The following is a 108,432-nucleotide window of genomic DNA, read 5'->3' as shown; positions in this document are numbered from 1 at the left end:
TGATCGAGGACGGGCGGCAGAATCTGGTGATGAACGGGCCTTTGCACCTGCCCGTCCCGGTGCGCCTGCTGCAAGGCAGCGCCGACACCGACGTGCCGCCGACGATTGCCATCTCGCTGTTCCACCAGATCTCCAGTCCCGACTTGCGGCTGACGCTGGTCAAGGACGCCGACCACCGCTTCTCGACCCCGCCCTGCCTGGCGATGATCACCGAGGCCATCGACGACGTGATCCGCGCCCGCGAGGCGCTGCCGGTCGAGGAAAGCCCGGGCTTGAAGGTTTCGAACATCCGATGAGTTTGGCGGCAGTCCAAGAACTTTGGATTTCAGTTTGAATCCAGCCCCTTATCCGTTACGCTTGCAGTCCAGGCAACGCCGATACTTGTCAAAACCCTGCGCAGAAGGCCCGCCGTTGTTGTGAGTGAACCAGTCGTCATGATCCCGGGCTTCATGGCCGATGCGCGCAGCTTCATGCCGCAGATCGCGCGGCTGGGGGCGGACCGCCCGGTCATCCTGCTGACCCCGGGTCTGGGCGAGACGGTCGAGAAGATCGCCGCCGACGTTGTCCCGCATCTGCCCCCGCGCTTTGCGCTGGTGGCACACGGTCTTGGCGGCAACATCGCCATCGAGCTTCTGCGCAAGCGCGCCGAGGCGGTCAGCCGTGTCGTCCTGATTGCGACCGACCCGCTGCCCGAAACGCCACAGCTTGCTGCCGAGCAGGAGGCGCTTCTGGTCGCCGCCAAGACGGGCCACCTTGCAGCCTGCATGGCGCAGATGCTGCCCCCGACCGCGCTGCATGACGCGCCCTGGCGCGACGAGGTCATGGCGCTGGTGATGGATATGGCGGAAAACCTGGGGCCCGAACAGTTCCAGCGGCACTTGCGGGTGCTGCAGCGCCGTCCCGATCAGCAGAAGACCCTGCGCAAGGTCCATGTGCCGACGATGATCATCGCCGGAGAAAGCGACACCTTGGTCCCGCGCCGCCGGGCCGAGTTCCTTGCCGCGATGATGCCGCAAGGCTGTCTGGAGGTGATTGCCGAAGCCGGTCACCTGCCGCAGTTGGAACAGCCCGAGGCGGTGACGAAGGTTCTGGAAACCTTTCTGTCCGGCCGCTTGCCGACGCTGATGCTCAGGTAGCTTTCACCCGTTCTGCGTGAACATGGAAAGCGTCCCCCAAAAAAGGGACGCCATCACCCGAAATGCAGGTCAGGAAAGGGCTACTGCGCCGAAGCCAGCGCGATTTTCGCCTTCGGCTTGCCCGCGGCCTTGTCGATGAAGTTCAGCACCAGCGGCCGGATGTTCAACCGCCAGCTCTTGCCCGCGAAGATACCGTAGTGGCCCGCGCCCGGCTCCAGATGCTGGCCCTTCTTGTCGTCCGACAAGCCGGTCAGCAAATTCAGGGCAGCCACGCACTGGCCCGGCGCGGAAATATCGTCGTTCGCGCCCTCGACCGTCATGACCGAAACCTTGGTGATAGCGCCCATGTCCACTTTGCGGCCCGCCACCACGAACTCGTTCGTGGCGATCTCGCGGTTCTTGAAGATGCGCTCGACCGTCGACAGGTAGAACTCCGCCGTCATGTCCATCACGGCCAGGTATTCGTCGTAAAAGCGGTTGTGCGCGTCATGGTCCGACGCCTCGCCGCGGGCGGCCCGCATGATCTGTTCCGAGAACGCCTTGCCGTGGCGTTCGGCGTTCATGGTGATGAAGCTTTGCAGCTGCAGAAGACCGGGATAGACCAACCGCCCCGCGCCCTTGTGCTTGAAGCCGACCCGCTGGATCGCCAGATGCTCCAGCTGGCCCATCGTGACACGGCGACCGAAATCGGTCACCTCGGTCGCGGCGGCATCGGGATCGACCGGCCCGCCGATCAAGACCAGCGAGCGTGGCTGTGCGTCGGGGTCTTCGGCGGCCAGATAGGCCGTGGCGGCAAGGGTCAGCGGCACTGGCTGGCAAACCGCGATGACATTCGTCTCGGGGCCCATGACCTTCATGAACTCGGCGAGGTAGAGCGTGTAATCCTCGACATCGAACTTGCCGGCGCTGACCGGGATATCCCGCGCATTGTGCCAGTCGGTGACATAGACATCCGCGTCCGGCAGCAGCGACGCGACCGTGGACCGCAACAGCGTTGCATAGTGCCCCGACATCGGAGCGACCAGCAGCACCTTGCGTGCCATCGGCGACCGGCGGCGCACGAAGAACTGCACCAGGTTGCCGAAGGGTTTCTCGACGATGTTCTTCACGTCGACCAGATGGTCCTGCCCGTCCGGCCCGACGATCGACCGGATGCCCCAGTCGGGTTTCGCGATCATGCGGCTGAAGGTCCGTTCCGTCACTTCGCCCCAGGCGGCCATCATGGGCAGCATCGGGTTCATCGACATCGCGAACGCCGGGTAACTGGCAAAAGCCCTGGCAGAGGCGCCCAACCACTCATTCGTGTTACGGGCGCTTTCCATCAGGTCATAGGTGAACATATACTTCATCACGTCTCCTTGCCCCGGGCGGGCGGATGTCGCATGGCGGGGCAGGGTTCGCACCGTTATGCTGCACAGCGGCGACGATAGGGGGGAATGGTTAGCATGACAACAGAAGACAGCACCCCCGGTTCCAAAGTCGTAGACCTCGAACGCGCCGAGCGGCTGAATGCCAACCTCGCGAAGGTCGACGAGTTGTCAAAGCGCCTGACCGCAGCGATGACCCATCGCCGCCAGGTCGACCCCTCGCTGCATGGTCCCGCGCCCGACGTCTACATGAAGGCCGCCGCCGCCTACTTCGCCGAAATGGTCTCGAACCCGGCGCGCGTGGTCGAGCATCAGGTCAACTACTGGGGCAAGACGCTGAAGCATTACGTCGAGGCGCAGCAGATTCTGGCCAAGGGCGAGTTCAAGGCCCCGCCGGATCCGAACCCCAAGGACCGCCGCTTCCAGAACCCCCTGTGGGAGTCGCATCCGTTCTTCAACTACCTCAAGCAACAGTACCAGATGAACTCCGAGGCGATCAGCACGGCTGTCGGAGACATGGAAAGCCTGGACCCGGCGGATCGTCAGCGGGTGGAGTATTTCACCAAGCAGATCGTCGACATGTTCTCACCGACCAATTTCCTTGGCACCAACCCCGAGGCGCTGGAAAAGGCCGTGGAAACCGATGGCGAAAGCCTCGTTCATGGCCTGGAAAATCTGGTCCGCGACATCGAATCGAACCAGGGCGATCTTCTGGTGACGCTTGCCGACCGTGAGGCCTTCCACGTCGGCCAGAACATCGCCACCACCCCTGGTGAGGTCGTCTACCGCAACAAGATGCTGGAGCTGATCCAGTACACCCCCACCACCGAAAAGGTCCACAAGACCCCGCTTCTGATCTTTCCGCCCTGGATCAACAAGTTCTACGTGATGGACCTCAAGCCCGCGAATTCGCTGATCAAGTGGATCGTGGACCAGGGTTTCACCCTGTTTGTCGTCTCCTGGGTCAACCCCGACGCCTCCTACGCCGGGACCGCGATGGACGACTACATCCGCGACGGCTACCTGAGGGCAATGGCCGAAGTTCGCCGCATCACCGGCGAAAAGCAGATCAACGCGGTCGGCTACTGCATCGCCGGGACCACCCTGGGCCTGACCCTGGCGCACCTGCAGAAAGCCGGCGACGAGACGGTCAAGACCGCCACCTTCTTCACCACGCTCACCGACTTCTCCGACCCGGGCGAAGTCGGCGTCTTCCTCAACGACGATTTCGTCGACGGGATCGAGCGGCAGACCGAACGCGACGGCATCCTGTCCAAGCACTTCATGAGCAAGACCTTCTCTTACCTGCGCTCGAACGACCTGATCTACACCCCCGCCATCAAGTCCTACATGCTGGGCGAGGCACCGCCCGCCTTCGACCTGCTGTACTGGAACGGCGACGGTACCAACCTGCCCGCAAAGATGGCTGTCGAATACCTGCGCGGCCTCTGCCAGGGCGACGGCTTCGCCAAGGGCCAATTCCAGGTCTTCGGCCACCCCGTCAGCCTGGCCGACATCAAGCTCCCCGTCTGCGCCATCGCCTGCGAGACCGACCACATCGCCCACTGGAAGGGCTCCTTCAACGGCGTCAAGCAGATGGGGTCCAAGGACAAGACCTTCCTTCTTTCCCAATCCGGCCACATCGCCGGGATCATCAACCCGCCCTCGAAGGACAAGTACGGCCACTACACCAACGAGGCCCCCGTCGCGGGCGACCCCGAGGCCTGGTTCGCCTCCGCGACCTTCAACAAGGGCAGCTGGTGGCCCCGCTGGGCCAAGTGGCTGGCAGGCAACTCCGGCCCGATGATTCCGGCGCGAAAACCGGCCGATTCGCTGGCCCCTGCCCCGGGCACCTATGTCGTGGCCCAGCCGCATCTCTGACATTTCACCCGCTTTCCGCAGGGTTAACCCCGCGCAACTCGGGGTTTTGCTGCATTGCAGAAAAGGACTTGAAATGCTGCACTGCAGCACGTATATCTCCGTCATCAGGAAACGGGCCGATCCTTCCCTCCCCCCTCGCTGGCCCCATGGAGAATGACATGACCAAGACCCCGGATTTCGCCAAGACCATGCAGGACATGATGGCTTCGTTCCCGGTTGACGCTTCCGCGTTCCAGAACGCGTTCAAGACCCAGGCTGCCTTCGCCGAGAAGTTCTCGAAAGTCGCGATCGAAGCCGCTGAAAAGTCGACCGAGATCTCGGCCAAGTGGACCAAGGACGCGCTGGCCAAGGTTGGCGACATTGCCAAAGCCAAGTCCGAACCGACCGACTACACCAAGTCGATGAGCGATTTCGCTTCGGCCGCTGCCGAAATGGCTGCCGAGAACTTGGCCGCCTTCGCTGAAGTCGCCAAGAAAGTGCAGATGGAAACCGTCGAGCTGATGCTCGCCGCTGGCAAGGACATGTCGGAAGACGCGACCGCCGCCGTCAAGAAAGCGACCAACGAAGTGACCAGCGTCGCCAAGAAAGCCGCTGCAGCTGCGAAGTAATTCGTAACGAGTTCGGCGTCCCTCAGACGCCCTGTAAGGCCCGGAGGCAACTCCGGGCCTTGTTCTTTTGGTGGCCCTCTCCCTATCCTGACGGACAGCCGGAAAGGACCACCGCCATGACCAGCCCGCTGACAATCTGGACCTACGACTGGGTGCCCCAGGGACCGCGCGGCCACGTCCGCGACATCCGTCTCCGCTGGGCCTGCGAAGAGTCGGGCCTGCCCTACACCATACGCTCGGTCCGTTTCGAGGATCGCACCAGCCCAGAGCACCTGGCCCGCCAGCCCTTCGCCCAGGTCCCCGCGCTGCAGGATGGCGAGATCACCCTGTTCGAAAGCGGGGCCTGCCTCCTCCATCTGGCCGAAACGTCCGAAATCCTGATGCCACGCGATCCAAAGGGCCGCAGCGAGACGCTGGAATGGGTCATCTCCGCCCTCAACTCCATCGAGATGGTCTCGGTCCCTTGGTGGTTCATCGGCCTATCGAAGCCGCCGGAAAACCCGCTGGAAGGCTGGCTCCAATCCCGCCTTGCCCGGCTGGAAGCCGTGCTTTCCCGGCGGCAATACCTCGCGGCCGACCGCTTCACCGTGGCCGACCTCCTGATGGCGGACATCCTTAGGGTCAAGACGCTCCGCGCCGCGCTCGGCGACTACCCGGCGCTCGAGGCTTACACCAACCGCATCCTTGACCGCCCGGCCTTCCGCAAGGCGCATCAGGACCAGCTTGACCACTTCGCCGCCGCCGATGCCGCGCGCGCGAAATGACTGCGTGCAGAATGCTTTCTTTTTGCTGCGGCCTCCCCTAAGCTTCTCTGCAAGCGCATAATCCCTGGGGGGGGAACCATGGCAGACACCGACAAGCCGCTTCTGATCAAGCGTTATGCCAGCCGCCGTCTCTACAATACCGAGACCTCGGATTACGTGACCTTGGAAGACATCGCTGGCTTCATCCGCTCCGGGCGCGAGGTGCAGATCGTCGACCTCAAGACCGGCGACGACCTGACCCGGCAGTACCTGCTGCAGATCGTGGCCGAACATGAATCCAAGGGTGAAAGCGTGCTGCCCGTCGGCGTTCTGACCGACCTTGTGCGCAGCTACGCCACCGGAATGCAGGCCGTCATGCCGCAGTTCCTCGCCTCCTCGTTCGAGATGCTGCGCGACAGCCAGGCCAAGATGGTCGAAAACCTGACCGCCATCCCGAACCCGCTTGCGGCTGTCCCCGGCTTCGACGCGCTGCGCAAGCAGCAGGAAGCTTTCCTGAAAACCATGCTCGTCGGCATGCCTGGCTGGTCAGCGTCGGGCCCCGCCAAGGAAGAGGAGGCACCCGCCTCGTCGGACGACATTGCCGAGATCAAGCGGCAACTGGCCGAGTTGCAGAAGAAACTCTCCAAGCTCTGAGATGGCCGAAGCCGAAGGCCGCGTCACGCTCTGGGGGATCGAGGTCTTCGTCGCCGCCGCGGAAGAGGGATCGATTTCCGCCGCTGCCCGCCGCCTTGGCGTCTCGCCCTCTGCGGTCAGCCAGCAACTGACTGCGCTGGAAACCGCCCTCGGGGCCACCCTTCTCGACCGATCCGGCCGCCCGGTCCAGGTGACGCCCGCCGGGACGATGTTCCGTCGCCACGCCCAGACCATCCTCAACGCCGCCTCGGAAGCGCGGGCCGAACTGGCGATGGCCGACCTCTCCGGCCTCACCACCCTCCGACTTGGCGTGATCGAGGATTTCGACAGCGACGTCACCCCCCGCCTGCTCACTGCCCTCGCGCAGGATCTGAAGGGCTGCCGCTTCCTTCTGGAAACCGGCGCCAGCCACCGCCTGCTGGACCAGCTGGAAGCCCGTGCCCTCGACATCGTCATCGCCGCAGACAGCGGCTCCGACCCTGCGCCGGAAGACTGGCGCGAGGTCCATCCGATCCTCTCCGAACCCTTCGTCGCCGTCGCTCCTCCAGGTGCCCGGATCGAGGACCTGCCCCTGATCCTTTACACCGCGCGTCACCTGATGGGCCGCCAGATTGCCGCCCACCTCGCGCGTCAAGGCCTCAAGCCCGCGCACCGTTTCGAACTCGACAGCTACGCCGCGATCCTTGCGATGGTTGCAGGCGGCGAAGGCTGGACCATCCTCACTCCCCTTGCGCTCCATCAGGCCCGCGCCTTCCGCGCATCAGTCGAGGTCCGTCCCCTGCCCTTCCCGGCGCTCGCCCGCACGCTGTCCCTTTCGGCCCGGGCCGGTATCCTGCACGGCGTCCCCGCCCAGATCGCCCAACGCCTGAAGCCGCTGATCGCCGAGGTCGTCATCGCCCCCGCCCTGAAGGCCACACCCTGGCTCGCCCCCGCGCTCCGCGTCCTCTGACCACGCAGGCAGCAGCTTTCATCTTTGCTCAAATATCCCCGCCGGAGGCATCGCCCGCATTGCGGGACGAGACCCCAAAAGGATCTTCACCCCGCCAGCGCCGGGCCGAGAGCAAAACCTTGCCAAATCTTTAACGGCAGATGGCAAGTCATTGACCAGTAATGGGAATTTAAGTCCGCCACCGCGGCGGATCAGCCCCGGACCTCGGCCGCCGCGTCCAGAATTGCCGCCGCGATGTAGTCCAGCTCCGCCTCGGTCAGCCGCGTCGGCAGCCGCACGTCACAGGCCCGCATCAGCATTCCCTTCGTCTGCGGCAGGTCCGGCACCTCGCCCAGGAACTGCCAGTTCCAGAACGCCCGCGCATTGCCCTCGCTCAAGCCGAAGACCTGCACCGAGACGCCCCGCGCCTTGGCCGCCGCCTGGAAGTCCAGCGCCGCCTGGTCGGTCCAGCCACCGACGAGATTGAACTGGATCGAATCCGGCGCCCGCTCCTCCGGCCCCAAAGCCTCCGGCACCGCCAGATGCGCCGACCGGTTCAGCTGCCCGGCCACCCGGTCATGCCCCGCCCGGCCCTTCGCGACCCGCTCGGCCACCAAGGGCAGCTGCGGCCGGATCACCGCCGCCGACAGGTTCTGCATCCGCAGATTATAAAGCGGCAGCTTGTTCTGCCAATGCGCGCAGGAGTTCGTGAGACCGGGATGTTTCTTCCAGTTCGTCTCGTAGGCTCCCGACATGATGATCGCCCGTGCGGCAATCTCGGGATCGTCAGTGATCATGATCCCACCTTCGCCGGCGTTCACCAGCTTGTAGGACTGGAAGCTGAAGCAACCGACCTTCCCGATCGTGCCGATGTTCCGGCCCGCCCAGACCGTCCCCAGCGAATGCGCCGCGTCCTCGACCACCGGCACGCCGGCGGCATCACACAGCGCCATGATCGCGTCCATGTCCGAGGTATGCCCCCGCATGTGGCTGATCATCACCGCATCCGCCCCCGGCAGCTTCGCCGCGAAGTCGGTCATGTCCACGCGGTAGTTCTCGCCGACCTCGACCAGAACGGGCACGCAATCGGCATGCACCACGGACGACGGCACCGCCGCGAAGGTGAAGGCCGGGATCAGCACCTTCGCGCCCTTCGGCAGGTCCAGCGCTTTCAAGGACAGGAACAGCGCCGCCGAACAGGAGGACACCGCCAGCGCATAGCGCGCACCCAGAAGCTCGGCAAACTCGGCCTCCAGAAGGGCCACGGGGGCATCGGACGGGGCCGTATACCGGAAGAGATCGCCCGACAGGAGAAGCCGGTCGATCTCGGCCCGCGCGGCGGCGGGGATCGGCTCGGAGTCATAGACATTGGGGGCAAGGGTTTGACCATCGGGGGCCATACGTGCACCTTTTCTAAACTTGATGTTAAGAAAAGGTGTAAACCCCTGCAAGGTCACGCGCCAGTGACAAAATATTCCCCACGCGCCTTTTCGCCTAGATTTTCACGCCGGCGCGGGCGGCAACCATATGTGTTGCGGTCTCCAGCTCGTGCCATGCGGTGCGGGCCATCGAGCGGAAGACCATGATCTCGAAGGCATAATCTCCGGTTCGCAGGATTACCGCGTTCATGTGATTAAGCTGGCTTCGCAGGGCCGTGCCCACAGGGCAGGCCACGATACGCAGGTCCATCGGCACCAGCCGCGCCAGCACATCGGCAGCCGCCGGTCCGGACAAGGACAGCACGGCCCAGCCATCCGACTGGTCCGTCACGGCCGCGCCCTCCAGTACCGGGGACTCCGCGCCGATCAGGAACGCCTGCTCGCGCCCGGTCCAGACGATGCGCAGGCCCTTCTTCTCGACGAAGGTATTCGGTTCCGGCATCGCCAGACCCAGGGCTTTCAAGCCCCTTGCCACCGTCTTTGCACCTCCGGGCAGGACAGCGACCGAGGTGATCGGACCGACGTCGACCTCGGCCAGGCTCACGCCGCCAAGGTTCAGGCTGCGCCCTTCAAGGGCGGATTTCGCGATAAGTTCAGGCACGCAACTTCTCCCCTTCCGGGTCGTGGAAGACCGGGTGGCAGACCTCGCAGATCACGTCCAGCCCGCGCAGATGGTCAACGAGCCGCACCTTCTGGCCCAGCCGCGCCCGCCCGTCCTTGAGGAACCCCAGCCCGAGCCAGGCCCCGAGGGTCGGCGACCAGCCCACGCTGGTGACGTAACCCTGGTCCGTCTCGCGGTGCACTTCGGTCCCCGGCACGAAAAGATGCGCGCCCGCCGAAATCGGGGCCGCCGCGCGAAGACCGACCAGTTGCTCGCGCTCTGGCCCCCACATGCCCGGCCGCGTCGCCGCCGCCTTGCCAATGCAGTCCTTGCGGGAAGCGACCATCTTCTCCAGCCCGATGTCATGCGCCGTCACCCGGCCATGAATCTCGGCATGGGTGATGAAGCCCTTCTCGATCCGAAGGACGTTCAGCGCCTCCATTCCGTAAGGACCACCGCCCATCGTCTCGGCCCGGGCCACCAGGTCGCGGAACAGCGCCTCGCCATAGCGGGTCGGCACGGCAAGCTCGTAGCCCTCCTCGCCCGAGAAGCTGATCCGGAACAAGCGACCGTCCACCCCCCCGATCCGCACCGGCGCGACGCCCATGAAAGGCAGCTCCACCGGCACTTCCAGGAAGGAATTCACCAGCGCTCGCGCTTTCGGCCCCGCCACGGCGAACTGCGCCCAGCTTTCGGTGACAGAGATGAATCGCACCTGCCAGTCGGCACAAAACGCCTGATGCACGAAGTCCATGTGCCGCATCACCAGCCCCGCCGCCGCGGTGGTGGTGGTCATCAGGTAGTGGTTCTCGCCCAGACGGGCACTGGTTCCGTCATCCAGCACCAGCCCGTCCTCGCGCAGCATCAGGCCGTAACGGACCCGGCCCACCGGCAAGGTGCTGAAGGTGTTGGTATAGACAAAGTCCAGGAACCGCCCCGCGTCGCGGCCCTGAATGTCGATCTTCCCCAGAGTGGAGACATCGGCCACCCCGACCGCCTGCCGGACCATGTTGACCTCGCGGTCACACGCCTCGCGCCAGGTCGTCTCCCCCGGCTTCGGGAAATAACTGGGCCGATACCACAGCCCGGCCTCGATCATCGGCGCGCCCCGGTCGCGGCTGGCCTGATCGCTGGTCAGGAACCGCTGCGGTGCAAATCCCTCGCCCCGGCCACCAGCCCCCATCGCGGCAATCGACACCGGCACGTAAGGCGGCCGGAACGTCGTCACCCCCGTCTCGGCAATCCCGCGCCCCGTCGCATCCGCCAGCACCGCCAGCGCCGCGACGTTCGAGGTTTTGCCCTGATCCGGTGCCATCCCTTGCGTCGTGTAGCGCTTCATGTGCTCGACGCTGCGGAAGCCTTCCTGCGCCGCCAGCTTCACATCCTTGGTCGTCACGTCATTTGCAAAGTCGAGCCAGGCCCGCCCTTTCCCTTCGACCGCCCACAGCGCCTTCAGCCGGTAGGGCATGTCCTCCGCCTCGGGCAGCGGAACCGAGACCTTCCGCCCCAAAGCCTCCACTGCGTTCAAGGCGGCGGCATGACCGGTCACCAGGGCCCCATGCGTCGACATCGATCCGTTGGCGGCACCCACCGCCACCAGACCCGGCACCGCGCCCTCCATCGGGACGAAGGCCGCGAGGTCCTCGTTCCATCGGGGCCGCCCGTTCATGTGGCAGGTCAGGTGGATCGTCGGGTTCCAGCCGCCGGACATTGCCAGGCAGTCGGTCTCGATCTCGATGGTCTCGCTGCCTTTCCGCACCTGGATGCCCGAAAGCCCCAGCCGACCGCGAGACCCGATGACCACCGCCCCGACATGCACCGGGCAATCCTCGACCGCGCTGGCATCCGGACGCGGATCGATGATCGCCGCGACGGAGACGCCCGCCGCCATCAGATCCCGCGCCACGCCCCGCGCCTGGTCGGTATTGGCAAACAAGGTCACGCGCTTGCCGGGACTCACGCCGTAGCGGTTGAGGTAGGTCCGCACCGCCGAGGCCATCATGATCCCCGGCCGGTCGTTGTTCTCGAAGCCCACCGGCCGCTCCAGCGCACCACTGGCCAGCACCGCATGCTTCGCAACGATCCGCCAGAAACACTCGCGCGGCAGGTTCGGGCGCGCAGGCTTGTGCAGCCCCACCCGCTCCAGCGCGCCATAGGTCCCGTGGTCATAGGCCCCCGTCACCGCCGTCCGCGCCATGATCCGCACGTTCGGCATGGCCAGCAACTCGGCCACGACCTGCGCAACCCAGTCGCCCGCCGCCATCCCGCCAACCGTCCCGCCGTCGGACAGGAGCCGCCCCCCAAGGACGTGGCTTTCCTCGGCCAGGATCACATCCGCCCCCGACCGACCCGCCGTCAGCGCGGCCATCAGCCCCGCCGGACCCGACCCGATCACCAGCACGTCGCAGAAGGCGAAGGCCTTCTCGTAGGTCCCCTCGTCATGCTTGCCCGACAGGCTCCCCAAGCCTGCGGCCCGGCGGATGATGGGCTCATACAACCCCTCCCAGAAGGCGCGCGGCCACATGAAGGTCTTGTAGTAGAACCCGGCGGACAGGAACGGCGAGACATAGTCGTTCACCGCAAGAAGATCGAAGCGCAGTGACCCCAGCCGATTCTGGCTTTGCGCCACCAATCCCTCGAACACCTCCTGCATCGTGGCCCGGACGTTCGGCGTCTGGTTCGACGGTCCCAGGACTTCGACCAGCGCGTTCGGCTCCTCGGACCCTGCGGTCAGCACGCCGCGCGGTCGGTGATACTTGAACGACCGCCCCACCAGCCGGACATCGTTGGCCAGCAACGCCGAGGCCAGCGTATCCCCCTTGTACCCGGCATAATCCTTCCCGTCGAAACGGAAGCGGACCGGCTTCGTCCGGTCTATGAGACCCTTGCCGTCGACCCTCATGCCTTCCGCCCCGCTACCAATTCGACGCCCGATATCTCATGCGTGACCGTGTTCCGCGTGACCAGCAGCCACTGCGAACACCCCGCCTCGTGATACCAGAGGTCCTTCGTCACCCCCGCCGGATTGTCCCGCAGGTGCAGATAGTTGTCCAAGTCGGCCAAAGGCGCACCCTCCGCCGGTCGGTGCAGATAATCCTCCGCCCCGTAATAGTAGAACTCCCGCCGGTCCCGGTCTCCGCAAAGGGGGCATGTCAGGCGCATTGAAAAACCCCCGATTTCATCTGTCCAAAAACATCCCCGCCGGAGGCTCCCGCAGGTGGCGCAAGGCGCTGGAGGTCAATCATCATGTGCCTCCTCAATGCAGGTTGTGCTGGCTGCCGGTGCCTTCTTCGTCCAGAAGATGCCCCGTCGCAAAGCGGTCCAGCCGGAACTTGGCAGCCACCTCGTGCGGCTCTCCGGTCGCCATCAGATGCGCCATGCACCAGCCCGAGGCTGGCACGGCCTTGAACCCCCCGTAGTTCCATCCGCAGTCGATGAACAAGCCATCCACATGCGTCTTGTCGATCACCGGCGAGCCATCCGGCGACATGTCCATGATCCCGCCCCAGCTGCGCAGCACCTTCGCGCGGCCAATCATCGGCATCAGGGTCATGCCCGCTTCCATCACATGCTCGACCATCGGCAGGTTCCCCCGCGACGCATAGGAGGCGTAGAAATCAAGGTCGCCCCCGAAGACCAAGCCGCCCTTGTCGGACTGGCTGATATAGAAGTGCCCCATCCCGAAGCTGATCACGTGGTTGATCACCGGCTTCAGACCTTCGGTCACGAAGGCCTGCAGAACGTGGCTTTCAATCGGCAACCTCATCCCCGCCATCGCCGCGACCTGAGACGACCGCCCCGCCACCACGATCCCGACTTTCTTCGCCCGGATCGCGCCCCGAGTGGTCTGCACCCCACGGACCACGCCGTTCTCGATGTCGATCCCGTTGACCTCGCAGTTCTGAATCAGGTCCACGCCCCTCTGGTCCGCTCCCCGCGCATAGCCCCAGGCCACTGCATCGTGCCGCGCCGAGCCGCCGCGCGGATGCAGCAAGCCGCCATAGATCGGGAACCGCGTGTTGTCGAAGTCCAGGTACGGCAGATGCTCCCGTACCCCGTCCCGGTCCAGCAGGATCGCGTCATCGCCCTGGTTGATCATCGCATTCCCGCGCCGCACGAAGGCATCGCGCTGCCCGTCGGAGTGGAAGAGGTTGATCAGCCCGCGCTGCGAGTGCATCACGTTGTAGTTCAGGTCGGACTCCAACCCCTCCCACAGCTTCATCGAATGGCTATAGAACTCGCTGTTGCCCGGCAGGAAGTAGTTCGCCCGCACGATGGTCGTGTTCCGCCCGATGTTGCCCGAGCCGAGGTAGCCCTTTTCCAGCACCGCGATATTGGTGATCCCGTGGTTCTTCGCCAGGTAATAGGCCGTCGAAAGCCCGTGCCCGCCGCCACCGATGATGATGACGTCATACTCGGCCTTCGGCGCCGGATCGCGCCAGGCCGGGGTCCAGCCCTTGTTGCCGAACAATCCCTCGGTGATGACCTTCAGGCCGGAATAGCGCATCGATATACTCCCCAGACCCGGACATAAGACCGGCTCTGGGCGGCATATTCAAGACTGCGCGCCGATTTCCTGCACCCGCCGCGACAAACTGCGTCGCAAACGGGCGCCGGTCTACTGCACCATCCGGAAGTAGTCGAGCGAGAGGTTGCCATCCATGCCCGACCCGCACAGGCCCATCTCCATATTGGAGGTCCCCGACACGGTGTCGCCCGAGATGATCGAGGTGCCGCGCAACCCCTCGCCATTGGCCGCGAACAGAATTTCTCCCAGTGCAATCAGCTGCCCGCCGTGGATGGCCACGCCCGAGGCAAACCGCATCCCGCCAAGCGAGATCAGCTGCGCCCCGCCGCCTGCCGCACAATCGTCGACCACACCGATGCGGGTGTCCGACGCCCCGCCGATCGAGCTTGCGCCAGTATGAAGGGTGGCGATCAACCCGTTCTCCAGGGCCCCGCCGGAGCCAAAGCTTATCTGGCAGTTGGTGATCATCACCATGTTGGTCAGCACCTGGTCGACCTGCAGTTGGGTGCTGCTGCTGGAGCAGAAGACATAGTTCACCGCGTTTGGACGCAGCGCCAGCGCGTCATTGCGATCCAGGAGGTTGCGGCCCGCCTGGACAGTATCGGCGCTTGCGCTTGAAGGAGCCGGGCGCCCGTTGATGATCGTGATGTTCCGCGGGGCGGCGGTCAGATAGTCCAGCTGCCCGTCACGCGTCGCCAGCTGGATATAGTTCCACATCGCCGCGGTGCCGGTCGCATAGGGCGTCGCCGGAACCTGGCGCAGGGCGTTGATCAGCCGGATCTGCATGGCACCGTAGCGCAAGGCCTCGGTCAGCCCCTCGTTCGACGTCGCACCCGAGGCGGGCATGTCCAGCCGCGTCGCGTCGGGCATCGAGACGACCGTGCCTTCTTCGAAATAGTTGTTGCTGTTGATCGAGACCACATCATTCGAGTGGATGCAGAAGCCGTCGAAATAGCTGTTGTTGCTCTGGATATCGACCATCTCTTCGGCGACGAAACCCTCGCGCAGGCAGTCGGGCACATAGGTCTCGAAGATCGATGCGGTGCGGACACTGAAGGCGTCGAAGCCTGCGAACTTGAGCAGATAGGTCGTCACCTCATTATCGCCGGCCTCGTCCCGGTGGGTCCAGACCCGAACCGCCGAGCGCGATGTCTCGTCCGGGGTAAAGGTGCGCGTGTCGCGGTCCCAGATGCCGAACTCGATGTCTTGGGTCGTCAGCACCGGGCCGAAGACACTCGAGGGCATGTTGGTCTGGCCAAGGGCCAGGGCTGAAGCCTTGGCCTCCTCCGGCGTGGCGGTCAGGGTGTAGTTCCGGACATAAAGTGCTTCGTGGGCTGCCGCGTCGGCCGTCAGCTGCAAGTGCGTGCGCTGGGTGATCGCGTTCGAGACGTCGACGGCAATACCACCGACCGCAAGCGAGATCATCGTGAAGATCAGTCCGCCCGCCGTCATCCCTCCGTCTTCCGAGGTGACAAACGACTTGATTGCAGGAAATCGCTGCATGTCAGAACTCCACTCTATGTTCTGCGGCCACCACCATCTCGGTGTCGATCATCAGACCGAGGAAACCGATCTGGGCAATCTCCGCGGTCTCCATCGTCGCCCGGGTCCGCACAACGCGGTTCGTCTCGGTCGTGGTGATCGTGGCGCTGGGGGACAGACCCTGCAGTCGGTTCAGCGCGTAGGTCTGGGCCTTGGTGATGCGTTCGGCCGCTGTGCCGGTGAACTGCCCAACCGAATAAAGCCGGTTGGTGTCCTGCAGCACGCGGATCGCATGGGTGCGGCTCATGAACAGCATGCTTGCATCAACGATCAGCAGAAGAATCATCACGACGATGGGCATCCAAAGGACGAACTCGATGGACGAGCTCCCCTCCTCCTGCCGCAAAAATGTCTTGAATCTCCCGCACTTGCTGTCCGCCGCAATCGTCATGGCGTCTCACCCCGATCAATGTTTATGTCGTTGGAATTCCAACACAACCAAGGATCTGAATATCTCAGGCAACATTAACCCAAAATAAACGGATGGCGGGAACACGCTAAAAATGTGTCTGAAAGGTGGCGACGGCCATGCTTCAGGTCGGTCCGGGCAGGCGCGGCGCGGCCGGATGCCCGGAAGTTCATCAGATCGGCCGAAGTCGCAGCGGCCCGACCGCCAACCGGCGCTTCTTCCGAATCGACCGCTGCGCGTCCGTAAGGTGCAACTCCAGGATCGTCGGACCATCCGGGCGAAGCGCGATCTCGACGTCGTACCGGGCGAACCAGGCGATCAGTCCGAACCAGCGCCGACCTGGCTGCGCGACCACCAGCGCGCCGTTGCACTCCAGGGCGATCGGCCCCAGCGCCGCCGCCTCACGGCAGGCAGCGGTGAACCGCAGCCGCGCCAGACTACCGGTCACCGGAACCAGCAGTCGGGGCCGCGGGTTCGCCCCGTTCAGACGGAACCCCAGGACCGGGCTGCGGCGCCAATCCAGCGCCGCTTCCTCTGGCCGATGCCGCAGCAGGACCCCCCGGCCCAAAGACTTTGGCACCACCTGCCGCAATCCCTTCCGCTCGGCATTCTTTCGCGCCAGTTCGCCCGGCGCGAAACGGCTGAAGTCCCGGTTGGCCTTGACCATGAAACTGCCCCGAAGCCGCGCTTCCCCGACCAGGGTCGCAACTCGTTCGGCATGGCCTGGAGCGTCCAGATCCACCAGCATCGCGTCCTGCTCATGCGACTCCTGCCGGACGTAGCTCAGGTAACGATGCCCCGCCGCAAACTTGTGCAGCGTCACCACACCGGTGGATCGGAACGTCATCCCCACGGCCAAGGCGCGCAACAGAAAGTCCTCGTCCACCGGCGCGCGGCAGTCCATCGGCATCCGCCACGGACCGATGGCCGCAGTCACGGACGTGCGATGCGAGAAGGAACTCGGCGGGAAGAAATAGTGGCTGATGTCCTCGCCTTCGCCGAAAAGGCCCATGACCTGACTGCCGGGGATCCCGTTCGGCAGGTGGAAGATCGACCCCGACACCGCGAAATCCGGCGGGCAGTCCGATCGGTACAGCGCGGCAAGGCGCGACAGATGGTCCCGCTCCCAGATGTCGTCGTGCCCCAGATAGGCGATCACCTCACCCCGCGCGGCTGCGATGCCGGCGTTGTTGGGGCCGCTCTGGCTGCCGCAGCGCGGCGTGATGTTCAGCCAGCGCACCCGGCTATCCCCGACCGACGCCACCACGGCCTCGGTCTCGTCGGTCGAGGCATCCCCAACGACGAGAAGCTCGAAGTCGGGCAGGTCCTGCCGCAGGACCGAGACGATCGAGGGCAGGATATGCCGCCCCCGCCCGTGGGTGGCCATCACGACCGAAAAAAACGGGGCAACCGACCCGGCGCTCTCGCTCATTCGAACTGGTAGGGAATGCCGGGGTGATCCTTCGGCAGTCGCGACTTGTCGGGGTTCGAAGGGTCATAGGCCCGGGTCGGCATGTTGACGAAGCAGGCATCCTCGTCGCCAAGGTTCTGCACCGCGTGGACCACGAAGGGCGGAATCGTGAGCAGAACCTTGTTGGCCGCGCCCACGTCCAGCACGTTCACCACCTGGTAGGTTGGGCTGTCCGGCCGCAGGTCATACAGCACCACGCGCAACCTGCCCTGGGTAAAAGCCAGCCGGTCAGACTGCAGCTTGTGATAGACCCAGGCCCGGACCGACCGCGCGGCCGCCGTCACCAGATAGACATGCGGCGTCCGGTAGCTTTCGCCGAACCGGTCCGACATCAGCACCACCAGGCTGCCGCGCCCGTCCGCCCGCTCTTCCAGCCGCCGAAGATCCACCCCGGCGATCTGGTTCTCGATCCGCACTTCCGCGTTTTCCGCACCCTCCGGAAGCCAAGGTTTGTCATCCACAAAATCGTCAAGGGTCACACGGTCGATGGTGGTCATGGTTGAACCCGTTTGAATATCTCTATCCAAACCGGCTACTCCCGTTTCCGTTCCCCCTCAAGTCAGGACGGCTACAGCCCCTTCGACCGATAGGTCTTGGCCACCCTATCTATCGACACGATGTAAGCCGCGACCCGCAGGTCCTCGACATCCTGACGCGAATGCCAGACCGCGCGCATCGCCTGGTAGGCCGTGCGCATCGTGTCATCCAGACCGGACCGCACCAGCGCCAGTTCGTCCGAGCCTTGCAGGAATTTCTCCTTGAACCCCTCGGCCAGCGACCAGCCCAGACCCTGGTCCGAGGAGAGCCGCTCCAACTCCTCGACCAGAAGCCGCGACCGCGCCTCCTCGGCCCGGCGCTGCATCCGGCCAAAGCGGATGTGGCTCAGGTTCTTCACCCATTCGAAGTAGGACACCGTCACCCCCCCGGCATTGGCGTACATGTCCGGGATGATCACGCAGCCCTTGCGGCGCAGGACCTCGTCCGCGCCATAGGTGATCGGGCCGTTGGCCGCCTCGATGATCAGAGGCGCCTTGATCCGCTCGGCGTTGCCAAGGTTGATCACCCCTTCCATCGCCGCCGGGATGAGGATGTCGCAGGCGTCCTCCAGCACGGCCGAGCCTTCGGCCACATGGGTCGCCTTCGGATAGCCGGCAAGCAGCCCGTCGTGGCGGTTCATCCACTGCCGCACATCCTCGATGTCCAGCCCCTTGGGGTCCAGCAGCGCCCCGTCGCGCTCAATCACCGCGACGACGGTGCAGCCGTCCTCTTCGGACAGGAACTTCGCCGCGTGATACCCCACGTTGCCCAAGCCCTGCACGATGACCCGCTTGCCCTCCAGTCCTCCGCTCAGCCCGGCCTTGGCGATATCCTCGGGGTGCCGGAAGAACTCGCGCAAGGCGTACTGCACGCCGCGCCCCGTCGCCTCCACGCGCCCCTGGATGCCCCCCGCATGCGGAGGTTTCCCGGTCACGCAGGCCTTGGCGTTGATGTCCGTCGTGTTCATCCGCGCGTACTGGTCGGCGATCCAGGCCATCTCGCGCTCGCCGGTCCCCATGTCGGGGGCGGGCACGTTCTGGGCCGGATGGATCAGGTCGCGCTTGATCAACTCATAGGCGAAGCGGCGGGTGATCTGCTCCAGCTCATGCTCGTCCCATTGGCGCGGGTCGATGCACAATCCGCCTTTCGAGCCCCCGAACGGAGTCTCCACCAGCGCGCATTTGTAGGTCATCAGCGCCGCAAGCGCCTCGACCTCGTCCTGGTTGACCGACAGCGCATAGCGGATGCCGCCCTTGACCGGCTCCATATGTTCCGAATGGACCGACCGATAACCGGTGAAGGTCTCCATCTTGCCGCGCAGACGGACCCCGAAGCGCACCGTATAGGTCGAATTGCAGACGCGGATCTTCTGCTCCAGACCCGGGCTCAGGTCCATCAGCTTTGCGGCACGGTTAAACATGAGATCAACGGATTCGCGGAAACTCGGCTCTCCGGAAACGGCCATTCTGTCCCTCCCTGAACAGGCGGCGCCGTGGGCCTGGCGCCGCCCGGGACGGTACGGTCCACCCGGCTTCTTGGGAACCCCGAAAGCGCGCAGGGCGCCACAGGCCGTTTCCGACGCCGCACCGAATCATTTTGCCGAGGTTTTGTTGATGAACTCTGAACGCCCGCTGAAATTTTTCGCGGCTGCAACTTAACGGGCCAGATTCCCACAGATTGTTTCCGGATTGTGGCAGCACACGCAGGCATCAGCGGAAAATGCCATACTTCCGCCCGATCCTGTGCCTAAATCCCGGATCGATGCCCGGCAATTTCGGCTGGCGCACTGCTGCGATGGATAGTGAAATGTTGAGAAAACCTGCCAATCGACCTGCATCCGCACGCGTTGTCCGCAAGTTCTCGGACTTCCGATCCGAGGAAGAGGGTGGGGTCACGATTTTCGTCGTCATGCTGTTCGTCATGATGATCCTGTTCGGCGGGATCGCGGTCGACGTGATGCGCTTCGAATGGCGGCGGGTCACGCTGCAGGAAACGATGGACCGCGCGATGCTGTCGGCGGCCAACCTCGTCATCCCGCCCGACGAGACGCCGCAGACCGTTGCGCAAAGCTGGTTCGATGTCGCGGGCCTGGGCGACGAACTGACGGTCGACTATTCGGCACCGGTCATCACCGGCGAATCCACCAACAGCTCGCGCCGGGTCGTCGGCACCGCCAGGGTCCGGTCCTACAACCACTTCATGCACATGATGGACTACCCCTGGTTCGAGGGGCCTGTCGCCTCGGGCGCCCAGCAGGGTGTCTCGAAGATCGAAGTTCTTCTGGTGCTCGACGTCACCGGCTCGATGGGCGAAGCTTCTGGCACCACCACGAAAATCGCCGCCCTGCGCACAGCGGCGACGAACTTCGTCAACATCCTGAAATTCAACCGCGACGCGGGTGGCAACTACACGATCCCGAAAGATCCGAATAACCTGATCTCGATCGGCATGGTGCCATATTCCTCGAACGTGAACATCCCGGTTCCGCTGCGCAACCAGTTCACCGTCACCGACATTTCTACCTGGGATGCCATCCCCAATGCAGGTGTCCCGAACATCAACTGCTTCGAGATTCCGGAAACCACCTTCGGCCAGACAGGCCTGTCGCGCACGACCTCCATCCGGATGGCAGCTGTGGCCGACACATCACGAAGCGTGCCGAACTTCAGCACGACGACAACCACTGCCGGTGGCACTGTCACGCTGAGCCGCGCCACACCAGTCGCGCCGAACATGAACTCGAACGAAGTTGTCTGCAACCACGGCGACAACCCCGGCACTGCGACGAACGAAACGACCGGAAACATGGTCCTGCTTCCGACAACGGTGCCGGCGACGGTGACAAACCAGATCGCATTGCTGCAACCGCGCGGTCGTACCTCGATTGCTGTCGGCATGCGCTGGGGCTCGGCGCTTATGGATGAAACTGCACGGCCAATCTACAGCGCACTGCGCGGTGGCGAGCCCGCGATGGCGGGTCGGCCCGTGAACAACAACGATGCCGAAACCCGCAAGATCATCGTCCTCATGACCGATGGCGACCACGTGGCCAGCAAGCACGTCCGCGATGCGTTCAAGTCAGGCCCCTCGCCGATCTGGCGCGGTGCCGACGGGAACTTGGCGATCCGCTTTACCAATGGCGGGGCGGCCCTGACCGGTGGGACGCGTCCCTTTATCGGAACCGGAAGAACCTGCTCCGGCTGGTCGCTCGCGGACACCACGTCCAATGGCGTGACTGTCTCCCGCAACTACTTCATCCCACACCTGAAACCGAACTCGGTCGCCCAGCGTCGTAACAGCGATCCAGAAGGTCAGGGCACGGGTACCGTGATCACGGGTGCCTGCGCGCCGTTGTCCTGGCAGGCCGCACCTACCTGGACCGGCAGCGGGACTGTCCGGCAATTGGACTGGAGCGAGGTGTGGCGCTTTGTCCGCATCGACTGGATGGTAGAACAGCTCTACATCCGCTCGGGCGTTACCGGCACCAGCAATTACGACACCGTCTACAACCACTTCGTCGGCGACTACCTGCAGAACGATGCCTACATGGACGGGCTGCTGAATACGAACTGCACGGCCGCGAAAACCGCCGGCTTCGAAGTCTTCGGCATCGTCCTCGGTGACAACGTGAACGAAGCACCGGTTCGCAATTGCTCGTCGTCAGGTACCGGCTTCTACTACCGCGCCTACAACGGCAGCGAGCTGAACTCGGCTTTTGAGCAGATCGCCGTCCTTGTCTCGCCGCTGAAGTTGACGCAATGACCCGGGTCCGCCATTTCCTTCAGGACGAGTCCGGAACCGGCCCGATCGAGTTCGTGTTCGTCTTCCCGGTCATCTTCCTGGTGTTCACGGCTTCGTTCGAAAGCAGCATGTTCATGGCACGCTACGTCATGTTCGAGCGCGCCGTGGACCAGGTGGTGCGCCAGTTGCGGCTGCGCATTCTGACGAACGTGACGAACAGCGACCTCAAGCGCGAAATCTGCGAGTCGGGCATGATGATCGGCTCGGTCGAAAACTGCATCAAAGACATGCGGATCTGGATGCAGCCGGTCAACACCGGCAACTTCGCCATGGTGGCGCCGCCAAAGCACTGCACCGACCGCAACCAGCAGCTCAACCTGGTCGAAGAACAATCCGCCGTCGCGACAGGCACCGACAACGACATCATGCTTCTGCGCATCTGCCTCAAGGAAGAGCCGATGTTCCCGACGACCCTTGTCTCGATGAACATGGCAAGCGAGCCGGACGGAACCTATGCGCTGATCGTGACCTCGACTTTCGTGAACGAGCCAGGATGACCGCCATGCGCAAGTACACTCGCCGTTTCAAGGATTTCCTTCGCGACGAAGATGGCCTGATCCTGGCCGAGGGGATCGTCATGATGCCGCTCATCATCTGGGCGCTGGTGGCGATGTTCATCTATTGGGACGTGTTCCGTACCATCAACGTCACCCAGAAGGCGGCCTACTCGGTCGCCGACCTCCTGTCGCGACAACGCGACACCGTTCCGCTGTCCTTCGCCAACGGACTGCAGAACATCCTAACCTTCCTGACCCCCGGCGGACACCCGGTCAAGATGCGCATCACCAGCTTCGAATGCATCTCGCCGGCCCTGCCCTCCCAGCCCGGTGTGTCGCAGCCCTGCGACGACACGCTCGGCAGCTACCGACTGCTGTTCTCCTTCTCGCCCGGCAACAAGGTCACGGCGCTGACCCAAGCCAACATCCAGGGCTGGAAGACCACGCGGGTCCCGGTCCTGAACAACGGCGAAAGCGTCTTCGTCGTCGAGACCTCGGTCGAGTTCAAGACCCAGATGAAGACCGTTCTCGCAGGCTTCCTTGTCGGGGTCGACGACGGCACCTATGGAGAGTTCATCGTGACCCGCCCGCGCCACCGCCGCCTCTGCCTCGAAGGCACCAACACCTGCTCCTGATTCCGGTCATCCGACCCTGTCTGCGGCTTCCCCCCGGCGCGTTCTGGGGGTAGCCTGACCGGGCAATGCCGGGGTCCTCATGCGCCTGACTGTTCCAGTTCTCCTTGCCGCAAGCCTTTTCGGCTGCGCCCCCTTCCCCGAGATCGACGCGATGGGTCCCGACACCGGCCCGCCGCCGCAGTTGCTGCCGATCGACGACCTGCTTGCCCAGGCCGGAGCGCAGACGACCGACCCGGGCCCTGCCGTCGCGGCCCGCGCCGCCCGGCTCAAGGCCCGCGCGGCCGCAATCCCCAACGCCGCTCCCTGACAGCGTTGCACCTCGCCCGGCTTCCGGCTAACAGACGTCAGCCCTAATCTGCCCGAGGTTCCCCGATGTCCGCCGCCCCCTTGCGTCTTGGCCTTGCCGGTCTTGGAACCGTCGGCATCGGTGTCGTCAAGATCGTGCAGACCCATGCCGACCTGATCGCCGCCCGCGCCGGTCGCCCGGTTGTCATTACCGCCGTATCCGCACGTGACCGCACCAAGAACCGCGACGCCGACCTCTCCGGCTACGCCTGGGAAACCGATCCCGTCGCTCTGGCCGGCCGCCCCGACATCGACGTCTTCGTCGAGGTGATGGGCGGCCACGAAGGCCCCGCCAAACACGCGACCGAGGCCGCCATCGCTGCAGGCAAACACGTCGTCTCCGCCAACAAGGCGCTTTTGGCCCACCACGGCCAGGCCCTTGCCGAAGCCGCCGAGGCCGCCAACCTCGCCCTCCGTTTCGAGGCTGCTGTCGCAGGAGGCATCCCCGTCATCAAGGCCTTGACCGAAGGACTTGCCGGCAACCGCATGAAGCGCGTGATGGGCGTGATGAACGGGTCATGCAACTACATCCTGACCCGGATGCAGTCCGAAAACCTGCCCTATGAAGCCGTGTTCGAGGAAGCCCGACAGCTCGGCTATTTGGAAGCCGACCCCAACCTCGACGTCGGCGGCATCGACGCGGGCCACAAGCTTGCGCTCCTCGCCTCGATCGCCTTCGGAACCCGCGTCGCCTTCGATGACGTGGAACTGGAGGGCATCGGCAATGTCTCGATCGACGACATCCGACTGGCCGAAGACATGGGCTACCGCATCAAGCTGCTTGGCGTCGCCCAGATGACCGGGCGCGGGCTTGAGCAGCGCATGACCCCCTGTCTCGTTCCCGCCGACAGCCCGCTCGGCCAGCTTCAGGGCGGTACGAACATGGTCGTCCTCGAAGGCGACTCTGTCGGCCAGATCGTTCTGCGCGGCCCCGGCGCCGGCATGGGCCCCACCGCCTCCGCCGTCATGGCCGACGTCATCGACATCGCCCGCGGCTTCCGTCTGCCGACCTTCGGCCAGCCCGCCTCGACCCTTGTGGCCGCCCAACCGGCAAAGTCCGCCACGCCCGCCCCCTACTACCTTCGCATGACACTTCTCGACAAACCCGGCGCGCTGGCCAAGATCGCCACGTGCCTCGGCGAATCCGGCGTCTCCATCGACCAGATGCGCCAGTACGGCCACCAGGGCGCGAACGCCCCCGTCCTGATCGTCACCCACAAGGCGGCCCCCGACGACGTCGCCCATGCCATGACCCGCTTCGCCGCAACCGGCGTGCTGGTGGGCGACCCCGTCGCGATCCGGATCGAGGAAGTCTGACCCCCGTTAGCGCCACCACGCTTGCCGCGCCCCTGACCCCCGGCTACACGGGACAAAAGCGCGCGAACGTCCCGGGGGACCCATGTCAGAAAAGTTGAACTTCCAGGACCGGCTCCTGTCCCTCGGCCTCGGCCGCGTTTCCGAGGCCGCGGCCCTCGCCTCCGCCCGCCTGATCGGTCGCGGCGACGAGAAGGCAGCCGACCAGGCCGCCGTCAATGCGATGCGCGACCAGCTGAACCTTCTCGACATCAAGGGCGTCGTCGTCATCGGTGAAGGCGAACGCGACGAAGCCCCGATGCTGTACATCGGCGAAGAGGTCGGCACCGGCAACGGCCCCGAGGTCGACATCGCCCTAGACCCCCTCGAAGGTACGACCCTGACTGCCAAGGATATGCCGAACGCGCTGACCGTGATCGCCATGGCCCCGCGCGGCACGCTTCTCCATGCCCCCGACGTCTACATGGAGAAACTGGCCATCGGGCCCGGCCACAAGCCCGGCACCGTCACCCTGTCGATGACCCCCTCCGAACGCGTGTCCAACCTCGCCGCCGCCAAGGGCTGCTCGACCGAGGACATCACGGTCTGCATCCTTGAGCGCCCGCGGCATGAGGACCTGATCGCCGAAGTCCGCTCCACCGGTGCTGCGATCCGCCTCATCACCGACGGTGACGTCGCCGGCGTCATGCACTGCGCCGAGCCCGAGTTGACCGGCATCGACATGTACATGGGCTCCGGCGGCGCACCCGAAGGCGTCCTCGCCGCCGCTGCGCTGAAGTGCATGGGCGGCCAGTTCTACGGCAAGCTTCTCTTCCGCAACGAGGATGAAAAGGCCCGTGCCCGCAAGGCCGGCATCACCAACTTCGACCGGGTCTACACCCGCGACGATCTGGTCCGCGCCGACGTGATCTTCGCGGCCACTGGCGTCACCTCCGGCTCGCTTCTGGCCGGCATCCGGCGCGATCCCGGCTGGGTCACGCTGGAGACGATCCTGATGCGCTCCAAGTCCGGCTCGATCCGCCGCATGACCTACAAGACCCCGGTTCGGTAAGGCAGTTTCCGTCAGCCGGGTCCGACCCGGGTAGGGTGGGCAATCCTGCCCACCATCCCGCAAAGGCAGGGCTGGGACCCACGTTCACTCCGCCTGCAGGTCCGCCTCCCCCTTCGCTTTCCCGGCCAGAAACGCCACGAAAGCCTTGACCCTCGCCGCGATCAGGCGGTTGTCCGGATAGACCGCGTGCAGCGGCACCGGGCGGCCCTGCCAGCCCTCCAGAATCGGGACCAGCCGCCCCTCGCGCAGGTCGTGCCCGACGATGAAGGCCGGAAGCTGCACCACCCCCACCCCCTCCAGCGCGGCCGCCCGCAGCGCCCACCCGTCCGACAGCTCCATCCGGGGCGAGATCGGGACATCCACCCGTTCCTCCCCGCGCAGGTAGGTCCAGGTTCGCCCCTGCCTGAGGCCCGAGAAATGCAGAAGATCATGCCCCACCAGGCCCATCGGTGCCTCGGGCACCCCGCGCCGCGCCAGATAATCCGCCCGCGCGCAGCTATGCAGCCGCGACCGCCCCAGCGCCCGGGTGATCAGGTTCGGCCCGACGTCCAGCGTCCCCCGGATCGCCAGGTCGAACCGGCTTTCGATCAGGTTGCGGGGTGCGTTCGACAGCTCCATCTCGATGGAAATGCCGGGATGCGCGGCCAGGAACTCCGCCACCCACGGCACCAGGAAACGCATCGCTAGATCAGGTGGCGCCGTCACCCGCAGCCGCCCTTCCGGCGCCGTCTGCTCGGCCCGCGCCGCGCGCTCCGCTTCGACCATCCGGCCGGGCAGGTCCACCAACCGCGCGCGGTAAGCCTCACCCGCCGGGGTCAGCCGCACGTTTCGCGTCGAGCGGTGCAAAAGCCGGACCCCCAGCCGCGACTCAAGGTCCGCCACCTGCGCGCTGACCGTGGCGCGCGTCAGCCCCAGTGCCGCTGCACCCGCGGTAAAGCTTTCATGCTCGGCCACCGCCAGAAAAGCCGCCACACCGTGCAGGGGGTCCACCGTCTTCATTCGTCAGCTCATCCAGACAATGATGCTTGGTCCACAGGATTTATCCCTGCGGTTCGTTCCGATTATACCGCCCCCACCAAAGCGATTTCGCAACGGTTTTTTCTATCAGGAGACAGACAATGACCCAATTCGACAAGGCTGCCTTTTCGCACTCCGGCGACGGGGCCGAGGCCCTCGCCTTCGGACGCCACATCATCCGCATTACCGCGGAGCAGACCGGCGGGAGCCTCGGCTGTTTCGAGGCCGAGGTTCCCGCAGGGGAAGGCCCTCCCTTCCATGTCCATGAAAAGGAAGAAGAATTCTTCCGAATTCTCGAAGGCCGCTTTGCCTTCTGGTGCAACGGCTCCCGCGTCGAGTTGACCGAGGGCGGGGTGATCTGCGTGCCGCGCGGCTCGGTCCACACTTTCCAGAATGTCGGCGATACGATGGGCCGCCTGATGGTCGTCATGACCCCCGGCGGGTTCGAGGGCTTCTTCCCCGCGGTCGCAGGCGAACCGGGTGCCAGCATGGACCGGATTGGCCAGATCGCCGCGCAGTTCAACCTGCGCTTCGTCTTCGACCACGCCGTGGCCGCCTGACCCACCCCGGCGCCCGGACAGCACCGGGCGCCCATCCCCCCAGGAGCCAGACATGACCCGCCTCACCGCCCTTATCCTCGCCCTCCTGCCGCTTGCATCCCAGGCGCAGGACACGGACCGCGGCCAGTACCTCGTCACCATCATGGGCTGCACCGACTGCCATACCCCCGGCCACTTCCTTGGCCAGCCCGACATGAGCCGCTTCCTCGGCGGCTCCGACGTGGGCTTCGAGATCCTCGGCCTTGGCACCTTCCTCGGCCCGAACCTGACCCCCGATCCGACCGGCCTCGGATCCTGGACTGACGCCGAGATCGTCACCGCCATCCGCACCGGTGTCCGCCCCGATGGCAGCCATCTCGCGCCCGCAATGCCGTGGATGGGTTATGCCGCGCTGACCGATCAGGACGCCCAGGCCATCGCCACCTACCTGAAGTCGCTGCCCCCCGTCACCAACGACGTCCCCGGCCCCTTCGGACCTGGCGAGCCCACGGGTGGCTTCGTGATGAGGGTCACCACCCCCTGAACGGCACGGGCGCAGCGTGGCGGCTTTCCACCCCCTTGCGCTGCCCCGCCCTTTGCGGCACCCCTTCCCGCATGACCGCATTCCTGAACGTCGCCGCCTCCCTCACCGGCCGCCGCTGGGTCGGCCCCGACCTCGAATCTGACCGCCTGGCCGAAGGGATGGCCCAGCAGACCCGCCTTCCCCTCCCCCTCTGCCGCATCCTCGCGGCCCGGGGGATCGCGCCCGAGGATGCCCCCGCCTTCCTGGCGCCCGCTCTCCGTGACCTTCTCCCCGACCCCCTGATGCTCAAGGACATGGCCCCCGCCGCCGACCGCCTGCTCCGCGCCGTCGCGCGCCGTGAGCGTATCGCGATCTTCGCCGACTACGACGTCGATGGAGGCTCCTCCGCAGCCCTTCTTCTGATCTGGCTCCGGTCCTTCGGCCTGAAGGCCACGCTCTACATCCCCGACCGCATCGACGAGGGCTACGGCCCGAACGTTCCCGCGATGGCCCAGCTTGCCGCGGCCCACGACCTCATCCTCTGCGTCGACTGCGGCACTCTCAGCCACGAGCCCATCGCGGCGGCCAAGGGGGCCGACGTCGTGATCCTCGACCACCACCTTGCCCTGGAAACCCTTCCCGCAGCCCTTGCCGTCGTGAACCCGAACCGGCAGGACGAGGACGGCTCCCTCGCCCATCTCTGCGCCGCCGGAGTGGTCTTCCTCGTCCTGGTCGAGGCCAACCGCCGCCTGAAGGCCCAGGGCCAGACCGTCCCCGACCTGATGGCTCTCCTTGACCTCGTAGCACTCGCCACCGTCGCCGACGTCGCCCCCCTGACCGGCGTCAACCGCGCCTTTGTCCGCCAGGGCCTGAAAATCATGGCCCGCCGCGACCGCCCCGGCCTGCGCGCACTGGCCGACATCGCCCGGATGGACCAGGCCCCGACCTGCTATTCGCTGGGGTTCCTCCTCGGTCCCCGCGTCAACGCCGGTGGCCGCATCGGCCAAGCCGACCTCGGCGCGCGGCTTCTGGCCACCGACGACGAAATGGAAGCCTCCCGCATCGCCGCCCGGCTTGACCAGCTGAACACCGAACGCCGCGAGATCACCGAACGCGTCCGCGAAGAGGCCCTTGCCCAGGCCGAGGCCCGTGGCCTGGAGGGCCCCCTCGTCTGGGCCGCCGCCGAAGGCTGGCACCCCGGCGTCGTCGGCATCGTTGCGGCCCGCCTGAAAGAGGCCGCGAACCGCCCCTCGGTCGTCATCGGCTTCGAGGGCGATATCGGCAAGGGATCGGCCCGGTCGATCCCCGGCGTCGACCTTGGCGCCGCGATCCAGCGCATCGCGGCCGAAGGGCTGATCCAGAAGGGCGGCGGGCACAAGATGGCCGCCGGGCTGACCCTGACCCGCGCGCAACTGGACCCGGCAATGGCCCGCCTCGGTGACCTCCTTGCCCGTCAGGGTGCAGCGGTGTCCGGCCCCCGCGACCTCAGGATCGACGGCCTTCTCGCCACCTCCGCCGCGACGGTCCAGCTCCTGGAGGAGATCGAGAACGCCGGCCCCTTCGGTCAGGCCGCCCCGGCCCCGCGCTTTGCCTTCGCCAACGCCGCCGTCACCTGTCGCCGGATCGGGGAAAGCCATCTGAAGATCGCGGTCTCCGACGGCTCGGGTCCGCCGCTGGACGCCATCGCGTTCGGGGCCTTCGACGGCCCGCTCGGCACCACTCTGGAAGGCGCGGGCCACCGGCGTTTCCATCTGGCCGGAAAGCTGGAACTGAACCACTGGAACGGCCGCACCCGGGTGCAGTTGCGCCTCGACGACGCCGCGCCCGCGTAACGCATTTTTCCTCTTGCGGAACCACCGCACAGAATCTACACACCGCCCCACCGACAGCGTGGCCCGTTCGTCTATCGGTTAGGACACCTGGTTTTCAACCAGGTAAGAGGGGTTCGACTCCCCTACGGGCTGCCACTTCACCAACATGTCAGACGATGCATGTGCCTCCTCACAAAGGCGTGCTTGATTGTTGCCGGGCACTCAATAGATTGGCCCAAATTCCAAGAATAGGTGCCTGATGTTAAGTTTTCTGTCCCGAGTCTGCGCCGCCGCCTTGTTCGTCGCCGTTCCCTCCGTGTCACATGCGGCCAGCTGCAGCGATACCGGCGGGCAATATGAGGGCTGGAAGTCCGAGATGGCCGCCGAAGCGAAAGCCGAAGGCGTCGGCAAGCGCGGGATCGAGGCGCTGATGGCGACCTCCTATTCCAAGGCGACCATCGGCGCGGATCGCAACCAGAAAAGCTTCAAGTACAGCCTTGAGAAGTTCCTGAACGTCCGCGGCGCCGATACGATCGTGTCGCAAGGACGCAGCCGCAAGGCCAAGAACCCCGACTTCTATGCCAGCCTCGAAGCCGCCTACGGCGTGCCCGCTGGCGTCATCATCGCGATCCACGGGATGGAGACCGGCTTTGGCGGCTTCATGGGCGACACCAACGTAGTCGCGGCCATCGCCACGCTGACCTATGACTGCCGCCGGTCCGACTTCTTCCGCCCGCATCTGATCGGGGCGCTGAAGATGGTCGACAAGGGCATGATCTCGCCCAACACCGTCGGCGCCAAGCATGGCGAGCTTGGTCACACCCAGTTCCTGCCGGGCAATGCCTATACCTACGGCGTGGACGGCAACGGCGACGGCGTCGTCGATCTCTACAACCAGGCCGATGCGTTGGCGACCACCGCGAACTTCCTGAACCGGAAGGGCTGGAAGCCGGGCAAAGGCTACCAGGAAGGCGAGGCGAACTTCGCCGTCATCAAGCAATGGAACGCCGCGAAGGTCTATCAGCAGGCCATCGCGATCATGGGCGCCAAGATCGACGGCTGACCCCTTGCGCCTTGCCGCGTGTCTCTATACCACGCGCGCCAGTGGCCCGTTCGTCTATCGGTTAGGACACCTGGTTTTCAACCAGGTAAGAGGGGTTCGACTCCCCTACGGGCTGCCACTTTCCGTTACAATTCGCCAACGGCCATGTGACTGGCATTTCAACCGGTTATCGGCTTGATGGACGCCAGTCCCGACACTGGAGCCACTATGCTGCGTAGCCTTGCCGCCCTTCTCCTTTTCTCCACCTCCGCCCTTGCCGACACGGCCGACGGCAATGCCCTCAAGGCGATGTCCTGGGACCAGATCGTGGACCAGGCCCGCGGCGGCACGGTGAACTGGTTCATGTGGGGTGGGTCGGACACGATCAACGCCTATGTCTCGGGCTATGTCGCCGACCGGCTGCGCGCGGACTACGACATCACCCTGAACCGCGTCCCGATCACCGATGCCGCCGACATCGTAAACCAGGTCCTGTCCGAGAAAGAGGCCGGGGTCACGGACACCGGGTCCGTCGACCTCATCTGGATCAACGGCGAGAACTTCCGTTCGATGAAGCAGGCCGACCTCGTATTCTGCGGCTACGCCGGACTTCTGCCCAACGACACGCTGGTCAACTGGGAGAACCCCGCCATCGCCAACGATTTTGGCGTGCCGGTGGACGGCTGCGAGGTGCCCTGGAACACGGTCCAGTTCGCCTTCGCCCATGACAGCGCCGTCGTGGCGGACCCACCGCGCGACATGGCCGGCCTGATCGCCTGGATCAAGGCCAACCCCGGTCGCTTCACCTATCCCGCGCCGCCCGATTTCACCGGCTCGGCCTTCCTGCGCCACGTCTTCATCCATGCCGCCGGTGGGCCGGACAGCCTGCTCGGAGCCTTCGACCAGGCCAAATTCGACGAGACCGCGGCGAAGACCTGGGCCATTCTGAACGAGATCGAGCCCTTCCTCTGGCGCGAGGGGGCCACCTACCCCACCACCGTCACCCAGTTGAACGAGCTGTTCGCCAACGGCGAGGTCGATTTCAGCTTCGACTACGACCCCGCCCAGTTCGGCCTCGCCGTGCAGGCCGGAACCTTTCCGGACACGACGCGGTCTTTCGGACTGACCGACGGCACCATCGGCAACACCAATTACACCCTGATCCCGTACAACTCGCCCAACAAGGCCGCCGCGATGGTGGTGCAGAACCTGCTTCTCTCTGGCGAGGCTCAGCTGGAAAAGGCCAAGCCCGAGGTCTGGGGCGCCGCCCCCGCCATCGAGGTCAGCCGCGCAACGCCCGAGGTTCAGGACGGCTTCGCAGCGATCAAGACCCATCCCTCCGTGGTCCCGGCCGCCGAACTGGCAAAGGCGGCCCTGCCCGAGTTGCAGGCCGACTGGCTGACCGCCATCGAAAAGGGCTGGACCGCAAACGTCGGCAACTGACGCGTCTCGTTTGACGCACGTCCTCCTCGCGGCCACCCGCGAGGAGTGACGAAGTCATTCGACGAGCATCCGGTCGACCGCAAAGCAATGCCCACCCGCACTGCACAAGCAGCCCGCATCCCGTCCCCCCGGCCGCGAGGAGTGACGAAGTCATCGACGAGCCGCCCAGCAGCACCACAGAACGGACCCTCCCCCAACCAAGCGCCCCACATCGTCCGCCCAGACGCATGACCCGCCCCCCCCCGCTTGCTCCCTGCACCGCCTTGCCGCAAGCTGCCCAATGACCCGCCCCGAAAGGCCCCGGAGTGACCGACCGCACCCGCCTTGCCCTCCTGCTTGCCCCCGCCCTTCTGGTGCTGGGCGGGCTCTTTCTGACCGGGCTCGGCCTCACGCTTCTGCGGTCCTTCCGCTACATGCCCGCCCTTGGCCTGACCGAGCCGGACCTCGCCGCCTATGCCGCCATCCTGACCGCGCCCGGCTTCCTGGCCTCCCTCGCGTTTTCGCTCTGGGTGGCGGCGGCCTCGACGCTGATCGCGGCCGTCCTTGCGCTGGCGGCGGCGCTCCTCCTTCGCCAGACCTTCCCCGGCCGGGCGGTGATCAGCTTTCTCGTCCAGCTGAACCTGACCGTCCCCCACATCGTCGGCGCCATCGGGATCCTCTACCTCTTCTCCCAATCCGGCAGCTTCGCCCGCCTTGCCCATGCCGCCGGCCTGATCACCACCCCGGCCGAGTTTCCCATCCTGACCCAGGACCCCTACGGCATCGGCATCATCCTCCTGTACGTCTGGAAAGAGCTGCCCTTCATCACCCTAATCCTGCTGGCCAACATGCAAACCCTTGGTGAGGATCACGAAGCCGTCGCCCGCTCGCTTGGCGCGACCCGCTGGCAGGCCTTCCGGCATGTCCTGCTGCCCCTCCTGATGCCCAGCCTTCTGGCTGCCTCGGCCCTGGTCTTCGCCTTTGCCTTCGGCGCCTACGAGGTTCCCCTGATCCTTGGCGCCCATGCCCCGAAGGCGCTTCCGGTCCTGGCCTGGCAGGCCTCGACCGACACCGACCTCGCCACTCGGCCCGAGGCAATGGCGATGGCCGTCGTGATCGCGCTGATCGGCTGCGCGCTTCTGGCGGTCTATGGCCGGATGCTGGCGAAAGGCGGGGCCGGTGCGCGCTAACCTCCGCACCCTCGCCGGACTGGCGCTGGCGGTCTTCCTGGTCCTGCCGTTTCTGCCCCTTGTCGGCTGGTCGGTCGCCCGGGGCTGGCGCTTTCCCGCCCTCCTGCCCGACCAGGTGGGCGTCGACGCCTGGGCCTATGCCCTCTCGCCGCCATCGGGAGTGCTGGCAAGCTTCGCCGTGACCACCCTGATCGCCAGCGCCACGACACTGCTTGCCATCCTTGTCGGCCTGCCCGCCGGACGGGCGCTGGGGCTATACCGCTTCCGCGGGCGTGGCCTCGTCTTCCTCCTGCTTCTCGCGCCCGCGCTCCTGCCCGGCATCGCCGTCGTCTTCGGCCTGCACGGCATCCTCCTGCGCCTGGGCCTGGCCGGGTCCATCCCCGGCGTGATCCTCGCCCATCTCGTCCCGGTCCTGCCCTACATGACGCTGGTCATGGCCGCGGTCTTCGCCCGGTTCGACACCGCCTTCGAGGATCAGGCCCGCAGCCTTGGCGCGACCCCGTGGCAGACCTTCCGCCACGTGACCCTGCCCGCCATCCTGCCCGGCCTCATGGTCGGTGCGCTTTTCGCCTTCCTCGTGTCGTGGTCGCAGTACCTGCTGACCCTCTCCATCGGCGGCGGAAGGGTCCAGACCCTGCCCCTTCTTCTCTTCAGCTTCGCCAGCGCCGGGCGCAACGACATCACCGCCGCCATCGCGCTCCTCTACATCCTGCCGGGCCTGATGATCCTCGCCGTCACCGCCCGCCGGATCACCGGTCGAGGCGCGGCCCTGACCGAAAGGCTGCACCCGTGACGACGCTGTCCCTGCATGGCCTGCGCAAGACCTACCCGGGTGTGGGGCAGGCCGCCGTGCACGGGCTTGACCTCACTGTGGACAGTGGCAGCCTGACCGCGCTTCTTGGTCCCTCGGGCTGCGGCAAGACCACGACGATGAAGCTGATCGCGGGCCTCCTTTCCCCGGATGCGGGTGAAGTTGCGCTGGACGGCACCCCGATCACCACCCTGCCGCCCGAGCGTCGCGGCATCGCGATGGTGTTCCAGAACCCGCTGCTTTTTCCGCACCTGACCATCGCCCAGAACATCGGGTTCGGCCTCAGGATGCAGCGCCTGCCCCAGACCGATATCGCGGAACGCGTCGCCGCCATGCTGGCGCGGGTCCGGCTGGACGGGCTTGGAGACCGCCGCCCCGCCGCCCTGTCCGGCGGCCAGCAGCAGCGCGCCGCCCTTGCCCGCGCCCTGATCCTGCAGCCAAAGGTCCTCCTTCTGGACGAACCGCTGTCCAGCCTCGACCCCTCCTTGCGCGACGAGATGCGCGCGCTGATCCGGACGCTTCAGCAGGAAACCGGGATCACCACCCTCGTCGTCACCCATGACCAGGCCGAGGCCGTCGCCCTTGCCGACCGGATCGTGCTGATGCTGGACGGACGCCTGGCCCAGCACGGCCCGCCCGAGGACCTCTACCGGCGTCCCGCCTCGCTTGCCGTCGCGCGGTTCTTCGGCGGGGTGAATTTCATCCCCGGCCGGTCCCAGGGTGGACTGTTCCAGTGTCCGATCGGTCCGCTGACCCTGCCCCCCGGCGCGCCCCAGGGCGACCATATCCTCACCCTCCGCCCCGAGGCGCTGCGACTTGGCCCCGGTGCCAATCCCCGCACCGGCCGGATCGACTTTGTCACCTTTCTTGGAACACAGACCCGCGTTGGACTGACGGTGGACGGAACCGCGCTGCAGGCCCTGACCACGCCGGACCTTGCCGGTCAGCTTGTGCCCGGGACCGATCTGACGATCTCGCTCCCGCCCGAGGCACTCTGGCTCCTTCCGCCGGAGTGACCGGCCAATCCGTGCCCCGGTGTGGCAACCCCGATGCGCACAGGGAGCGGCTACTCGCCCCGCGTGACCAGCAGCACGGCCCGACCCCGGCCCGCATGTTTCGCGGAATAAAGCGCGCGGTCGGCGGCGGCCAGCAGCTGCACCGGCTCGGGCACCGCAAGATCCAGCGACCGGACGATCCCGATGCTGGCCGAGACCGTGCACACCTGACCCTCGAACTCCATCGGCTGGCAGATGCGGGCGATGATCCGGTCCGCGATCGTCTGCAGCATCTTCGGTTCGGTGCGGCCCGCCAGGATCACCACGAACTCGTCGCCACCGATCCGCGCGGCGCAATCCTCGGCCCGCAACTGCTCGCGCAGGATGCGGCCGACGGTGCTTAGGACATGGTCGCCCGCAGCGTGGCCCAGCGTGTCGTTCACCGCCTTGAAGTAGTCGAGGTCCATGTGCAAAAGCCCGAACCCGGCCCGGGCGGCGCAAAGACGTTCCAGAACCAGATCAGCCGCGCGACGGTTGCGCAGGCCGGTCAGCGGGTCGGTCATCGCCTCTTCTTCGGCGGCAATCCGCGCGCCTTCCAGCCGCAGGTTCAGCCCCCGCAACTCGCGCGTGACGGCGGCATTGGCCTCAGCCATGTAGAGAAGTTCCATCGCAAGCTCGGTCGCGGCGAAGTCGGCGTCGGTCAGCGCCAGATCCCGCACCGCCGCGACCAGGTCCATGCCGAAGGACAGGTTCAGCAGGATGCGGCCCGAGCCCGGCAGTGTCCGCGCAAGGCCGCGCAGCCCAACCCGGACCCCACTACGGGGCAGCAGCCGGAAGCGGTTGGCCCCCCGCGCCAGCACCTGTCCGACCGTCACCGCCCCACCGGGCGAGCGCACTTCGAACAGGTCCTCGAACCGCGCGCCGGGCACCGCATTCGCCTGCAGTACCTGCGCCAGGGTCGGACCGAAGCTCAACGCCCGACCCTCACCGTCCAGCAGAAGATGCATGGGCATGAACTGCGCCAAGGTGGCACCATCCAGTACAATCCGGTCGTCGTGGCGCAACATCTTACCTACACCTTCGGCAGGGCCAGGTCGAACCGCCGCGCTGTCGCGTGGCGACGGTCGAGAACCAGGATCGACGTGCAGTCATCGGCTTTCGGCTCGATCAGGCAAAGCGCGCCGTAGTCGTCCGCCATCGCGGTCAGAAGCCCGATAAGCACCCGCTGCGTGGCGCGCAGATACGATTGGCAATGCAGGTCGAACCGGTCTTCGCCGACTTCATCCAACGTCACGTCCGGCAGGTCCAGATCCGGCATCGCCAGCCGCGCCCGGCCCGGCAACTCCTCCAGCGAATACAGAAAATCGGCGAAGGTGACCCCGCCGAAGCGCAAAAGCCGCCGGATGCCCTCGCGCTCGGGGTTGGTGACCAGGTGGATGCCGACGTCTTCCCAGATCGCCTCGACCGGACGCCCCAGCACCTCGGCCGCGACCAAGGCAATGCGGTCGGCGGTGCCGCGTTCGTAGCGCAGCATCGGCTCGAACGAGTCGACCGTCAGCCCTGCGTGGCGGCAGACCGCATGCCACCGTCCCGCCCCGAAAATCTCGCTCACATAGCTTTGCAGGGACCGCAGAAACAGCGCATCCATGTCCGACCCCAAGTCCGTTTCGGCGGCAAGGTTATCGCGCATGGGTTAACAACCTTTGTCCGGTCATGGCAGGAAAAGCAGCCCCGTATCGCCAGTGCCAAGCTGATTCAGCTCGGCCCCCGTCAGGGGTGGCGGAGCCTCCTGATACTGCCGCAGCAGCTGCCGTGCCGCCTCGGGGGCAAGGAAGTTGCCGTCAGCCTGCGTCGCCGTTCGCCAGACCAGCAGGCCCGCGTCATCCAAGTAAAGCCCGCTGATCTCGATATAGTCCTCGCCACGCTGCAGAAACAGCATCGCCTCCTCGCCCGGCCGCAGCGGCAACAGGTCCGCGACCACCAGCAGGCACCCCGGCTGCCCGGTTTCCAGCCGCGCCTCGCAGACCGCCAGCCAGTCCTGCACCTGGTAATCCTCGGCTGCACCCAGGATCACGTCGCGCATTCCCGTGGCGGTGGCCGGCTGGACCGGCAGTATCGCAGCCAGCTCGGCCGCCAGAGCAGGGCCCCGGTCCTCGGCCAGAGGAGTCTCTCCGGCCAGCGCCGCGGCCAGTGCCTCCTGCCCCGTCTCCTTTGCCCTGGCCTCCAGCTCCGCCAGCGCCGCCGCCCCCGGCTTGCCCCAGGATTGCAGCGCGTAGAGGTCCAGCGCCTCCGGCCCCTTGGCCTCGACCTGGTGCAGCTGGCTGGCGGCCGAGATCGCTTCGGCGTTCAGCACCGGCGTCAGCCACAGGGCCGCCAGCGCCCCGACCCCCAGCGCCACCCGGATGTTGCCCTGCCGGATCCGCTCCTGCCAGGCCCCGCCCCGCAGGACCGACGCGGCATAGACCAGCCCGTAGACCAGCCCCACCCCCGCCACCAGCACGATGAACAGCCGCTCTGGCGACCAGCCGCGATCGGCCACCCGGATCCAGATCGCCCACAGCGCCAGCGCCGCCATGACCGGCAGGATCAGCGCCATGCCTTGCGTGCAGCGCACCAGCAGCGGGCTTTGCGGCGCATCGGCATCGGTATGGTCGACGGCGATCGAGACCAGAGCGATGCCTCCCGCCACCATCGTCAGCAAAAGCGTGGCCGGCGACAGCCCGCTTGCCAGTCCCTCCAACCCGCGGAACGGCAGCGCGATCAGGAAGATGACCATGACCCCCAGCACGACCGGCAGGAACATCCGGAAGATGCGCAACACCACGTAGGGCGACAGAAGATCCGACAGATCGTCGATCACCGCCATCCCCAGCCCGAAGATGCCCCCGCCAAGCGCCAGCATAACCAGCTCGTGGCGCAAGAGATCGCCGATCACCTTGACCCCGACGATTTCCAGCAGCGCATCCGACAGGTAGATCACCAGCCAGACCAGACCGGTAAAGGCACCGGCTGCGGCAAAGCGCAGGACGACGGACCAGGCCTCCAGGAACAGGACCGGATAATCGTTCCAGCGGCTCCGGACCTGTGCGATCAGGAACGGCACCGGCAGGGCCGCCACCGTAAAGGCGGCCAGCAGCGGAATGGCCCCTGACACGAAATCGTCCGGCCCGGCGTAGCGCAGGGCCGTCAGCCAAACCAGCGCAGCGACCACCAGCCCCAGGCCCAGCGCCCGCGGTACCGCGCGCCACAGCCCGATCGGTCCCGCCATCGCCATCAGCGCCGAGAACACCGTCCCGACAAGGACAAAGGCCACCAGCGCCGGGTAGTCGCCCAGCCAATCCTTGTCCAAGGCCTCGATGGCCGCCCAAAGCGCCACCCCACCCAGAGCGCCTGCCAGGGCAAGCTCGATCCGTGCCGTGATCTGGCCTGTCATGCGTCTCTCCCGGTTCCGTCTGCCCTTATGCGTCCGGGCAGTGTGGCGCATTGTCAGGATTTCCGGCAGGTTGCCAAGTATTAACACATGCGCCGCGCCGGGACTGGCGCTTATCGGGGAATGCCCATGCCCACCCTCATCCGCCCTCTCGCCGCCACGGACCATGACCAGTGGCGCCGCCTCTGGCCCGGCTACCTCCAGTTCTACCAGACCTCGGTGCCAGAGGATGTCTATGCCTCGACCTTCGACCGCCTTCTGGGGTCCGACCCGCGGGACTTCTCGGCGCTGGTGGCCGAGCAAGACGGCCAGCTTCTCGGCCTCGCGCATTACCTCTTTCACCGGCATTGCTGGAAGATCGAGGACGTCTGCTATCTGCAAGACCTCTACGTCGCCCCCGAAGCCCGCGGCACCGGCCTCGGCCGCGCCCTGATCGAAGCGGTCTATGCCGCCGCCGATGCTGCCAAGGCCCCGGCCGTCTACTGGCTGACGCAGGACTTCAACCACGAGGCGCGCCAGCTCTACGACCGCGTGGCCCGGCTCTCGCCGTTCATCCGCTACAACCGCCCACCGCAGTAGCCTTCACCCCGAAGACCCGCGGCCCCGCCCGGCACGTGACATTGGCAGCACCAGGCAGCAGCCCGCCGTTCGGCAATCATTCTCCGGGGGCTCGGTGGGTGAAGCGCCCTCCATTACCCGCATCCATCAACGGTGCAGCAAAGCCGCGACGGACTACCCGGCTGGAACCAGAACCTTCCCCGCCGCAAGGACCGCGCGCAGCCCCGCTTCTTGCCTCACTCGGCGGCACATTGAGGTTCCGGTATCTGAAAAACCGCTGCAGAAACGGCGCGGCAAGCCAAGAGGCCCCGCTGCAATCGCCACCCACTCACCGGCAGGGAAAGTCTAGCACCCCGCCCGCGACGAGAAGACGAAGTCGCACGAGGAGCAACCCCCAATTCAATCGCCCCTGGACCGGCGCGGCAGGCCACGAGGTCTGCCGCCATGCCTGTCCGCCCGGAAAAAGAACCCGCCCGCGACGAGAAGACGAAGTCGCACGAGGAGCAGCAGCCCCCGCCTCAGTCCTGCAGCGCCTTGAGGTATTCCGCGATCTGCACCAGCCGCACCGGGGTCGGCGTGGCGATCCCGTCGCCGCCATCATAAGGCACCAGATCGCCCTGCAGCAGCGGCCCGAACTCCGGCATCGGCGAGGCCGCGTCCTGCCGGCCGGGGGCGACGCCGGTGTAGCCCCAGATCTTCGCCATCACGCGCGTTCCAGGGAAAACCCCGCCGTTCTTCGCGGACAGCCGGGTCAGGTCGGCGGGCTTGCGGTCCAGCGCCGCCGCCCCCTCGCCGTCGCCCTTGCCCGACATCCCGTGGCAGGCCGCGCAGAAATCCGCGAAGTCCTCGGAACCGCTTGGCAGCGTCTCGCGCTCTACGCAGGCCGCCAGGCCAAGGCTCAGCAGCAGGATCATCATGGGGTGACGCATTCTTCTCTCCTCTTGCCAGACTTGACCAAAGCCGGGCCAACCCCGCCTTGATCTAGGTCACCTGGCCCGCGGTCAGCCGTACGATCCGGTCCATCCGTGCGGCCAGTTCCAGATTATGCGTGGCGATCAGCGCGGAAAGCCCGGTGGACCGCACCAGTTCCATCAGCACCCCGAACACCTGGTCCGAGGTGCCGGGGTCCAGGTTCCCCGTCGGCTCGTCCGCCAGCAGCAGTTTAGGCCCGTTTGCCAGCGCGCGGCAGAAGGCCACCCGCTGTTGCTCGCCCCCTGACAGCGCGGCGGGACGATGCCCCGCCCGCGCGCCCACGCCGACCTTCTCCAGCAGTTCCATCGCCCGCGCCTCGGCGGCCGGTTTCGCCACGCCGTTGGCAAGCTGCGGGATCACCACGTTCTCCAGCGCGCTGAATTCCGGCAGAAGATGGTGGAACTGGTAGATGAACCCCACATCTCCGCGCCGCGCCTCGGTCCGCGCCCGGTCCGACAACCCGCCCATCTCGCGCCCGTCCAGCTGCACCGTGCCGCTGTCCGCCACGTCCAGAAGCCCGGCGATGTGCAGCAGCGTCGACTTCCCCGCTCCGCTAGGGGCCACCAGCGCCACCACCTCGCCCCGCGCGACGGTGATCGACGCCCCCCGCAGCACGATCACTTCCGAGGGCTTGCCCCGGTTGTAACCCTTCTCGACCCCTTCCAGTGCCAGCATCTCACTCATAGCGCAGCGCCTCCACCGGGTTCATCCGCGCCGCGCGCCGCGCCGGGAAGAAGGTGACGACGAAGGACAACCCCAAGGATAGCCCCACCGCCGACATCACGTCGGCCAACTGCAGCTTCGCCGGCAGCGAATAGATCCCCCGGATCGACGGATCCCAGACCTCCGCCCCGTTCACCCAGTTGATGGCACTCATGATCTGGTCGATGTTCAGCGCCGTCAGGCAGCCCAGCGCCACCCCCGCGATGGTCCCGATCACGCCGGTGAACGACCCGCAGATGAAGAACACCCGCAGGACCGAGCCTTCGGTCAGCCCCATCGTCCGCAAGATGCCGATGTCGCGGCCCTTGTTCTTCACCAGCATGATCAGCCCCGAAACGATGTTCATCGCCGCGATCAGCACCAGGACCGACAGGATCACGAACATCACGTTGTCCTCGATGTCCAAGGCCCGCAGGAAGGCCCCCGAACTGTCCTTCCAGGTCCACAGCATCGCCACCGGCCCCGCCGCCGCAAGGATCGGCTCGCCATAGCGTTCGATCTCGTCCGGCACCTCGACCATCACCTCGATCTCGTCCGCGCGGCCCTCCTTGTTGAAGAAGCTCTGCGCTTCGATGAAGGGCATGTAGATGCGTGTCGTATCAATATCATAGCGCCCAGCGCTGAAGATGTAGACCACCTCGTAGGCGTTGACCCGGGGCGTCGTCCCCATCGCCGTCCGCACACCTCCCGGAGCGATCAGGCGCACCCGGTCGCCGACGCTGACCCCCAACTCCCGCGCGATCCCCGACCCCAGCGCAATCCCCTCCGGGAACCGCGCCAGATCGCCGATCGCATCCGACCCCGCACCCACCCTGGGGATCGACGCGAAATCTTCCGGCAGAAGACCAAAGACCTCTGCCCCCGTGGTATCCTCGCCGTCCGTGACCATCAGCTTGCCGCGGATCAGCGGCGCCGCCCGCGTCACCCCCGGCACCTCGGCAATCGCCGCCGCCAGCGCGTCAGGCTCGGTAAAGCCGCGGATCAGTTGGCCATCCTCGCCGACCACGCCCGACGAATAGACCGTCACATGTGCGTTGGCCCCCAGGATCGTATCCACGAATTCCGCCCGGAAGCCCGCGCGCACCGCCAGCGTCAGGATCAGCGCGAACACCGCCAGTGTGATGCCGATCAGGCTGATCCAGGTCATGATGCTGACCCCGCCCTCGGCCCGCCGCGCGCGCAGATAGCGCCAGGCGATCATGAATTCGAAGCCCGAAAACGGGCGCGTGCTCTTTGCCATCTGCCTTTTCGCCCGTTCCGACGCCCGGTCGGACGCCTGTTCCGGCCCCTGTTCGGACCCTTGTGAATTGCCGGGCAACCTGCGGGACAGGGCGTGAAACGTCAAGGCATGGCCACCGGGGCGGGTTCCCGCCTGCGCCCGCCTCGCGGTTTCGTGCGTGCCACCGCCTTCAGCTACCCTCCCACCCGCGACGGATCATCGCCGCGAACCACAATGATGTACGAGGGACCCCATGCGTATCACATCCGCCCTTCTGGCACTTGCCGCCATCGGCTTTCTGGCCGCCTGCAGTGGCGAGGAAGTCTGCACCACCGAACTTGCCCAGAAGAAGGCCACCGACCTCATGACCAAGATGCAGGAGGTCGCCGCCACCGATGCCGCCAGGCTCGCCGAACTTGCCCCCAAGGTGCAAGAGCTTGCCGCCAACGCCAGCGCCCAGGGCGACGACCTGCAGGCCGCCTGCAAGGCGATGGACGAGATGATGGCCGAACTGACCAAGTAAACCCCAGGGCCCGGGTCATGCGCCCGGGCAGACATCTTGCCTTTTTGCGTAATGCGTTATATAAACGATTCGTTACATAACGGATCGTCACATGCCCGACCTCGATCAATCCTTCGCCGCCCTCGCCGATCCGACCCGCCGCGCCATCCTCGCCCGGCTGGCGGAAGGCGAGGCCACGGTCCAGGACCTTGCCCGTCCCTTCGCGATCAGCCAGCCCGCGATCAGCCGGCACCTCAAGGTGCTGGAGGACGCGGGCCTGATCGAAACCCGTATCGACGGCACCTCCCGCCCCCGACGGCTGAAGCCCGATACCATGTCGCAACTCTGGCATTGGCTCGGCCAGTACCGCGCGCTGTGGGAGGCGCAGTTCCAGCGCCTCGACAGCCTCCTGGACAGCCTGGAAGACCCTCCCGCCGACCCCAAGGAAAGGAAACCGTGATGTCCCTCGACCTGACCCGATTGCAGACCGTCCTCGACGGCGATACCGACATCCTCCTCCGCCGCGACTTCGCCCATCCACCCGCCAAGGTCTGGCGCGCCCTGACCGAGCCCGCGCTGATCCGGCAATGGATGGCCGTGCAGGACCACCCGATGACGCGCTGCGAATTCGATCCGCGCCCCGGCGGCAGCTTCCACTTCGAATGGGCAGGACCGGACGGCAATTCCTTCTTCTTCTCCGGCCCCGTCATCGCCGTGGACCCGCCGCACCACATCACCCACATCGAATATTTCAACGGCGACACCACCTCGGGCGCCCGGATCACCACCGACCTTGCCCCCCAAGGCAGCGGCACCCGGATGACGATGGTGATGCGCTATGAGAGCGCCGAGGCCCGCGCGGCCGCCATTGCCACCGGCATGACCGACGGCATGGAAGAGGTTTACGGCAAGCTCGACGCGATGGCGATCGGCTGACGACCGCCCTCGTCGGACGGGACCGTGATGGCCCCGGCCACGACCACAGTTCGAAACGCACTCTCACGGATCGGCGCCATGACCTTCGATCACCCGCAACTCTTCCTCGACGGCGCCACCGACGTCGTGATCCGCCGCCGCTTCTCGCATCCTCCGGCAAAGGTCTGGCGCGCCCTGACCGAGCCTGAGCTCATCCGCCAATGGCTCTCGCCCGACCTTACCGACTGCCAGATGGACCCTCGGCCCGGCGGCAGCTTCCGCTACGTCTGGCCCGAGTTCTTCTTCTCCGGCCCGGTCCTCGAAGCCGACCCGCCCCAAAACATGCTCCATGTCGAGCATTTCAACGGCGACACCTCACAAGGCCCGACCGTCCGCACCACGCTGACCCACGACGGGAGCGGCACCCGCCTGACCGTGGTGATGCGTTACCGCGACGCCGAGGCCCGCGCCAACGCCATCCAGCAGGGCTTCACCGACGGGATTGATGCCGTCTACGGCCGGATCGAGGGCCTCACCTTCGCCTGACCTCCGTCGCAGGCACGCGTCTTCGCTATCGCGTCTCAGCACCCGCCTTCGGGGACAGAAAACCGGCTGCAGGCCCTGACCACACCACCGCCGCCACCAGCGTCTTCCGCATCCGCCAGGCGGCCAGAAGGGTCGCCTGTCACGCTCAGCGCCACCCAACCCCGTAACCCCCGGCCACACTCGGCAGATAGCCGTCCACCCGAAACCGCCCCCAACCAGACCCAGGAGACCCGCCATGACCAAGGCCAAACTGCTTTACTGGGCCACGACGCTGGCCCTCTGTGCGATGTATCTCGGGGCCGCAGTTTTCTACCTCACACAGCGAACGGCAGTGGAGCAGGGCTTCATCGCCTTCGGCTTCCCGGTCTATCTGGTTCAGGTCCTGATCGTCGCAAAGATCGCTGCTCCCTTGGCGATCCTCAGCCGCCTCTCGGTCCGGCTCAGCGACCTCGCCTATGCGGGGATGGTCTTTCACCTGCTCCTGGCGCTCTCGGCCCATCTGAACGCCGGCGATGGCGGTTACCTTCCCGCCCTTGTCGCACTGGCGCTAATGCTGACCTCGTTCCTTGCCCAGAACGCCGGTCGCAGGACGCCATCTCCCAATGTGCCCGAACCCTTCTCCCTGCCTGCGCGCGGGCAAGGCTCCACGACCTGAGCCGCGCCTCCCTCCCTTTCACATTTGCCCAAATATCCCCTCAGGAGTGCGACATGGTGGCGCCACTGGTTCAAACGACCATGTCGCGGCAAAGGCCTGTCCGTCCTTCACCCGCAGGCCCGAGAAAAAGGCGCGCGCCGCACGGCACTCGGCATGAAACCCGCTGTCCGCAAAGGACCGACGCCAGGCAGGATTCTCCGTAGGGTGGGTCGTTCTGCGCCACAAGGCGCAGGTTGACCCACCGTCCGCAAAGGTAAAGAAAACCTGAACGCCCGCGACCAACCCCCTGTTTCTAAAAGGGTCCCAAACTCCACCACGCGCGGGCGCTCAGAAGTCTGTGGGTGCCCCACCCTCCTGTTTCCGCTTCGCCACGAACCGCTGCAACTCTTCCAGGTGGTCCCCATTCATCTCCGGTGCCTCGAACTCGGCGAGGATCTGCTTGTAGATCCGGTGCGCCCGCTCGACCGTCCAGACCGACCCGTCCGCCTGCCACGCCTCATAGTTCCGCCAGTCCGAGACGATGGGCGCATAGAAGGCCTCCTGGTAGCGGTCCTGCGTGTGCTGCACCCCGAAGTAATGCCCGCCCGCGCCGACTTCCTTGATCGCGTCGAAGGCAAGGTCCTCGTCCCGCGTCGCGAAGGTCGCCTCCTCGAAGTAGCGCTGGATCATCTGCAGGACCTCGCAGTCCATGATGAACTTCTCCGGGGACGCGATCAGCCCGCCCTCCAGCCAGCCAGCGGCGTGGTAGACCATGTTGGTCCGGCTCTGCACCGCCGACCAGAGGGAATTCGACGTCTCCCACATCGCCTGCCCGTCCGGCACGTTCGCAGCACAAACCCCCGAGGCCCGCATCGGCACGCCATAGAAGCGCACCAGCTGCCCCGTCATCTGCGTCGCCCGCATGTATTCCGGGGTGCCAAAGGCCGGGGCCCCCGACTTCATGTCGACGTTCGAGGTGAAGGTTCCGATCGCCACCGGACAGCCGGGAGCGATGTATTGCAGGAGTGCCACCGCCGCCAAAGCCTCGGCAATCGACAATGCCACGGCCCCAGACATCGTGACCGGAGCCATCGCCCCCGCCAGAGTGAAGGGCGTCACCACCACCGGCTGCCCGCGTTTGGCCATCCTCATTGCCCCGTCCAGCATCGGATAGTCGTGCTTCAACGGGGAAACCGAATTGATGTTGGTGTAAAGCCGCGGCTTGGCCTGGAACTCCTCCTCGGTGAGCCCCCCGGCCAGACGGACCATCTCCATCACATCCTCGACCCGCTCGGCCCCCAGGCTGTAGGCGTGGACAACCTTGTCGGTCAGCGTCAGCTTTTCGTACAGGCAGTCCAGGTGCCGGACGCTTGCATGGATGTCCACCGGCTCCACCGGATAGCCGCCCGCGATGTGGATGCAGTTGAAATACTGCGTCAGCTTCATGAACTCGCGGAACGTCTCGAAGTCGCCGGACCGTTTGCCCCGCTCCATGTCCCAGGCGTTCGGCGGGCTGCTCACGTTGACGAACAACATGTGCTTGCCGCCCATGATCAGCTCGCGCTCGGGATTGCGCGGCGTGATCGTGAAGGTCTCGGGCGCGCGGGCGACCATCTCCATCACGAAGTCCTCGTCCATCCGGACGTTGGTCCCGTTCACGATGCAGCCGGCCTTCCGCAGATGTTCCACTGCTTCGGGGTTCAGGAACTCGATCCCGATGTCGCGCAGGATGCGCATCGCCGTCTTGTGGACGCGCTGCACACCCTCGGCATCCAAAGGCTCGGTTGGCGCATCGGGGTTCACCGGAATGCGCCAAGGCATCTGGTCGATCACCGCCGTGCCCGCACGGACCTTCATCCCTGCCCGCCCCCCGGCACGCTTTCTCCGAGCTGGTTCATCCGCCATCGTCACTCTCCATTCGCTTGGGCGAAGGATGACGGAAGCAGAGCCGATCTGGTTACCGCGTTAGCGACTAAAAAGCGTCGTTTTTTGCAAGTGACCTTCGGAAGTCAGGCTTTCAGGCCCGTCAGCCACTCCGGAATGTCCCCGATGTCGGCCAGCACGACGTCGGCATGGGGCGCCAACTCCTCGCGTTTCGCAACGCCCGTCAGCACCGCGATGGTGCGCATTCCGGCCGCGCGACCTGCCTCCAGATCATGCCGGCTGTCGCCCACCATCGCCACGCGCGCCGCGTCCAGTCCGGTCTGCCGCACGAAGGCCAGACACATGCCCGGCCCGGGCTTGGCACCGTGACCCGAGTCGTATCCCGCAATGAAGTCGAAGCAGTCGGTGATCCCGTGCGTCGCCAGATGCTGCCGGGCAGGCGCTTCGGAGTCGTTGGTCGCCAGACCAAGCCGCAGACCCCTTCCGCGCAGCGCGTCAAGCAGGGGTCGCAAGGGCACCGCCTCTGACATCGGGGCCATGCCGGCGCTGGCATCGATCCGCTCGGTCAACTCGGCCAGCGTCATGCCAGGAAGCTCGGGCAACAGCGCCGCCGCAATGTCGGCGGCCGTCGCGGCGATCACCGGGCTGTCGGGGGCGAAGGTTCCGCTGCCAAGGTCATATCCGATGGCCCGACCCAGTCGCGTGGCATGGGCTTCGTCCTGCGCGATCCGGCGTAGGAAGGTCGCGGCCCAGCGGCCCCAGCTGATGCGGAAGTCGAAGAGCGTCCCGTCCTTGTCGAAGATCAGCCCGTCGATCATCATGCCCCCCTCAGGTCCAGTTCGTCACCGCGCCCCCCGGCAGCGCCGCGCGGGCCGCCTGGGGTGCCGTGTAGGGATGGCCTTCGGCGTCGCAGAATGCAACCACCCAGCGATCGTCCTGCAGCAGGAAATCCAGGACCGCGGCGAGGAACTCGGGATCTGCCGCACGGTTGCGCAGTTCGGCGATGCCCGCCCCGGTTGCCGTCAGGAACACCGGAAAGATCTCGTCCTCGGCTGCAATCCAGCCAAGGGCCTGGATTGCCAGCGTTTGCGCAACTTCTGGTTGCATTGTTCTCGCTTTCATAGCCTTCTGGTGTCGGCAGATGAAATTCGATCACTTGCCTGCATACAGAAAGGATTTCTTAACCTTCCCGACGGCAGAGTTGTCCACAACAAGTGGAATGAAAAGACGGCATTTTGGGATGAGCGCACGGATCCTCATCGTTGACGACGTGGCGGCGAACCGGATCGTCCAGCAGGCCCGGCTGTCAGCAGCTTTCTACGCTCCGATCCCGGCCGCCGACGGCGCCGCCTGCCTTAGCATCGCGCGGGAGGAACGCCCCGATCTTGTCCTGCTGGACCTTGGGCTGCCAGATGTCTCGGGGCTTGAGGTGCTGCGGCGGTTGCGGCGCGACCCCTCTAGCCGCGACATTCCCGTGATCGCCCTCACGGCCAGCGGCACCGCAGACGAACGCCTTGCCGCTTTTGCTGCCGGTGCTGACGATGTGATGGACCGTCCGGCAAACGAACGCGTGCTACTTGCCCGACTGCGCAACCTTTTGCGACTGCGGGCGGAAAGCGAGTTTCCGGCGACCGAGGGGCTGGCCATCGCCGGTCTTGGCGAGGCGCCCGCCACCTTCGATCCGCAGGGCACCATCGCGGTGATCGGCTCCCATCCCTCGGATCCGCTCTGGACCGGGCTGGCAGCCCAGGTCCGCGACCGGCTGGTCATGGTGTCGCGCCGGGAAGCGATGGCCAGCATTTCGGCCGGCGATGTCCTGCCCGACGTGTTCATCCTGCATGACGACGGCCAGAATCCCTCGGGCACACTGCGGCTTCTGTCCGAACTGAAAAGTCACCAGTCCACCCGCCACGCCGCGGTCTGCGTCGTCGGCCCCGCGGGAGAGGGGGACGAGGCCGCGATGGCCTTCGATCTTGGTGCCGACGATGCCGTGGGACCCGATGTCACGGCCGAGGAACTGGCGCTGCGCACCCGGGGGCTTCTCCGCCGCAAGCGGCATTCCGACCGCCGCCGCGCCCGGATGCAAGACGGCTTGCGGATGGCGATGCTGGATCCGCTGACCGGGCTTTACAACCGCCGCTGCGCGGCACCGCAACTGGCGGCCATTGCTGCGAAATCCCGGCAGGACGGCACACCGTTCGCGGTGATGGTGATGGACCTCGACCGCTTCAAGCAGGTGAATGACGAATACGGCCATTCCGCCGGTGACCAGGTCCTGGTCGAAGTCGCCCGCCGCCTCACCGCGAACCTGCGCGACACGGACATCCTGGCCCGCATCGGCGGGGAAGAATTTCTGGCGATCCTGCCACAAAGCTGCATGCTGGTTGCCCGCCGGGTGGCGGAACGGCTCTGCCAGGCGATGGACGACACGCCCATCCGCCTGCTTTCGGGCGAGGAATTGCGGGTAACGGTCTCGATCGGGGTGGCCGTGGCGGGCGCCGCGGGCGAGGACAGCTATGTCATCGACGGCCTGGTCGAACAGGCCGACCTCGCTTTGCTGGAATCGAAAGGCGCTGGCCGCAATCAGGTTACCTACCGGATGACCGCGGCCTAGTCTGGCCGAACCTAATCACCATCGCGCCCGCCGCGGCGCATGCCTTTTTCCAGGCGGTCCGCGAAGGCCTGGCGGTCTTCGGGCGACATCTCGATCAGCCGCGTCTCGATCAGGCTTCGGCCGAGGTCCAGCCGTTGCGCATTGCGCGCCTCGATGGCCGACAACGCGGTTTTCATCGCCTCGGCGTCGAAGGGATCGGCGCGCAAGGTGCCCAGCAGCGTCTCGAACTCCGTGCGGGCTTCGGCACGCGAGGTCCGGAACTCTCCCATCCGGTCCAGAAGCGCGCGACGGATCGCGCGCCGGTCGCTTGAATCCAGCGCCTCGCTGAACGGCCCGAAGGACATGTCGCGCGGCATGTCGCGGTGGCCGCCGCCCAGTCTGGCACCGATTGCCAGCCCCGCCACCGCAAGGTTCAGCGCGAGCGAGATCGCCAGCGCGATCTTCACCCCGCGGGAGGCGGTAGCTTGAACCGGGGTCTGCGTGGTGGGATCGGTCATTTCAGCCTTCCGTCGTCAGAAAATCGGCTTCGGGGAAGAAATCGGCGGTTTCGGTCGATGCCCCGGTCAGGTAGTCCAGCGTCGTCGGGCTCAGGTAGCCCATGGCCAGCCCGAAGACCGCCGCGGTTCCCAGGCCCGCCAAAGCAGGCGGCCCGCCGAAGAGGCCCGCCAGTCGCGCAAGAAAACCCGGTCGCGCTGCGGGCCGGAAGGCCGGGGCATGCGGTTGCAAGGCCAGCGCATCGGCCAGCACCCGCTCCATCAGCGCATCGGAGGGCACCTCGGGACGCCGCGCCGCGCGCGCCAGGAGGTCGTCCAGATCATCCTGCATGTCCGTCATCCTCATATCCAAGCTCGGCCTTGCGACCCGCAAGTATCGCCGCGAGCGACCGCTTGCCGCGCGCGGTCAGGCTTTCCACCGCTTCGACCCCGATCTCCATGATCGCTGCAATTTCGGGGTTCGTCATCCCTTCCAGGTGGCGCAGCACCACGGCCTGTCGCTGCCGCTCGGGCAGTTCGGCAAGTGCCGCTTCCAGCGCCGCCATCCGGCCCGCGTCCTGCAACCGCCCTTCGACCCCGACAGCGTCGTCCGCCACTTCCGGCGCGTCATCCAGCGCCATCTGCCGCTTGCGCCCCCGCGACCGCTGCCGGTCGATACACAGGTTGGTGGCGACCCGGTAAGCCCAGGTCGTCACCTTGGTTTCGCCCTGCCGCCAGTCGGGTGCCACGCGCCACAGCCGCAGCATCGTCTCCTGCGCCACGTCCTCGGCCTCGGCCCGGTCGCCACCCAGCAGCCGCGCGGCGTAGGCAAGGACGCGCGGGGTGACGCGCTGGGTCAACGCCAGCGCCGCATGACGGTCTCCATTGGCATAGAGCACCATCAGCGCCTCGTCCGAGGTTTCCCCATGCGCGTCGAAAGCCATCGTCATGCCTTGTTGCTTAGCGGCTGGGTGGCCGGGCCGCAAAGGCCTAGTTGTTGCCCATGCCTCCGCCGTGGCCGCGCTTGCCACGGTGCTGCATCGCTTCTTCCGCCTCGGCCTTCGAGATCGCGCCGTCGTTGTCGGTGTCCAGCCGGGCAAAGTGCCGCTCGCCCGGGCCTTCGCCCATCTCGTCGGCAGAGAGCGACCCGTTACCGTCGTTGTCCATGTTGTCCAGCATCGCCTGGGTCCGCTCGGCCAGCCGCTCCTGCATCCGTGCAAGCTGGCGGGCCGACAGTTCGTCGGCACTCAGCGCCCCATCGCCGTTGGTGTCGGCAGCGGCGAACTCGGCGGTCCGGTGCGCCTCAAGCTCGGCCAGGGTAAGCTTGCCGTCCTTGTCGGCATCCATCGTGTCGAACATCTGGGTCAGCATTGCGCCGCGGCCCTCGCCGTCCATGTCCATGCCCATTCCCATGCCCATGCCACCCTTTTCGGCCAGCGCAGCCGTTCCCAAGAGGGCGCCCATAACGGCAAGCGCAGCGATTGCGGATTTCTTCGTTGCAGACATCTTTCTCTCCATTCAATCCGGGCGGCATTTCCGACCCTTCTACTGGTCAAACGGACGGGCGCGCCGTTTCCGTCGCGGATTCTTGCGACATCCCGACACAGGTCGCGCCTTCCCCCTGTGAACGCCGCCCGGAACCGACTATGTTCGACCTCCTGCAACGCCCCCTTTCCGGGGCCGTACACCGGACCACGCCCATGACCACCGTCGACACTGCCCAAACCCTCGACCCCGAGGACCGCCCGCTGAAGCCTGCGCTCTGGCGCGGTTGGCGTCGGCGCTGCCCGAACTGCGGCGCGGGGCCGATGCTGCGCGGCTATCTCAAGGTGCGTGACACCTGCCCGGTCTGCAGCGAAGAGCTGCACCATCACCGCGCCGACGACGGACCGGCCTATCTGACGATCCTGATCGTGGGCCACCTTCTCGCGCCGATCCTCTTGTTCACCTACACCAAGTTCCGGCCCGAGCCCCTGGTCATGGCCGTAGGATTCACCATCGGCACCGTGGCGCTGTCGCTGTACCTGCTGCCGCGGCTGAAGGGGGCGCTGGTCGCACTGCAATGGGCCAACAGGATGCATGGCTTCTCTGACCGCACGCATGACTGACGAGCCGATCCGCGCGGCGGCCACGGTCGTTCTCTGGCGCGAAAGCCCGGACGGGCCGCAGGTCCTGATGGGTCAGCGTGGCGAGGGCGCGGTGTTCATGCCGTCGAAGTTCGTCTTCCCCGGCGGACGTGTCGATCCCGAGGACGCTGGCGTCACCCGTCCCGGCTTCCTGGCGCCGGACTGTGTCCGCCGCCTGACGCTGGCGGTCCCGCCCGACGCGCCGCTGCCTGAAACCCTGGTTGCCACCGCGCTGCGCGAACTGACCGAGGAAACCGGTCTGAACCTCGCGGGGATGGAGCATCCCTCGCTTCGCTTCATCTTCCGCGCGATCACGCCACCCGGCCGCACGCGCCGCTTCGACGCGCGATTCCTTCTGGCCCATGCCGACAGCCTGGACGACAACCGCGAAGATTTCACCCTTGCGTCGGGAGAGCTTCAGCACCTGCGCTGGCTGGCCCTGCCGGAGGCCCGCGCGCTGGACCTTCCCTTCATCACCGAGGTCGTCCTGGCCGAGGTCGCGGCCCTAGTGGCGGGCCAGGATCAGCCCGGCGTGCCGTTCTTCGACAATTCCAGCGCCACCCCGCACTTCCGCCGACTGGTCTAGGACGCCCCCCTTGTCGACCGGAAAGACCGGATGCGGCACCGGGTCCTTGGCGCGGAACAGGAACTGGCGGAAGATCTCGACATAGCTGCGATACTGGTAGCTGTCGTTGCGGCGCAGGTAATGCTCGCGGTTGCCGAAATAGAGACCCGGCAGCTTGTACCAGGCCACGCCCGGATGCATGTGATGCACGACGTGGAAATTGTTGTTCAGGAACAGCAGGCTCAGCGGCCCGCGGCTTTCGATGACCACCGTGCGCGCCCGCGCTGACTCATGCGCGCGGTGTTCCAGGAAGGTGCGGATCTTCAACAGGCTCCAGCCCAGATAGGCCGCCAGCACATAGGCCCAGCCCGGCATCGCGCCCACCCAAGTGAGCCAGACCCAGACCAGCGCCAGCCCGCCCGCATGCAGGCCCCAGGCCAGCGTCACCCGATGCTCGCCCCGCCGGATCGCCGCCCAGTCGCCCGTGACCAGTGCCCACGCGGAAAGCGCCGGTCCGACCAGCATCCGCCCGAACAGCGTGTTGTTGAACCGCAAGAGCGCGCGCTTCGGCCCGGACAACCGGGCCCAGACGGCGGGGTCAAGGTAGTTCGATTCGGGATCGTCATAGGGGTCGGTCAGGGCCGGGTCGAAATGGTGCTGCAGATGCAGGTCCTTGAAGCGCAGGTAGGGGACGAACACCGTCAACCCCGGGAACACCAGCACCTCCGACCATCGCTGCGACCGGAACGGATGGCCGTGCAGCACCTCATGGGTCAGCGAGGAATACTGTCCGATGGCCAGCGCGGCGGCAAGGATCGCCAGCGTAGGGGACAGGGTCCAAAGCCAGGTGGTCGCAAGGGCCCAAAGACTGTAAGTTGCGATGAAGACGATCAGGGTGGGCCATTCGATGGCCCGGGTCTCGGTCTGCAAGATTGTTCCCGGAGTTCAGTAACGTTGCTGTGACGATACCAAATCGCTCCGGTGGCTGGAATTCGGGATATTGTAAACTTTACCCCGCGTTGGTTTTGGATAAACTGCAAGTGATGGATAAAATCGACAAACGCGACCGGGCTCCCCAGTTCCGCGCCCGCCTGGCCGAGGCGATGGCGGCGCGCAAGATCACCCAGGCCGAGCTTGCGCGGCAAGCCGGGGTCGACCGCTCCACCATCTCGGCGTTGCTGCAACCCGGCACGCGGCTGCCCAACGCCCAGCTTGCAGCCGACTGCTCCCGCGCCCTGGGGATCAGCGCCGACTGGCTCCTGGGGCTTTCCGGCCGCCCCGAACCCATCGCCGACCTGCTGGCCGCGTCGCTGTCCCTGACCGAAGCCCCGCGCGCGCTGATCGACGAGCGCATCTTCGGATGGCATCAGGAAGCCGCAGGCTACAAGATCCGCCATGTCCCGGCGACGCTGCCCGACATGCTGAAGACCCGCGCCGTGGTGGAATGGGAATACGAACCCCAGCTTGGCCGCACCGCCGAACAGGCCATAGGCGCTTTCGAGGACCGGCTGAAATGGATGCGTGGCGCGGGGTCGGACTACGAGATCGCCCTTCCGGTGCATGAACTTGCCGCCTTCGCCACTGCCTCGGGCTATTACGAGGGTCTTCCGGCCGAGACCCGCCGCGCGCAACTGCGCCACCTGATGACGCTCTGCGAACAGCTTTACCCCTCGCTCCGGCTTTGCCTCTTCGACGCGAGAAAGCTTTTCTCGGCCCCCGTCACGGTTTTCGGCCCCCTTCTTGCGGTGATCTACCTTGGCCGGCACTACCTGGCCTTCCGCGACAGCGCCCGGGTGGAAACCATCACCCAGCACTTCGACCTTCTCGTCCGCGAGGCCGAGGTCGGGGCCCGCGACATGGTGGCCCATCTGGAGATGCTGCTCGACCGCGTAAGCTGACCGCTCCTCGTTCGACTTCGTCTCCTCGTCGCAGGGCACGCCCCAGCGAGGAGTGACGAAGTCATCGACGAGCGGTGGATTAGAGCGCCGTCAGCACGTCCGTCCGGTAGCCGTTGAAATCAAAGATCTCCCGCGCGGCATTCAGCCGGTCCGCAGGGATCGAACTCCGGTCCAGGATGATACCGAACCGGCCTGAAGGCGTGGCGATGGCCAATGTCCGGTAGCCTTCGTCGACCCAGACGACCCACCAGTCCTCGCCCATGACCCGCAGCCGCCCTGGCCCGACCAGAGGCGCCGTTCCCGACACCGTCTCGGACTTCCCGGCCAGGCACAGGGTCCCGCGCAACTGCACTCCCCCGGCGACCGGCGTGATCTCGACTGCACCCGCCGCGCAAGACCCCGAGGCCCGGAAATCCGCCACCTGCCGCCAGGTCCCTGCCGCAAGGGCAGGCTGGAAGGCCGCCGCCGACCAGATCGGATCACCCGCCGTCCGGAAGGCCGTCGGCGCGGGGGCTTTCGCCGCGCATCCCGCCAGCAGCAGCGCCAGCGCCAGGGTTATTCGAGACACAACGTCACCCGCGCACCATTGTCCTGCAGGATCTCGTTGCAGCCATACATCGGCTTGAACGGCGCGCAGGTCCCGGACCGGGCAAGGCAGACGCTGTCGCACTGGCTTTCCCGCTCGCAGCGCTTGCCAGAGTCCTTCGTCTGGAACACACAGGCCCGCCCCTCGCCCTTGCCGACGCGTGCCCAACGACCCTTCTTCTTTTCGCAGGCCAGCTGCTGTTCCGACTTCGGGGTGACAGGCATTTCCGCCAGGTCAGGCTTCGGCGCGGGTTCGGCCAGCTCAGAACTTTCGGTCTCCGAAGGCTCGACCTCGCTCGTTGCCGGGGCGGCTTGCAGGGCAGCGGTATCGCTTCCCCCCTGCAGGGCAGGCGCAGGCTTTGCGGCCTCGCCTGGCAGCGCGTCCAGCGCCGTCACCTCGATGGGGTCGCCCAGGACCGCATTTGGCGTCACCTCACCCGGTGGTGGCTTGCCTGCGCCCCCCGTCTGGCAGGCCGCCAACAGGCCCGTGGCACAAAGCAGAACAGCAGCAAGGGACAGGCGGCACGGCATGCGGGGCATCGGGCTCTCCGGTTCGCGCGAAGGAGTGCATTGAACCGTCCGGCGCCGCAAGTCCCGTCAATAGGGCGCGGGGTAGGCCCGGTGGGTTTCCGCTATGTCCTCCAGCACCTCTGACGACAAAGTGACCCCCGCCGCGCCGATATTGGTGCGCAACTGCTCCAGCGTCGTGGCCCCGATGATCGGGATCGTCGGGAAGGGCCGGGTCCCGCAGAAGGCGATCGCCATTTGGCAGGGGTCCAGCCCATGCCGCGCCGCCACCCCCAGATAGGCCGCCACCGCCGGGAAGACCTGCGGCGTCACCCGCCCCGAAAGGTCCGGGTTCAGGCTGCGGCGCGAGCCTTCGGGGATCACGCCCCCCGCATATTTGCCCGACAGAAGACCCGTTGCCAGCGGCGAGAAAGCCAGGAGCGGCATGTCCTCGATCACCGACAGCTCGGCCCAGTCGGTGTCGAACTGGCGGCACAATAGGTTGTACTCGTTCTGCACCGTCGCCATCCGCGGCAGACCCAGAGTGTCGGCCAGATGCAGCCAGCGCGCCGCCCCCCAGACGGTCTCGTTCGACAATCCGATGGCCCGGATCTTGCCTTCCGTCACCAGCGCCTGCGCCGTGGTCAGGATGTCGGTCATGTTCGCGGTTTCCGCCGCCCGGTCCAGCTTGGGCGGCTGATAGGTCCACATCTGTCGGAAATGGTAGTGGCTCCGGTTCGGCCAGTGCAGCTGGTAAAGGTCGATGTAATCCGTCTGCAACCGCTTCAGGCTGGCCTCGACCGCCGTGCGCATCGTGGCCCCGGTCGTCACCTCGCCCGGCCGCAGGATCGGCCCCTTCCCCGCCACCTTGGTCGCCAGCACCACCCGGTCCCGCCCCCCGCGCGCGGCAAACCAGGTCCCGATGATCTCCTCCGTCCGCCCCGCGGTTTCCGCCCGCACGGGGTTCACCGGATACATCTCGGCCGTGTCCCAGAACGTCACCCCCGCCTCCAGAGCCATGTCCATCTGGGCATGCCCCTCGGCCTCGGTGTTCTGCGTCCCCCAGGTCATCGTGCCAAGGCACAGCTCGGAAACCGTCAGGCCGGTCTTGCCAAGGGTCAGCGTTTTCATCGAAAGCTCCTTCTGTCGCGGCAAAGCTAGGCCGGATCGCCCCCGCGGCAAAGGCCCGCGCTTGAGAACATTGCGCGAACACGCTAGCTTTTCGACATGAGTCTGCCAATCCACCACCACAGCCCCCGCCGGGCCGAGCCGCAGCAACCCCTTGCCGGGGACCTCACCTTGCAGCGCGGTCGGGTGCATGAACTGTGCGGTCCCTCGCGCCTGATGCTGGCCGCCCGCATCATGGCCAAGACCCAGGGTCCGGTGGTCTGGATCCGCCCCGGCTGGCTTGCCGAACGTCTGAACGCCGCCGGTCTGCAACCCCTCGCCGACCCGTCCCGCCTGATCCTGGTCCAGGCCCAGCGCGACGACAGCCTTCTCTGGGCCGCCGAAGAATCACTCCGCTCCGGCGCCGCCCCCCTGGTGATCGCCGAGCTTCTGGTGCCCCCCGCCCTTACTCCCACCCGCCGTCTGCACCTTGCCTCCGAGACGGGGGCCGAGGCCGCCCGCCGCGACAACGCCACCGCGCCGCTGGGCCTGATCCTCCTGCCCGGCCAGGGCGGGGCCCAGGGCGTCGAAAGTCGGTGGCACCTGTCCCCCGCCCCCAGCCGCTCGCTTCTGTGGTCGGATGAGGACAGCTTCACCCTCACCCGCCTGCGGGCCCGTCTTTTGCCGCCCGCCAGCTGGTCTCTCCGCTGCCGACCGAACGGCGAAGAACTGGACCCACGACCGCCTCCCGACCTCTGACCGACCTTTCGCAGAAAATTCGTCTCCCACACCCGTGCATTGACCGGGATCATGGAACTTCCCGCGCAACCGGCCTTTCCTTGCCGCGACCCAAACAAGGAGACCGACCATGGAGATCACCTTCCCCGGCAAGACCGCCCTCGTGACGGGCGCGGGGTCCGGCATCGGCGAGGCCATCGCCATGGGCCTGGCCGCCAGCGGCGCCAAGGTCCTCGTCCAGGACCTGAACCGCGAGGCCGCCGCTCGGGTGGCCGAGGCCATCACCCAGAGCGGCGGGCAGGCGCGTGCCGCCGGCGGCGACGTGGCCGATGCCCCCACGGTGGAACGCCTGGTGGCCGAGGCCGCGGACTGGGGCGGCGGGCTGCATCTTCTGGTGAACAACGCCGGGATCGGCGGGCCGATGCTGCCGACCGGCGAATACACCATCGAAGGCTGGCACCGGGTGATGGACGTCAACCTGAACGCCGTCTTCTACGGCATGCGCTATGCCATCCCGGCGATGCTGGATGCGGGCGGCGGGTCCATCGTCAACATCGCCTCCATCCTCGGCTCGGTCGGCTTTGCCAATGCCTCGGCCTATACCGCCGCCAAGCACGCACTCCTCGGCCTGACCCGCGCCGCAGCCCTGGAGTATTCCGCCAAGGGCATCCGGGTGAACGCCATCGGCCCGGCCTTCATCGACACGCCGCTTCTCGGCAACCTGCCCCCCGGCGCGAAGGAGGCTCTGGTCGCCGCTCACCCCATCGGTCGTCTGGGCCGGTCAGAAGAAGTTGCCGATCTCACCCAGTTCCTCCTGTCGGACCGCGCCAGCTTCATCACCGGCTCCTACCACCTCGTCGACGGGGGTTACTGCGCGCAATAGCACGCGCGCTTGATTTTGCCGTCGGCCCCTTCGGATGCTACCGTGCCCCGGTCATCCGAAGGGAAACCGCATGCGTCGGCTTGTCATTACCGCCCTTTTCACCCTCGGCCTTTCCTTCGGCGTCCAGGCCGCAACCACCGCCTACAAGATGGACGGCGCCAATTCGTCCGTGGCCTTCGAGACCGACTTCGGCCCCGACCTCATCACCGGGTCCTTCCCGCTGGAGCACGCCGACCTGAAGCTCGACTTCGACAATGTGGCGAACTGCACCGTGGATGTGGCGCTGGATGTGACCGGGGCAAAGGCCAGCTTTCCTTTCGCCGCCCAGGCGCTGAAAGGCCCGAAAGTGCTTGCGGCCAAGGACCATCCCCGGATGACCTTCGAAAGCACCTCGGTCAAAGGCGCAGGCGACGCCGCCGAAGTCACCGGCAACCTCACCATTCGGGGCGTGACCAAGGAAGTCACCCTGCGCGCCCAGCTTTTCCGTCCACAAGGCAGCGCGCCCAGCGACCGGGACCATCTGACCGTCAAACTCTCCGGTCGGGTCAACCGCAGCGATTTCGGCGCGACCGGCTGGGCCGACATGGTGGGCGACGAGGTCCGCATCCTGATCACCGCCCGTATCGACGCGCAGGGCTGACATGGCGCTTCGCAACGGCCCCGACGAATTTGGCCTGATCTCGCGCCTGATCCACTGGGGGATGGCGCTTCTGCTCATCAGCCTGCTTGCCCTCGGCCTGCGCATCGCCGCGATGGAACCCAGCCTTTCGACCCTCTGGCTCTACGGGTTGCACAAGACCCTGGGCCTCACGGCGCTCGCACTCCTCCTCCTCCGCGTGATCTGGCATCTGATCTCGCCGCCGCCCGGCCCGCAGGCCACCGGCTGGATGCGTCTCTTCATTAAAGCCTGGCATTGGACGCTTTACGCTCTGATGATTGCCACCCCCATCGCGGGCTGGGCCGGGTCATCGGCCAGCGGCATCGACACGCTTTATGCCGAGACCTTCGTCATCCCACCCTTGGTCGAGCCAAACGAAACCTCGGAGTTCGTCTGGTTCATCCTGCACGAGATCTTTGCCAAGACTCTCCTCGGCATGGTCATCGTCCACATGCTTGCCGCCCTCAAGCGCGAGATGGACGGCGACGGCACCCTCACGAGGATGCTGCGCGGACGCGCCTAGCCCGCTGGCCCTTTGCCCGCGCTTGGGCTAATCAATCGCCGGACTCAAGCGAAGGCGCAGACATGGCACGCATCCTTATCACCTCGGCCATTCCCTACATCAACGGGATCAAGCACCTGGGGAACCTGGTCGGCTCCCAGCTGCCCGCCGACCTCTTCGCCCGCTTCAACCGCGCGATGGGGCATGAGGTGATGTTCATCTGCGCCACCGACGAACACGGCACGCCCGCCGAACTGGCCGCCGCCAAGGCCGGCAAGCCGGTCGAGGCTTACTGCGCCGAGATGCACGCCGTGCAGGCCGAGATCGCCAAGGGCTTCCGTCTGTCCTTCGACCATTTCGGCCGCTCTTCCAGCCAGCGCAACCACCGCCTGACCCAGCATTTCGCCGGGAAACTCGCTGAGAACGGCCTTATCGCCGAAGTGAGCGAAAAGCAGGTCTTTTCCATCGACGACAACCGCTTCCTGCCCGACCGCTACATCACCGGCACCTGCCCGAACTGCGGCTACGAGGCGGCGCGCGGCGATCAGTGCGAAAACTGCACCAAGCAGCTGGACCCAACCGACCTGATCAATCCCCGGTCGTCGATCTCCGGCTCCACCAACCTGGAAGTCCGTGAGACGAAGCACCTTTACCTCAAGCAGCGCGCCCTGCGCGACAAGCTGGAGGCCTGGATCGATAGCAAGAAAGATTGGCCGATCCTGACCACCTCGATCGCCAAGAAATGGCTGAACGACGGCGACGGACTGCAGGATCGCGGCATCACCCGCGACCTTTACTGGGGCATCCCGGTCAAGAAGGGCGACCAGCCCTGGCCGGGCATGGAGGGGAAAGTCTTCTACGTCTGGTTCGACGCCCCCATCGAATACATCGCCGGAACCGCCGAATGGGCCGACGCCAACGGCCAGGACGACGCCGCCTGGGAACGCTGGTGGCGCACCGACAAGGGCGCGTCCGACGTGACCTATTACCAGTTCATGGGCAAGGACAACGTGCCCTTCCACACCCTGTCCTTCCCCGCCACGATCCTGGGGTCGGGAGAGCCGTGGAAGCTGGTCGACTACCTCAAGTCCTTCAACTACCTCAACTATGACGGCGGCCAGTTCTCGACCAGCCAAGGGCGCGGCGTCTTCATGGACCAGGCGCTCTCGATCCTGCCGTCGGACTACTGGCGCTGGTGGCTTCTGTCCCACGCGCCGGAATCCAGCGACAGCGAGTTCACCTGGGAGAACTTCCAGACCTCGGTCAACAAGGACCTCGCCGACGTCCTGGGCAACCTCGTCAGCCGCGTGACCAAGTTCGCCGTCTCCAAGTTCGGCACGGACGTCCCCGCCGGGGGCCACTTCGGCCCGCTGGAGACCGCCCTGATCGCCGACCTCGGCGCGCGCATCGCAGATTACACCAAATTCATGTCCGAGATGGAGGTCCGCAAGGCCGCGTCCGAGCTGCGCGCGATCTGGGTTATCGGCAACGAATACCTTCAACAGGCCGCCCCCTGGTCGGTGGTCAAGACCGACCCGGAACAGGCACAGGCCATCATCCGTCTCGCGCTGAACCTGATCCGCGTCTACGCGGTCCTCTCCGCGCCCTTCATCCCCGACGCTTCGGCGACGATGATGAAGGCGGTGGGCAGCGACGACTGGACCTGGCCGGCAGACATTTCCGCAGCCATGCGCACGCTTCCCGCAGGCCACGCGTTCGAGGTGCCCGAGAATCTGTTCCGCAAAATCACCGACGAAGAGCGCGCCGACTGGCAGACCCGCTTCTCTGGCGTGAGGTCCTAGGCAACTTTCCGCCTTTCTCCGCACCTGCATCCTGAACTGCCGCGAAAAGCCCGCGCGTCCGTGCGCCTGCATGGCGCGTGGAAGGCGGGACAAACCTGATGAGCCCAACCACCGGCTGGTCGATGCCCCGGGTTTTGCAGGATTCTCCGCGGCCTGCGTTCAATTCCCGAGCAAGCGAATCGTGATTCGCCCACCTTTTCGTCCCCGCAGAAAATGGTTCGTTCGCAGCCGCAGAAACCGCCCACAGCGGGGCGATTGTTTGCCTTTACTGCCAATGGACAGGACAAAATTCCGCCGACTCTGAAATCTTTGGGAGCCACATCACCCGCTATGGTGGTAATGTCCGGCCATCAAGAGTCGCTGCCCCCGACTTGCTGCCATGTCAGGAGAACTCGCGAGATGACCCAAGTTCTGCAATCGCGCCCCCGGTCCTTCCGGACTTACGCCGCCGCAGCCTTGTTCCTTGTTGTCTATGGTGGCGTGCTGGTTTTCGTGTTTGCACCCAAGGACCTGATCTCGGTGCAGTCGCCGACTGCCCTGATCGCGTCAGACTGACCATTCCTAAATGATTGCGCCTTCCACCAGCGCCCGCCCCTCGGCGATGCGCTGAAAGTGGAAGGCGGTCATGTCCAGCGTGCGGTAGCCACCATGCACGATCCATTCGGCCGTCGCGCGTCCCATCGCGGGTGACTGCTGCAGACCGTGACCTGAAAACCCGTTCAGGAACAGGAAGTTGCCGATCTCTGGATGTGGCCCCGTGATCGCGTTCTGGTCCAGCACGTTGTAATCATACTGCCCGGCCCATTCGCTGATCACCTTCACCGCCTCGAAGGCCGGGATGCGCGTTGCCAGCGCGGGCCAGATCTTCTCCAGCCAAAGGTCCTGGTCCATGACGAAATCGTCGTCGGCCACCGCCGGATCAACATCGGCATGTCCCCCGGCCATATAGGTCCCGCCGCCCACCTCGCGGGCGAAAACCCCCGTTGGATCGATGACCAGCGGCAGGGGTCGGTCCAGCGGTTCCGCCGCCTGGATCACCCAGTTGAACCGCTTGCGCGGCTCGACCGGGATCGCAATCCCCGCCATCGCCGCCACCTTCGCCCCCCGCGTGCCCGAAGCATTGACCACGGTTCCGCAGGTCACGGTCCGTCCCGATTTCAGCCGGACCCCGGTCACCCGCGCGCGCGCAACATCCAGCCCCACAACCTCATCCGCCACATATTCCACGCCCGCCTCGCGCGCCTTGCGGCGGAACCAGTCAAACACGGTCGAGCCGTCGAAATAGCCCTCGTCCTGCGTGTTCAGACTGCCAAGGACCAGGTCGTCCACCACCATGAAGGGAAACTCCTCCCGGATCTGGTCGGGCGTCAGAAGCCGCGTTCCCGCCCCCGCCGCCGCCTGAACCTTCTGGTTGGCCCGCAGCACCTCGGCAAACCCGGCGTCGTCCGCCAGGTAGAGATAGCCGAAGTTCTGGATCCTCAGCTCTGGAACCCTTTCGTCCCCACCCATCCGCTGCCGCATCGATTGGACGAAGTCGGCCCCGAACTGCGAGATCCGGATGTTCAGTTCGGTCGAGAACTGCTGCCGGATGCACGAGAAACTCAGCGTCGTCGCGGCCTTCTCGTAGGAAGGGTCGCGCTCCACCACCAGGATGCGTCCGGTGAAGCCCATTTCCGTCAGCCACCAGGCTGTCGACGACCCCATGATCGCCCCGCCGATGATCAACACGTCATACCTGTCGTGCTTCGGTTCCACCTGAAATCCCAGCATTTTCGTCCTGCCTGCCGCGCTTGCCGCTGGTGTAACCCAGCTTGCCGGAAGGGTAAATGACGCTGGCGTCAGCCCTGCGGCGGAGGCACATCAACCGATGAAAGCCAGGGCTTGATGTCCAGAAGCGACGTGCCGTCGAACGCGTCCAGGGCGTCGAACTCCAGCACGCCAGCGGCGCGGTCCATCTCCAGAAGCCGCACGACACCCATCGCCACCGGATTGGGCCGGGCCGGAGACCGCAGGGCGAATACTCCGGTCGGGCCGTCGCGGTGCGCCAGGTTCAAGACGATCATGTCCCGCCGCGCCTGACCCGTCCAGTAAAGCAGGATCACCGCCTGACCCGGCACCAGCCCCAGCAGACCTGGGCGAAACGGCAGGTCGATCTCGGCCCGGAACGTGCCGCCCACCTCCCGCGCCTCGCGCAGGTTCTTCGGGCAATTGCCTTGCGACCAGGGGCTGCGCAGCCGACCGATGAAGCGCAGGTGCGCGTCGTCCGCAATCCGGCCGGGATCGAAGCTAAGCGCAACCTCGCCCGGACGCCCTGGCTTGCCCAAGGTTGTCTCGCCCATTCCACCGCCTCCGCCCTGCCTGCGCGCGGCATGCTGGGGCCTCGCGGCGGTTGGCGCAAGCGTCAGTCTCCCGAACCGTGGTCCATCTTCGAATGATCCATGGTGGAGTGATCCATATGATCCATTTCGCCCATTCCCATCGGCGCGTCGATCTCGAATTCGATCTCCACCCGGCCGGCCTTTTCGAAGATCAGCACGGCCTTGTGCATCTCGCCCTCGGTCAGCGGACCGGTCAGTCCCATGAACATGACGTGGTAGCCACCCCGGTCCAGACTGACAGTCCCGCCCGCTGGAATCTCCAGCGCCTCGACATGGGTCATGGTGCCCATCCCGTTTGCATCGACCTTGCTTTCGTGAACCTCGGACTTGGCGGCGATCCCGGTCTCGATCCCGATAAGCCGGTCCGGCTCTGCCCCAGCGTTGACGATGGCCATGTAACCCCCGGCAGTCTTGGCGGTGGCGGCGGGTTGGGGAATGTGGGGATGGATGATCTGCAGATCGCCCGCGATGATTTCATGCGCCCAAAGCGGCGCGGCAAACGCCAGAGCGGCGGCAAGGGCAAGAAGACGGTTCATGGCAAGTCCTTTCGGGACATCGATTGCTGTGCAGGGCGCCCCGCGTCGGTTCGCGAGGCTCCGGTGATCTGTGGGGTTCGGGCGCAAGCGTGGCGCCGCCACCTCAGACCAGCGGAGGCCCCTGCGGCGTCCGGGAAAGGTCCAGCACCCGCTCGACCCGCCGGCTCTCGCGGGGGGCAGAGACGTCCGCCAGCAGCGTCAGACCAAGTGGCAGAACCACCGGCGCAAGTGGCGGCAGATCGGTCCCGCCGGTGATCTGGCAGGCCTGGCACAGGGGATCGACATGCCGGCCGGACTCGCCAAGCGTGCCGCAGATGTCCGCAGCCGTGGCACCCGATAGAAGAATCGCCGCAACAGTCTGCTCGTCCGCGACCGGCGCACGATGCGCAAACCCGATCCCGACCAGCGCGACGGACAGGACGGCCAGAACGACCATGCGGTGAAGCTGCAAGACAAACGCCGACATGCGTATCGCTTAGGCCCGCGCCCACCCCGCCGTCAATCGGGCAAAGCGGCGCAGGTGGCTTGCCTTGTCGGCGCAAGGCGGAAAGAGTGCGCCATCTCGTTCAACCAGCCGGAAGCCGATCATGCCTTCGCCCATTCCCGTCTTCGATGGTCACAACGACATCGTCCTGAAAATTGCCGGCGCCGGTGCCGACCGGGAAAAGCTCTGGCTGCATGGCGAAGGGGCGGGGCATCTCGACCTGCCGCGGATGCAGGCCGCGGGCTTTGCCGGTGGCTTTTTCGCCGTCTACATCCCCTCCCCCGAGTATGAAGACCTGAACGCGCTTGAAGCCCGGATGGACAATCCGCCCTACGATTTCCCCCTGCCCGCCCTGATCGATCACAAGGCCGCCCAGCCAGTTGCGGTCGAAATGCTGGGCCACCTCCTTTGGATGGAGCGTGTCTCCAGGGGTCGCTTACGCTGGTGCCGGACCGCGGGCGACATTCGCGCGGCGATGGCGGCAGGGGTCGTTGCCGGGGTGATCCACTTCGAGGGTGCCGAGGCCCTCGACCAGAACCTCGACGCACTGCACCTCTTTCACGCGATGGGCCTGCGGTCGATCGGCCCGGTATGGAGCCGCCCGACCATTTTCGGCCACGGTGTCCCGTTCCGCTTTCCCTCCACCGGCGACACAGGACCGGGCCTGACCGATGCCGGTCGCGCACTGGTCAGGGAATGCAACGCCTTGCGGATCATGCTGGACCTCAGCCACCTGAACGAACAGGGTTTCTGGGATGTGGCCAAGCTGTCAGATGCACCACTTGTCGCCACCCATTCCAACGCGCACGCCGTCTCTGCCTCCAGCCGGAACCTCAGCGACCGGCAGTTGCGGGCAATTGGTGACACTGGCGGCATGGCCGGATTGAACTTCGCCACCTGCTTTCTGCGCGAAGATGGCCGCGAAAGCCCGGACATGACGCTGGACCCGGTAAAGCGGCATATCGAACACATGCTGAAGCTTGCAGGCGAAGACCATGTCGGCCTCGGTTCGGACTACGACGGTGCGACCACACCCAAGGACATCGGCGGGGTCGAAGGGCTGCCCGTACTGATCCAGGCAATGCGCGAAATGGACCTTGGAGAGGCGCTGATCGAAAAGATCGCGCACCGCAACTGGCTGCGGCTGCTTGAACGGACCTGGGGCGCCTGACCGCGCCGCTTCTCTCCCTTCTGCTCCACCCATGGCGCAGGCCAAGGTCAGGCCGCGAACGTGTCCCGCAGCCCCTGCGCCAGATCGGTGAACCGGTCGGACAGCGGGTTCGACCGGCGCCATACCATCCCGATGGTCCGGCTGGGGCGCGGTTCATGCAGCCGGTGCAGCGCCACCGGGGCCGACCGCCCCTCGACCGTCGCCGCCATTTCCGGGATCAGCGTGACGCCGATGCCCGCCCCCACCATCTGCACCAGCGTGCCGAGGGACGAGCCCTCCATGATCTCGCCGGTCAGCCCGGGAGACAGCTTGCACACCGCAATCGCCTGATCGCGGAAGCAGTGGCCCTCTTCCAGCAGCAGAAGCGGCATCGTGCGCAATTCCTCCAGCGACGGCACCGGGTGCGTGGCGGCGGCCTCGGCCCGAACCAGAAGGAACTCCTCGTCCAGCAACGGATGCTCGACCAGCGACGGCTCGGACACCGGCAGGGCCAGCAGTGCCAGATCCAGCCGCCCTTCGCCCAGGTCGCGCAGAAGCTTCGGCGTCACCGCCTCGCGCGGGCGAAGGTCAAGGTCGGGGAACCGCGCCGTCAGTTCGCGCATGAGGCGAGGCAAGAGATAGGGGGCCACCGTCGGGATCACCCCCAGCCGCAACCGCCCCGACAAGGGGCCGGTCGACGCCCGCGCCAGCGCGCCCAGTTCGTCCACCGCCCGCAGGACATCCCTGGCCCGCAGCGCGAATTCCTCGCCCAGCACGGTCAGGCTGATCTGCCGCGCGCCCCGCTCGACCAAGGGCGCGCCCAGGATATCCTCCAGCTCCTTCACCTGCAGCGACAACGCCGGTTGCGAGATCGACGAAGCCTCGGCCGCGCGCCCGAAATGCCGGGCCCGCGCCAGCGCGTCGAAATAGCGCAGATGCTTGATGGTGATCTTTGTCATAAGCTCAGCATATCGTGGCGATATGAAAATGAAAATTCCTATTATCGCTCAGTGGTGCTAGCGATACCCTACGATATGCAGTTCCGAGTCGCCTTCCAGTTCCGGGACCGGGTGGCTTCGGCAGGTTTTGGACGGTCTGTTCAGGGAGAACAAGATGGACGGCAATGACGCAGGACGCTCGGGCAAATGCCCGGTGATGCACGGCGCAATCACCACGACAAGCCAGACGGTCACCGATTGGTGGCCGAAGACGCTGAACCTCGACATCCTCCATCAGCACGACACCAAGGTGAACCCGCTGACCGGCTTCAACTACACCGAAGAGGTGAAGAAGCTGGACTTCGTGGCACTGAAACGTGACCTCACCGCCCTGATGACCGACAGCCAGGACTGGTGGCCGGCCGATTGGGGCCATTACGGCGGCCTCTTCATCCGCATGAGCTGGCATGCCGCCGGGACCTACCGCATGGCCGACGGCCGCGGCGGTGCGGGCACCGGCAACCACCGTTTTGCCCCTCTGAACTCCTGGCCCGACAACGCCAACCTGGACAAAGCGCGGCGGTTGCTGTGGCCGATCAAGAAGAAGTACGGCAACCGCCTGTCCTGGGCCGACCTGATGGTCTTGGCCGGGACCGTCGCCTACGAATCGATGGGCCTGAAGACCTTCGGCTTCGGCTTCGGGCGTGAAGACATCTGGGCGCCGGAAAAGGACGTCTACTGGGGGTCCGAGAAGGAGTGGCTCAAGGACGAACGCTATCCGTCCAAGGAAGACCGCACCTCCCTGGAAAACCCGCTGGCCGCCGTGGTCATGGGCCTGATCTACGTGAACCCGCAGGGCGTCGACGGCGTCCCCGACCCGCTGCGCACCGCCCATGACGTGCGCGAGACCTTCGCCCGCATGGCGATGGACGATGAGGAGACCGTGGCGCTCACCGCAGGCGGCCACACCGTCGGCAAGGCGCATGGCAACAACGACGCCGCCCGCATCCAGGCCGAGCCGGAAGGCGCCGCGATCGAAGAAGGTGGTCTGGGCTGGATGGTCCACTCCGCCCGTTCCGTCGGGCGCGACACGATCACCTCGGGGCTTGAGGGCGCCTGGACCGCCAACCCGACTAAGTGGGATGGCGGCTACTTCGACCTTCTTCTCAAGTACGACTGGGAGTTGGTGAAATCGCCCGCCGGGGCCTTCCAGTGGCAGCCGATCAACATCGACCCCGACGACATGCCTGTCGACGTGGAAGACCCCTCGATCCGCCGCATGCCGATGATGACCGACGCCGACATGGCCATGAAGATGGACCCGGCCTACCGCGCCATCTCGGAGCGTTTCGCCAAGGATCAGGCCGCGTTCAGCGACGCTTTCGCCCGCGCCTGGTTCAAGCTCACCCACCGCGACATGGGGCCGAAGGTTCGGTACCTGGGGCCTTGGGTTCCGCAGGAAGACCTGATCTGGCAGGACCCCGTCCCCGCCGGTTCGACCGCCTGGAACGTCGACGCCGTGAAGGCGAAGATCGCCGCCTCGGGCCTCTCCGTCTCCGACATGGTCACCACCGCCTGGGATTCCGCCCGCACCTTCCGCGGCTCGGACAACCGGGGCGGTGCCAACGGCGCCCGCATCCGTCTGGCCCCGCAGAAGGACTGGGAGGGGAACGAACCCGCCCGTCTGGCCCGTGTGCTGTCGGTGCTGGAACCCATCGCGAAGGAAGCCGGGGCCTCGCTGGCTGACGTGATCGTCCTCGCGGGCAACGTCGGCGTCGAACATGCGGCGAAAGCCGGTGGCGTTGATGTCACCGTCCCCTTCCATGCCGGGCGCGGCGACGCGTCCCCGCAGGACACCGACGCCGACAGCTTCTCGGTGCTGGAGCCTCTGGCAGACGGTTTCCGCAACTGGATGAAGAAGGACTACGCCGTCTCGGCCGAGGAACTGCTTCTCGACCGCGCGCAACTCATGGGCCTCACCGCGCATGAGATGACCTGCCTCATCGGCGGGATGCGGGTGATCGGCACCAACCACGGCGGCACGGCGCATGGCGTCTTCACCGACCGGGTCGGCGCGCTGACGACCGACTTCTTCAACGGCCTGACGGACATGGGCTACAAGTGGGTGCCAAAGGGGACCAACCTCTACGAACTCACCGACCGCAAGACCGGCACGGTCAAGTGGACGGCCACCCGCGCGGATCTGGTGTTCGGCTCGAACTCCATCCTGCGCGCCTATGCCGAGGTCTATGCCCAAGACGACAACCGCGAGAAGTTCGTCTGCGACTTCGTCTCGGCCTGGGTCAAGGTGATGGAAGCCGACCGCTTCGATCTGCGCGCCTGATCCGCGCCGCCAGAGCATTGACACGGCCCGGACCCTTGCGGTTCGGGCCGTTTTTCGCTCCGGGTATCTGTTCCCACACGGCGTAGAAATTTTTTTGTTGGTGTGGAACCAATTTTGCCCGTGATTGTTTTCCCGCGAAGCGGTGCCAGACCAATGGCACCGACGGCCTTTAGTGGCCCACGGGGGAAAGAATGGCGGGGCACGAACAGTCGGACACTGGTCTATCGACCGAGGACGACCTGCGCGCCCTCTATGAGTTCACTGACGCGATCTACCACGCCCGCTCCGCCGACGACATCTATGCCTCTGCGCTGGAAGTCATCACCCGCACGCTGCACTGCGACAGGGCGTCGATCCTGCTGTTTGACGACGCGGGCATCATGCAGTTCGTCGCCTGGCGGGGTCTTTCCAACGAGTATCGCACGAAACTGGCCGGACACACGCCGTGGAAACCGGGCGACCAGGACCCCCCGCCGATCTTTGTCGAGGACATTGCGGAAACCGCGGAACCGGACTGGATAAAGCAGGTCATATCCGGCGAAGGGATCGTAAGCCTGGGATTCGTGCCGATCACCCTGGAAGGCAAGGTCATCGGGAAGTTCATGACCTATTACAGCTCCCGCAAGCCCGTCAAAGCCCGGTCACAGGCCCTTGCCGTGACCATCGCGCGGCAGCTTGGGTTCAGCATCGGCCGCACCCGCGCCGAAGCCTCGCGCGAGGCGGCATTGTCCCACCTGCGGTTCTCCGAGGCGCGCTTCCGGCAGATGACGGAAGAAGCGCCGATCATGATCTGGATGAGCAACCCAAACGGACACTGCGAACAACTGAACAAGCTTGCGCGCGATTTCTGGGGCGTGGCCGACGACGGGCTGGACAAGTTCGACTACTCGGCCACGATCCACCCCGAGGACTCCGACCGCGTCCTGGCGCAGATGGGCGAGGCTATTACCCAGAACCGGCCCGTCACCGTGCGCGGTCGCTATGCCAATGTGTCCGGCCACTGGCGCATCCTGCAGACCGAAGCGCGGCCCAGATATGCCTGCGACGGGCAGTTTCTGGGAATGATCGGCGTGAATGTCGACATCACCGAACAGGAAAGCGTCGCCCGGCAACGGGAATTGATGCTGGCCGAGCTGAACCACCGGGTGAAGAACACCCTCGCCGTGGTGCAGGCCATCGCGCTGCAGACCTTCAAGGCGGATCGCCGCTCGCCTCCGGTGGCAACCTTCCTCGGCCGGCTCGGCGTCCTTGCCAAGGCCCACGACATCCTGTCAGCCGTCAGCTGGGAAGCCACCCCCATGCAAGAGCTGGCGCGCGAGGTGCTCGGCGGCCTTTCCCCGAACAAGTCCCGCATCGACACCGACGGCCCGCCGTTTCTCCTGAAGCCCAAGCAGGCCCTCGCCATCGCACTTGCGCTTCATGAGCTGCAGACGAACGCGATGAAGTATGGCGCGCTGTCCGTCGACCAGGGAACGGTCTCGCTGCAATGGCGGCTTCCCTCCAGCCAGCGCCTGGAAATCCTCTGGCAAGAGCGCGGCGGCCCGCCCGTCGTCGCACCCTCGCGCAGAGGCTTCGGAACCTTGATGCTGGAAAAGGGTTTGTCTGCCGAACTGAACGGCGTGGCAAAGCTGGACTTTAAACCTGACGGCCTTCTGTGTCGGATAGAGGCCGCAATCGACGGGATGAATGGATGAGCGTTTTGACTGGCCGCAGGATACTTGTCGTGGAAGACGAATTCCTGATCGCGTCTGTGCTGTGCGACATGCTTGAGGACAGTGGAGCCGTCGTCCTGGGCCCGGCGGCGACCGTGGCCGAGGCGATGCAGATGTTGCATGACAACCCTGTCGATGCCGCCCTTCTGGACATGAACCTGAATGGTCAGTGGAGCGATCCGGTCGCCGAGGACCTGCAAGCGCGCCGGATTCCCTTCGTCTTCACCACCGGCTACGGCACGAACTCCCGCACCGAAAAGTTCGGGGTGCGAACCGTCTCCAAGCCCTATTCCTGGGAAGAGATCGAGCAGCAGCTTGGACTCTCGATGGTCGAAGCTTCCCTGCGGGAGAAATGACTTACGGACCGGCCCAGCAGGGTTGCGCCACCGGCGCGCGGTCGTGCCTGTGGTCGGACCTTGCTGGTACCCGCGGCCGGGCTCGAACCGGCACGGCCTTGCGGCCAAGGGATTTTAAGTCCCCAGTGTCTACCATTTCACCACGCGGGCAGCCGGGCGGACCTTAGCCGCTGCCATGCGCGGGGAAAAGCCCGCTCCTTGTCTTGGCCCCGCCTTGGGGATTAGCCTGCCCGCGAAGCGACGGAGACCGGATGCGCAGCTCCCCCCAGACCCTGACCCGCAGCGAAACCGTGGTGTCGGACGCGCTGGCGCATCTGGCGCGCATCGTGCTGGAAAAGGGCCGCTTCATCTATGCCCACGAGGCCGGGGACACCGCCACCGTCCATGACGGCTACAATCTTCTGCGCCATTGCGGAACGCTGTGGTTCATGGCCCGCGCCGCGAACCAGCTGCCGGGCCGGACCGATCCCGAGGTTCTGGCCGCCATCGGCAGGGCGACAGGCTACCTCGGTCGCAAGCTTGACCCTCCACCCTGGGCCGCAAGCGATCGCCCCAGCCTTGGCCTGGTCGGCAACGGCGCGATCAAGCTTGGCGGTCTGGGTCTTGGCCTTCTGGCCCTGACCGAGGTGGCAACCATCCCCGCGCTGATCCTGCCGCCCAAGGCCCTGCCCCATGCCCTGCCCGAAACCATGTCCCGGATGCGGACTTATGCCCTCGACGAGATCGAGGGCGACGACTTCCGCCACAAGCGCGACTTCCAGACCGGTGAGGTCCTCGGCTTTCGGTCAGACTATTATACCGGCGAGGCGATCTTCGGCCTTCTGTTGTCCGGTCCCACGACCGACGACCTGACCCGAGTCACCACCGCGCTGATGCGCAAGGGTTACGGCTTCGCCCAGCAAAGCCACTGGATGGCCTACGCCGCCTGCGAAGCTGTCCTGCGCGGCGTGGTGCCCGAGGCATTGGGCTCGGCCTATCTGACCGGGCTCATGGAGGCGATCCTGGGCGATCCCCATTACCGCGCCCGCCGCCAGTCCACCCCCATCGCCTGCCGGACCGAGGCGCTGACCCGCGTCCTGCTGCTGGCCCGCGACCACCCTGGCCTCCTCTCCCCGGACCTCCTCACCCGCATCCGCGCCCATGCCGCCGAAAACCTGTCCCTCCAGCTTGTCTGGTACGCCGACGGCCAGTTCTGGAAGGGCGACGACGCGCGGAAGGTGCAGATCGACTACATCCAGCACAACGCCACCGCCTTCCTGCACTGGGGCCTCCTCGGCGAGGGCTGACCTCTCCCGACAGCTCCTCGAGCACTCCGCGCACTCGTCGAAGGACCCAGCGAGGAGTGCATGAAATGCTCGACGAGCGCCCCCTCAGCCCACCCCCGCCAGCAACCGGCTGACCAACTCGAAACTGTTCCGGACCCCCATCTTCCGGATCATGTTCGCCCGGTGCACCTCCACCGTCCGGGGCGACGACCCCACCGCCAGCGCGATCTCCTTCGAGGTGAAACCGTTCACCAGATACCGCGCGATCCGCCGTTCCGTTGGCGTCAGCGCCCCGGCCGGCCCCTCGCTGTCCAGCGGCCTGTATGTCCAGACCGCCAGCCGTTGCGGGTCCTCGGGGTCCAGCGCGGTACCGTGGCCTTCCATCCACAGGACCTGCCCGTCCTTCCGCCGCATGAAGCGCTCATCCCGATAGACTGCCGCGCCCTGCATAGCCCGGCGCGCCCGTTCGCCGATCAACTCGTAATCCGTCTGACCGGGATACAGCATCCGGATCGACTGCCCCTCCAGTTCCTTCGGAGTCCAGCCAAACACCGCCTCAACCCGCAGGCTGGCCCGCAGGATCACCCGGTCGCCCAGGATCAACGTCGCATCCGGCGCGTGCTGGAACGCCAGCCGTTCATAGTCGCGCATCGCCGCCCCCTACGTAGCCATATACGTATTCTTACGGATGGCAGGCCCGCGCGCAATCTTTCAGGATCACCCCGATCCGATGTTCCCGCCGCAGCCGTGGAACCGGAGGGAGAACACCGATGAACAAAGTCTACCCAAGCGCCGCCGCGGCCCTCGACGGGCTTCTGCACGACGGCATGCTGATCGCCTCCGGGGGTTTCGGCCTCTGCGGCATCCCCGAACTTCTGATCGCCGCCATCCGTGATGCCGGCACCAAGGGCCTGACCGTTGCCTCGAACAACGCGGGCGTCGACGGCTTTGGTCTTGGGGTCCTGCTGGAAACCCGGCAGGTCAAGAAGATGATCTCGTCCTATGTCGGCGAGAACGCCGAATTCATGCGCCAGTATCTGTCCGGAGAGCTGGAGCTGGAATTCAACCCGCAAGGCACGCTGGCCGAACGCATGCGGGCAGGCGGTGCGGGCATCCCCGGCTTCTATACCGCGACCGGCGTCGGCACCGTTATTGCCGATGGGAAAGAGCACCACGACTTCGACGGCCGCACCTACATCCTGGAGCGTGGCATCATCGCCGACCTGTCGATCGTGAAAGCCTGGAAGGCGGACCCCTCGGGGAACCTCGTGTTCCGCAAGACTGCCCGCAACTTCAACGTCCCCGCCGCCACCTGCGGCAAGACCTGCGTGGTGGAGGTCGAAGAGATCGTCCCGCTCGGCAGCCTTGACCCCGACACGATCCACCTGCCGGGGATCTACGTTCACCGCATCGTCACCGGCACCCACGAAAAGCGCATCGAACAGCGGACCGTCCGCAAGAAGGAGGCCGTGTGATGACCGATGTCAAAGGCTGGGACCGCCACGGCATGGCCGCCCGCGCCGCGCAGGAACTGCAGGACGGGACCTACGTCAACCTCGGCATCGGCATCCCGACGCTGGTGTCGAACTACATCCCCAAGGGCGTCAGCGTCACCCTGCAGTCCGAAAACGGGATGCTCGGCATGGGTCCCTTCCCGTTCGAGGGCGAGGAAGACCCCGACCTGATCAACGCAGGGAAACAGACGATCACCGAGCTGCCGCAGACCGCCTATTTCGATAGCGCGCAGTCCTTTGCGATGATCCGCGGCGGCAAGATCGCGATGGCAATCCTTGGCGCGATGGAAGTGGCCGAAAATGGCGACCTTGCGAACTGGATGATCCCCGGCAAGCTGGTCAAGGGCATGGGCGGCGCGATGGACCTGGTGGCTGGCGTGGGCCGCGTCGTCGTCGTGATGGACCACACGTCGAAGCACGGGGAATCCAAGGTGCTGAAAGCCTGCACCTTGCCCCTGACCGGCAAGGCCGTGGTCAACCGGATCATCACTAACCTCTGCGTGCTGGACGTCGTGCCGGGCGGGCTGAAGCTGGTGGAATGCGCCACGGGCGTGTCCGAGGCCGAAGTCCGCGCCGCGACCGAGGCAACCCTTGTCTGACCACATCGTCACCCGCGAACACGGAGCGACCAAAGGTCGCTTCGTGATCCGGCACGCCGGTGAAGAGGCCGAACTGACCTATTCGATCACCACCCCGACGCTGATCATCGCCGATCACACCGGCGTCCCGGACAGTTTCCGGGGCACCGGGGCCGGTCTGGCCCTGGTGGACGCGCTGGTGGCGGCGGCCCGGAAGGACGGCTTCAAGGTCGTCCCCCTCTGCCCCTTCGTGAACGCCACCCGGAAGAAACACCCCGACTGGGCGGACGTCTTCGTCTGAAACCCAGCCCCTAGAGACCAGCGATATCCGTCCGGAACACGCAAGGATCGGTCACCAGCATCGGCGGGCTTACGCAAAGCCCCTGCGCCACCTGCCAGGCTGCCAGCACCTTCGGTACATAGTCCCGCGTCTCGGCATAGGGCGGCACGCCGCCGTTCTTTTGCACCGCGCCCTCGCCCGCGTTGTACGCCGCAAGCACCATCACCGGGTCGTTGTCGAATTCCTTCAGGAGCCAGTCCAGATAGGCGACCCCACCCTTGATGTTCTGCACCGGGTCGGTGCTGTCGCTGACCCCAAAGCGTTCCGCCGTCGCCGGGATCAGCTGCATCAGCCCGACCGCCCCGGCGTGGCTGACCGCGTCCGACTGCCCCGCGCTTTCGATGCCGATCACCGCCAGCACCAGCGCCGGCGAGACATTGGTGTCCAGCGTCGCGCGCAGGATGTCCTTGCCATAGGCGTCCGCCATGTCCTGCATGGACTGCAGCCGCGGTGCCCGGACAATCTCTCCGTCCGGTCCCTGCGACAGCGAGGCCAGCGCCAGGTCAAACCGGTCCGCCGCAGCACCCAACCCCGCCGGAACCTTGTCCCAGAACCAGGCGTAGGACGACGACGGAGCCGGCCCCGGTTCGCCCACCGGGCCGTCGTTCTGTTCGACCGGCTTCGGTTCCTCCAGCCCGTGGTCCGGGTTGGGGTCGACCTTGGGCAGCGCTGCCAGATAGCGCGCCTGCTCCTCGGGATCGATCTGCACGGTGATCCGCTTGCCGGGAAGACCCTCGCCGACCTTCACCCGCTTGAAGCTGGTTTCTGCCAGGGACGCGTGGGGAAGGGCCGCGCAGAGAATCGCTGCGGTCCAGTAAGTCCTGCTCATCATGTCGGGGCCTGCTCGCCTCGTTGTTTTGCGGGAGAATCGCAGGTTACCCTCCGCGCAGCCAGCACTTTCACGGTCCAATCATGGCATTTCCGCCAGATTTGACCGAAAAAGCACGGCCTAGCATGGAAGCGTGAACAGATTCCTAAAATTTCTTTGATTTGGAATCAGTGACTTGGACATGAAGCGGCAAGTTTTTTCGCCCGGCCTGAAATCTTCAGATGTCGTCCAAACTGCTGCCACGTTTGAAGGGCTATATGTGTTCATACCGAACGATGAAGGCGCAGCAAAGGCCAATGTCGAAGCGGTTGAGTAAAGTGACACCTTAGAAAGGGACCAGACAAATGACCAATTTCTCCGCTTTCCTGAAAGACGAAGCCGGCGCCGTGACCGTTGACTGGGTGGTTCTGACCGCCGCCGTCGTGGGCCTCGGCCTCCTGATCTTCAACTGGGTCCGCCCGGCCGTGTCGAACCTGGCTGAATCGATCAACGCCGAGCTGACCGCCGCTCAGACGTGCATGGAAAGCAACGGCGTCACCTGCGACTAATCTTTGCAGGATATTCCACTCTGGCCGCGCTTCGAAAGAAGCGCGGCCAGTTTCATTTTGCGCTCTGTTCAGTGACCGGTCCCAGGTTTGGCCAACGGGTGGCGGATGCGCCCAGAAGTTGCAGGACGTTCCCCTTTCGATCCATCCGGCACCCAACCACCAGCGCGCTGCCTTGAACGCCGTCCGATCACCTTGATTTCGCCTCAGAGTTGCGCGAGTGGGGAGCCGAAGCGGTCTAAGCTCAAGATTATTACTATATATTACAATCTCTTATCGGATTGTCAGCCCAACAGTTGTCTGGCCCAGAAAAAACTCACGTCGTCCAAACTCCTGCCACGATTGCCCCGCCATATGGTTGTCATACCGACCGACGAAGGCAGATGCTACGGCCTGGATCGCAGCGGTTGAGACACAGGTAAACACACCTAAGATAGGGACAAGATCATGACCAAGATTTCCGCTTTCCTGAAAGACGAAGCCGGCGCCGTGACTGTTGACTGGGTCGTTCTGACCGCTGCCGTCGTGGGCCTCGGCCTGCTCATCTTCAACTGGGTCCGCCCGGCCGTGTCGAACCTCGCCGAGGCAATCAACGGCGAGCTCGCCGCTGCTCAGGCCTGCCTCGAGCAGAACAACGCCGCCACCTGCTGATTTTCCGGGTCGCACGTTTCTTAGGCCGCGCCTCACCCGAGGCGCGGCCTTTCCAATTCCAAGACCATGTGTCGCAGGTTCGTGAAACAGTCCCCCCGGGAATGCAAGATTGTAGCCCGACATCCGTTAAACTTTCGCCGCATTCGACAGCGAAGCTGCACCAGTCACGGATCGCCCGTCGCGGTTGCGGAACACCAGGCGCTGAAGGTTTTGGCCCCGTTCCCCACAACCATGACAGATCCAGCCACCAATTCGGGGCACCCCGCCTGCAAACTTGCAACGGGCGGCCCCACAACACTAGAAGCGCGGGGCGCCGGGGTCACTCCCAGGGTCGCTCCCAGCAAGTAGAGGGTAGAAATGAGAGCAGTATTTGCATTGGTCCTTCTGGTTGGCATGGGCCTGGCCGGTGTGGCCGTCTATATGATCCAGGGCTACATGTCGGACCTTGAAACCGCCCTTGAGCAAGAGCGGTCTTTCAACGCCAATGCCGGAAAGCTGGTCGAAGTCTACGTCTTTGCAAAGGCAAAAGGCTATGGCGATGCTCTCGCGGAAGGCGACGTCCAGCTGATCTACTGGCCAGAAAAATCCCTGCCGAAGGAAATCTTCCGCGAGAAGGAAAAACTCTTCCCGCCAAATGCCGATGGCCCGCGCTATATCATGCGCTCGACCGAAGCATTCGAGCCCGTCCTCGCCAGCCGGGTGACCGAACCGGGACAGTTGGCAAGCCTCACCTCCAAGCTGGAAAAGGGCAAGCGCGCCTTTGCAATCCGAGTCGGTATGGATTCGGGTGTTTCGAACTTCGTGAAGCCGGACGACTTCATCGACATCCTGTGGACAGGCAGCGTCCCCGGATATGAAGGCCGGATCACGCGCCAGATCGAAAACGCCGTCCAAGTCATCGCGGTGGACAACGCACTGAACGAGGGTCAGATCTCCTCGGACACTGTTGCGCAGACGGTAACGGTCGCTGCAACGCCCGAGCAGGTGGCCCGTCTGGCCCAGGCCCAGGCAACGGGCGAACTGACCCTGTCGTTGGCGATGGATGCCACGGAAACCATCGAGGGCACCGTCGAGACCGACACCAAATCCATGCTCGGCATCGTCGAAGTCGCCCCCGAAGTGGTGGCTCCGGTGATCGAACAGAAAGTGTGCTACGCCAAGCAGCGCAGTGGCGGCGTGCTGGTGGACACCGATGTCGTGATCCCCTGCAAGAACTGAACTGCTATCCAATTGGCGTCGGGCGCGGCCACATTATATGGGGCCGCGCCCTATTCATTTTTCAATCCGTTGCGACGTGTTGCAGTTTATCCACATCAACAACTTCCCCCAAAGCATTGATTCTTGCAAAAAAAGCGGCACTGGGTCATTCTCCCCGGACATAAGGGCATTCAAGACCCAAACGAGGCGTGGTCGAAAGGGCAGATCACATGAACATGAAACGAATTCTGACTGCAGCGTACATTGGTGCGGCTCTCGCATCGACGGCGCTGACACCGGTCTCTGCCGAAGTCCTGCGCGTTCTGCAGGGCCAGGCATCCGAAGCACTCAACGTTCCGATGAACCGGGCCGTTGTCGTCGAAAGCGATGTTCCCTTCGCGGAACTCTCGATCGCGAACCCGGGCATCGCGGATATCTCGACGCTGTCCGACCGCTCCATCTACGTTCTGGGCAAGGCACCCGGGCGCACGACCCTCACGCTATTGTCGCCCGAGGGGCAACTGATCTCGAACGTCGACGTGCATGTCACGCCCGACATCGCCGAATTCAAGGAGCGTCTGCAGCAGATCCTGCCCGGCGAGAACATCGAGGTCCGGACCGCCAACGACGGCATCGTGCTGTCGGGTCAGGTCTCCTCGACCGCCAAGCTGGACCGTGCACTTGACCTGGCAAACCGCTACGCGCCAGATCGGGTCTCGAACCTGATGGTCGTGGGCGGCACGCAGCAGGTTATGCTGAAAGTCCGCTTCGCCGAAATGAACCGTTCGGTCACCAAGGCTCTTGGCGGGTCGTTCCGCGCCCAGGGTGCCGGATCGGACGGAAACTTCCTCGCGATCGGCGGGTCTGGTCTGTCGAGCGCGACTGGCGGGGTCGGAATCGGCTTCGGCATCGGCGATCTCGCCTTCCAGGTCACTCTCGAGGCACTCGAGAGCAAAGGCATGGTGCGCACGTTGGCCGAACCCAACCTGACAGCGCTCTCTGGTCAGGAAGCCAAGTTCCTGGCCGGTGGCGAATATCCCGTGCCAGTCTCGCAGGATGACGACACCATCACGGTGGAATACAAACCCTTTGGCGTCGAACTCAACTTCACGCCCGTTGTCGTCGATCAGGACATCATCAACCTGACGATCGACGCGGCCGTATCGTCCATCGACCCGGCGAACGGTATCGCTATCGATGGCTTCCAGATCGACGCCTTCAAACGCCGCGAAACCTCGACAACCGTCGAAATGCGCGACGGAGAAAGCTTCGCGATCGCCGGCCTTCTGCAGGACGACTTCCGCGACGACAACTCGCAGCTGCCCTGGATCTCCGATGTTCCGATCCTGGGCGCTTTGTTCCGGAGTGCCGAATACCAGCGCTCGCAGACCGAACTGGTCATCATCGTCACGCCGCACCTCGTCACTCCGGTGGCGGGCGAGGCGCTGGCCCTGCCGACCGACCGGGTTCGCATCCCGACGGAACGCGAGTTGTTCCTGTTCGGCGAAGTGGCCGGCAGCCCGAAGAAGGGTGCCGCCGCCGAAGTTGCCGGCCAGGACTTCAGCTCGTCCTACGGCTATGTGATGGAGTAAGGAGATGACCCGCATGCTTCCCAAGCTGCTTGCAGCCTCTGCCCTCCTCGCGCTTGCCTCCTGCGGTGATACCAGCCGCAGTTGGGACCGCGAACTCGGCTCCGAAGTCGACAAGGGCCAGTTCGGCAACGCCACGATGAACAACACGCTCATCCAGACGGGTGAAATCTCGTACACCGTGGCACTGGCCGAACGCTTTGCCGCCGAGGTGCCGGACACGATCAACTTCGCCTTCAACAGCGCCGAGCTGTCGGACGAAGCCCGTGCGATCCTGTCCAAGCAAGCCGGCTTCATCCGCCAGTTCCCCGAGGTTCGCTTCCGCGTCTTCGGCCACACGGACAAGGTCGGCTCGAACAGCTACAACCAGCGTCTCGGCCTCCGTCGGGCCCAGGCCGCCGTCAGCTACCTAAGCTCGCTCGGCATCAGCCGGTCGCGGCTCGAGGCGGTGGTTTCCTACGGCGAAACGCAGCCGATCATCCAGACCCAGGACCCCGAGGTGCGCAACCGCCGCACCGTGACGGAGGTTTCGGGGTTCGTCGGCAGCCACCCGCTGGTGCTGAACGGCAAGTACGCCCAGATCATCTGGCGCGACTACATCATCAGCGGCACGCGTGAGCATCTTGGCGAACGCGCTGACGCAGGTGCTGGCGGCTGATCCTCGGCTACAGCATGAATCAGGGGCCGGGCCTTGCGCCCGGCCTCTTCGTTTCCAGAATAGTGATAATCCCAGAAACAGGCTCTTTTAGCCCAATTATCGCCACCATTCTTGAACAAGGTCCCCACCATAGGATGAGTTTGGGGGTCTGATTTCCCCAGGTGCCACCGGCCCGCTGGACGCCCGGTCAAACCACGGAAATCATGCAATAAAAACCCCGTACCGAAAGGACGCAACGCGAGATGACGAGCAAAGCCACTGTACAAAGCGATCCGGCGCCGATCCTCGCCTGCACGATTTCGCGTGACGTGCAGCGATTCGATCTTCTGATCGACGACATGGAGCAAGAGCTGGGCGAAGCCTGGGGCGACCTCAATTTTGAGGATGCGCTGGTCTTCCTCAAGCAGCCGGACAGCACCGGGATGCAGTTCGTCGCCATCGCTGTCGACAGCGAGGACGAATCCGAACTGTCCAAGATGAACGACGTGATCAAGGCGGCCAAGGCCAAGAAGATCAAGGTTCTGCTCATCGCCAACCAGGTCAGCCCGTCCGTCCTGCACCAGATGCTGAAGCTTGGCGCCGACGACTTCGTGCCCTACCCGCTTCCCGAAGGCTCGCTGCACGATGCCATCGAGCGTTTGCGCAAGCCCGCCCCGGTCATGCCCGATGGCTATGACCCGGATACCGGCCTGTTCAACCCGGTCTTCAAGGCCAAAGGCGACCGCAACGGCGTCATCCTGCCGGTGCACGGCATGGCTGGCGGCGTCGGTGCCACCACTTTCGCCGCGAACCTCGCCTGGGAACTGGCGCTGACCCCCGACTCCGAAGGGATGCGCGTCTGCGTCATTGATCTGGACCTTCAGTTCGGCTCGGTTGCGACCTACCTCGACCTTCCCCGCAAGGAAGCCGTGCTGGAAATCCTGACCGACACCGCCTCGGTCGACGCCGACTCGCTGATGAAGTCGATGCTGACCTTCAACGAAAAGCTGCACGTCTTCACCGCGCCTGCCGACATGCTTCCGCTCGAGATGATCACGCCCGAAGACGTGGGCCGCATCCTGGACACCGCGCAGGCGAACTTCGACTTCGTCATCGTCGACATGCCCTCGACGGTGGTGGCCTGGACCGAGGCGATCCTGACCCGCAGCCACGTCTACTTCGCCCTGCTGGAGCTTGACCTGCGCTCGGCGCAGAACATCCTGCGCTTCGTCCGCGCGCTCAAAGCCGAAGGTCTGCCGCACGAAAAGGTGCGCTACGTGTTGAACCGCGCGCCGAAATTCACCGATCTGTCGGCCAAGGCGCGCGTCAAACGGATGGCGGAAAGCCTGGACATCACCATTGAGGTCCAGCTTCCGGATGGCGGCGAACAGGTGACCCAGGCCAACGACCACGGCCTGCCCATCTCCGAAAGCGCCGCGAAGAACCCGCTGCGCAAGGAACTGCAAAAGCTTGCCAAGTCCTTGTACGATTTGAACAAAGCCGCTGAAACCGCCAAGGCCTGATTCAAGGGGAATGACCAGTGTTTAGCCGCTTCAAGAAAGACATGCCGCCCGGTGCCCGCCCCACGATGGGGACTGCGCCCGCAGCGGCTTCGACGACGACCACGACCGCGGCGGCAGCCCGGGCTGCACCGGTTCAGGCCGCCGTCCAGCAGCGCCCGCCGGCCGAAGCCATCGTCGCCGACAAGGAAAAGAAGCGCAAGGAGCGCCTGACCGAACTCAAGGTCGAAATCCACAAGCGCCTGCTTGAAGATCTCAACCTCTCGGCACTGGAATCGGCCAGCGAACAGCAGCTTCGCACCGAGATCAGCTCGCTGGCGACCGAAGCACTGGACGACATGTCGGTCGCGCTGAACAAGGACGACCGCCTTGCCCTCACGCAAGAGCTTTACGACGAGGTCATGGGCCTTGGTCCGTTGGAGCCTCTGCTCAAGGACGAGACGATCAACGATATTCTCGTCAACGGTCCCAAGCGCATCTTCATCGAACGCGCGGGCAAGCTGGAACTGTCGGACGTCACCTTCCGCGACGAACGCCACCTTCTGCGCATCATCGACAAGATCGTCTCCGCCGTGGGCCGCCGGGTCGACGAATCCAACCCCTATTGCGACGCCCGTCTGATGGACGGCAGCCGTTTCAACTGCATGATCCCGCCGATCGCGGTCGACGGCTCGCTGGTGTCCATTCGTAAGTTCAAGAAGGACAAGCTGAAGATCGAGGACCTGGTCCGCTTCGGCGCCTTTACTGAAGAAATGGCCGCCTACCTCCAGGCCGCCGTGTCCTGCCGTCTGAACATCATCGTTTCGGGCGGTACCGGTTCCGGTAAGACGACCACGCTCAACGCGCTGTCCTCCTTCATCGACAACCACGAACGCGTCCTCACGATCGAGGATACGGCCGAACTTCAGCTTCAGCAGGTCCATGTGGGCCGGATGGAAAGCCGCCCGGCCAACGTCGAAGGCAAGGGCGCCGTCACGCAAAGGGACTGCCTCCGGAACGCGCTGCGTATGCGTCCCGACCGCATCATCGTGGGGGAAACCCGCGGTGAAGAGGTCATCGACATGCTCCAGGCCATGAACACCGGCCACGACGGCTCGATGACCACGATCCACGCGAACAACCCGCGCGACGCCGTCAGCCGTCTGGAAAACATGGTCGCCATGTCCGGCATCGAAATGCCGCTCAAGGCGATGCGGTCGCAGATCGCCTCGGCCGTCAACCTCTTCGTGCAGGCCAGCCGTCTGCAGGACGGGACCCGTCGCATGACCTCGGTGACCGAGATCACCGGCATGGAAGGCGACGTCATCTCGATGCAGGAAGTCTTCCGCTTCGAACGCCTGGGGGTCGAGCCTTCGGGCAAGATCATCGGCCGTTTCAACGCGACCGGCATCCGTTCATCATACTCCGACCGTTTCCGTCAGTGGGGCTTCGACCTGCCGGCCTCCATCTACGAACCGATTGTCTGACCGCCATGGAAATCAGCGCAGCACCCCTGATCTATATCATGATCTTCGTGGCGGTCGTCGTGATCGTCAACGGTATCTATCTGATTGTCTTTGGTAAATCCATCAGCCTGAACAGCCGGGTCAGCCGCCGCCTGACGCTGCTGGAAAAGAATGCCAACCGTGAACAGGTCCTGGAACAGCTCCGCAAGGAGATGAACCAGCACCTGAACGCGAAGAACATTCCGCTCTACTCCATGCTGGCCAAGAAGGCGCAGCGGGCAAACATCGCGTTCTCGCCGCAGGCTCTCATCGGCCTCATGGCAGTCCTCTCGGTCTTTGCCTTCCTGATGCTTTCGGTCTTCACCGCGGCCGAGACCGGCCTGCGCGTCGCCCTTGGTATCGCGATGGGCATCGGCGGCGTCTTCACCTGGGTCAACCGCACGGCCAAGAAGCGGATGAGCCTTCTGGAAGAGCAGTTGCCCGACTCCATTGAACTGATGGTCCGCAGCTTGCGCGTCGGCCACCCGTTCTCGACCGCCATCGGCATCGTCGCCAAGGAAATCCCCGATCCCCTGGGCTCCGAATTCGGTGTCATCGCCGATGAAGCCGCCTACGGCCGCGACGTGTCGGAATCGCTGAAAGCCTTCGCCGAACGCATGGACAGCCAGGACCTTCGCTTCCTCGCCGTCGCCGTGTCGATCCAGCAGCAATCAGGCGGCAACCTCGCCGAAATCCTCGAAGGTCTCGCCAAGGTCGTCCGTGCCCGCTTCAAGCTCTTCCGCCGCGTCGCCGCCATCACGGCCGAGGCGAAGTGGTCCGGCATGTTCCTGTCGGGCTTCCCGATCGCAGCCCTGGTCATGATCAACGTGGTGCAGCCGGACTATTACGACGAAGTCAAGGAAACCACCGCCTACATTCCGGCCGCTCTCTTCGTCATCACCTTCCTCATCATCAACATCATCTACATGAAGGTGATGACCAACATCAAAGTGTAGGTCGAACATGGACTTCCTTTCCAACTTCATGACCGGACTGACCGAGCGTTTCGGCCCGATGGCACCGCTTCTGGCGGTGGGTCTCCTGGGCCTCCTGCTGATCCTCCTGGCGCTGCCGGTGGTGATGAAGCGCCAGCGCGACCGCTTCCGCGAGCTGAAGGATCAGGTTCCGAAGGCCGGGGCCGACAAGAAGCGCGCGCTCCGCAAGGTCGAGCGCATCGACAAGCTGGAAAAGTTCGCCCAGTTCCTGGAACCGCAGAAGAAGGAAGAGCTGTCGGCCGCAAAGCTGAACATGCTCCGCGCCGGCTATACCGGCAAGAACGCGGTGCGGATGTTCCACGCCATCCAGTTCCTGACGGCGATCCTGTTCCTGATCGGTGGTCTGATCGTCGCCCTGATCAAGTCGATGTCGCAGGAAATGTCCGGCATGGACCTTCTGATGCACAGCCTTCTGCCCTGCGCCATCGGCTACTATGTCCCGCGGTACTGGGTGAACAAGCGAGTCGAAAAGCGCAAGACCGAGATCATCCAGGGCTTCCCCGATGCGCTTGACCTGATGCTGGTCTGCGTCGAGGCCGGCCAGTCGCTGGACCAGTCGATCATCCGCGTCGGCAAGGAAAGCCGCGCTGGCTACCCCGCGCTGGCCGACGAATTCGACCTGATCGCGCAAGAGGTCAAGGCGGGCAAAGAGAGGACCTCGGTCCTGAAGGACATGGCCGAACGAGTGGGCATCCCCGACGTCGCCTCTTTCGTGACCACGATCATCCAGTCCGCCACTTTCGGTACCTCGGTCGCCGATGCGCTGCGGGTCTATTCCGCCGACATGCGGGACAAGCGCATCATGCGGGCGGAAGAGAAAGCCAACATGTTGCCGACGAAACTGACGCTTGGCACAATGCTGTTTACAGTTCCGCCCCTTCTGGTCATTCTCATCGGGCCTTCCGTCTACGGAATGGTGACAATGATGGGCGAGCTTGCGGGCAGCCTCTAAAACGGGAAACGATTTGCGCCACGCGGCCATACTGACCGTCTGCGCCCTGTTGCTGGCCGGCTGTACGCCGGCCGGTGGCGTTTCCAGAAACAGTCCTTTTGGCATAGATGCCCGCGGTGACGCGGTCGATGGCATGACCGTGGGCCATCGTCTGATGGAAGCCGGCGAACACGAACTCGCCCTCAAGGCCTATCTGCGCGGTGCCGGTGAAACGGGTATCAGCGCCGATGTGCTGTCCTCGATCGGGTCGGCCAATCTTGCGCTCGGGCGCCTGGGCCAGGCCGAGAAGATTCTGAACCGCGCGCTCGAGCTGGATCCGAACTTCGTCCCGGCGATCAACAATCTTGGTGTCGTCATGATGGAGCAGGACAAGACCGGCGAAGCCCGGGTGCTGTTCCAGAAAGCCTTCGCGCTGGATAGTGGCGAAACGGACTCGATCCGCGAAAATCTGATGCTCGCTATCGCCCGGAGTGAAGCGAGTGTGTATGATCCCGAACAAGAAGAAGAAAAAGGCGGGTTCCGTCTGGTCCGGCAGGAAAAAGGCAAATTCGTACTCCTGTCCGATCTCTAGGCGGTGCTCTGAGCAGTCAACAAAAAAGGACGCTTAACATGCGCCATCCGGTTTTTGCATTGCTGTGCCTTGGCGGCACGGTTGCCCTGTCTGCCTGTCAGAAAGACTCTGACGCACAGGTGCAGCGGGCTCTCAAGGACGTCAACGTCATCGACGAGACCAATCTCAACGACGTCATGCTGACCGTCGCCGACCCGAACGAAGCGGTCAGCTACTTCACTCGTACCCTCGAAGAGAACCCCGACCGCATCGACGTGATGCGCGGTCTGGCGCGGTCGCTGGTGCGGGCGCAGAAGCCGACCGAAGCCGCCCAGGTTTGGCGCAGTGCGGTCGCCCATACCGACGCCACCCCGGAAGACCGCGTCATGCTGGCCGATGCGCTGATCCGCTCGAACCAGTGGCCCGAAGCCAAGGCCGAGCTGAACCTGATCCCGCCCACGCACGAAAGCTTCGACCGCTACCGGCTGGAAGCGATGGTGGCCGACAGTGACAAGAACTGGAAGAAGGCCGACAGCTTCTACGAAATCGCAGCCGGCCTGACCACCAAGCCAGCCGGGGTTCTGAACAACTGGGGCTTCTCCAAGCTGACGCGCGGCGAACATTCCGGTGCGGAAAAGCTGTTCATGGAAGCGCTGACCTACGATCCCGCGCTTTTCACCGCCAAGAACAACCTCGTGCTCGCCCGTGCGGCACAGCGCAAGTATGACCTCCCCGTCGTTCGAATGACCCAGACCGAACGCGCCGAGCTCCTGTATTCGATGGGCCTTGCGGCGATCAAGCAGGGGGACGTCTCGGTCGGCAAGGGTCTCTTGAACCAGGCAGTCGAAACCCATCCCAAGCATTTCGAAGCTGCCGTCCGCAGCCTTGAAGCACTTGATGCCAATGTGAAGATGTAAATGCTTGAACCCAGTGATGCACTGATCCTTCTCGTCCCGGTTCTGCCGATTGCGATCTGGGCCGCCGCCTCCGACTTGAAGCGGATGAAGATTCCGAACACGGCCGTCCTGGCGATGGCTGCGATCTGGCCGCTCGTCGGCTGGTATCTGGTGCCTTGGGAATCCTGGCTCTGGGGCTTTGCCATCATGGCCGTGGTCTTCGTGGCGGGTTTCCTGCTTTACCTGACCGGCACCTTTGGCGCCGGCGATGCCAAGTACAGCGCCGCGATGGCGGGCCTTTTCGTTGGTGGCAACATCGGCGAAATCCTCTTGATCACCTTCGTCTCGATGATCGGGTCGCTGCTCCTGCACCGCATTCTGCGCAGCCTCTCCTTCGTCCGCAACGCGACGCCCGATTGGGAAAGCTGGAACCGGAAGCGCTTCTTCCCCTTCGGCCTGGCGCTGTCCTGCATCGTGGTCTTCTACCTTCTTGCCGCCATCTGGCCACAGGGCTGACACAAGTTACGTTTACGACTCAAATCGAAGCAGTTTGCTACGATTGTCCACGGAGCTTGACCTATGAACGCTGAAGCACCGGTGTCCGGCGTCCAACCGCCGCCCTCGCCCCGTTCGCTCGCCGATACGGGGCTGTCCACCGTCATGATGCGGGACATCCTGCTGAAGACGATGTTCCGCACCAACCAGGATCAGGTCACGGCGCTTTCAAAGGCGATCAGCATGCCGGTCCCGCTGACGCAGGAACTCGTAGACCTTGCCCGGACCCAGAAGCTTCTGACCGCCACCGGCACCATGCACGCCACCTCTGGCGGCGAGATGGGATACGAGCTGACCGACGCCGGCAAGGCGCGCGCCTTGGACGCGCTGTCGCAGTCGGAATACTACGGCGCAATGCCGGTGCCGCTGGACCAGTATTCGGTGCAGATCAAGCGCCAATCCGTGCGCGACATCCGGCTGAACCGCGAACAGCTGATGTCCGGGATGGGCCACCTGATCCTGCCCCCGGACCTGATCGACAACCTCGGCCCCGCCGTGACCTCGGGCCGTTCGATCCTTCTCTACGGCCCGCCCGGCAACGGTAAATCCTCGATCAGCCACGGTATCCGCGCGGCCCTTGGCGACAAGGTCTACGTCCCCCGCGCGATCGAGTATTCCGGCCAGATCATCAGCGTCTACGACCCCATCGTGCATTCGGCCGCTGAATCCGCCGTGGACGACCCGAACTCGCTCCGCCGCACCTCGAACCGCTTCGACAACCGCTACGTCTTCTGCGAGCGTCCCTCGGTGATCACCGGCGGTGAACTCAGCCTTGACATGCTGGATCTGAACTACAACCCCACGTCCCGCACCTACCAGGCTCCCCTCCAGCTGAAGGCCACCGGCGGCATCTTCATCATCGACGACCTTGGCCGTCAGGCCGAACCGCCGCAGAAGATCGTCAACCGCTGGATCGTGCCGCTGGAAGAAAGCCGCGACATCCTTGCCCTGCAATCGGGCGAGAAGTTCACCGTGCCCTTCGACACGCTGGTCATCTTCTCGACCAACTTCCACCCGAACCAGATCTTCGACGGCGCGGCCCTGCGGCGTATCTTCTTCAAGATCAAGATCGACGGCCCCAGCCAGGAAAACTTCCTGAAGATCTTCGCGATGGTCGCCCGCAAGAAGAAGATGCCGCTGGACGAAACCGCGCTCATGCACCTGATGAAGGTCAAGTTCCCGACCATCGCCAACAACTACGCGAACTATCAGCCGGTCTACCTGATCGACCAGATGATCGCCGTCTGCGACTTCGAGAACATTCCCTACCAGATGACGCCCGAGCTTATCGACCGTGCCTGGAGCAACATGTTCGTCCGGCAGGAAGAAATCGACCACTGATCCAAAGGCCGAATTCCTTGCGAATTTCGGGCGTCACGCGAAAACCGTGACGCCCTTTTCCGTGACCACCGCATCCAGCCGCTGGTCGAACGCGTCCGTCGGCACCGCGTCCACCTCCTGCGCCGAGAAGGCAAACCCCACCGCCAGCACCGGCCCCCGCGCCCGCAGAAGCTCCAGCGTCCGGTCGTAGAACCCCCCGCCATAGCCCAGCCGGTAGCCCCGCGCGTCGTAGGCCAGCATCGGCACGATCAGCACCTCGGGCTCGACCCAGGCCCCCTCCTCCGGCACCAGCGCCTTGAACGCACCCTCCACCAGTCGGCACCCCGGCGACCACTCCCTGAACCGCAGCGGCGCGGCCTTGGCCACGATCACCGGCACCCCCACGGGCCCCTGATGCGCCGCCATCGCGGGCAAGGGATCGACCTCCGACCGCATCGGCATGTAGCCCGCCAGCACGCGCCCCCGCTGGCTCGCGAGATAATCCGCCAGGATCTCCGCCGCCTGCCCCTGCCCCGCCGCAAAAGCCTCGGCCCGTCGCGCGAAGGCCTGTGCCCGCGCCAAAGTCTTGATATCGTTCATGTCAGCATCACCGTCGCCAGCCCCAGAAAGGCAAAGAACCCCATCACATCCGTAAGGGTCGTCACGAAAGTCCCGCTCGCCAAAGCCGGGTCCAGCCCCATCCGCTCCAGCGTCAGCGGCACCAGCACACCGCCCAGCGCGGCCACGATCTGGTTCACGACCATCGCCAGCCCCAGCACCAGGCCCAGGTGCCAGTCACCGAAGATCAGCACCCCCGCCACCCCCAGGATCAGCGCCAGGCTGACCCCGTTCATCACCCCGGCAAGCAATTCGCGCCGCACCACCCGCCCCGCGTTGGCCCGCGTCAGGTCCCGCGTCGCCAGCGCCCGGACCGCCACCGCCAGGGACTGCGTCCCCGCGATCCCGCCCGTGGACGCCACGATCGGCATCAGCGCCGCCAAAGCCACGATCTGCGTGATCGTCGCCTCGAACCGGCTGATGACCAGCGCCGACAAGGACGCCGTGAAAAGGTTGATCACCAGCCAGGGCAGCCGCTGCCTCACCGTGTCGATCGGCCCGTCGCTGACATCGGCCTCGTCGCCCACGCCCGCCAGTCGCAGCATGTCCTCCTCGTGCTCCTCGTCCAGCACGTTCATCGCGTCGTCGATGGTGATCACGCCCACCAGCCGACCCGAGCCGTCCACCACCGGGCAGGAAATCAGGTGATACTGGTTGAAGATATAGGCGACGTCCGCCTCTTCATCCGTCGCCGCCACGGTGCGGAAACTGTCCTCGGTGATCGCCTTCAGCGCCACATCCCGGCCGGACGACAAGACCCGTCCCAGGGTCGCATAGCCCACCGGAGTCATCCGCGGATCAACCAGGATCACATGGTAGAACTGGTCCGGCAGATGCTCTGCACCCCGCAGGAAATCAATGGCTTCGCCGACAGTCCAGTGCTCCGGCGCCACCACCAGCTCGCGCTGCATCAGACGCCCGGCGGAATGTTCCGGCCAGGCCAGCGCCTGTTCCACCGCCACCCGGTCGGCGGCCAGCATCGCCCCCAGAAGGCGGCCCTGGTCGGCAGCTTCCAGATCCTCGACGATGTCGACAAGGTCGTCCGAGTCCAGCTCGCTCAGCGCCTCCGCAACCACATGATCCGGCAGCGCATCCAGAACCTCTTCGCGGATCGCATCGCTGATTTCCGACAGCACCTCGCCATCGATGACCGCCGAGCCCATCGCAAGAAGCGCTTCACGGTCGGAATCGCTGACCTGTTCCAGAAGGTCGGCCACATCCGCCGGGTGGACTGGCTGCAGCAACGCCTCCACCCGCGCCGTGTCACCTGCGCGCGCAGCATCGATCGCCGCTTCCATCAGTGCGGCGTGCAGTTCTGGCGTTGTCCTGACCATGATTTCCGCCATGCGCGCCTCCCTGCCTGCTGCCGACCTTAGGCCGCTTGCGGGACAACCGCAAAGGCCGTTGCCCCACCCCCGCGCCTTCGCGCTTTTGCGAAACAGTTTCAAGCCGTGTTCTGAAGCTGAAAAATTTACCACGGGCGGGAAACCCTTTACGCTGCCCGCGTTGGGGGGATGCCGCATGACCGAACTGATCCTGGGCCAGGTGCTAAGCTACGCGGGCGACCCGTTCGCCGCAGGGCTTTCCGCCGCCCGCGTCCTCACCCAGGGCGCCGTCGCCATCGACGGCTCCCACATCACCGCCGTTGGAGAGGCTGGCGATCTTCGCGCCCGCTACCCGCAGGCGCGCATCCACGACCACGGCGCAAAACTCATCTCCGCCGGCTTCATCGACGCCCACGTCCACTACCCCCAGACCGCCATCATCGCCTCCTGGGGCAAGCGGCTGATCGACTGGCTGAACAGCTATACCTTCCCCGAGGAAATGCGCTTCAGTGATCCCGCCTACGCGGCCGAGATCGCGAACCGCTACCTCGACCTCGTTCTCGCCCGCGGCACCACCACCGTCTCCACCTACGCGACGATCCATCCCGCCAGCGTGGACGCCATCTTCACCGCCGCCCAGACCCGCGGGATGCGTCTTTTCGCCGGCAAGACCTGCATGGACCGCAATGCCCCGGAAGGCCTCCGCGATACGGCCCGGTCAGCCTACGACGACAGCAAGGCGCTTTTGGAAAAGTGGCACGGTCGGGACCGCCTTTCCTATGTCATCACCCCGCGTTTCTCGCCGACATCCACTCCCGAACAGCTTCAGGCCCTCGGCGCCCTCTGGCGCGAATACCCCGACTGCCTGATGCAGACCCACCTCTCCGAACAGACCGACGAGATTGCCTGGGTGAAGGACCTGTTCCCCCAGTCCCGCGACTACCTCGACACCTACGAAGCCCAGGGCCTCCTCCGCGAAGGTGCCGTCTACGGCCACGCCATCCACCTGACCGACCGCGAGCGTGCCCGCCTGATCGAGACCGGGGCCTCCCTCGTCCACTGTCCGACCTCGAATACCTTCATCGGCTCCGGCCTCTTCGACATGACCCTCGCGAATAGCCTCCGCGTCGGTCTGGCCACCGACACGGGCGGCGGCTCCAACTTCTCGATGCTGCACACGATGGCCGCCGCCTATGAGGTCGCCCAGCTGCGCGGCCAGTCGCTCCATCCCGCGCAGCTCTGGTGGCTTGCCACGCAAGGGTCCGCCCGCGCGCTGCACTGCGAAGACAGGATCGGCAACCTTGTCACGGGACTGGAAGCCGACCTCGTCGTCATCGACCTCGCCTCCACCCCCGCCATCGAACAGGCCACCCGCCGGGCCGAAGACCTCTGGCAAGAGCTTTTCCCCACCATCATGATGGGCGACGACCGCGCCGTGGCCGAAGTCTGGGTGGGGGGCAAGCGACTGCCAGGCTGACCGCAAGCCCTTTCACCTGGATCCAAATATCCCCGCCGGAGGCACCTCCGAGCCGGTTGAGCCGCAGGCTCAGAGGCGAGACAAAAGGCGCGCGCCGAAGGCGCTCAATATGATGACCACGCCCACCCGCGGACCACCGGGCAGCTTGTCGCGCCAGATCCGCGCGCCCTTCGCGAAGCGGGGACGGCCCTGAACGCACCCATCGCAAAGGTTAACCCCAGCCTAACGCCCGCGGCCAACCTGTTGATTTCAAACAGACCAAGATGCGTGCCACGCGCGGGCGGTTACTCGGCCAACTCCCAGCCGTCGGGGTAGAAGTCGTGCTTCAATGCGACCGTCGTCGAGATCCGCTCGTACTTCCAGATCTCCTCGGCGGTGACCGGAATCGGTCCGATCGACGCGACCAGCGTCTCGCCGTCCTTCAACCGCCGGGTCTGGAACCCCTCCATCCGCAAGGCCCGCTCCAAGGCCGGCCACGAGGCATCCGTCTCCTCGATGAAGAAGGAATACTCCACCACCGCCGTCTTCGGCAGGCTGATCCCCTTCGACTGCCGGAAGGTATCGTAGGTCTCGCGACGCTGGGTTTCGAAATTGTGGTCCATGACGGGTCTCCCTGCCCGCCTTCTACCTTACTCGGCGCGGGTACAGAAGCCCATTAGCCGGCAGGGTCAAAGCAAGGGACAGCGTCAGGACGGCCAGGCGCATCGAAGTCTCTGCATCCGGGATGCCCCGACCGTGCCGCCGTTCCACGCGCGGCGGAAGGGCGGGGAAAACCCGACGCTACCCGGCCAGCGCCAGGGCAAGGCGGCGCTGGCGCTCCAGAACCAGAGGCAGGTCCAGCGTTGTCATCTGGCCGTCGCGCACTACCTGCCGCCCCTCGACGATCAGGCCACGCACACGCGTCGGCCCGCACAGCACCAGGGACGCCACCGGGTCCCAGCTTCCCGCCACCTCGACGCCGCGCATATCCCAGATCGCGAGGTCCGCCCGCTTGCCCGGCATGATTGACCCCAGGTCGTCGCGGCCCAGGACCTGCGCTCCGCCCAGGGTCGCGATCTCCAGCACTTCCCGCGCGCTCATCGCATCGGCCCCCCGCGCCACACGTTGAAGAAGCAGCGCCATCCGCGCTTCGGCGACCAGGTTGCCGGCGTCGTTGGAGGCCGAACCATCCACCCCAAGCCCCACCGGAACCCCGGCGTCCCGCATCGCCCGCACCGGAGCGATCCCGGAACCGAGTCTACAATTCGAACATGGGCAATGGGAGACACCGGTCCGTGTCCGGCTAAAAAGGTCAATTTCCGAACTATCCAGCTTCACGCTGTGCGCATGCCAGACATCAGGTCCCGTCCAGCCCAGGTCCTCGGCATACTGTCCGGGGCGACAGCCGAACTGCGCCAGGGAATAGGCGACGTCTTCGTCATTCTCGGCCAGATGGGTGTGCAGCATGACCCGCTTGTCGCGCGCCAACAGGGCGGCATCCCGCATCAGCTCGCGGCTGACCGAGAAGGGCGAGCAGGGCGCCAGCCCTACCCGCACCATCGCCCCGGGCTTCGGATCGTGGAAACGATCGACCACACGGATCATGTCCTCGAGAATCGCCGCCTCTTTCTCGACCAGGCTGTCAGGCGGCAAACCTCCGGCGCTTTCGCCGATGCTCATCGCCCCCCGCGTCGGATGAAAGCGCAGGCCAACCTCACCGGCGGCCGCGATGGTGTCATCCAGCCGCGCGCCGTTGGGGTAAAGATAGAGGTGGTCCGACGTCATCGTGCAGCCCGACAGCGCCAGTTCGGCCAACCCGACCTGGGCCGAAGTGAATATCTCCTCGGGTCCGAAGCGCGACCAGATCGGATAGAGCGTCTTCAGCCAGCCAAACAGCAGTGCATCCTGCCCGCCCGGCACCGCGCGGGTCAGGGTCTGGTAGAGGTGATGGTGCGTGTTCACCAACCCCGGAGTCACCACGCAGCCGGTCGCGTCGATCACCTCGGCCTCGGCGGCGGCTAGGCCGGTCCCGACGGCAAGGATCACCCCGTCCCTGATATAGACATCACCCCGCGCAATCTCGGCGCGGCGGGCGTTCATCGTGACCACGACATCGGCATTGCGGATCAGGGTATCGGACATGGGTGCACCTTTGCACCCTTCGGCCCGGCACCATGCCCGGAGACCGCCCGTCAGAAGGGAGAAGGACACGCGCGGCGACGGCAGTATAACGGGGTCGGGTTCCCTCGGAAAGCGGCCTCAGCCGTTCAAGAGCGCCATCGCTTCGGCATGCAGTTCCCGGCAGGATGCTGCAACGATCTGCCCACCTTCAAGCGCCGGGCGTCCCTGCCAATCGGTCACGATGCCGCCCGCAGCCTCGATCACCGCGATGGGGGCCTGCACGTCATATGCCTGCAACCCCGCCTCGATCACCAGGTCGATTTGGCCCGCCGCCACCAGCGCATAGGCGTAGCAGTCGGTCCCGTAACGCACCAGCTTTGCCCCCGCCGCCACACGCCGGAAGGCCGCGCCTTCTGCAGGGGTGCCGACCTCGGGGAAGGTGGAAAACAGGATCGCCTGCGACAACGGCCGTGGCGCGCGTACCGACAGCACAGCCTCGCCCATCGGCCCGTTCACCAGAGAGCGGCCCAGGCCGCCCTCGAACCGTTCACGGATATAGGGCTGGTCGATGATGCCATAAAGCACGCCCTGGGCATCGCGGACCGAGATCAGCACGCCCCAAGTCGGTGTGCCGGAAAGATAGCCTCGCGTGCCGTCGATGGGGTCCAGGACCCAGGTGAGGCCCGACGTTCCTGCGCGCGCGCCGAACTCCTCGCCCAGGATACCGTCCTGGGGACGGCGCCGGGCAAGGACTTCGCGCATGCGTTCTTCGGACAAGCGGTCGGCGGCTGTCACCGGGTCGAAGCGTTCGGTTTCCTTGGTTTCGGCCGCGAGATCCCGCGTCCGGAAGTACGACAACGTGGCGACCCGCGCCACATCCGCCAATTCATGCGCCGTTGCGATAAGCTCGGACGCCAAACCCGTGGAAACCCGCATCCTGTCCCTCATGGCCTGCCGGACCGCAATAGAGGGGTCCGTCCCCGGGCGCGCTAAACGCCCAAGGGGACGAGGTCAAGGCACCTTTCAGGCCGCTTCGGATAGAACCCGGGCCAGATCGAACAGACGGCGGCGCTGTGCCTCCGGGATCGCGTAGTACGAGCGGACCAGCTCCAGAGCTTCCTTGTCGGACATCATGTCGCCATATGCGTAACCAGCGGCGACCTGACCGTCACCCAGGCCTTCGAAGAAGAACGAGATCTGCACGCCCAGTGCGTCGGCCACGTCCCACAGGCGGGAGGCGCTGACACGGTTCATGCCGGTCTCATACTTCTGGATCTGCTGGAACTTGATACCTACCTTGTCAGCCAGCTGCTGCTGGGTCATGCCCACCATCCAACGACGGTGACGGATGCGCTTGCCTACATGGGCGTCTACGGGATGCTTCATTCTATACTCCAAAAACGTGTGTCCGTTCCCCTCGGTGTTGTATAAGCAAATATCGTGCCAAGATTGGCCGGATGGAAGAAGTTAACGAAAAAAATCTGCCGCGAGCCAAAACCTGTCCTTTTGGATATGTCCAATTGCACAAGCGTATAACACACGGTGCGGTTGTCCTTACCTGCCCGCAAGAGCAGCAGAGCCGAATCAGCACTCGCCCTATAGTGGTATCGCATTTCGCGTTGCATTTTGCATACGCGCTTGGGCGCTCATTGCATTTTGCGAAAAACTTGATCATTCCATTGCAAGAAACTGTACACCGGATAAAACCCTTACACTGTAGGTAGTAGAAACAACGGGGGGCCAAAGGGGACAATTATGCGCGCCTGGCAAGTCCTTGAATATGGCGGCAACCCTATCCTGTCCGATATTCCTGCGCCAATACCCGTTAAAGGCGAACTTGTTCTGCGGGTGGAAGCAGTAGGGCTCAACTTCGCGGATATGCTCGCAATTCAGGGCAGATACCAGGTGCGGCAGGTTCCTCCCTTCGTATCGGGGATGGAACTGTCCGGCGTTGTCGAAAGCCTTGGTCCGGGCACGACAGGGCCCGCGCCCGGCACGGCGGTGCTTGCCACCTGTCCCGCTGGCGCCCTGGCTGATCGCATCCGCCTGCCCGCGGACAGGGTCAACCCGTTCCCAACGGTCATGACCTTCGCCGAGGCGGCGGGGTTTCCCATTGCCTACGGCACCTCGCACCTTGCACTGACCCACAAGGCCAGGTTGCAGCCCGGAGAGACGCTTTTTGTCACCGGCGCTGCCGGGGGCGTCGGCATGACCGCGGTCGAGATCGGTCAGCTTCTTGGCGCGCGGGTCATCGCTTCGGCGCGGGGCCAGGCTCGCCTTGAAGTGGTGCGCGCGGCTGGCGCGGAGCTGCTGATCGACAGCGAGGCACCTGATCTGAAGGACCGGCTGAAGGCGGAAGGCGGGGTGGACGTCGTCTATGATACGGTGGGCGGTCCGGCCTTCGATGCAGCCCTGCGGGCCTGCAAGCCCGACGGACGGCTTCTGGCGATCGGCTTTGCCTCGGGCGAGGTGCCGCAGATCCCCGCGAACATCCTTCTGGTCAAGAACCTGACCGTCTCGGGCTTCTGGTACGGCGGATACGAAAGCCACGCGCCGGACCTTGTGTCTGCCAGCATGGCCGAGCTTCTGCTCTGGCGGGCCGAGGGCCGGCTTAAGCCGCATGTCAGCCACATCCTGCCGTTCGAGTCCTTCCCAGAGGGTCTGGCGCTTCTGAAAGACCGCAAGGCCACCGGGAAGGTCGTGATCCGCGTCGGTCAAGAACCGTAGGCGCAGCGCAGTTCGCTGACCAAAAGGTCCATCGCCTCGTCCGACCGGCGGCTGCCGCGGTACAGTCCCAGTTTCATGTTGCCGACAGCGGGCAACTGGTTTTCCCCACTGATCGGGGCCATGCCCTCGGGAATGCTGCCCACCATCCGCACCGAGACGGCAAGGTCCGCCGCGACCGTCGCTTCGACCGCCTGCTCGCTTTCGCCGCCGGTTGCCATCTCCCAGGGAACGCCCGCCCCCTCAAGCACCGCCTGCGCGCGCGGGCGGAAGATGCAGGTGTCCTTGAAGCCCAGACGCAGCGGCCGTCGCTGCCAGGCGTTGCCGTCCGGCGCACCCACCCAGACCAGGTCGCGGGTCGACAGCACCTCAGCACCGGCATCAGGAGTCTCTTCCGTCGTCAGCATCACATCGAAGGCGCCACGGGCAAAGTCCTGCTTCATCAGCACGGTGAACGAGGAGACAAGGTTGATCCGCACCCGCGGGTAGGCCTGCGCCATGCGACGCAGGATGCCGGGGATCGCCGGATAGACCACGTCATGCGGCACGCCCAGCCGGATCTCGCCCTGGCAGCAGGTCGCCGCCAGTTGCGACAGCGCCTCGTCGTTCAGCGCCAGCATGCGCTTGCCGTAGGACCGAAGCTGTTCACCCTCGGGCGACAGCGCCAGCTTGCGGGCCGCGCGCAGGAACAACGTCATCCCCAGCGCCTCTTCCAGCCGCTTGATCTGCATCGAGACCGCCGACTGGGTCAGGTTCAGATAACCCGCCGCCCGCGTCACGCCGCCGACATCGGCCACCGTGACGAACGAACGGAGCGAGGCAAGGTCAAGGTTCCGGGGCATATCACAGATCCTGATGGTTCAGTTCACAATCATTCGTTTCCATCATGCAGCGGAACGCGGCATTGTTCAAGCATCCTGATGCAACCCCACTGGCCCATCACCAAAGCAGATGAAGGAGACCCGCCATGCCGACACTCCGCCTTACCCTCCCGCTCGCCCTTTTCCGTCCCTCCGCCCTGGCCCGCCTCCCCGCCCTCATTCTGGCGGCCGAGGCCCTTGCCCGGTCGCGCCGCTCACTTGGCCGGCTTGACGACCACACCCTGCGCGACATCGGCCTGACCCGGGCCGAAGCCGAATCCGAGGCAAGGAGGTCCGCCTGGGACGCGCCGGTGCATTGGAAGGGCTGAAACCTTTACAGATTCGCCATTTCTCTGCGGTCAAGGTGCTTGAAATGCTGTATAGGGTTCCCAATATTCTGTGCACGAGGTCGCGCCGGTCCCCCCGGCGTTGCCCTTAGGGACAACATCGGAGGCTTCTATGGCTCAGTTTGATACGGTCCGCGGCGTAGGCGTTGGTGCCCGCGCGCAGATCGATGAAGGGCTTCGCGCCCACATGAACAAGGTCTACGGACTGATGTCCGTGGCAATGCTGGTGACGTTCGGCGTCGCTTGGGCCGTCGGCTCGTCCGACGCGCTCCTGTCCATCTTCCGCACGCCGGAAGGCGGGATGACGATCCTTGGCTGGGTCGCGATGTTCGCGCCGCTGGCCCTCGTCTTCGCATTCGGCGCGCTGATCAACCGGCTCTCCGCGGCTGGCGCACAGCTGTTCTTCTACGTTTTCGCCGCCGCGATGGGACTTTCCATCGCCTGGATCTTCAAGGCCTTCACCGGCGTCTCGGTCGCGCAGACCTTCCTCGTGACCTCGATCGCCTTCGCGGGCCTGTCGCTCTATGGCTACGTCACCAAGCGTGACCTCAGCGGCATGGGCACCTTCCTGATGATGGGTCTGATCGGCCTGATCGTCGCCTCGATCGTGAACATCTTCCTCGGCTCCGGCGCCTTGGCCTTCGCGATCTCGGTGATCGGTCTTCTGATCTTCGCGGCCCTCACCGCTTTCGACACCCAGCGCATCAAGACGGACTACATCGCCCATGCGCAGTCGATGGATCAGGAATGGCTCGCCAAGTCCGCGATCATGGGCGCGCTGAACCTGTACCTGAACTTCATCAACATGTTCATGTTCCTGCTGCAGTTCATGGGCAACCGCGAATAAGCTGGCAGACCATCATGACGAAAGGGCCGGGGGAAACCCCGGCCCTTTTCATTTCGGCTCAGGCCGGACGCAGATCGATCAGCATCCGCATCACCGGAAAGCTGATGCCAGGCCCCAGCAGCAGTTCCTGCGCGTGCATGTTGCGAAAGCCCAGCGCCTGATAGAACGGCACCGCCGTCCGCGTTGACAGGCAGTCCAGCCAGCGCACGCCTGCCTCCCGCGCCTCCTGCATTACGCGCATCATGACCATCCGCCCCACACCCTGCCGGGCCACATCGGGGTCTGTCGCCACATGGCGCACATGGCCGGTGTCCGCGACAGCCGACCGCCCCGCAGGGTTGCGCCGGGACCAGCCGCCTGCCCCCAAGATGCGTCCCTGCGGACCTTCGGCGACGAAGTAGCGGCCCGAGGACAAAAGCTCCGGCTGCGCCCTGGCAAAACGTGGGACGGCAAGCACCAGCGCAGATGGCGGATAATCCGCGGCAAGAAGTCGGGGATAGCTGCGGCCCAAAAGCCGGTCGATCCCGTCCAGATCGGTCAGAGCAGCGCGGCGAAGGGTGATGGTCTGGTCCATGCCCGGAAATGATGGGGCGGATCCGGGGAAAGGAAAGGCTGACCTCTCAGACCACCGCCCCGAAAACCCGGCCCACGGCCCAGGTCACCGCCATCGCCACCGCGCCCCAGAAGGTGACGCGAAGGACCGCACGCGGGATTCTTGCGCCCCCGGCGCGCGCGCCGACAGCGCCCAAGAGCGCCAGGAACAGAAGCGACAGGCCGGTGACCCATAGCGCAAGCTGCGGCTCGGGTGCCAGCGCCGCCGCCGCCAGGGGCAGCGCCGCCCCCACCGCAAAAGTCAGGGCCGAGGCCCCGGCGGCCACCAGCGGTCGCGCCTCGGAATGCTCGAAGATCCCCAGCTCGTCGCGCACATGCGCCGCCAGCGGGTCTTTGGCGTGCAGCGCCTCGGCTACCTGCCGCGCAAGTTCCGGCGGAACGCCCCGGTCCTCGTAGATGCCGGCCAGTGCGCGCAACTCCTCTTCAGGGTCGGCCGCGATCTCGGCCCGCTCGCGCACGATATCCGCAGCCTCGGTATCCGACTGCGACGAGACGCTGACATATTCCCCTGCGGCCATCGACAGCGCCCCGGCCGCCAGTCCTGCGGCCCCGGCCACCATCACCTCGGCTCGGCCCGAGGCCGCCGCGACGCCCACGATCAGCGAGGCGGTCGAGACGATCCCGTCGTTGGCCCCCAGCACAGCCGCCCGTAGCCAGCCCACGCGCGCGACATAGTGTTCCTCGCGATGATTGCGTTCCATGACCGGACCTCCATGCTGGTCCCGTCCTCTGCCGCATCCGCCGTTCCGTCAAGACAAAGCGACCAGGTCCCCGTCAGCGCACGCTTACCCCGCAACGGAAAAGGGCCGCGTCCCAGCGGACACGGCCCTTGATCCTTCCAAGAGGCGCGATCTTACTTGATCTTGCCTTCCTTGTATTCGACATGCTCCCGCTTGACGGGATCGTACTTCTTGATGACCATCTTTTCGGTCATCGTACGGGCGTTCTTCTTGGTCACGTAGAAGTGGCCGGTGCCCGCGGTCGAGTTCAGGCGAATCTTGATGGTGGCGGGCTTTGCCATGGTCGTTTCCTCTGCATCGGGGAATCCGTATCCCCCGGTGAAATCCTTGAAGCCCGCCTTTTATCTGCGCGGGCGGCAGAGTCAACCGCGAAAGCGCACCGTTCCTGGGCCGGGATTCTTCCTGACGGGTCCGGGGCCGGGCGTTCGGTCCGCCAGATGGATTCAAAGATGCGCGGAGAGCCTGTAAGCCGGATTTTGTCCAAGGAGTTGCCCCCTCTGGATGACCATTCCTCTGCCAACCGCGTTACCGCGGCGGTCAAGCTGCCAACCCGGGCCTCTCGGGCGTTGGCATCCCTGCGGGCGGTCTCGGTTTCCCGACCGGCCCCCGCGCGAGGCCCCTATTTGGCATTGCTCCGGGTGGGGCTTGCCGTGCCGTCCTTGTCGCCAAGTCCGCGGTGGGCTCTTACCCCACCGTTTCACCATCACCACGCCAAGCCGAAGGCGAACCTTCTCAAACGACGTGGCAGTCTCTTCTCTGTGGCGCTTTCCCTGGGGTTACCCCCGCCGGGCGTTACCCGGCACCCTTGCCAACGGGAGTCCGGACTTTCCTCGGGTTGCGCCTTGCGACGTTCCCCGCGGCCATCCAGCCCTCCGCGCCCGGCCGAGTTAGGCGTCGCGCGACCGTCCGTCAACAGCAAAGCGGCCAAGACCGGCCGCAAGGGCCCGGTCCGTGTCGTCCAGCGGCCCGCTGGCCCAGGGCCGGAAGCGCAGGCGGAAGGCCGCCAGCAGGCTCTCGGGCGGGGCATCGGGATAGCCGAAGGCGCGCAGGTCGGCATGGGCGTCACCGGGCGGCCCCGGTTCCGGCCAGACTGCCAGCCCCTGCAGCGCCAGCCGCCGCCAGTCGAAATGTGCCCCCGGGTCGCCCTTCCGGTCCGGGGCCATGTCGCTGTGTCCGATCACCGCCTCAGGTCCCAGGCCGTGCCGTGCCAGGACCCCGGTCAAAAGCCGCTCCAAGGCCTGCATCTGCGGCTCGGAGAAAGGCTCCCGCCCCGTGTTGGCCAGTTCGATCCCGATGGAGCGTGAATTGACGTCCCCCGCGCCGGCCCACTCCCCGGCGCCCGCGTGCCAGGCCCGCTGGGCCTCCTCCACCAGGGACAGGACCGTGCCGTCCCCGTCGATCAGGTAATGGCACGACACCTCGGCCGCCGGGTCGCAAAGCCGCTCCAGCGCGGCGGCGCAGGAGGGCATTGCGGTATAGTGCAACACGACAAGTTCGATCCGGCCCCTGCCCCGCCGCTCGCCAAAGTTCGGCGAGGGATGGCTCAGGGTCACTGCAGGGCGGTGCGGAACGGGCGCGGGTCCCAGGCGCAGGCAAAGCCGTCGCCATCCGGGTCGACGCCCATCCGGTCGCGGTCCGGACCACCCTTGGCCAGGAATTCCTGCTGTGCCTGATCAGGCGATGCGAATCTGGCGCAGGCCGAATTCACATCGCGGATGCCCAGGCCCGAGCGCTTGAACATCTGCACGCCGGGCGCATGCTTGGTGGCCAGCGCGAACTCGACGATGTTCGGTCCGGTGTCGCCCGGACGCGCCGGCAGGTCTTTCGGCTGGACCAGGACATACTCCGCCCGGTTCCGCGCGATCCGCTCGGCGTCGCTTTCGATGGTCTCGCGGGCCGCGACGGCGTCAAAGTCCTGCTCGTCCGAGATGCCCGTCTGGTTGGGCGTAACCTCGCCCGATTCTTCCTTGATCCCCGCCGGAGCGCCACCGCGAGGCCGGTTCGTGCTGTCCGACCCGGCCGTTGCAACCGGCAACGGGGTCGGCGTCACCGCCGGCAATGCGCCCGCAACCGGAGCCACGCCCTGCGCCCGATCGATCGCCGCCGCGGCAGCAGCCGGATCGAAGGCCCCACCCGGCGGCGGCACCATCACCGGCGCACCCGCAGGGGCCGGGGCCGCACCACGAACATAGGAGTTGTAGTCCTGGAAACCCACACCGGCACCGGAGTCGGTGGTCGTGGGCGTGCAGGCGGCCATCATAAGCGCAGCAAGGGCTGCGCCAACGGCGGGAAGATAGGTACGGCTCATCACTGCCTCGAAGGGTGCGTTTTGCGGGGCATTACCACCATTTGTCGGCTTTGGCCACAAACCCGGCGCGGCTTTCCAACACATGTGCGTAATTCAGCAACTGTGCCTCGTCCCAGGGCCGCCCGATCAGCTGCAACCCCAAGGGCAACCCCTGGGCGTCCAGACCCACGGGAACCGCCACGCCCGGCAATCCCGCCAGGTTCACCGTCACCGTGAAGACGTCGTTCAGATACATCTGCACCGGGTCCGCATCCGCCATCTCGCCCAGACCGAACGCCGCTGACGGCGTGGCGGGCGTCAGGATCGCATCCACCCCATCCGCAAACGCCAGCTCGAAATCCCGCTTGATCAGCGCCCGCACTTTCCGCGCACGGTTGTAGTAGGCGTCATAGAAGCCCGCCGACAGCACATAGGTCCCGACCATGATCCGGCGCTGCACTTCCGGTCCGAAGCCCTCGGCCCGGGTCTTCTCGTACATCTCGGTGATCCCGTCACCTGCCGCCAGCTTCGCCCGATGCCCATAGCGCACCCCGTCATAGCGGGCGAGGTTCGACGACGCCTCCGCCGGAGCGATCACGTAGTAGGCGGGGAGCGCGAACTTGGTATGCGGGAGGGAAATGTCGCGTACCTCTGCCCCGGCGTCCTTCAGCATCTCGATGCCGCGCGCCCAGAGCGCCTCGATCTCGGCCGGCATCCCGTCCATCCGGTATTCCTTCGGGATACCGATAACGCGGCCCCGAATATCCCCGGTCAACGCCGCCTCGAAATCCGGCACCGGGATGTCCGCGCTGGTCGAATCCTTCGGGTCATGCCCGCACATCGCCTGCAGCATGATCGCCGCATCGCGCACCGATTTGGTCATCGGCCCCGCCTGATCCAGGCTGGACGCAAAGGCCACGATCCCCCAGCGCGACACCCGCCCGTAGGTCGGCTTGATCCCGACGATCCCGGTAAAGGCCGCCGGTTGCCGGATCGAACCGCCGGTATCCGTCCCCGTCGCCGCAAGGCACAGGTCCGCCGCCACCGCCGCCGCCGACCCGCCCGAGGACCCGCCCGGCGTCAGCTTCCGGTCGTCCACGCGCCAGGGGTTCACCGCATCGCCGTAGGCCGAGGTCTCGTTCGACGAGCCCATGGCGAATTCGTCCATATTCAGCTTGCCCAGCATGACTGCGCCCGCGTCGAACAGCTTCGACGTCACCGTCGATTCATACTCCGGCTTGAACCCCTTCAGGATGTTGGAGGCCGCCTGCGACGGCACCCCCTTGGTGCAGAAGAGGTCCTTGATCCCCAGTGGAATTCCGCACATCGCCGGGGCCTCTCCACCCGCCAGCCGGGCGTCCGCCGCGCGGGCCTGCTCCAGCGCGATCTCGGGCGTCTTGTGGACAAAGGCGTTCAGCCCGTCGCCTGCGTCAATCGCCGTCAGGCAGGACATGGTCAGATCGACCGCCGAAATCTCACCCTTGCGCAGCGCATCCCGCGCGGCGGCAATGGTCCAGGTGTTTGCACCGGTCACGTTCGCGCTCATTCCACCACCTTCGGCACCGCAAAGAACCCCTCGCGCGCATCGGGGGCGTTCGTCAGCACCTGCGCCTGGATGTTGCCATCCGTCACCACATCCGCCCGCCGCTTCAACCGCATCGGCGTGACGCTGGTCATCGGTTCGACCCCGTCCACGTCGACCTCGTTCAACTGCTCCATGAAGCCGAGGATGCCGGAAAGCTTGTCCGCCAACGCGGGAAGGTCCGCTTCCTCGACCCGGATACGGGCCAGCTTTGCCACCTTGCGGGCGGTGTCGATATCAATGGCCATGCGGCTCTCCATCGGATTTGGCCCCGTTTAGCGGCCCCCGCCCCATCCCGCAAGCATGTGGCGGCGGTAGACCTCGATCATCCAGCCCAGCATCAGCCCGTTCAGGACGTGCCACAGGAAATGCGTGCCGAAGGGCACCATCCCGCAAAGCGGGCCATCCAGCGTCCGGAAGGTCAGGCTGGCGACCAAAACGCCCGCGCCCAGCACCATCCCCCGGGCCGTCGCCGGCGCCCGGCGCCACAAAAGCACCGCATAGCCCAGGATCAGGACCGGGATCGGCGCGTAACCGGCGGAGGAGCCCAGGAACGGCATCGCCCAGCCGAAGACCGGCACCATCAGCGCGGCGTAGGGAAAGAACGCGACCACCGCGGCCAGCGCCCACCAGGGGCCAAGCCCCAGGAAATCCCGCGTGGCCGCGAAAAGGTAAAGGAGGATGAAAACCAGGATCGGCACCACGTCCAGGACGGCCGTCAGCCCGTTGGCGTGGGTGTGGAACAGCCAGGATCCCGCTCCTATCGCTGCCAGCACGCCGCACATCGCCCGCGCCAGCGGCAAGCCTTCCGTCCGCCGCCACATCACCAGCGCCGCGACCAGGAAGACGAGGTTCGTCACCGCATTCACCGGCTCGGCCCAGTAGGCGGCGGAGGTCCGCTCACAATAGGCGTCGATCGGCTCCAGCATTGCATCCCCCTCCGGCATCGGGAAAGTGACCCCTTCCGCACAAATTTCAAGGAGCGCCCCCATGCAGATCACCTGGCTTGGTCATTCCGGCTTTCGCATCGAGATCGAAGAGGCCGTTCTTCTGGTCGACCCCTGGCTGACCGGCAACCCCCTCTTCCCCGCCGGGCGCGAGGACGAGGCGATTGCCGGTGCGACGCACATCCTTCTGACCCATGCGCATGGTGATCATGCCGCCGACGCGGCCCGTCTAGCGAAGAAGCTGGGGATCAAGGTGCACTGCATCCATGAGCTGTCGGAGTGGCTGAACGGTCAGGGGGCCCAGACGGTGGGGTTCGGCAAGGGCGGGACGTTGATCCTGAACGGGGCGAAGGTGACGATGGTCCACGCGGTCCATTCCGCCTCCATCGACTTCGGCGACAAGGGCCTTCTCCCAGCGGGTGACGCGGCGGGGTTCATGATCGCGGGCGAGGGGCACACGATCTATCTGTCCGGCGACACCGACATCATGGCCGACATGGCCTGGATGGCCGAGTTCCACCAGCCCGACATCGGCATCCTGGCCTGCGGCGGGCACTACACGATGGACATGGAACGCGCGGCCTGGGCGGCGCGGAAGTGGTTCAACTTCCGCTGGGTGATCCCCTGCCACTACAAGACCTTCCCGATCCTGGCCCAGGACGCGAGCATCCTGCGTGCGGGCCTGCCGTCGGGGATCGAGGTCATCGAGCACGAGGTCCTGGATCCGATCCGTATCTAGCCCCGCCCACGCGCGGTCACTTTGGCAATCATAACGAAATCAATGGCTTGACTGCAGGCATTTACCTTCGGTCAAGCATGATCGCCCAACGGCCGCTTACCTGCGCGCGTGTTTCCAGAGGTCGAAACCACCGAGACAGGTCGCCTGTCCACAGGTGGACACCTACCCCCGCCGACCCGCAAAGAACCCTTTCAAGAGGGCCTCCGCCTCTCCCGCCCCGATCCCGTCATAGACCTCGGGCACATGGTGGCACTGGGGATGGCTGAAGATCCGCGCGCCGACCGAAACCCCGCCCGACTTCGGGTCCGCCGCGCCATAGTAAAGCCGCCCTACCCGCGCCGCAGAGATCGCGGCGGCACACATCGGGCAGGGCTCCAGCGTGACGTAAAGATCGCAGCCGACAAGCCGTTCCGACCCAAGGACCGCACAGGCATCGCGGATCGCCAGCATCTCGGCATGGGCGGTGGGGTCCGACAACTCTCGCGTGCGGTTGCCCGCCTGGGCCAGCACCCGATCACCCTGCACGACGACCGCCCCGACCGGCACTTCGCCCCGGTCCGCCGCCGCCCGTGCCTCGTCCAGGGCAAAGCCCATGAACGACCGGAACCCTTCGCGTTGCTCTTTCATGCTCGCATCACTATCCTGCCGACCCCGGCCACCAAGGCCCAAAGGATGATGGCCATGCCCGGAAAAGAAAAGCCCCCCGCCCCGAAGACTTCGGACAAGGACGCCTCGGCGACCGACACGCCCGAAGGCGAGCGCATCGCCAAGGTCCTGTCCCGCGCCGGCATCGCGTCCCGTCGGGAAGCCGAGCGGCTGATCGAACTGGGCGAGGTCAAGGTGAACGGCAAGACCATCACCTCCCCCGCGCTGAACGTGACGGCAAAGGACAAGATTACCGTCCGGGGCGAACCCGTGGGCCAGCCCGAACCCCCGCGCCTGTGGCTGTATTACAAGCCCGAAGGGTTGGTCACCTCGGCCTCGGACGAAAAGGGCCGCGACACCGTGTTCGACCACCTGCCCGAGGACATGCCCCGGGTGATGTCGATCGGGCGGCTGGACCTGAACTCCGAGGGGCTTCTCCTGCTGACCAACGATGGCGAGTTGAAGCGGAAGCTGGAACTGCCCTCGACCGGCTGGCTGCGGAAGTACCGGGTGCGGGTCAAGGGCAACCCGACCGAGCCGGAAATCGAACCCCTGCGCAAGGGGATCACCGTCGACGGCGACCGCTTCCAGCCGATGGAGGTCAAGATCGACCGCCACCAGGGTGCCAACGCCTGGCTGACTGTGGGTCTGCGCGAGGGCAAGAACCGCGAGATCCGGCGGGCGATGAACCACATCGGGCTGACGGTGAACCGTCTGATCCGGATTTCCTACGGTCCCTTCCGGCTGAACGAGTTAGAACCCGGCGAGGTCGAAGAGCTGAAGCCCCGCGTGCTGCGCGAGCAGCTGGGTCTGGCAGAACCGGAAGAAGCCCCGAAGCCCGTCCGCAAGCTGGCCCCAAGACCGGGCAAGGCCGGAACGCAGTCCACCGGACCGGGCGAGGATCGCGCAAAGCCGGCGACCCGGCCGATGAAGCCCGGCGAAGGGCTGAAACAGTTGTCCGCGACCTGGCAGAAGGCGACACGCCCCCCCTCCGGCAAAGGCGAGCGTCCGACATCCGGCCGACCGGCCCGACCTTCTGGACCCTCGGCGCGTCCCGGCCCAAGGTCGGGCGGGCCGAAGAAGGGCTAGAGCGGGTTCGCCCCGAACGCCGCAACGTCCTGGACCGCCTGACCCCAAGCGGGGGGTGAAGATTGCCGCCTATTCCCCCCTGCCGTGACTGGCATGGACCGGGGGCATCGGCTAAGGTCGGGCGAAGCGGCAAAAAAGGGAGTGTGGGGCATGTCGGGCGGCGGAATACGGACGCTCTCGCTGGTGCTTCTGGTCTTCCTCGTGGCCTATGTGGCCTGGTCGGGAGGCGCGTGATGGCCGAGCGTTTCGGCGGCAAGTATTCGCCCGGCGGCGGGTCCTCCGGTCCGACAAGCGCGCCGCCCGTGGTGCCGCGCGTCACCGGGAAATGGCGCACGACGGTGCTGTTCCTGACGGCCTTCCTGTTCCTGTTCCCCGCCTTCGGAGACGGCCCGCGCGAGATGCTGCTGGGCCTGCTTGCGGGCGGGCTGATCGTGCTGGCGGCCTGGCTGACGCGGCAGGGGATGCTGGCGGAAGCTGCGTACAACGCCCGGAAACTGGCTCGGCGTCCGGCCTTCCCGCGGAAGGCGGCGGGGGCGGTCGCGACCGGGGCGGCGCTGGCCGTGGGCGGGGTGATCGCGGATCAGGGCCTGGTGTATCCGGTGCTGTACGCGCTGGTTGGCGCAGGGCTGCATCTGGGGGCCTTTGGCCTTGACCCGATGGCCGACAAGGGGATGGAGGGGATCGATGCCTTCCAGACCGGCCGGGTCGCCCAAGCCGTGGAAGAAGGCGAGAAGCATCTGGCCGCGATGCAGGACGCGATCCTGCGGGCGAAGGACCGCAGTCTGGAACGCCGGGTGACGCAATTTTCCGCCGTGGCGCGGGGGCTTTTCCGCACGATCGAGGGCGATCCGGGCGACCTCACGGCGGCGCGGAAGTATCTGTCGGTCTATCTGATGGGCGCACGTGATGCGACGGTGAAGTTCGCCGACCACTACGCCCAGACCCGCGACGCCAGTGCTCGTGCGGATTATGAGGCGCTGCTGACCGATCTGGAAACCACCTTCGCCCAGAAGACCACGGCTTTTCTTTCGAACAACCGCACCGATCTGGATGTTGAGATCGCCGTGCTGCGCGACCGTTTGACGCTTGACCATTGACCCAAGGGGGATTGCCCATGTCCACGACCGTCCAAGCCGATGCCCAGGCCTTCTTGACCGAAGTCGAGAAGGTGACCGCCGTGATCCTGCCCGAGCCGATGACCGAGGTCGTGCCGCTGGAGGCCGCGCCGTCGGACAAGGCCGAGGCGATCCGCAAGCGGATGTCCGAGGTTGACCTGTCGAACACCCAGTCGATCATCGCCTTCGGCTCGTCCGCGCAGGCCGAGTTGCAGGTGATCAGCCAGGCGATGCTGCAGGACGTGAAGAACAAGGACGTCGGTCCGGCCGGGGACAGCTTGCGCAAGATCGTCACCACGATCCGCGGCTTTGCGGTGGACGAGCTGGACCTGCGGCGCGATGCAAGCTGGTGGGAAAAGCTTCTGGGTCGGGCGGCCCCCTTCGC

At 65.4% G+C, this 108,432-nt stretch carries 119 protein-coding genes, 3 tRNA genes and 1 other RNA gene (2 of these 123 running past the window's edge); 69 read left to right on the top strand and 54 right to left on the bottom strand.

The window, feature by feature from the left end:
- Positions 1-296, top strand: the end of a protein-coding gene (locus Q0C42_RS06125; RefSeq protein ID WP_295073482.1) for an alpha/beta hydrolase. It extends 502 nt beyond the left edge of the window; the window shows 296 of its 798 coding nt (coding positions 503-798); its start codon lies beyond the left edge, outside the window; the stop codon is at positions 294-296.
- 120 nt (positions 297-416) lie between these two features.
- Complete coding sequence (locus Q0C42_RS06120) at positions 417-1,136, top strand: alpha/beta hydrolase (RefSeq protein WP_295073479.1); 720 nt, start codon at positions 417-419, stop codon at positions 1,134-1,136.
- A gap of 80 nt (positions 1,137-1,216) precedes the next feature.
- Here Q0C42_RS06120 and phaZ read toward each other — a convergent pair whose 3' ends face one another.
- Positions 1,217-2,485 (bottom strand): polyhydroxyalkanoate depolymerase, encoded by a 1,269-nt coding sequence (gene phaZ, locus Q0C42_RS06115; protein ID WP_295073476.1) that lies wholly within the window; start codon positions 2,483-2,485, stop codon positions 1,217-1,219.
- A gap of 96 nt (positions 2,486-2,581) precedes the next feature.
- Between phaZ and Q0C42_RS06110 the strand changes: the two genes are divergently transcribed.
- The 5 genes from Q0C42_RS06110 to Q0C42_RS06090 all read left to right on the top strand — a co-directional run bounded on the left by Q0C42_RS06110 (position 2,582) and on the right by Q0C42_RS06090 (position 7,338).
- On the top strand, positions 2,582-4,384 hold the full coding sequence (locus tag Q0C42_RS06110) for a class I poly(R)-hydroxyalkanoic acid synthase (protein ID WP_295073473.1): 1,803 nt from the start codon (positions 2,582-2,584) through the stop codon (positions 4,382-4,384).
- Between the two features lie 158 nt (positions 4,385-4,542).
- The gene (locus tag Q0C42_RS06105; protein ID WP_295073470.1) at positions 4,543-4,992 is read left to right on the top strand and encodes a Phasin; all 450 of its coding nucleotides are present in this window, start codon (positions 4,543-4,545) and stop codon (positions 4,990-4,992) included.
- Between the two features lie 116 nt (positions 4,993-5,108).
- Positions 5,109-5,756: a glutathione S-transferase family protein gene (locus Q0C42_RS06100; protein ID WP_295073467.1), complete on the top strand. Its 648-nt coding sequence runs from the start codon at positions 5,109-5,111 to the stop codon at positions 5,754-5,756.
- Between the two features lie 78 nt (positions 5,757-5,834).
- Complete coding sequence (gene phaR, locus Q0C42_RS06095; RefSeq protein ID WP_295073463.1) at positions 5,835-6,389, top strand: polyhydroxyalkanoate synthesis repressor PhaR; 555 nt, start codon at positions 5,835-5,837, stop codon at positions 6,387-6,389.
- Between the two features lies 1 nt (position 6,390).
- Positions 6,391-7,338, top strand: coding sequence for a LysR family transcriptional regulator (locus Q0C42_RS06090; RefSeq protein WP_295073460.1), 948 nt, complete (start codon positions 6,391-6,393; stop codon positions 7,336-7,338).
- Between the two features lie 191 nt (positions 7,339-7,529).
- Here the strand turns inward: Q0C42_RS06090 and Q0C42_RS06085 are convergent, their stop codons facing one another.
- The 10 genes from Q0C42_RS06085 to Q0C42_RS06040 form a co-directional block, all read right to left on the bottom strand.
- The gene (locus Q0C42_RS06085) at positions 7,530-8,717 is read right to left on the bottom strand and encodes an aminotransferase class I/II-fold pyridoxal phosphate-dependent enzyme (RefSeq protein ID WP_295073457.1); all 1,188 of its coding nucleotides are present in this window, start codon (positions 8,715-8,717) and stop codon (positions 7,530-7,532) included.
- 94 nt (positions 8,718-8,811) lie between these two features.
- Positions 8,812-9,357 (bottom strand): sarcosine oxidase subunit gamma, encoded by a 546-nt coding sequence (locus Q0C42_RS06080; protein WP_295073455.1) that lies wholly within the window; start codon positions 9,355-9,357, stop codon positions 8,812-8,814.
- Positions 9,350-12,259, bottom strand: a complete 2,910-nt coding sequence (locus Q0C42_RS06075; RefSeq protein ID WP_295073452.1) for a sarcosine oxidase subunit alpha family protein — start codon at positions 12,257-12,259, stop codon at positions 9,350-9,352. The genes Q0C42_RS06080 and Q0C42_RS06075 overlap by 8 nt, the downstream gene beginning before the upstream one ends.
- Complete coding sequence (locus tag Q0C42_RS06070) at positions 12,256-12,519, bottom strand: sarcosine oxidase subunit delta (RefSeq protein ID WP_295073450.1); 264 nt, start codon at positions 12,517-12,519, stop codon at positions 12,256-12,258. Before Q0C42_RS06070 ends, Q0C42_RS06075 begins: the two co-directional genes overlap by 4 nt.
- 94 nt (positions 12,520-12,613) lie before the next feature.
- Positions 12,614-13,864, bottom strand: a complete 1,251-nt coding sequence (locus tag Q0C42_RS06065; protein WP_295073447.1) for a sarcosine oxidase subunit beta family protein — start codon at positions 13,862-13,864, stop codon at positions 12,614-12,616.
- Positions 13,865-13,975: 111 nt separating this feature from the next.
- Positions 13,976-15,388, bottom strand: a complete 1,413-nt coding sequence (locus Q0C42_RS06060) for a pilus assembly protein TadG-related protein (RefSeq protein ID WP_295073444.1) — start codon at positions 15,386-15,388, stop codon at positions 13,976-13,978.
- A 1-nt stretch (position 15,389) separates the two neighbouring features.
- The gene (locus Q0C42_RS06055) at positions 15,390-15,818 is read right to left on the bottom strand and encodes a TadE/TadG family type IV pilus assembly protein (RefSeq protein WP_295073441.1); all 429 of its coding nucleotides are present in this window, start codon (positions 15,816-15,818) and stop codon (positions 15,390-15,392) included.
- Between the two features lie 190 nt (positions 15,819-16,008).
- Positions 16,009-17,268: a glycosyltransferase family A protein gene (locus tag Q0C42_RS06050; RefSeq protein ID WP_295073438.1), complete on the bottom strand. Its 1,260-nt coding sequence runs from the start codon at positions 17,266-17,268 to the stop codon at positions 16,009-16,011.
- Positions 17,265-17,804 (bottom strand): dTDP-4-dehydrorhamnose 3,5-epimerase family protein, encoded by a 540-nt coding sequence (locus Q0C42_RS06045; RefSeq protein WP_295073435.1) that lies wholly within the window; start codon positions 17,802-17,804, stop codon positions 17,265-17,267. The genes Q0C42_RS06050 and Q0C42_RS06045 overlap by 4 nt, the downstream gene beginning before the upstream one ends.
- A gap of 71 nt (positions 17,805-17,875) precedes the next feature.
- Positions 17,876-19,309 carry a Glu/Leu/Phe/Val dehydrogenase gene (locus tag Q0C42_RS06040; RefSeq protein ID WP_295073432.1) on the bottom strand — a complete coding sequence of 478 codons (1,434 nt, stop codon included), beginning with the start codon at positions 19,307-19,309 and terminating at the stop codon, positions 17,876-17,878.
- A gap of 341 nt (positions 19,310-19,650) precedes the next feature.
- Between Q0C42_RS06040 and Q0C42_RS06035 the strand changes: the two genes are divergently transcribed.
- The 6 genes from Q0C42_RS06035 (at position 19,651) to glpX (ending at position 25,487) form a co-directional block, all read left to right on the top strand.
- Positions 19,651-21,606: a Tad domain-containing protein gene (locus tag Q0C42_RS06035; RefSeq protein WP_295073429.1), complete on the top strand. Its 1,956-nt coding sequence runs from the start codon at positions 19,651-19,653 to the stop codon at positions 21,604-21,606.
- The gene (locus Q0C42_RS06030; protein ID WP_295073426.1) at positions 21,603-22,142 is read left to right on the top strand and encodes a TadE/TadG family type IV pilus assembly protein; all 540 of its coding nucleotides are present in this window, start codon (positions 21,603-21,605) and stop codon (positions 22,140-22,142) included. Before Q0C42_RS06035 ends, Q0C42_RS06030 begins: the two co-directional genes overlap by 4 nt.
- A gap of 5 nt (positions 22,143-22,147) precedes the next feature.
- Positions 22,148-22,777, top strand: coding sequence for a hypothetical protein (locus tag Q0C42_RS06025; RefSeq protein ID WP_295073423.1), 630 nt, complete (start codon positions 22,148-22,150; stop codon positions 22,775-22,777).
- Between the two features lie 79 nt (positions 22,778-22,856).
- A complete protein-coding gene (locus Q0C42_RS06020) occupies positions 22,857-23,084 on the top strand; it encodes a hypothetical protein (protein WP_295073420.1) in 228 nt (75 codons plus the stop codon).
- A 65-nt stretch (positions 23,085-23,149) separates the two neighbouring features.
- Entirely contained in the window at positions 23,150-24,439 is a 1,290-nt protein-coding gene (locus tag Q0C42_RS06015) for a homoserine dehydrogenase (protein WP_295073417.1), read from the top strand.
- Between the two features lie 82 nt (positions 24,440-24,521).
- Positions 24,522-25,487, top strand: a complete 966-nt coding sequence (gene glpX, locus Q0C42_RS06010) for a class II fructose-bisphosphatase (protein WP_295073414.1) — start codon at positions 24,522-24,524, stop codon at positions 25,485-25,487.
- Between the two features lie 84 nt (positions 25,488-25,571).
- Here glpX and Q0C42_RS06005 read toward each other — a convergent pair whose 3' ends face one another.
- Positions 25,572-26,486, bottom strand: a complete 915-nt coding sequence (locus Q0C42_RS06005) for a LysR family transcriptional regulator (protein WP_295073412.1) — start codon at positions 26,484-26,486, stop codon at positions 25,572-25,574.
- Positions 26,487-26,605: 119 nt separating this feature from the next.
- On the opposite strand from Q0C42_RS06005, the gene Q0C42_RS06000 reads away from it, so the two are divergent.
- The 10 genes from Q0C42_RS06000 (at position 26,606) to Q0C42_RS05955 (ending at position 34,858) form a co-directional block, all read left to right on the top strand.
- Complete coding sequence (locus tag Q0C42_RS06000; protein ID WP_295073409.1) at positions 26,606-27,064, top strand: cupin domain-containing protein; 459 nt, start codon at positions 26,606-26,608, stop codon at positions 27,062-27,064.
- Positions 27,065-27,116: 52 nt separating this feature from the next.
- A complete protein-coding gene (locus Q0C42_RS05995; protein WP_295073406.1) occupies positions 27,117-27,587 on the top strand; it encodes a cytochrome c in 471 nt (156 codons plus the stop codon).
- A 71-nt stretch (positions 27,588-27,658) separates the two neighbouring features.
- Positions 27,659-29,398 (top strand): single-stranded-DNA-specific exonuclease RecJ, encoded by a 1,740-nt coding sequence (gene recJ, locus Q0C42_RS05990; RefSeq protein ID WP_295073403.1) that lies wholly within the window; start codon positions 27,659-27,661, stop codon positions 29,396-29,398.
- Positions 29,399-29,458: 60 nt separating this feature from the next.
- Positions 29,459-29,533, top strand: a tRNA-Glu gene (locus tag Q0C42_RS05985).
- A 103-nt stretch (positions 29,534-29,636) separates the two neighbouring features.
- Positions 29,637-30,440 (top strand): lytic transglycosylase domain-containing protein, encoded by an 804-nt coding sequence (locus tag Q0C42_RS05980; RefSeq protein WP_295073401.1) that lies wholly within the window; start codon positions 29,637-29,639, stop codon positions 30,438-30,440.
- A gap of 43 nt (positions 30,441-30,483) precedes the next feature.
- Positions 30,484-30,558: transfer RNA gene (locus Q0C42_RS05975), tRNA-Glu, on the top strand.
- An 89-nt stretch (positions 30,559-30,647) separates the two neighbouring features.
- Complete coding sequence (locus Q0C42_RS05970) at positions 30,648-31,862, top strand: ABC transporter substrate-binding protein (RefSeq protein ID WP_295073398.1); 1,215 nt, start codon at positions 30,648-30,650, stop codon at positions 31,860-31,862.
- A 305-nt stretch (positions 31,863-32,167) separates the two neighbouring features.
- A complete protein-coding gene (locus tag Q0C42_RS05965; RefSeq protein WP_295073395.1) occupies positions 32,168-33,031 on the top strand; it encodes an ABC transporter permease in 864 nt (287 codons plus the stop codon).
- On the top strand, positions 33,021-33,824 hold the full coding sequence (locus tag Q0C42_RS05960) for an ABC transporter permease (RefSeq protein ID WP_295073392.1): 804 nt from the start codon (positions 33,021-33,023) through the stop codon (positions 33,822-33,824). Before Q0C42_RS05965 ends, Q0C42_RS05960 begins: the two co-directional genes overlap by 11 nt.
- Entirely contained in the window at positions 33,821-34,858 is a 1,038-nt protein-coding gene (locus tag Q0C42_RS05955; RefSeq protein ID WP_295073389.1) for an ABC transporter ATP-binding protein, read from the top strand. The genes Q0C42_RS05960 and Q0C42_RS05955 overlap by 4 nt, the downstream gene beginning before the upstream one ends.
- Positions 34,859-34,908: 50 nt before the next feature.
- Here Q0C42_RS05955 and Q0C42_RS05950 read toward each other — a convergent pair whose 3' ends face one another.
- From Q0C42_RS05950 to Q0C42_RS05940, 3 genes are read right to left on the bottom strand one after another with little or no spacing between them, the layout of a single operon-like run.
- The gene (locus tag Q0C42_RS05950; protein WP_295073386.1) at positions 34,909-35,904 is read right to left on the bottom strand and encodes a diguanylate cyclase; all 996 of its coding nucleotides are present in this window, start codon (positions 35,902-35,904) and stop codon (positions 34,909-34,911) included.
- 5 nt (positions 35,905-35,909) lie between these two features.
- Entirely contained in the window at positions 35,910-36,527 is a 618-nt protein-coding gene (locus Q0C42_RS05945; RefSeq protein WP_295073384.1) for a heme NO-binding domain-containing protein, read from the bottom strand.
- 21 nt (positions 36,528-36,548) lie between these two features.
- A complete protein-coding gene (locus tag Q0C42_RS05940; RefSeq protein WP_295073381.1) occupies positions 36,549-38,270 on the bottom strand; it encodes a DUF4153 domain-containing protein in 1,722 nt (573 codons plus the stop codon).
- A gap of 120 nt (positions 38,271-38,390) precedes the next feature.
- Here Q0C42_RS05940 and Q0C42_RS05935 point away from each other — a divergent pair, with 120 nt between their 5' ends.
- On the top strand, positions 38,391-38,846 hold the full coding sequence (locus Q0C42_RS05935) for a GNAT family N-acetyltransferase (RefSeq protein WP_295073378.1): 456 nt from the start codon (positions 38,391-38,393) through the stop codon (positions 38,844-38,846).
- A gap of 497 nt (positions 38,847-39,343) precedes the next feature.
- On the opposite strand, the gene Q0C42_RS05930 is transcribed toward Q0C42_RS05935, so the two are convergent.
- The 3 genes from Q0C42_RS05930 to Q0C42_RS05920 are packed head-to-tail and all read right to left on the bottom strand — an operon-like array spanning position 39,344 to position 41,760.
- Positions 39,344-39,754 carry a c-type cytochrome gene (locus tag Q0C42_RS05930; protein WP_295073375.1) on the bottom strand — a complete coding sequence of 137 codons (411 nt, stop codon included), beginning with the start codon at positions 39,752-39,754 and terminating at the stop codon, positions 39,344-39,346.
- Positions 39,755-39,806: 52 nt separating this feature from the next.
- On the bottom strand, positions 39,807-40,481 hold the full coding sequence (locus Q0C42_RS05925; RefSeq protein ID WP_295073372.1) for an ABC transporter ATP-binding protein: 675 nt from the start codon (positions 40,479-40,481) through the stop codon (positions 39,807-39,809).
- Positions 40,474-41,760, bottom strand: a complete 1,287-nt coding sequence (locus Q0C42_RS05920; RefSeq protein WP_295073369.1) for a lipoprotein-releasing ABC transporter permease subunit — start codon at positions 41,758-41,760, stop codon at positions 40,474-40,476. Before Q0C42_RS05920 ends, Q0C42_RS05925 begins: the two co-directional genes overlap by 8 nt.
- A 232-nt stretch (positions 41,761-41,992) precedes the next feature.
- Between Q0C42_RS05920 and Q0C42_RS05915 the strand changes: the two genes are divergently transcribed.
- The 5 genes from Q0C42_RS05915 to Q0C42_RS05895 all read left to right on the top strand — a co-directional run bounded on the left by Q0C42_RS05915 (position 41,993) and on the right by Q0C42_RS05895 (position 44,357).
- On the top strand, positions 41,993-42,262 hold the full coding sequence (locus tag Q0C42_RS05915; RefSeq protein ID WP_295073366.1) for a hypothetical protein: 270 nt from the start codon (positions 41,993-41,995) through the stop codon (positions 42,260-42,262).
- Between the two features lie 91 nt (positions 42,263-42,353).
- A complete protein-coding gene (locus Q0C42_RS05910; protein WP_295073363.1) occupies positions 42,354-42,701 on the top strand; it encodes a helix-turn-helix transcriptional regulator in 348 nt (115 codons plus the stop codon).
- Entirely contained in the window at positions 42,701-43,177 is a 477-nt protein-coding gene (locus tag Q0C42_RS05905; RefSeq protein ID WP_295073360.1) for an SRPBCC domain-containing protein, read from the top strand. Before Q0C42_RS05910 ends, Q0C42_RS05905 begins: the two co-directional genes overlap by 1 nt.
- 78 nt (positions 43,178-43,255) lie before the next feature.
- Positions 43,256-43,702 (top strand): SRPBCC domain-containing protein, encoded by a 447-nt coding sequence (locus Q0C42_RS05900; protein ID WP_295073359.1) that lies wholly within the window; start codon positions 43,256-43,258, stop codon positions 43,700-43,702.
- A gap of 235 nt (positions 43,703-43,937) precedes the next feature.
- Positions 43,938-44,357, top strand: a complete 420-nt coding sequence (locus tag Q0C42_RS05895; RefSeq protein ID WP_295073356.1) for a DoxX family protein — start codon at positions 43,938-43,940, stop codon at positions 44,355-44,357.
- Positions 44,358-44,684: 327 nt separating this feature from the next.
- Here the strand turns inward: Q0C42_RS05895 and Q0C42_RS05890 are convergent, their stop codons facing one another.
- From Q0C42_RS05890 to Q0C42_RS05880, 3 genes are all read right to left on the bottom strand, one after another.
- The gene (locus Q0C42_RS05890; protein ID WP_295073353.1) at positions 44,685-46,241 is read right to left on the bottom strand and encodes a trimethylamine methyltransferase family protein; all 1,557 of its coding nucleotides are present in this window, start codon (positions 46,239-46,241) and stop codon (positions 44,685-44,687) included.
- A gap of 104 nt (positions 46,242-46,345) precedes the next feature.
- Positions 46,346-47,038 carry an HAD family hydrolase gene (locus tag Q0C42_RS05885; RefSeq protein WP_295073350.1) on the bottom strand — a complete coding sequence of 231 codons (693 nt, stop codon included), beginning with the start codon at positions 47,036-47,038 and terminating at the stop codon, positions 46,346-46,348.
- Positions 47,039-47,048: 10 nt separating this feature from the next.
- Positions 47,049-47,327: a DUF3572 domain-containing protein gene (locus Q0C42_RS05880; protein ID WP_295073347.1), complete on the bottom strand. Its 279-nt coding sequence runs from the start codon at positions 47,325-47,327 to the stop codon at positions 47,049-47,051.
- A 133-nt stretch (positions 47,328-47,460) separates the two neighbouring features.
- Here Q0C42_RS05880 and Q0C42_RS05875 point away from each other — a divergent pair, with 133 nt between their 5' ends.
- The gene (locus tag Q0C42_RS05875; RefSeq protein ID WP_295073344.1) at positions 47,461-48,834 is read left to right on the top strand and encodes a diguanylate cyclase; all 1,374 of its coding nucleotides are present in this window, start codon (positions 47,461-47,463) and stop codon (positions 48,832-48,834) included.
- Positions 48,835-48,845: 11 nt separating this feature from the next.
- On the opposite strand, the gene Q0C42_RS05870 is transcribed toward Q0C42_RS05875, so the two are convergent.
- The 4 genes from Q0C42_RS05870 to Q0C42_RS05855 are packed head-to-tail and all read right to left on the bottom strand — an operon-like array spanning position 48,846 to position 50,813.
- A complete protein-coding gene (locus tag Q0C42_RS05870) occupies positions 48,846-49,331 on the bottom strand; it encodes a periplasmic heavy metal sensor (RefSeq protein ID WP_295073341.1) in 486 nt (161 codons plus the stop codon).
- Position 49,332: 1 nt separating this feature from the next.
- Positions 49,333-49,659, bottom strand: coding sequence for a hypothetical protein (locus tag Q0C42_RS05865; protein ID WP_295073339.1), 327 nt, complete (start codon positions 49,657-49,659; stop codon positions 49,333-49,335).
- A complete protein-coding gene (locus Q0C42_RS05860) occupies positions 49,649-50,257 on the bottom strand; it encodes an RNA polymerase sigma factor (RefSeq protein ID WP_295073336.1) in 609 nt (202 codons plus the stop codon). Before Q0C42_RS05860 ends, Q0C42_RS05865 begins: the two co-directional genes overlap by 11 nt.
- Before the next feature lie 40 nt (positions 50,258-50,297).
- Positions 50,298-50,813 carry an EF-hand domain-containing protein gene (locus tag Q0C42_RS05855; RefSeq protein ID WP_295073333.1) on the bottom strand — a complete coding sequence of 172 codons (516 nt, stop codon included), beginning with the start codon at positions 50,811-50,813 and terminating at the stop codon, positions 50,298-50,300.
- Positions 50,814-51,007: 194 nt separating this feature from the next.
- Here Q0C42_RS05855 and Q0C42_RS05850 point away from each other — a divergent pair, with 194 nt between their 5' ends.
- A complete protein-coding gene (locus Q0C42_RS05850) occupies positions 51,008-51,415 on the top strand; it encodes a DUF983 domain-containing protein (RefSeq protein ID WP_295073331.1) in 408 nt (135 codons plus the stop codon).
- Positions 51,408-52,019: an NUDIX hydrolase gene (locus Q0C42_RS05845; RefSeq protein WP_295073329.1), complete on the top strand. Its 612-nt coding sequence runs from the start codon at positions 51,408-51,410 to the stop codon at positions 52,017-52,019. Before Q0C42_RS05850 ends, Q0C42_RS05845 begins: the two co-directional genes overlap by 8 nt.
- On the opposite strand, the gene Q0C42_RS05840 is transcribed toward Q0C42_RS05845, so the two are convergent.
- Positions 51,939-52,928 (bottom strand): fatty acid desaturase, encoded by a 990-nt coding sequence (locus tag Q0C42_RS05840; RefSeq protein WP_295073326.1) that lies wholly within the window; start codon positions 52,926-52,928, stop codon positions 51,939-51,941. The genes Q0C42_RS05845 and Q0C42_RS05840 overlap by 81 nt on opposite strands.
- Before the next feature lie 110 nt (positions 52,929-53,038).
- Between Q0C42_RS05840 and Q0C42_RS05835 the strand changes: the two genes are divergently transcribed.
- On the top strand, positions 53,039-53,896 hold the full coding sequence (locus Q0C42_RS05835) for a helix-turn-helix transcriptional regulator (protein WP_295073323.1): 858 nt from the start codon (positions 53,039-53,041) through the stop codon (positions 53,894-53,896).
- Between the two features lie 79 nt (positions 53,897-53,975).
- Here the strand turns inward: Q0C42_RS05835 and Q0C42_RS05830 are convergent, their stop codons facing one another.
- Genes Q0C42_RS05830 through Q0C42_RS05820 form a run of 3 tightly spaced genes read right to left on the bottom strand, consistent with a single transcriptional unit; the run spans position 53,976 to position 56,119 of the window.
- Entirely contained in the window at positions 53,976-54,464 is a 489-nt protein-coding gene (locus tag Q0C42_RS05830) for a lipocalin (protein WP_295073321.1), read from the bottom strand.
- Positions 54,452-55,021 (bottom strand): hypothetical protein, encoded by a 570-nt coding sequence (locus Q0C42_RS05825; RefSeq protein WP_295073318.1) that lies wholly within the window; start codon positions 55,019-55,021, stop codon positions 54,452-54,454. Before Q0C42_RS05825 ends, Q0C42_RS05830 begins: the two co-directional genes overlap by 13 nt.
- A 57-nt stretch (positions 55,022-55,078) precedes the next feature.
- Positions 55,079-56,119, bottom strand: a complete 1,041-nt coding sequence (locus Q0C42_RS05820; protein WP_295073316.1) for an aldo/keto reductase — start codon at positions 56,117-56,119, stop codon at positions 55,079-55,081.
- 96 nt (positions 56,120-56,215) lie between these two features.
- Here Q0C42_RS05820 and Q0C42_RS05815 point away from each other — a divergent pair, with 96 nt between their 5' ends.
- The 6 genes from Q0C42_RS05815 to Q0C42_RS05790 all read left to right on the top strand — a co-directional run bounded on the left by Q0C42_RS05815 (position 56,216) and on the right by Q0C42_RS05790 (position 61,233).
- Positions 56,216-56,854, top strand: coding sequence for a hypothetical protein (locus tag Q0C42_RS05815; RefSeq protein ID WP_295073313.1), 639 nt, complete (start codon positions 56,216-56,218; stop codon positions 56,852-56,854).
- 109 nt (positions 56,855-56,963) lie between these two features.
- Entirely contained in the window at positions 56,964-57,716 is a 753-nt protein-coding gene (locus tag Q0C42_RS05810; protein WP_295073310.1) for an SDR family NAD(P)-dependent oxidoreductase, read from the top strand.
- 70 nt (positions 57,717-57,786) lie between these two features.
- A complete protein-coding gene (locus Q0C42_RS05805) occupies positions 57,787-58,356 on the top strand; it encodes a YceI family protein (protein ID WP_295073308.1) in 570 nt (189 codons plus the stop codon).
- A 1-nt stretch (position 58,357) separates the two neighbouring features.
- A complete protein-coding gene (locus Q0C42_RS05800; RefSeq protein WP_295073305.1) occupies positions 58,358-58,897 on the top strand; it encodes a cytochrome b/b6 domain-containing protein in 540 nt (179 codons plus the stop codon).
- Between the two features lie 62 nt (positions 58,898-58,959).
- On the top strand, positions 58,960-60,678 hold the full coding sequence (metG, locus tag Q0C42_RS05795; RefSeq protein ID WP_295073302.1) for a methionine--tRNA ligase: 1,719 nt from the start codon (positions 58,960-58,962) through the stop codon (positions 60,676-60,678).
- A gap of 399 nt (positions 60,679-61,077) precedes the next feature.
- Positions 61,078-61,233: a hypothetical protein gene (locus tag Q0C42_RS05790; RefSeq protein ID WP_295073299.1), complete on the top strand. Its 156-nt coding sequence runs from the start codon at positions 61,078-61,080 to the stop codon at positions 61,231-61,233.
- A 6-nt stretch (positions 61,234-61,239) separates the two neighbouring features.
- Here Q0C42_RS05790 and Q0C42_RS05785 read toward each other — a convergent pair whose 3' ends face one another.
- From Q0C42_RS05785 to Q0C42_RS05770, 4 genes are all read right to left on the bottom strand, one after another.
- Positions 61,240-62,448, bottom strand: coding sequence for an FAD-binding oxidoreductase (locus Q0C42_RS05785; protein ID WP_295073296.1), 1,209 nt, complete (start codon positions 62,446-62,448; stop codon positions 61,240-61,242).
- A gap of 68 nt (positions 62,449-62,516) precedes the next feature.
- Positions 62,517-63,017 carry a TrmO family methyltransferase gene (locus Q0C42_RS05780; protein ID WP_295073294.1) on the bottom strand — a complete coding sequence of 167 codons (501 nt, stop codon included), beginning with the start codon at positions 63,015-63,017 and terminating at the stop codon, positions 62,517-62,519.
- Between the two features lie 62 nt (positions 63,018-63,079).
- Complete coding sequence (locus Q0C42_RS05775) at positions 63,080-63,592, bottom strand: copper chaperone PCu(A)C (RefSeq protein WP_295073291.1); 513 nt, start codon at positions 63,590-63,592, stop codon at positions 63,080-63,082.
- Between the two features lie 103 nt (positions 63,593-63,695).
- Positions 63,696-64,058, bottom strand: a complete 363-nt coding sequence (locus Q0C42_RS05770) for a hypothetical protein (protein WP_295073288.1) — start codon at positions 64,056-64,058, stop codon at positions 63,696-63,698.
- Between the two features lie 121 nt (positions 64,059-64,179).
- Between Q0C42_RS05770 and Q0C42_RS05765 the strand changes: the two genes are divergently transcribed.
- Complete coding sequence (locus Q0C42_RS05765; RefSeq protein WP_295073286.1) at positions 64,180-65,247, top strand: dipeptidase; 1,068 nt, start codon at positions 64,180-64,182, stop codon at positions 65,245-65,247.
- 47 nt (positions 65,248-65,294) lie between these two features.
- Here Q0C42_RS05765 and Q0C42_RS05760 read toward each other — a convergent pair whose 3' ends face one another.
- Positions 65,295-66,185: a hydrogen peroxide-inducible genes activator gene (locus Q0C42_RS05760; RefSeq protein WP_295073283.1), complete on the bottom strand. Its 891-nt coding sequence runs from the start codon at positions 66,183-66,185 to the stop codon at positions 65,295-65,297.
- A gap of 154 nt (positions 66,186-66,339) precedes the next feature.
- On the opposite strand from Q0C42_RS05760, the gene katG reads away from it, so the two are divergent.
- The 3 genes from katG (at position 66,340) to Q0C42_RS05745 (ending at position 70,576) form a co-directional block, all read left to right on the top strand.
- The gene (katG, locus tag Q0C42_RS05755; RefSeq protein ID WP_295073281.1) at positions 66,340-68,508 is read left to right on the top strand and encodes a catalase/peroxidase HPI; all 2,169 of its coding nucleotides are present in this window, start codon (positions 66,340-66,342) and stop codon (positions 68,506-68,508) included.
- A gap of 191 nt (positions 68,509-68,699) precedes the next feature.
- Complete coding sequence (locus Q0C42_RS05750) at positions 68,700-70,202, top strand: HWE histidine kinase domain-containing protein (RefSeq protein ID WP_295073278.1); 1,503 nt, start codon at positions 68,700-68,702, stop codon at positions 70,200-70,202.
- Positions 70,199-70,576, top strand: coding sequence for a response regulator (locus tag Q0C42_RS05745; RefSeq protein ID WP_295073275.1), 378 nt, complete (start codon positions 70,199-70,201; stop codon positions 70,574-70,576). Before Q0C42_RS05750 ends, Q0C42_RS05745 begins: the two co-directional genes overlap by 4 nt.
- A 64-nt stretch (positions 70,577-70,640) precedes the next feature.
- Here Q0C42_RS05745 and Q0C42_RS05740 read toward each other — a convergent pair.
- A tRNA-Leu gene (locus Q0C42_RS05740) sits at positions 70,641-70,726 on the bottom strand.
- Positions 70,727-70,827: 101 nt separating this feature from the next.
- On the opposite strand from Q0C42_RS05740, the gene Q0C42_RS05735 reads away from it, so the two are divergent.
- Complete coding sequence (locus Q0C42_RS05735) at positions 70,828-71,862, top strand: hypothetical protein (protein ID WP_295073272.1); 1,035 nt, start codon at positions 70,828-70,830, stop codon at positions 71,860-71,862.
- Between the two features lie 84 nt (positions 71,863-71,946).
- On the opposite strand, the gene Q0C42_RS05730 is transcribed toward Q0C42_RS05735, so the two are convergent.
- Positions 71,947-72,492 (bottom strand): LuxR C-terminal-related transcriptional regulator, encoded by a 546-nt coding sequence (locus tag Q0C42_RS05730; protein ID WP_295073269.1) that lies wholly within the window; start codon positions 72,490-72,492, stop codon positions 71,947-71,949.
- Positions 72,493-72,611: 119 nt separating this feature from the next.
- On the opposite strand from Q0C42_RS05730, the gene Q0C42_RS05725 reads away from it, so the two are divergent.
- The 3 genes from Q0C42_RS05725 to Q0C42_RS05715 are packed head-to-tail and all read left to right on the top strand — an operon-like array spanning position 72,612 to position 74,234.
- The gene (locus Q0C42_RS05725; RefSeq protein ID WP_295073266.1) at positions 72,612-73,316 is read left to right on the top strand and encodes a CoA transferase subunit A; all 705 of its coding nucleotides are present in this window, start codon (positions 72,612-72,614) and stop codon (positions 73,314-73,316) included.
- Entirely contained in the window at positions 73,316-73,954 is a 639-nt protein-coding gene (locus tag Q0C42_RS05720) for a 3-oxoacid CoA-transferase subunit B (RefSeq protein WP_295073263.1), read from the top strand. Before Q0C42_RS05725 ends, Q0C42_RS05720 begins: the two co-directional genes overlap by 1 nt.
- Positions 73,947-74,234: a GNAT family N-acetyltransferase gene (locus Q0C42_RS05715; protein WP_295073262.1), complete on the top strand. Its 288-nt coding sequence runs from the start codon at positions 73,947-73,949 to the stop codon at positions 74,232-74,234. Before Q0C42_RS05720 ends, Q0C42_RS05715 begins: the two co-directional genes overlap by 8 nt.
- Positions 74,235-74,244: 10 nt before the next feature.
- On the opposite strand, the gene Q0C42_RS05710 is transcribed toward Q0C42_RS05715, so the two are convergent.
- Positions 74,245-75,105 (bottom strand): lytic transglycosylase domain-containing protein, encoded by an 861-nt coding sequence (locus Q0C42_RS05710; RefSeq protein WP_295073259.1) that lies wholly within the window; start codon positions 75,103-75,105, stop codon positions 74,245-74,247.
- Between the two features lie 341 nt (positions 75,106-75,446).
- Here Q0C42_RS05710 and Q0C42_RS05705 point away from each other — a divergent pair, with 341 nt between their 5' ends.
- The 13 genes from Q0C42_RS05705 (at position 75,447) to Q0C42_RS05645 (ending at position 88,014) form a co-directional block, all read left to right on the top strand.
- Positions 75,447-75,650: a hypothetical protein gene (locus tag Q0C42_RS05705; RefSeq protein WP_295073256.1), complete on the top strand. Its 204-nt coding sequence runs from the start codon at positions 75,447-75,449 to the stop codon at positions 75,648-75,650.
- Positions 75,651-76,094: 444 nt separating this feature from the next.
- On the top strand, positions 76,095-76,298 hold the full coding sequence (locus Q0C42_RS05700) for a hypothetical protein (protein ID WP_295073253.1): 204 nt from the start codon (positions 76,095-76,097) through the stop codon (positions 76,296-76,298).
- Between the two features lie 357 nt (positions 76,299-76,655).
- Positions 76,656-77,516: a Flp pilus assembly protein CpaB gene (cpaB, locus tag Q0C42_RS05695; protein WP_295073250.1), complete on the top strand. Its 861-nt coding sequence runs from the start codon at positions 76,656-76,658 to the stop codon at positions 77,514-77,516.
- A gap of 209 nt (positions 77,517-77,725) precedes the next feature.
- Positions 77,726-79,087: a type II and III secretion system protein family protein gene (locus Q0C42_RS05690; RefSeq protein ID WP_295073248.1), complete on the top strand. Its 1,362-nt coding sequence runs from the start codon at positions 77,726-77,728 to the stop codon at positions 79,085-79,087.
- Between the two features lie 4 nt (positions 79,088-79,091).
- A complete protein-coding gene (locus Q0C42_RS05685; RefSeq protein ID WP_295073245.1) occupies positions 79,092-79,742 on the top strand; it encodes an OmpA family protein in 651 nt (216 codons plus the stop codon).
- Between the two features lie 242 nt (positions 79,743-79,984).
- The gene (locus Q0C42_RS05680) at positions 79,985-81,244 is read left to right on the top strand and encodes an AAA family ATPase (protein ID WP_295073241.1); all 1,260 of its coding nucleotides are present in this window, start codon (positions 79,985-79,987) and stop codon (positions 81,242-81,244) included.
- 17 nt (positions 81,245-81,261) lie between these two features.
- The gene (locus Q0C42_RS05675; protein WP_295073238.1) at positions 81,262-82,707 is read left to right on the top strand and encodes a CpaF family protein; all 1,446 of its coding nucleotides are present in this window, start codon (positions 81,262-81,264) and stop codon (positions 82,705-82,707) included.
- A gap of 5 nt (positions 82,708-82,712) precedes the next feature.
- Entirely contained in the window at positions 82,713-83,681 is a 969-nt protein-coding gene (locus tag Q0C42_RS05670; RefSeq protein ID WP_295073236.1) for a type II secretion system F family protein, read from the top strand.
- A gap of 7 nt (positions 83,682-83,688) precedes the next feature.
- A complete protein-coding gene (locus tag Q0C42_RS05665) occupies positions 83,689-84,672 on the top strand; it encodes a type II secretion system F family protein (protein WP_295073234.1) in 984 nt (327 codons plus the stop codon).
- Between the two features lie 28 nt (positions 84,673-84,700).
- Positions 84,701-85,243, top strand: a complete 543-nt coding sequence (locus tag Q0C42_RS05660) for a tetratricopeptide repeat protein (RefSeq protein WP_295074319.1) — start codon at positions 84,701-84,703, stop codon at positions 85,241-85,243.
- Positions 85,244-85,281: 38 nt separating this feature from the next.
- A complete protein-coding gene (locus tag Q0C42_RS05655; protein WP_295073231.1) occupies positions 85,282-86,139 on the top strand; it encodes a tetratricopeptide repeat protein in 858 nt (285 codons plus the stop codon).
- The gene (locus Q0C42_RS05650; protein ID WP_295073229.1) at positions 86,140-86,634 is read left to right on the top strand and encodes a prepilin peptidase; all 495 of its coding nucleotides are present in this window, start codon (positions 86,140-86,142) and stop codon (positions 86,632-86,634) included.
- A 63-nt stretch (positions 86,635-86,697) separates the two neighbouring features.
- The gene (locus tag Q0C42_RS05645; protein ID WP_295073227.1) at positions 86,698-88,014 is read left to right on the top strand and encodes an ATPase; all 1,317 of its coding nucleotides are present in this window, start codon (positions 86,698-86,700) and stop codon (positions 88,012-88,014) included.
- 33 nt (positions 88,015-88,047) lie between these two features.
- On the opposite strand, the gene Q0C42_RS05640 is transcribed toward Q0C42_RS05645, so the two are convergent.
- Complete coding sequence (locus tag Q0C42_RS05640) at positions 88,048-88,593, bottom strand: 5-formyltetrahydrofolate cyclo-ligase (RefSeq protein ID WP_295073225.1); 546 nt, start codon at positions 88,591-88,593, stop codon at positions 88,048-88,050.
- Positions 88,590-89,957, bottom strand: coding sequence for a magnesium transporter (gene mgtE / locus Q0C42_RS05635; RefSeq protein WP_295073222.1), 1,368 nt, complete (start codon positions 89,955-89,957; stop codon positions 88,590-88,592). The genes Q0C42_RS05640 and mgtE overlap by 4 nt, the downstream gene beginning before the upstream one ends.
- A 175-nt stretch (positions 89,958-90,132) precedes the next feature.
- On the opposite strand from mgtE, the gene guaD reads away from it, so the two are divergent.
- Positions 90,133-91,413 carry a guanine deaminase gene (guaD, locus tag Q0C42_RS05630; protein WP_295073219.1) on the top strand — a complete coding sequence of 427 codons (1,281 nt, stop codon included), beginning with the start codon at positions 90,133-90,135 and terminating at the stop codon, positions 91,411-91,413.
- 284 nt (positions 91,414-91,697) lie between these two features.
- On the opposite strand, the gene Q0C42_RS05625 is transcribed toward guaD, so the two are convergent.
- From Q0C42_RS05625 to Q0C42_RS05610, 4 genes are all read right to left on the bottom strand, one after another.
- Positions 91,698-92,015, bottom strand: a complete 318-nt coding sequence (locus Q0C42_RS05625; protein ID WP_295073216.1) for a ribonuclease E inhibitor RraB — start codon at positions 92,013-92,015, stop codon at positions 91,698-91,700.
- A 178-nt stretch (positions 92,016-92,193) separates the two neighbouring features.
- Complete coding sequence (locus Q0C42_RS05620; protein WP_295073213.1) at positions 92,194-93,534, bottom strand: 8-oxoguanine deaminase; 1,341 nt, start codon at positions 93,532-93,534, stop codon at positions 92,194-92,196.
- Between the two features lie 117 nt (positions 93,535-93,651).
- Positions 93,652-94,449 carry an inositol monophosphatase family protein gene (locus Q0C42_RS05615; RefSeq protein ID WP_295073210.1) on the bottom strand — a complete coding sequence of 266 codons (798 nt, stop codon included), beginning with the start codon at positions 94,447-94,449 and terminating at the stop codon, positions 93,652-93,654.
- An 87-nt stretch (positions 94,450-94,536) separates the two neighbouring features.
- Positions 94,537-94,899, bottom strand: coding sequence for a helix-turn-helix transcriptional regulator (locus Q0C42_RS05610; RefSeq protein WP_295073207.1), 363 nt, complete (start codon positions 94,897-94,899; stop codon positions 94,537-94,539).
- Between the two features lie 369 nt (positions 94,900-95,268).
- Here Q0C42_RS05610 and Q0C42_RS05605 point away from each other — a divergent pair, with 369 nt between their 5' ends.
- Positions 95,269-96,240 carry an NADPH:quinone oxidoreductase family protein gene (locus Q0C42_RS05605; protein ID WP_295073203.1) on the top strand — a complete coding sequence of 324 codons (972 nt, stop codon included), beginning with the start codon at positions 95,269-95,271 and terminating at the stop codon, positions 96,238-96,240.
- Here Q0C42_RS05605 and Q0C42_RS05600 read toward each other — a convergent pair.
- Positions 96,228-97,079, bottom strand: coding sequence for a LysR family transcriptional regulator (locus tag Q0C42_RS05600; protein WP_295073200.1), 852 nt, complete (start codon positions 97,077-97,079; stop codon positions 96,228-96,230). The genes Q0C42_RS05605 and Q0C42_RS05600 overlap by 13 nt on opposite strands.
- Positions 97,080-97,204: 125 nt before the next feature.
- Here Q0C42_RS05600 and Q0C42_RS05595 point away from each other — a divergent pair, with 125 nt between their 5' ends.
- Together Q0C42_RS05595 and Q0C42_RS05590 are read left to right on the top strand one after the other, a co-directional pair.
- A complete protein-coding gene (locus Q0C42_RS05595) occupies positions 97,205-97,426 on the top strand; it encodes a DUF1127 domain-containing protein (RefSeq protein WP_295073198.1) in 222 nt (73 codons plus the stop codon).
- Between the two features lie 130 nt (positions 97,427-97,556).
- Positions 97,557-98,291 carry a Bax inhibitor-1/YccA family protein gene (locus Q0C42_RS05590; protein ID WP_295073195.1) on the top strand — a complete coding sequence of 245 codons (735 nt, stop codon included), beginning with the start codon at positions 97,557-97,559 and terminating at the stop codon, positions 98,289-98,291.
- A gap of 58 nt (positions 98,292-98,349) precedes the next feature.
- On the opposite strand, the gene Q0C42_RS05585 is transcribed toward Q0C42_RS05590, so the two are convergent.
- The 9 genes from Q0C42_RS05585 to Q0C42_RS05545 form a co-directional block, all read right to left on the bottom strand.
- A complete protein-coding gene (locus Q0C42_RS05585; protein WP_295073192.1) occupies positions 98,350-98,865 on the bottom strand; it encodes a GNAT family N-acetyltransferase in 516 nt (171 codons plus the stop codon).
- A 46-nt stretch (positions 98,866-98,911) separates the two neighbouring features.
- Positions 98,912-99,604, bottom strand: coding sequence for a VIT1/CCC1 transporter family protein (locus Q0C42_RS05580; RefSeq protein WP_295073189.1), 693 nt, complete (start codon positions 99,602-99,604; stop codon positions 98,912-98,914).
- 152 nt (positions 99,605-99,756) lie between these two features.
- On the bottom strand, positions 99,757-99,924 hold the full coding sequence (gene rpmG / locus Q0C42_RS05575) for a 50S ribosomal protein L33 (protein ID WP_135448918.1): 168 nt from the start codon (positions 99,922-99,924) through the stop codon (positions 99,757-99,759).
- Between the two features lie 168 nt (positions 99,925-100,092).
- Positions 100,093-100,519, bottom strand: an RNA gene (gene rnpB / locus Q0C42_RS05570) — RNase P RNA component class A.
- Between the two features lie 11 nt (positions 100,520-100,530).
- Complete coding sequence (locus Q0C42_RS05565; protein WP_295073186.1) at positions 100,531-101,196, bottom strand: N-acetylmuramoyl-L-alanine amidase; 666 nt, start codon at positions 101,194-101,196, stop codon at positions 100,531-100,533.
- Positions 101,193-101,951 carry a hypothetical protein gene (locus tag Q0C42_RS05560; RefSeq protein ID WP_295073184.1) on the bottom strand — a complete coding sequence of 253 codons (759 nt, stop codon included), beginning with the start codon at positions 101,949-101,951 and terminating at the stop codon, positions 101,193-101,195. The genes Q0C42_RS05565 and Q0C42_RS05560 overlap by 4 nt, the downstream gene beginning before the upstream one ends.
- Before the next feature lie 31 nt (positions 101,952-101,982).
- Positions 101,983-103,476 (bottom strand): Asp-tRNA(Asn)/Glu-tRNA(Gln) amidotransferase subunit GatA, encoded by a 1,494-nt coding sequence (gene gatA, locus Q0C42_RS05555; protein ID WP_295073182.1) that lies wholly within the window; start codon positions 103,474-103,476, stop codon positions 101,983-101,985.
- On the bottom strand, positions 103,473-103,760 hold the full coding sequence (gatC, locus tag Q0C42_RS05550) for an Asp-tRNA(Asn)/Glu-tRNA(Gln) amidotransferase subunit GatC (protein ID WP_295073179.1): 288 nt from the start codon (positions 103,758-103,760) through the stop codon (positions 103,473-103,475). Before gatC ends, gatA begins: the two co-directional genes overlap by 4 nt.
- 27 nt (positions 103,761-103,787) lie before the next feature.
- Complete coding sequence (locus Q0C42_RS05545) at positions 103,788-104,441, bottom strand: ceramidase domain-containing protein (RefSeq protein WP_295073177.1); 654 nt, start codon at positions 104,439-104,441, stop codon at positions 103,788-103,790.
- Positions 104,442-104,502: 61 nt separating this feature from the next.
- Between Q0C42_RS05545 and Q0C42_RS05540 the strand changes: the two genes are divergently transcribed.
- Positions 104,503-105,198, top strand: coding sequence for a metal-dependent hydrolase (locus Q0C42_RS05540; protein ID WP_295073175.1), 696 nt, complete (start codon positions 104,503-104,505; stop codon positions 105,196-105,198).
- 162 nt (positions 105,199-105,360) lie between these two features.
- Here Q0C42_RS05540 and Q0C42_RS05535 read toward each other — a convergent pair whose 3' ends face one another.
- A complete protein-coding gene (locus Q0C42_RS05535) occupies positions 105,361-105,825 on the bottom strand; it encodes a nucleoside deaminase (protein WP_295073173.1) in 465 nt (154 codons plus the stop codon).
- Positions 105,826-105,879: 54 nt separating this feature from the next.
- On the opposite strand from Q0C42_RS05535, the gene Q0C42_RS05530 reads away from it, so the two are divergent.
- The 4 genes from Q0C42_RS05530 to Q0C42_RS05515 form a co-directional block, all read left to right on the top strand.
- On the top strand, positions 105,880-106,932 hold the full coding sequence (locus Q0C42_RS05530; protein ID WP_295073171.1) for a pseudouridine synthase: 1,053 nt from the start codon (positions 105,880-105,882) through the stop codon (positions 106,930-106,932).
- Positions 106,933-107,025: 93 nt separating this feature from the next.
- Positions 107,026-107,166 (top strand): hypothetical protein, encoded by a 141-nt coding sequence (locus Q0C42_RS05525; RefSeq protein ID WP_295073169.1) that lies wholly within the window; start codon positions 107,026-107,028, stop codon positions 107,164-107,166.
- Positions 107,166-108,029, top strand: coding sequence for a 5-bromo-4-chloroindolyl phosphate hydrolysis family protein (locus Q0C42_RS05520; protein ID WP_295073166.1), 864 nt, complete (start codon positions 107,166-107,168; stop codon positions 108,027-108,029). Before Q0C42_RS05525 ends, Q0C42_RS05520 begins: the two co-directional genes overlap by 1 nt.
- Before the next feature lie 17 nt (positions 108,030-108,046).
- A protein-coding gene (locus tag Q0C42_RS05515) for a toxic anion resistance protein (protein WP_295073163.1) crosses the window boundary here: on the top strand, positions 108,047-108,432 show its beginning. Its footprint extends 787 nt past the window's final position; 386 of the gene's 1,173 nt are visible here — the first part of the coding sequence; it begins with the start codon at positions 108,047-108,049; the stop codon falls past the right edge of the window.

This window comes from Tabrizicola sp. (genome assembly GCF_022842145.1).
Classification (GTDB): Bacteria; Pseudomonadota; Alphaproteobacteria; order Rhodobacterales; family Rhodobacteraceae; genus Tabrizicola.
This window is presented reverse-complemented; position numbering and strand designations above follow the sequence as displayed.

Bases quoted from the DNA above. Each gene is read 5' to 3' on its own strand.
- Q0C42_RS05545 (WP_295073177.1), bottom strand. From the start codon at position 104,441: ATGCTGGAGCCGATCGACGCCTATTGTGAGCGGACCTCCGCCGCCTAC.
- Q0C42_RS05790 (WP_295073299.1), top strand. From the start codon at position 61,078: ATGACCCAAGTTCTGCAATCGCGCCCCCGGTCCTTCCGGACTTACGCC.
- Q0C42_RS05590 (WP_295073195.1), top strand. From the start codon at position 97,557: ATGGCTCAGTTTGATACGGTCCGCGGCGTAGGCGTTGGTGCCCGCGCG.
- Q0C42_RS05940 (WP_295073381.1), bottom strand. From the start codon at position 38,270: ATGACAGGCCAGATCACGGCACGGATCGAGCTTGCCCTGGCAGGCGCT.
- rpmG (WP_135448918.1), bottom strand. From the start codon at position 99,924: ATGGCAAAGCCCGCCACCATCAAGATTCGCCTGAACTCGACCGCGGGC.
- Q0C42_RS05935 (WP_295073378.1), top strand. From the start codon at position 38,391: ATGCCCATGCCCACCCTCATCCGCCCTCTCGCCGCCACGGACCATGAC.
- Q0C42_RS05915 (WP_295073366.1), top strand. From the start codon at position 41,993: ATGCGTATCACATCCGCCCTTCTGGCACTTGCCGCCATCGGCTTTCTG.
- Q0C42_RS06090 (WP_295073460.1), top strand. From the start codon at position 6,391: ATGGCCGAAGCCGAAGGCCGCGTCACGCTCTGGGGGATCGAGGTCTTC.
- Q0C42_RS05875 (WP_295073344.1), top strand. From the start codon at position 47,461: ATGAGCGCACGGATCCTCATCGTTGACGACGTGGCGGCGAACCGGATC.
- Q0C42_RS05820 (WP_295073316.1), bottom strand. From the start codon at position 56,119: ATGAAAACGCTGACCCTTGGCAAGACCGGCCTGACGGTTTCCGAGCTG.
- Q0C42_RS05760 (WP_295073283.1), bottom strand. From the start codon at position 66,185: ATGACAAAGATCACCATCAAGCATCTGCGCTATTTCGACGCGCTGGCG.
- Q0C42_RS05700 (WP_295073253.1), top strand. From the start codon at position 76,095: ATGACCAAGATTTCCGCTTTCCTGAAAGACGAAGCCGGCGCCGTGACT.
- Q0C42_RS05650 (WP_295073229.1), top strand. From the start codon at position 86,140: ATGCTTGAACCCAGTGATGCACTGATCCTTCTCGTCCCGGTTCTGCCG.
- Q0C42_RS05925 (WP_295073372.1), bottom strand. From the start codon at position 40,481: ATGAGTGAGATGCTGGCACTGGAAGGGGTCGAGAAGGGTTACAACCGG.
- Q0C42_RS05860 (WP_295073336.1), bottom strand. From the start codon at position 50,257: ATGACGATGGCTTTCGACGCGCATGGGGAAACCTCGGACGAGGCGCTG.
- Q0C42_RS05995 (WP_295073406.1), top strand. From the start codon at position 27,117: ATGACCCGCCTCACCGCCCTTATCCTCGCCCTCCTGCCGCTTGCATCC.
- Q0C42_RS05900 (WP_295073359.1), top strand. From the start codon at position 43,256: ATGACCTTCGATCACCCGCAACTCTTCCTCGACGGCGCCACCGACGTC.
- Q0C42_RS06085 (WP_295073457.1), bottom strand. From the start codon at position 8,717: ATGGCCCCCGATGGTCAAACCCTTGCCCCCAATGTCTATGACTCCGAG.
- metG (WP_295073302.1), top strand. From the start codon at position 58,960: ATGGCACGCATCCTTATCACCTCGGCCATTCCCTACATCAACGGGATC.
- Q0C42_RS05805 (WP_295073308.1), top strand. From the start codon at position 57,787: ATGCGTCGGCTTGTCATTACCGCCCTTTTCACCCTCGGCCTTTCCTTC.
- Q0C42_RS05720 (WP_295073263.1), top strand. From the start codon at position 73,316: ATGACCGATGTCAAAGGCTGGGACCGCCACGGCATGGCCGCCCGCGCC.
- Q0C42_RS05690 (WP_295073248.1), top strand. From the start codon at position 77,726: ATGAACATGAAACGAATTCTGACTGCAGCGTACATTGGTGCGGCTCTC.
- Q0C42_RS05930 (WP_295073375.1), bottom strand. From the start codon at position 39,754: ATGCGTCACCCCATGATGATCCTGCTGCTGAGCCTTGGCCTGGCGGCC.
- Q0C42_RS05775 (WP_295073291.1), bottom strand. From the start codon at position 63,592: ATGAACCGTCTTCTTGCCCTTGCCGCCGCTCTGGCGTTTGCCGCGCCG.
- Q0C42_RS05540 (WP_295073175.1), top strand. From the start codon at position 104,503: ATGCAGATCACCTGGCTTGGTCATTCCGGCTTTCGCATCGAGATCGAA.
- Q0C42_RS05530 (WP_295073171.1), top strand. From the start codon at position 105,880: ATGCCCGGAAAAGAAAAGCCCCCCGCCCCGAAGACTTCGGACAAGGAC.
- Q0C42_RS06060 (WP_295073444.1), bottom strand. From the start codon at position 15,388: ATGCAGCGATTTCCTGCAATCAAGTCGTTTGTCACCTCGGAAGACGGA.
- gatA (WP_295073182.1), bottom strand. From the start codon at position 103,476: ATGAGCGCGAACGTGACCGGTGCAAACACCTGGACCATTGCCGCCGCG.
- Q0C42_RS05655 (WP_295073231.1), top strand. From the start codon at position 85,282: ATGCGCCATCCGGTTTTTGCATTGCTGTGCCTTGGCGGCACGGTTGCC.
- Q0C42_RS06105 (WP_295073470.1), top strand. From the start codon at position 4,543: ATGACCAAGACCCCGGATTTCGCCAAGACCATGCAGGACATGATGGCT.
- Q0C42_RS06070 (WP_295073450.1), bottom strand. From the start codon at position 12,519: ATGCGCCTGACATGCCCCCTTTGCGGAGACCGGGACCGGCGGGAGTTC.
- Q0C42_RS05765 (WP_295073286.1), top strand. From the start codon at position 64,180: ATGCCTTCGCCCATTCCCGTCTTCGATGGTCACAACGACATCGTCCTG.
- Q0C42_RS05665 (WP_295073234.1), top strand. From the start codon at position 83,689: ATGGACTTCCTTTCCAACTTCATGACCGGACTGACCGAGCGTTTCGGC.
- Q0C42_RS05910 (WP_295073363.1), top strand. From the start codon at position 42,354: ATGCCCGACCTCGATCAATCCTTCGCCGCCCTCGCCGATCCGACCCGC.
- Q0C42_RS05625 (WP_295073216.1), bottom strand. From the start codon at position 92,015: ATGGACCACAATTTCGAAACCCAGCGTCGCGAGACCTACGATACCTTC.
- Q0C42_RS06025 (WP_295073423.1), top strand. From the start codon at position 22,148: ATGCGCAAGTACACTCGCCGTTTCAAGGATTTCCTTCGCGACGAAGAT.
- Q0C42_RS05980 (WP_295073401.1), top strand. From the start codon at position 29,637: ATGTTAAGTTTTCTGTCCCGAGTCTGCGCCGCCGCCTTGTTCGTCGCC.
- Q0C42_RS05750 (WP_295073278.1), top strand. From the start codon at position 68,700: ATGGCGGGGCACGAACAGTCGGACACTGGTCTATCGACCGAGGACGAC.
- Q0C42_RS06045 (WP_295073435.1), bottom strand. From the start codon at position 17,804: ATGACCACCATCGACCGTGTGACCCTTGACGATTTTGTGGATGACAAA.
- Q0C42_RS05770 (WP_295073288.1), bottom strand. From the start codon at position 64,058: ATGTCGGCGTTTGTCTTGCAGCTTCACCGCATGGTCGTTCTGGCCGTC.
- Q0C42_RS05850 (WP_295073331.1), top strand. From the start codon at position 51,008: ATGACCACCGTCGACACTGCCCAAACCCTCGACCCCGAGGACCGCCCG.
- Q0C42_RS05880 (WP_295073347.1), bottom strand. From the start codon at position 47,327: ATGCAACCAGAAGTTGCGCAAACGCTGGCAATCCAGGCCCTTGGCTGG.
- Q0C42_RS05870 (WP_295073341.1), bottom strand. From the start codon at position 49,331: ATGACCGATCCCACCACGCAGACCCCGGTTCAAGCTACCGCCTCCCGC.
- Q0C42_RS05585 (WP_295073192.1), bottom strand. From the start codon at position 98,865: ATGGACCAGACCATCACCCTTCGCCGCGCTGCTCTGACCGATCTGGAC.
- Q0C42_RS05595 (WP_295073198.1), top strand. From the start codon at position 97,205: ATGCCGACACTCCGCCTTACCCTCCCGCTCGCCCTTTTCCGTCCCTCC.
- phaR (WP_295073463.1), top strand. From the start codon at position 5,835: ATGGCAGACACCGACAAGCCGCTTCTGATCAAGCGTTATGCCAGCCGC.
- mgtE (WP_295073222.1), bottom strand. From the start codon at position 89,957: ATGGCGGAAATCATGGTCAGGACAACGCCAGAACTGCACGCCGCACTG.
- Q0C42_RS06055 (WP_295073441.1), bottom strand. From the start codon at position 15,818: ATGACGATTGCGGCGGACAGCAAGTGCGGGAGATTCAAGACATTTTTG.
- Q0C42_RS06050 (WP_295073438.1), bottom strand. From the start codon at position 17,268: ATGAGCGAGAGCGCCGGGTCGGTTGCCCCGTTTTTTTCGGTCGTGATG.
- Q0C42_RS05825 (WP_295073318.1), bottom strand. From the start codon at position 55,021: ATGCCCCGCATGCCGTGCCGCCTGTCCCTTGCTGCTGTTCTGCTTTGT.
- Q0C42_RS06100 (WP_295073467.1), top strand. From the start codon at position 5,109: ATGACCAGCCCGCTGACAATCTGGACCTACGACTGGGTGCCCCAGGGA.
- Q0C42_RS05535 (WP_295073173.1), bottom strand. From the start codon at position 105,825: ATGAAAGAGCAACGCGAAGGGTTCCGGTCGTTCATGGGCTTTGCCCTG.
- Q0C42_RS05640 (WP_295073225.1), bottom strand. From the start codon at position 88,593: ATGAACGATATCAAGACTTTGGCGCGGGCACAGGCCTTCGCGCGACGG.
- Q0C42_RS05885 (WP_295073350.1), bottom strand. From the start codon at position 47,038: ATGATCGACGGGCTGATCTTCGACAAGGACGGGACGCTCTTCGACTTC.
- Q0C42_RS05705 (WP_295073256.1), top strand. From the start codon at position 75,447: ATGACCAATTTCTCCGCTTTCCTGAAAGACGAAGCCGGCGCCGTGACC.
- glpX (WP_295073414.1), top strand. From the start codon at position 24,522: ATGTCAGAAAAGTTGAACTTCCAGGACCGGCTCCTGTCCCTCGGCCTC.
- guaD (WP_295073219.1), top strand. From the start codon at position 90,133: ATGACCGAACTGATCCTGGGCCAGGTGCTAAGCTACGCGGGCGACCCG.
- Q0C42_RS05645 (WP_295073227.1), top strand. From the start codon at position 86,698: ATGAACGCTGAAGCACCGGTGTCCGGCGTCCAACCGCCGCCCTCGCCC.
- Q0C42_RS05945 (WP_295073384.1), bottom strand. From the start codon at position 36,527: ATGCGCGATAACCTTGCCGCCGAAACGGACTTGGGGTCGGACATGGAT.
- Q0C42_RS05865 (WP_295073339.1), bottom strand. From the start codon at position 49,659: ATGCAGGATGATCTGGACGACCTCCTGGCGCGCGCGGCGCGGCGTCCC.
- Q0C42_RS05735 (WP_295073272.1), top strand. From the start codon at position 70,828: ATGCGCAGCTCCCCCCAGACCCTGACCCGCAGCGAAACCGTGGTGTCG.
- Q0C42_RS05560 (WP_295073184.1), bottom strand. From the start codon at position 101,951: ATGAGCCGTACCTATCTTCCCGCCGTTGGCGCAGCCCTTGCTGCGCTT.
- Q0C42_RS05525 (WP_295073169.1), top strand. From the start codon at position 107,026: ATGGACCGGGGGCATCGGCTAAGGTCGGGCGAAGCGGCAAAAAAGGGA.
- Q0C42_RS05920 (WP_295073369.1), bottom strand. From the start codon at position 41,760: ATGGCAAAGAGCACGCGCCCGTTTTCGGGCTTCGAATTCATGATCGCC.
- phaZ (WP_295073476.1), bottom strand. From the start codon at position 2,485: ATGAAGTATATGTTCACCTATGACCTGATGGAAAGCGCCCGTAACACG.
- Q0C42_RS05950 (WP_295073386.1), bottom strand. From the start codon at position 35,904: ATGTTGCGCCACGACGACCGGATTGTACTGGATGGTGCCACCTTGGCG.
- Q0C42_RS05905 (WP_295073360.1), top strand. From the start codon at position 42,701: ATGTCCCTCGACCTGACCCGATTGCAGACCGTCCTCGACGGCGATACC.
- Q0C42_RS05710 (WP_295073259.1), bottom strand. From the start codon at position 75,105: ATGATGAGCAGGACTTACTGGACCGCAGCGATTCTCTGCGCGGCCCTT.
- Q0C42_RS06035 (WP_295073429.1), top strand. From the start codon at position 19,651: ATGTTGAGAAAACCTGCCAATCGACCTGCATCCGCACGCGTTGTCCGC.
- Q0C42_RS06110 (WP_295073473.1), top strand. From the start codon at position 2,582: ATGACAACAGAAGACAGCACCCCCGGTTCCAAAGTCGTAGACCTCGAA.
- Q0C42_RS05845 (WP_295073329.1), top strand. From the start codon at position 51,408: ATGACTGACGAGCCGATCCGCGCGGCGGCCACGGTCGTTCTCTGGCGC.
- Q0C42_RS05615 (WP_295073210.1), bottom strand. From the start codon at position 94,449: ATGCGGGTTTCCACGGGTTTGGCGTCCGAGCTTATCGCAACGGCGCAT.
- Q0C42_RS05580 (WP_295073189.1), bottom strand. From the start codon at position 99,604: ATGGAACGCAATCATCGCGAGGAACACTATGTCGCGCGCGTGGGCTGG.
- gatC (WP_295073179.1), bottom strand. From the start codon at position 103,760: ATGGCCATTGATATCGACACCGCCCGCAAGGTGGCAAAGCTGGCCCGT.
- Q0C42_RS05815 (WP_295073313.1), top strand. From the start codon at position 56,216: ATGAGTCTGCCAATCCACCACCACAGCCCCCGCCGGGCCGAGCCGCAG.
- cpaB (WP_295073250.1), top strand. From the start codon at position 76,656: ATGAGAGCAGTATTTGCATTGGTCCTTCTGGTTGGCATGGGCCTGGCC.
- Q0C42_RS05685 (WP_295073245.1), top strand. From the start codon at position 79,092: ATGACCCGCATGCTTCCCAAGCTGCTTGCAGCCTCTGCCCTCCTCGCG.
- Q0C42_RS05970 (WP_295073398.1), top strand. From the start codon at position 30,648: ATGCTGCGTAGCCTTGCCGCCCTTCTCCTTTTCTCCACCTCCGCCCTT.
- Q0C42_RS06000 (WP_295073409.1), top strand. From the start codon at position 26,606: ATGACCCAATTCGACAAGGCTGCCTTTTCGCACTCCGGCGACGGGGCC.
- Q0C42_RS06005 (WP_295073412.1), bottom strand. From the start codon at position 26,486: ATGAAGACGGTGGACCCCCTGCACGGTGTGGCGGCTTTTCTGGCGGTG.
- recJ (WP_295073403.1), top strand. From the start codon at position 27,659: ATGACCGCATTCCTGAACGTCGCCGCCTCCCTCACCGGCCGCCGCTGG.
- Q0C42_RS05780 (WP_295073294.1), bottom strand. From the start codon at position 63,017: ATGGGCGAGACAACCTTGGGCAAGCCAGGGCGTCCGGGCGAGGTTGCG.
- Q0C42_RS05800 (WP_295073305.1), top strand. From the start codon at position 58,358: ATGGCGCTTCGCAACGGCCCCGACGAATTTGGCCTGATCTCGCGCCTG.
- Q0C42_RS05725 (WP_295073266.1), top strand. From the start codon at position 72,612: ATGAACAAAGTCTACCCAAGCGCCGCCGCGGCCCTCGACGGGCTTCTG.
- Q0C42_RS05855 (WP_295073333.1), bottom strand. From the start codon at position 50,813: ATGTCTGCAACGAAGAAATCCGCAATCGCTGCGCTTGCCGTTATGGGC.
- Q0C42_RS05680 (WP_295073241.1), top strand. From the start codon at position 79,985: ATGACGAGCAAAGCCACTGTACAAAGCGATCCGGCGCCGATCCTCGCC.
- katG (WP_295073281.1), top strand. From the start codon at position 66,340: ATGGACGGCAATGACGCAGGACGCTCGGGCAAATGCCCGGTGATGCAC.
- Q0C42_RS05520 (WP_295073166.1), top strand. From the start codon at position 107,166: ATGGCCGAGCGTTTCGGCGGCAAGTATTCGCCCGGCGGCGGGTCCTCC.
- Q0C42_RS06030 (WP_295073426.1), top strand. From the start codon at position 21,603: ATGACCCGGGTCCGCCATTTCCTTCAGGACGAGTCCGGAACCGGCCCG.
- Q0C42_RS06065 (WP_295073447.1), bottom strand. From the start codon at position 13,864: ATGCGCTATTCCGGCCTGAAGGTCATCACCGAGGGATTGTTCGGCAAC.
- Q0C42_RS06040 (WP_295073432.1), bottom strand. From the start codon at position 19,309: ATGGCCGTTTCCGGAGAGCCGAGTTTCCGCGAATCCGTTGATCTCATG.
- Q0C42_RS05745 (WP_295073275.1), top strand. From the start codon at position 70,199: ATGAGCGTTTTGACTGGCCGCAGGATACTTGTCGTGGAAGACGAATTC.
- Q0C42_RS06020 (WP_295073420.1), top strand. From the start codon at position 22,857: ATGCGCCTGACTGTTCCAGTTCTCCTTGCCGCAAGCCTTTTCGGCTGC.
- Q0C42_RS06075 (WP_295073452.1), bottom strand. From the start codon at position 12,259: ATGAGGGTCGACGGCAAGGGTCTCATAGACCGGACGAAGCCGGTCCGC.
- Q0C42_RS05620 (WP_295073213.1), bottom strand. From the start codon at position 93,534: ATGTCCGATACCCTGATCCGCAATGCCGATGTCGTGGTCACGATGAAC.
- Q0C42_RS05730 (WP_295073269.1), bottom strand. From the start codon at position 72,492: ATGCGCGACTATGAACGGCTGGCGTTCCAGCACGCGCCGGATGCGACG.
- Q0C42_RS05785 (WP_295073296.1), bottom strand. From the start codon at position 62,448: ATGCTGGGATTTCAGGTGGAACCGAAGCACGACAGGTATGACGTGTTG.
- Q0C42_RS05600 (WP_295073200.1), bottom strand. From the start codon at position 97,079: ATGCCCCGGAACCTTGACCTTGCCTCGCTCCGTTCGTTCGTCACGGTG.
- Q0C42_RS05810 (WP_295073310.1), top strand. From the start codon at position 56,964: ATGGAGATCACCTTCCCCGGCAAGACCGCCCTCGTGACGGGCGCGGGG.
- Q0C42_RS05605 (WP_295073203.1), top strand. From the start codon at position 95,269: ATGCGCGCCTGGCAAGTCCTTGAATATGGCGGCAACCCTATCCTGTCC.
- Q0C42_RS05670 (WP_295073236.1), top strand. From the start codon at position 82,713: ATGGAAATCAGCGCAGCACCCCTGATCTATATCATGATCTTCGTGGCG.
- Q0C42_RS05610 (WP_295073207.1), bottom strand. From the start codon at position 94,899: ATGAAGCATCCCGTAGACGCCCATGTAGGCAAGCGCATCCGTCACCGT.
- Q0C42_RS05890 (WP_295073353.1), bottom strand. From the start codon at position 46,241: ATGGCGGATGAACCAGCTCGGAGAAAGCGTGCCGGGGGGCGGGCAGGG.
- Q0C42_RS06015 (WP_295073417.1), top strand. From the start codon at position 23,150: ATGTCCGCCGCCCCCTTGCGTCTTGGCCTTGCCGGTCTTGGAACCGTC.
- Q0C42_RS05895 (WP_295073356.1), top strand. From the start codon at position 43,938: ATGACCAAGGCCAAACTGCTTTACTGGGCCACGACGCTGGCCCTCTGT.